Below are 111,977 nucleotides of genomic sequence, written 5' to 3'. Positions count from 1 at the left end.
GCAGCGCCGCGCTCAGGTGCTTGGACAGGCCCATCATCGCGACGTGGATGCCGAAGATCCGCTTCTCCCACTCCTCGACGAACACCCGCCTCTCCAGGTCGGTCAGTTCGGGCAGCCCTTCCAGGCCACCGAGATAGTGCTGCAACTTCATGCGGCCGGGTTCCTTCCACGCGGTGACCGAGAGATGAAATCAGCCTCTGGCGACGTTGTTACGACCGTGTTACACCGTGTTTTCAACCTGCGACGAACCAGGACACCGGATGCGCATTTCCGGACATCGCCGCCCTTGGTGCGCTGAATGAGTGCCGCGGCCAAACACGTTGCGATGCTGGTCTATGACGGCGTGCGCACCCTCGATGTGACCGGTCCGTTGGAGGTTTTCGACGTTGCCCGATCGTTGCGGTGTCGCTACACCGTGCAGCTCTACACCGTCGCCGATGGCGCGACGGTGCGTTGCTCGTCGGGCATGACGCTTGGCGCTCTACCGATCTCCGCACTCCCGTCGAAACCCGACACGCTGGTGATTCCCGGCGGCGAATGCCTGGTGAACCCGGGCCCCGACCCCCGTCTAGTGGCGGCCATCCGGCGGTTCTTTCCGGTCGCCCGGCGCACGGCGTCGATATGCGCAGGCTCGTTCGCGCTTGCAGCAGCCGGGCTGCTCGACGGCGTGCGGACCACAACGCACTGGCGCCTCCTCGACACCTTCGCCCGTCGGCATCCCGAGGCGGTGCTGGAATCGGAGTCGGTGTACGTCCGCGACGGCGCGGTGTGGAGCTCGGCCGGGGTGGCGGCAGGCATCGACCTGGCGTTGGCACTGGTGGCCGACGACCACGGGTCCGCGATCGCCCACGAGATCGGCAAGGACATGGTGGTTTTCAGCAGGCGATTGGAGGGCCATCCGCAGCTGTCGGTGTCCGCACGCACCCCGCGGCCCCGGCATGCCGGGCTGGAGCACCTGCTCCAGACCATCAACGCCGAGCCCGCGCGAAAGTACACACTGGACAAGGTCGCCGCCGATATCGGTGTCAGCGCGCGGCATCTGGCCCGGCTGTTCAGGTCGCAGGTGGGCTGCACGTTGCGGGAGTACGTGGTGGCGGTGCGAATGGAGAGTGCGGTCGGGCTGGTGCTTGGCGGCGAATCGTTTCACACCGCGGCGCGCAGGTGCGGCTTGCGGGACGGCTCGCAGTTGCGCGAACTGCTGGCGTCGCCGCCATCACCGTTCCGGCGTTGAGGCTAGCCGCCTAACACCGACAGGCGTCGGATCGCTTCGTCCAGCGTGTCGTCCCGCTTGCAGAACGCGAAGCGCACCAAATGATTCCACGCCTCGGCGTGTGCGGCGCCCGGATCGCAGAACGCGGACATCGGGATTGCCGCGACGCCGGCGCGTTCCGGCAGTTGTGCGCAGAACTCGGTGCTGTCGTGGTATCCGAGCGGCCGCGGATCCGCGCACAAGAAGTACGTGCCGAAGCTGTCGTGAACCTCGAACCCCAAATCCGCCAATGCCGAACCGAGCTTGTCGCGCTTGGCTTGCAACGAATCCCGCAGCGCGGCCACCCAGACGTCCTCGGTGTTGAGCGCATGCGCGATGGCGGGCTGAAACGGCGCACCGCCGACGTAGGACAGATATTGCTTGGCCGCGCGCACACCGGCGATGAGATCGGCTGCGCCGCAAGCCCAACCGATCTTCCAGCCCGTGCAGTTGAACATCTTCGCCGCGCTGGAGATCGTGATCGTGCGTCCCGCCATCCCCGGATAGTTCGCCAGCGGCATGTGACGCTGCCCGTCGAAGACCAGATGCTCGTAGACCTCGTCGGTGATCACCAGCAGGTCGGCGTCCACCGCGAGCCTGGCCAGCGCCCGCAACTCGTCATCGGAGGCCACCATGCCCGTCGGGTTGTGCGGCGAGTTGACGATCAACGCCTTCGTCTTCGGCGTGACCGCTGCGCGCAGCCCGTCGACGTCGATCCGGAAGCCCTTGCCGTCTTGGATCATCGGGATCGCCCGGCGGTCGCAACCCGCCATGGCGATGACAGGGGAGTAGGAGTCGTAGAACGGTTCGATCAACAACACCTCGGAGCCGGGCTCGACGAGGCCCAGCACGGCCGCCGCGATGGCCTCGGTGGCGCCGACGGTGACCAGTACCTCGGTGTCGGGGTCGTATTCGGTGCCGAAGTGCCGGCTGCGTTGTGTGGCGATCGCCTCGCGCAGCGGCGCGATGCCGAGGCCGGGCGGGTACTGGTTGACGCCCTCGGCGATCGCGTTCTCGGCGATCTTGAGCATCGCGGGTGGCCCGTCCTCGTCGGGGAAGCCCTGGCCGAGGTTGACCGCGCCGATGCGGGCGGCCAGCGCCGACATCTCCGCGAAGATTGTGACCGCATAGGGCTCGAGCCGCCGCACCGTCATGCTCGCCGAGCCTAGTTCCCCGGGTTCGGCGGAGATGTGGAGTGCTGAGCATCCTCCCAACCAACAGGTTGGCCGAGGCTGTTAGGCTCGCGCACATGTCTGAAGAAGCCTTCATTTACGAGGCCATCCGCACGCCTCGCGGCAAGCAGCGCAATGGCTCACTGAACGAGGTCAAGCCGCTGAACCTGGTCGTCGGCCTGGTCGACGAACTGCGCAGGCGCTACCCCGACCTGGACGAGACCCTGATCAGCGACATGATCCTGGGCGTCGTGTCGCCGGTGGGCGACCAGGGCGGCGACATCGCCCGCACCGCGGTATTGGCTGCGGGCCTGCCCGAGACCACCGGCGGCGTCCAACTCAACCGGTTCTGCGCCTCGGGCCTGGAGGCCGTCAACACCGCCGCGCAGAAGGTGCGTTCCGGCTGGGACGACCTGGTGCTGGCAGGCGGTGTCGAGTCGATGAGCCGCGTTCCGATGGGCTCCGACGGCGGCGCATGGGCGACCGACCCAGAGACCAACTACCAGATCGGCTTCGTGCCGCAGGGCATCGGCGCCGACCTGATCGCCACCATCGAGGGCTTTTCCCGTGAGGACGTCGACCGGTACGCGCTGCGCAGCCAGCAGAAGGCCGCCGCGGCATGGTCGGGCGGTTACTTCGCCAAGTCGGTCGTGCCGGTGCGCGACCAGAACGGCTTGGTCATCCTCGACCACGACGAGCACATGCGCCCCGACACCACGCTCGAGGGCCTTGGCAAGCTGAAGACCGCGTTCGACGGCATCGGCGAGATGGGCGGCTTCGACGATGTGGCGCTGCAGAAGTACCACTGGGTCGAGAAGATCAACCACGTCCACACCGGCGGCAACAGCTCGGGCATCGTGGACGGCGCCGCTCTCGTGCTCGTCGGCAGTGAAAAAGCAGGCACCTCACAGGGATTGACCCCACGGGCGCGCATCGTGGCCACCGCCACCAGCGGTGCCGATCCGGTCATCATGCTGACCGGCCCGACGCCCGCCACCCGTAAGGTGCTCGACCGCGCAGGTCTGACGGTCGACGACATCGACCTGTTCGAGCTGAACGAGGCCTTCGCCTCGGTGGTGCTGAAGTTCCAGAAGGACCTGAACATCCCCGACGAGAAGCTCAACGTCAACGGTGGCGCCATCGCGATGGGGCACCCGCTGGGCGCCACCGGCGCCATGATCACCGGCACCATGGTCGACGAGCTCGAGCGTCGCAACGCCCGTCGCGCGTTGGTCACGCTGTGCATCGGCGGGGGCATGGGTGTCGCGACCATCATCGAGAGGGTGTAGGACGACCAAATGGGCACTGTGAACACGATCAAGTGGGACAAGGATGCCGACGGCATCGTCACCCTGACACTCGACGACCCCACCGGCTCGGCGAACGTGATGAACGAGCATTACAGCGAGTCCATGCACAACGCCGTGGAAAAGCTGGTCGCCGAGAAGGATTCGATCACCGGTGTGGTGATCACCAGCGCGAAGAAGACCTTCTTCGCCGGCGGTGACCTGAAGGGCATGATCAAGCTCGGCCCGGAGAATGCCGGCGAGGCGTTCGACACCGTCGAGTCGGTCAAGGCCGACCTGCGCAAGCTGGAGACGCTGGGCAAGCCGGTCGTGGCTGCCATCAACGGCGCCGCGCTTGGCGGCGGCCTCGAGATCGCGTTGGCCTGCCATCACCGCATCGCCGCCGATGTCAAGGGCAGCGTGCTGGGCCTGCCCGAGGTGACGCTGGGTCTGCTGCCCGGCGGCGGTGGCGTCACGCGGACGGTGCGGATGTTCGGCATCCAGAAAGCGTTCATGGAGTTGCTGAGCCAGGGCACCCGGTTCAAGCCTGCCAAGGCCAAGGAGGTCGGCCTGGTCGACGAGGTCCTGCCGACCGTCGAGGAATTGGTGCCGAGGGCTAAGGCTTGGATAACGGAGGTCAAGGCCAACCCTGAGGCGCACACCCAGCCGTGGGATGCCAAGGGCTACAAGATGCCAGGCGGCACCCCGAGCAGCCCCGGTTTGGCGGGCATTCTGCCGTCGTTCCCAGCTCTGCTGAAGAAGCAGCTCAAGGGCGCGCCGATGCCCGCCCCGCGGGCGATCCTCGACGCGGCCGTCGAGGGTGCGCAGGTGGACTTCGACACGGCCAGCCGCATCGAGAGCCGCTATTTCACACAGCTGGTCACCGGCCAGGTCGCCAAGAACATGATCCAGGCGTTCTTCTTCGACCTGCAGCACATCAACGGCGGCGGTTCGCGGCCCGACGGCATCGAGCCGGTCAAGATCAACAAGATCGGTGTGCTTGGCGCCGGGATGATGGGCGCGGGCATCGCGTATGTGTCGGCCAAGGCCGGTTTCGACGTGGTGCTCAAGGATGTCAGCATCGAGGCCGCGCAGAAGGGCAAGGGCTACTCGGAGAAGCTGGAGGCCAAGGCGCTGCAGCGGGGCAAGACCACCGAGGACAAGAGCAAGGCGCTGCTCGACCGCATCACGCCGACCGCCGATGCCGCTGATTTCGCCGGGGTCGACTTCGTCATCGAGGCCGTGTTCGAAAGCCAGGACCTCAAGCACAAGGTGTTCGGTGAGATCGAGGACATCGTCGAGCCCAACGCGCTGCTCGGCTCGAACACCTCGACGCTGCCGATCACCGGTCTTGCCACCGGTGTGAAGCGCCAAGAGGACTTCATCGGGATCCACTTCTTCTCACCCGTCGACAAGATGCCGTTGGTCGAGATCATCAAGGGCGAGAAGACCTCTGACGAGGCGCTGGCCCGGGTGTTCGACTACACGCTGGCCATCGGCAAGACGCCGATCGTCGTCAACGACAGCCGTGGCTTCTTCACCAGCCGCGTCATCGGCACCTTCGTCAACGAGGCGTTGGCGATGCTCGGCGAGGGCGTCGAGCCGGCGTCGATCGAGCACGCGGGTTCGCAGGCCGGTTATCCTGCGCCGCCGCTTCAGCTTTCGGACGAGCTGAACCTCGAACTGATGCACAAGATCGCCGTCGCCACCCGCAAGGGTGTCGAAGACGCGGGCGGTACGTACGAGCCGCACCCGGCCGAGGCGGTCGTCGAGAAGATGATCGAGATCGGACGTCCGTCACGGTTGAAGGGCGCCGGCTTCTACGAGTACGTCGACGGCAAGCGCACCGGGCTGTGGCCGGGTCTTCGCGAGACGTTCAACTCCGGTTCTGCACAGATCCCTTTGCAGGACATGATCGATCGGATGCTGTTCGCCGAGGCGCTCGAGACGCAGAAGTGCCTCGACGAGGGTGTGCTGACCTCGACCGCCGACGCCAACATCGGCTCGATCATGGGCATCGGCTTCCCGCCCTACACCGGTGGTTCGGCGCAGTTCATCGTCGGCTACTCCGGTGCCCTCGGCACGGGCAAGGACGCCTTCGTGGCCCGCGCCAAGGAGTTGGCCGCCCGCTACGGCGACCGCTTCCTGCCGCCGGATTCACTGACCAGCTAGAGGTAAACGCGCAGAGCCCCCGGAACAGATTTGTTTCGGGGGTTTTGCTCATGCAGCCAGCAATTCGTTCTGCGACAACGGATTTGCCGCGTGATTGCTCGCCAGCGCGTCGAGTACCACCGACCACACCTGAGGGCTCAGGACGATGCCGAGGTGCCCGGCGGGCAGGCCCGGGTAGAGATCCTGCAGAACGATGTTCGTCACGTTGTCCCCTTGGAGCAACTGCTGCGTGTACGGCGTGACGATCTCGTCGTTCTTGGAGATGATCGTGGTGTACAGCACTCCTGGGCGGGTGTCGCCGTTGCCGTACACCTCCTGCTGAAATGCGTTGCCCATCGCCTGCTGTTCCAGGGCCGGGCCCAACGCGTTCGCGAGACCGACCAGAAGCGGCCCGAGGATCGGCAGCCCTTGCAGGCCGACCAGACCCGAGGCGTCGGTGCCGTGGTTACTCGGCGCGATGCCGATGACTTGTGACACCTTGTTGGCCCCGCCGAGATTGTTGATGTAGTACGCGGGCAGGATCCCGCCGCCCTGTGAATGGCCGATGAGGATCACCTTCGGTGCGCCGGTCTCGTCGAGAACCTTCTGGACCTCGGCAGCGAGTTGTTTTCCGGACTCCCGGATGTCGTCGGTGGCCTGGATCGGGTAGTTCGGATCCTGCCCGACGTTGCCGTAGTTGAACGTATAGACCTTGTAGCCGGCGTTGGCGAGGACGGGTGCGCCGACGCTCCAGTTGACGCCCTGGGTGGTGGTCGTCCCATTGAGCAAAATGATCGGCAGCGGATGTTCGGGCGTGACCGTGATCCGCGGGTTGTTCGCGCCCGGCGGCGGCCTTTGCGGAGTGAAGAACGCCAGCCCGTTGAGGATCCCGTAGGTCACCGGAAACGGCCCGGTGCCGACGGAACCGGGCGGTGCACCGATCAACGTCCTGCCGACGGCGGCGGCCGAGTTCGCCACCGCGGACGCCAGCGCATATGGCGCTCCGAAGAAGATGTGCGGTCCGAAGATGTTGGCGACGGTATCGGCCGCGGTGTAAACCACCGACACCGCGACGACTCCCACATCGGATACCAGCCCGACGACCTCTCGGGGGCGCGGAGCTCTGATGGTCGGCGTGCTGGACACCGCGGGGGCGACCGAAGCGATCTTCATCGCCACCGGTTGCGGGTTGGGCGGCGTGGATCCCACGGCGCCTCGAGGTGTGGGGGTGTCGGTCGTGGAGGGCTGCGCGTCGTCGGCGACCGGCTTCGCGGGCTTGGCGACCTTCGTCGACGTGGCGGTCAGGCCGGGTCGGCGAGGCTTGTGACGGGTCTGCGGCGAATCGTCCGACTTTGAAGTCGCCCGTGGGTTTTCGTCACCGCTGGCGGTGTCGTCGGCTTTGGTCGGTGCATCCGTGGCGGCTTCCGATGCCGCTTTGTCCTTCTGGATGGACCGCTTCGGCCGGTCGGGCTTCGACGCTTTCACCGGTGCCGGCTTCGGGCCGGGCGAACTCTCCGACGTGGACGTGTCGGCGGAGGGAGAGGTGTCGTCGGCGTGTGCGATGCCACTGCTCAGTCCGACGGCGACCCAGGCCGACAACACGAAGGTGACGACGGTTAACCGCAGCCACCAGAGAAAGGTTGACTTCGCCGACACTGGCTGACCTCCCGACCGGTAGGCATGCAATGTATCCAGCGCACGACCCCGGTTGTCCTGATATCGGCAAACATTCAGAAGGTGTCGGGAACGGGGCGCTCAGCGACAGCGTGACGAGACTTCAAGCATCGCGACACCGTGCGGTGCCACCGTGCGCGCGATCGCGCCGGTGCTCGTCGTCTCGGTGTGGCTCCACAGATCACGCACCGTGTAGCAGGGCGCGCTGCGCAGGCCGGCGCCGGCGGCGCTGGTGGCGATGTCGGCGGACTTGTCGTCGGGATTGAACAGTGCGACCGCCACACCGCCGCCTGACAGCGGTTTCACCAGCACCCGGTTTTCCTGTGGCAACGCAGTGGCCTGCACAACCAACGGATCTTGATCGACGGCGATGACCTCCCGATTGGTCAGGATGTCGCGCGTCTGATCGCTCATCGTTCGAATGTCGTTGCCCGCCAGCAGCGGTGCGGCGAGCATGGCCCACAGCGAAAAGTGGGTGCGCTGTTCGGAATCGGTGAGACCCGGTTGGCCGTTGGCGCGCCACGAAACGTCGGCGTCGGACAGCGCAAGCTTCATGCGCAGCTTTTCGAGACGTTCCGGCGTCAGTTGATCCTGCGCCACGATGACGCGGCTGAAGTCGAGATGGTTGACGAAGAAGTCGCGCCATGACAGGCCGACGACGAGCATGTCCGGGTCGTTGAAATACCCGGGGTGCCCCCGCGAAGCCGCCGGTGACGACGCGCGAAACTCGTCGGGCACCCCCAGGTAAGAGCCGGTGAGAAAGGAATCCGAGCTGTCCAGGGGTGGCAACGTGCTGCGCCAGACCGGAACCAGGTCGGCGGTGTTACGGGTCATGTCCGCGATGGCCGACCAGTCGTATTGCGTTCCGGCATGGTGGTTGTTCGAGCTGTTCGGATTGATGCTGTAGAAGATGCGACGTCCGGTGGAGCGCAACGCGTTTCGCATTGCGGTGAAGAGCCTGACCTGGTCGGCGTGGTTGGCGTCGTTGCGGCACCAGTCGTATTTCAGATAGTCGACGCCCCACCCCGCGAACGTCTGAGCGTCGGTGTCTTCGTGCCCCGCGCTGGCGATCCGGGGATCCTGCCCACACGTCTCGTCGTATGGACTGGCGTACAGGCCGAGCAGCATGCCGCGGTCGTGTACGTAGCGGGCCAACGCCGCGATGCCATGAGGAAACGTGATCGGATCGGCGCGCAATCTGTGGTCCGACCCGCGGGTCGGGGCCGCCCAGCCGGCGTCCAGGTTCACGTAGCGATAGCCGGCGTCGCGCATGCCGGAGGACACCATCGCGTCGACGGTGGCCCTGACGGTGTCCTCGGTCAGCGGAATGCCGGAGTTCCACGAGTTCCAACCCATCGGCGGCGTGAGCCGTTGCGGCGCTCCGGTGTCGGTCGCCGTCGCACAGCCACTGACGTAGGCGAAGGCAAGGATCAGTGCCGCGACGGTCGAGCACAGCCGTAGGCCCACCTGCCGAGGATCGCCGACCAGGGTGTGGGTGCGCTGGCAGCCCGCTGCCCGGCCGCTGTACAGTCGGCTTTCGTTATCGTCTAGGCGTGTCCGAAAGCTTTACCGAAACATTCGCGGCAGGGCTGGCGGGCTACGGCAAGCAGCGATGCATCGAATTCGACGGCCGTTGGTACTCCGGTCACGACATCACCGAATACGCCGACGCCATCGCAGACACGCTGCGCGGGGCCGGGGTGCCCGACGGTGCCCCCGTCGGCCTGGTGGTCCGCAACCGGCTCCCGCACGCCGCCGCGATCATCGGCATGCTCGCTGCAGGCAGACCGGTTTCGATGATCTATTCGTTCCAGTCGCCGGAAGCGATCGGCCGCGACATCGAGGAATTGAACCTCTCTGCGATCATCGCCGATCGGGATGACTGGACCGACGAGGTCATCACCGCGGCCAAGCGCGCGGGCAGTGCGGGCGTGCTGATCTCGTCGAGGGCGCCCCGTGTCTCGACACTCAACGGGCTCGAGAAAAAAGACGTTGCCCGTCAGCACGCTGAGGCCAGACCCGGTGTGGCGCTACAGATTTTGACCAGCGGCACTACCGGGCCGCCGAAGCGCCACGACATCAAGACCTCGGTGCTGCAGCGCACGGTGTTCAGCGTGACCAGCGGTGAAAAGGCGACGCCGGACGCGCCGCCGGAGTTGGCCTACTGGCAGTTCGGCGGCATCGGGGTGTGCCAGTTGGTCGCGGGTGTGCACAACACCAGGCGCATCGTCATGCTCGAGCGGTTCAGCGTCGACACGTTCGTGAATGCGATCAAGACGCACGGCATCAAGCGCTGTGGTGTGCAGCCCGCCGTTGTCCGCATGCTGCTCGACGCCGACGTGCCGAAGGATGACCTCGCGTCTCTGGAGTTCCTGATCAGCGCGTCGGGTCCCCTCGATCCCGAAACACGCGACGAGTTCGAGAAGCACTTCAATATTCCCATTCGGTTGGCCTACGGGGCAACAGAATTCGCGGGTTCGCTGTGCGCCTGGATGCCCGCCGACATCGAGAAGTTCGAAGACACCAAGCGCAACAGCGTTGGCAGACCGCTACCCGACACGCAAGTGCGCGTGGTCGATCCGGACACCGGAGCCGAAGTGCCCACCGGCGAGCAGGGCCTGCTGGAAGCGAAGGTCACCCCGATCGGTCCCGACTGGATCCGCACCACCGACATCGCCTCGATCGATTCCGACGGGTTCGTCACCCTGCACGGCAGAGCCGACGGTGCCATCAACCGCGGCGGGTTCAAGATCCTTCCGGACATCGTGCGGCGCGTGCTGATCTCACATCCCGCCGTGCGCGACGCCTGTGTGGTGGGCGTGCCCGACAAGCGGCTGGGGCAAGTGCCCTTCGCGGCCATCGAAGCCACGCCCGGGATGGCTGCTCCTTTGGTCGACGACCTGAAAGACCTTGTCCGCCAATCGCTGCCGGTGTACAACGTGCCGGTCGACTTCGCCTTCGTCGACGAATTGCCGCGCAACCCGGCGCTGAAGGTGAGCCTGCCCGCCGTCGCGGCGCTCTACAAAGCGCGCTGCTGACTCACAGCGATCCAAGGTCCGCCGAAAGCCAGTGTTCCGGTTTCATGAAGATGACCACGCCTTCGCCGTGTTCTCGGCGGGCGAATTCGAGATAGGCGTCCACCTTGTCGGCAGGCAGATAGCGGCGGACCATCTCGACGAGCTGATCGTCGGTGGACGGCTCGATGCGGCTGACCGGGCCGTCGACCGCGACGTAGCGCACCGTCGGCTCGGCCCGTTCGACCATCAGCGTGAACTCGCCCTGCGCCTCGATCAAGCGGTGCTTGCGGGAGCCCTGTCCGGTCTGCACCCATGGCTCACCGCCGGGGGTGTACTGGTACCAGATGGGGACGGTGAGTGGTCCGCGCTTGTCGCCTGCGCTCACCGACAGCGCCGCGATACGCGGCTCGGCCAGAAACTGTTCGCGTTCTTCCTTGGAGAGGGGCATGCGCCCCACGCTAGTCGCGCGTCAGCACCAGGCCCTCGAGAAGAATGCGAGCGAGACGACACCGATGGCCAGGGCGGCCTGGGTCTGCCCCATCGAGGCGGTGCTGACGATTCCGGCGACCGTGCAGATGGCAATGACGGCCAGCAGTAGGCCCTTGACCCAATGGACGCTGTGCTCCGAGCCGCCGGCCCCGGCAAGCCTGGTCTTGGGTGCCGGTACCGGATGACCGTTATGACTGAGCACGGCGCCTCCCTTGTGTGCCAGCTCACATTCTCTTGTTAATGTGAGGCACACCATATCGCACGTTGGCCGTTCGCTGGCTCATTCGTGACGTCGGTTGAGTGCCGCTCGCCCGTAGCGCGACGAAGCGCTGCAGTTTGCCACTGGCCTGGTTGCGGGGGATCCGGTCGACGATCCGAATGGCGACCGAGGGGTCGGACAGCCCACAGCGACGCAACGCGGTGACCATCGACGTCGTCAACGTGCCGACGTCGGGGCGGCCGACGGCGAGGATGTCGGCGCCCTTGTTCGTCTGCGTCACCTGATATTCCGTGATGCCTGGATCGGTGCCCAGCACATGCCGGAACGTGATGGCGGGCACCGTGACAGGGCCGTAGCGAAAGTCGTCGTCACGCCGGCCGCCGATGTCGGCGACCCGGGCGAACGCGCTGCCGCACTCGCAGGGGCCGGGTAACAACGTCACCTCGTCGCCGAGGTCGTAGCGGATGAACGGGAAGGTGAGGTTCGCCAACCCGGTGGCAAGCGTTCGGGCCGCCGGTTCGTCGGGACCCACCGGAGCGCCGTTCGCATCGACGCGTTCCAGCACCACTTCGTCCTCACAGATGTGCAGTCCCTCGCCCATCCCGCAACCGACCGCCTGCACCCCGATCTCGGTGGATCCCCAGAGATTGTGGATCGATGCACCCCACGCCTCGGCGATCGCCTGGCGGTCCTCATCGAGCAGCGGTTCGGAGTTGGTGCTGATCCGGACCGGGTGGCAATCCAGGTCTCCCGTCAGCGAGGCGCGGGCGAGTCGACCGACGACCGAGGGATAGCCGACCAGGTGCGTTGGGCGCGCGGCGGCGACGGCGGCGAGCACCTCGTCGAACGGTGCGCCGGCCGGGATGACGACCGTCTCCATGCCGACGGCGGTGGGGATGTCGAACAGCGGGGTGCTGGCGTGCGGCGGCAGGCCTGCCTCAAGGACGGCCAACCGCGTCGCGCGCGGCGGCTCTCGTCGCTCCGCCCGCGCCTGCGTCCGCCATGCCAGGCATGCGGCCGACAAGAAGAATTGCCAACCCCAGACGTACACCCCGCGTACCCCGCTGGAGCCGCCCGAGCTGAACACCTGATAACCATCAGGTGTGTACGAATACCATTCCTGTTGCGACAGAATGCGTTCGGCACGTTCGCGGTTGAGTCTGCGGTCGGTGACGATGTCGTCCCAGCTGTCCTGTGCCTCCTGCTTCGTCATCACCGGCAGGCTCGCGAGGTCGGCGACCGAAGCCGACGGCAGGTCGATGGCGCGCAACCGGCGGGCGTGAAACGGCGACCGTTGCCTTGCGTACGCCAATAGTTCCCTTAGTCGGTGTTCGCGGTAGCGGTTGATCTGCTCCGGTGTCCAGTCAAGGCGCGCGACATGATCGACGAGCGCGGCCTGCACCGCGTTCAGGTGGACGGCGCGCATGCGCTCGTACTTCGCTCGGGCCGTCATGGAGTCCCACATTCAGTGCATATCTGACGTCGCCGTCAACAGCATAGGTCGCGCAGCTGGTGAACTCAGCGGATTACCGGCACCCGAACTTGCGCGTCGCCGGTGCCGCCCGCCGCATAGAGTCGTCAGTCATGCGCTTCGGACTCTTCATTCCGCAAGGCTGGCGGCTCGATCTCGTCGACATTCCCGTTGAACGGCACTGGCCGGTGATGCGTGACCTCGCCGCTTACGCCGACGGCGGCGACTGGGACTCGCTGTGGGTCTACGACCACTTCCACACCGTGCCGGTGCCGACGCATGAGGCCACCCACGAGGCGTGGTCGCTGATGTCGGCCTACGCGGCGTCGACCTCGCGGATCAAGCTCGGCCAGATGTGCACGGCGATGGGGTACCGCAATCCGGTCTACCTCGCGAAGGTGGCCGCCACCGCCGACATCATCTCTGGGGGCCGGGTGCAGATGGGCATTGGTGGCGGCTGGTATCAGCACGAGTGGGAGGCCTACGGGTACGGCTTCCCGTCGGCCGGTGTCCGATTGGGCATGCTCGACGAGGGCGTGCAGATCATGCGCGACGCCTGGCGCAAGGGCGAGGTCACTCTCAACGGTGAGCACTACCGGGTCCAGGGCGCGATCGTGGCGCCAAAACCGTTGCAAGACGGCGGCCTTCCGCTGTGGATCGCGGGCGGCGGCGAGAAGGTGACATTGCGCATCGCCGCCAAGTACGCGCAGTACACCAACTTCACCTGCGAACCCGACGGATTCGCACACAAGTCCAAGGTGCTGGCCGACCACTGCCGCGAGGTCGGCACCGACTACGGCGCGATCGTGCGGTCGGCCAACTTCAACGCCGTGGTGGGTGAATCGGAGGCCGAGGTCTCCGACCGGGTGGCCCGGGTCCGGGACAGGCTCGTCTCGGTGGTGAACGAGGCCGCCGTCGACGGCATGTTCGGGACGGTCACCGCGCCGGAATCGGCCAGCGGCACCCCGGAACAGATCGTCGAGAAGCTCACGCGGATGCGCGACCTGGGTTGCGAATACGCGATCTTGAACTTCCCGGAGGCCGCCTACGACCGCTCCGGCATCGAATTGTTCGAGCGTGAGGTCATCCCTGCGCTGAGCTAGCCGGCGATCGACGCCTGATAGTGCAGGATGTGCCACCCGTCGTCAGTGCGTGCCACCAGCACGCCCAGATTCACGCACACCGTCGGCCTGTCGGCGTAAGAGAAGTCGGCACGGATGTATCCCAGCACCAGATCATCTGCGGGCCTGCGGGTTTCGAGCACTCGGTAGCTGACCCTCATGTCGCGGGGTTGACTGTCGTAGTAGTCGAAGACCCCGGCTCGTCCCACGCTGTAGGGACGCAGTCCCTGGAAGATCGCGTTCTGGGCGAATACCGCGGCCACCTGTTGTGGATCGTGCGCGTCGATTCCCGCCTGCCACTGGTCGAGGACGCCGCCCAGAATCTCAGTGTCCTGCACTCTGACCACCGTCCACATGCAGGATCTCGCCGGTGACGAAATATGCGTTCTCCAGGTAGAGGACCGCGTCGACGACGTCGTCGATGTCACCAAGCCTGCCGACCGGATGCAGTTTCGCCAGCGCACCGTAGGACTCGGGATCGTGCATCGGGGTGCGGATGATGCCGAGTGCGACCGCGTTGGAACGGATCCCGCGGTCGGCGTATTCGATGGCCAGCGCCCTGGTCACCGCGTTCAGGCCGCCCTTGGTCAGTGACGCCAACGCCGACGGCACCTGCGCGTTGGCGTGGTCCACCAGGCTGGTCGAGATGTTCACGATGTGCCCGCCTCCGTCCCGGGTGAGCATCGCGGCCACGGCCGCGCGAGACACCTCGAAGAACCCGCGAAGGTTGACGCCCGTCACCGCGTCGTAGTCCTCGTCGGTGTATTCGGTGAAGGGCTTGGGAATGAAGATGCCAGCGTTGTTGACCACCGTGTCGACCCGGCCGAACCGTTCCATCGCCGCCGCCACGATGCGCTGCCCGACGCCGGGCGTTGCGATGTCGCCGGGCACCGCCAAGATCATCGGGTCGTCGCTCTCACCGATCGAGCGTGAGTTGGCGACCACCGCGTAGCCGAGTTTGCGATAGCCGGTCACCAGGCTCTCCCCGATACCTTGTGAGGCGCCGGTGATGATGGCGACGCGTTGTGAGTTGGTCATTGGCCGATCCCTTCGTCATGTGGATGCACGATGCAACACGGATGCGGTCGCCCGCGATGCTCGACGGGTGCGACCGGTTCGCTCTCTGGTGAGAGGCATCGCCTACTACGCTTGTCACGTGGAGCTGCGCCAACTGCGCTACTTCGTGACCGTTGCCGAAGAGCTGAACTTCGCGCGCGCGGCCGAGCGGTTGCACATCGCGGGCCCGTCGCTGTCCCAACAGATCAAGGCGCTCGAACGAGACTTGAAGGTCAGTCTGTTCGACCGCGATCGCCGCTCCGTCGCCCTTACCGCCAACGGCGCGGCGTTGCTGCCGCATGCGCGCGCGCTGGTGGAGCAGGCCGACGATTTGCGCAGGCGGGCAGCCGGTTTGATGGCGTCGGAACCGGTGCGGATCGGCTACGTGAACTGGTTCCCGACCGGTTGGGCCGAACGAGCAGCCGGGGTGGCGCAATTGCGGGTGGACACCTGGGTGATGCCGTCGCACACCCAGGCCGCACGAGTCGCCGACGGAAGCCTGGATCTGGCGATCTGTTGGGTTCAGACAACGGATCTTGCGGCGCTGTCGCTGAATGCCCATTTGATCGGGGTGGACCGGTTGTATGCGTTGAGCGTCGGCTCGGAGACCTCGCCGGTCGAGGCGAACGACACGTTGGTGTTGTTGGATGCCGATGAGGCCAGTTGGTCATCGTGGAACCGCTACGCCGAGCAATTTGCCGCGGACACGGGGGCCCGTGCCGTACGGGTCGACGACGGGGGAGTAACGGGCACAACATTTTTCGAACACATCCGGCGACTGCGCAGGCCGGTGCTGAACAACCCGAAGGGGCAGAACGCGCAGCAGCCGAGCGGACTGGTGCGGCGACCGGTCGTCAACCCGGCACCGCTGTGGACGTGGTCGCTGGTTTGGCGCCGCGATGACGACAGGCCAACCGTGCGCGCCGTCATCGACCAGTTCACCCGTGATGTTCCAGCGCTCGACGAGGAAGGGACATGGCTGCCCGCCGCGGATCCCCATCGGCCGACGGGAAGCCGAACTTGAGCACCCCGGCAACGATCGCCGACGTGAACACCACCAGCGCCGCCACCAGCAAGGCGTGTGAAAACCCGTGGTGCAGAAGAGGGGTCACCGCTACCGGACCGACGATCTGGCCGACGGAGTAGCCGCTGGTGAGTAGCGCGACGGCGCCGGGGAAGCCGAGCAGTCGGCCCGCGGCCAGCGCCATCGTGCTGACGCCGATGAAGGTTGACCCGAACAGGATTGCGCCGAGAAGGGCCGCGACGGGGCCTGGTGCCAGCGCGGGCGGCGCGATTCCGAACGACTGCAGCAACAAGGCGCAGGCGAGCAGAGTCGGATGCGACCACCGTGCGCACAGCCAGGTCCACACCGCGGCCGACGGCACCGCGGCGAGGCCGACGAACAGCCAGGCGCCGCTGCCGAGCCAGTCGGAAGAGGTCTGCCTGATGGCGGCGACCAGGAAGGTGCCCGCGACGATGTAGCCGATGCCCTCGAGCGTGTAGCTGACGAAAAGCACTGCAAACCAACGGTTCGCGCGATGCTCGCGAGGTGATTGCGGTGCGGCGCACCCGATGGCGGCGGCACGGGGTCTGGGGCGCATCGTCCACGCGCCGGCGCTCAGCACAGCGGCCAGTGCCGCCGAGGTCCACCATGCGCCCTGCCACCCGACCTTCGCGGGCAAGGTCAGCACCAGTGCACCCGAGAGCGCGATGCCGACGCCGACACCGCCGAAGCCCCAGCCCGGTAGGTGCGGCGGCAGGTGCTCCATCATCGAGTTGACGGCGATGACGAACAACACTGCGCTGACGAAGCCTGCAGCGGTCCGCAACACGAGCCATCCGATTATGTTGGGCGCCAATGGCATAGCGGCCAGCGTCAGCACCAGGACGCCCAACGAAATCCGCCACGCGAGCGTCGAGCGCGCCAACCGCGGCCAGGCCGTCCCCGCCAGCGCGCCGATCAGGTAGCCGACGTAGTTCGCCGTGGCGAGCGCGCCCGCGGCTTGTGGACTGAGGGTGGTTTGTGCGGTCATCAACGGCAGGATCGGGGTGTAAGCGAAGCGGCCGATGCCCATGGCGGCCGCCAACCCGGCGGCGCATCGACCGACGTGTGCCCAGTGCACGTGCATTGCCCAAGGTTGCGTGGCTAGGCGCTCGCTCGCCACGACCGAATGGCTCTCAGCTGGGAGGCGTTACCTCATGTGAGGCCGCGCAAAGCTTGCTAGCGATTCGCTGTGTTCATTACATACCGTATGCAATCCGTGCTACCTGTAATCGTGAACGGAGAGTAAAGGTCTGTCACCGGAACCTGACGGCCCGGTGAACCTGTGGGATCGCTGACGTCTCATTACTTGTAGAGGATCTGTGGGTGCCATCGATTACACGCGATGTTGAGGTCGAATCCCACCTTGCCGTGCGGGTGCCCCGGCCCCGCGTCGTCTCTCAGCGGCCGGAGGCTTGGACCCGCCCGGCGCATCCCGCCGACATGGCCCAGGCCCGGTTGTTCGACACGGTGCTGCTAGGTGAAATAGCCGAACTGGAGGAGCTTGCCGCGTCGATGGAGAAGCGGTGGCTGCGGCGATGTGAGCGTGGCATCGACGACATCAACCGGCCCCCGGAGAACCTGGCGCGAATGCGCGGGCGGGTGTTGGAGGCGCGGCAGTTGTTGGACGCGCTGCGCGACCGATTTCCAACGGACTGAGGGCACCTACGCCGCTCGGCGAGGATCCGCTCAGCGTGATTGCAATCATGGCTCGGTCTTGCCTGTGCAGCCAACGACGACAATGGTGTTGATGATGAAGAAGGTTTCGCTTACCGCGTTGGCGCGGGAGCAACTGGAAGCAGCCCGTGCGGGAAGCAGTGGACGCAGCGCGCACACGGTGTACGGCGGTCACGAGCACTCGCTGCGGCAGACGCTGATGGCGCTCACCGCAGGCAGCCAGATGGACGAACACGAAAGTCCGGGCGAGGCCACGCTGCAGGTGCTCGTCGGCAGGGTGCGGCTGACCAATGCCGAAGTGCACTGGGAAGGGACCGTCGGTGATCACATCGTCGTGCCGCGGACTCGCCACGGCCTGCAGGCGCTGGAAGATTCGGCGGTGCTACTGACCGTCGCGAAAGCCGTTGGCCCGCACGTCTGATCGCGCGCTCGCCAGCCTGACCGCGGTGTGGCTCGTGGCCGGGCTGGTCGGATGTCAGCGCGGACCCGACATCGTCACTTCGATTGTGTTCGACGGTGCGGTTCGCAGCATCACCACCTCAGAAGTGTCCTGCACCAAACAACCCGACGGCGCCCTGGTGATTCTCGTCAAAGCCATGCCGTCGCAGACGGTTCGAGCGCAGCTCACCGAGCAGGGGCGCATCGTCGTGCAGAAGGTAGGCCTGCGCCACGGGGATTGGGCGGGTTATGTCCAGGATCCTCGAGAGGTCACCGCGACCAAGGTCGACGATTCGTACACCTTCACCGGCCGCATGCCGCCGAATCCCGGCGAGTCTCAGTGGCACACCTTCAAAATCGAGACCACGTGTCCGAACTACGTCGACGCGCCGCCGCCAAGGGAACCTGGCTTAGGGGCGCCGTAGCCCTATCGGTGGCTCAGCACGTTGACGATGTTGCCCGCCGGGTCGGCGAAGAAAAACCTGCGCACGCCCCATTCCTCATCGCTGAGCGGATGGACGATGGTCAGCCCGGCTCCGACGGCCGACCGGTGCGCTGCGTCGACATCGTCGACTTCGATCGACACGCTCGGATTGACCGGAGCCGTCTTGTCTTTGGTCATCAGGCTGACCTGGTGGCGAAGCTCGTTATCGGCCAGCGTGACGATCCATCCGTGATTCATCACCTCGTGCAGGCCCAGCACCGCGACGTATGCGTCCCGGGCGGCCTCGACGTCGGGCACGGTGAGCACCGGCATGACACGACGGACTCGTTGGGTCATATCGCCGGGCCCAGCAGGTCGTCGGCGTCCTTGATGACGTAGCCGTAGCCCTGCTCGGCGAGGAACCGCTGCCGGTGCGCGGCGTACTCCGCGTCGAGGCTGTCGCGGGATACCACCGAGTAGAACATCGCCCCGCCGCCGTCATGCTTGGGCCGCAGCAGCCTCCCGAGCCGTTGCGCCTCCTCCTGACGGGACCCGAACGTGCCTGAAACCTGTACTGCCACAGACGCTTCCGGGAGATCGATGGAGAAGTTGGCCACCTTCGACACCACCAGGGTGGAGATCTCACCGCTGCGGAACGAGTCGAACAGCGCCTCACGCTCCGCCGTCTTGGTCGAGCCCTGGATCACCGGCGCATTGAGCTCGGCGCCCAATTCGTCGAGTTGGTCGAGGTAGGCGCCGATCACCAGCGTCTGCTCGCCCTTGTGCTTCTCCAGGATCGACTTCACCACCGCGATCTTGGTGTGCACCGTGGAGCACAGCTTGTAACGTTCGTCGGGTTCGGCGGTGGCGTAGAGCATCCGCTCGTTGTCGGTCATCGTGACCCGCACCTCGACGCACTCGGCGGGCGCGATCCAGCCCTGGGCCTCGATGTCCTTCCACGGCGCGTCGTAACGCTTGGGCCCGATGAGCGAGAACACATCACCCTCGCGGCCGTCCTCGCGGATCAGCGTCGCGGTCAGCCCCAGTCGCCTGCGCGACTGCAGGTCCGCTGTCATCCGGAACACCGGCGCGGGCAGCAGATGCACCTCGTCGTAGATGATCAGGCCCCAGTCGCGGCTGTCGAACAACTCGAGGTGGCGGTATTCGCCCTTGGTGCGCCGAGTGATCACCTGATACGTCGCGATGGTGACCGGCCGGATCTCCTTCTTCTCACCGGAGTACTCGCCGATCTCGTCCTCGGTCAGCGACGTCCGGTTGATCAGCTCACGCTTCCACTGCCTGCCGGCGACGGTGTTGGTCACCAGGATCAGCGTGGTCGCCGACGCCTTGGCCATGGCCGCCGCGCCGACGAGTGTCTTACCCGCGCCGCACGGCAGCACCACCACACCCGAGCCGCCCTCCCAGAACGAGTCTGCAGCCATCTGCTGGTAGTCGCGCAGATGCCAGTCCGCTTGATCCAGCGCGATCGGATGTTTCTCGCCGTCCACGTAGCCGGCCAAATCCTCTGCCGGCCAACCGATCTTGAGTAGCATCTGCTTGACGCGGCCGCGCTCGCTGTTGTGCACGATCACCGTGTCGTCGTCGATGCGGGCGCCGAGCATGGGGGCGATCTTCTTGTTGCGCAGCACCTCCTCGAGCACAGCGCGGTCGAAGCTGACCAATGTCAGCCCGTGCGCCGGATGCTTCACCAACTGCAGCCGGCCGTAGCGGGCCATGGTGTCCACGATGTCGACGAGCAGCGGCTGCGGCACGGCATAGCGGGAGAAGCTGACCAAGGCGTCAACGACCTGCTCGGCGTCGTGGCCCGCGGCGCGCGCATTCCACAGCGCCAAGGGGGTGATGCGGTAGGTATGGACGTGCTCGGGCGCACGCTCCAGTTCGGCGAACGGGGCGATCGCGGCGCGCGCCGCGCCCGCCAACGCATGGTCGACTTCGAGCAGCACGGTCTTGTCGGACTGCACGATCAGGGGGCCGTCGGTCATGCGCGATCCCGCTTCGCTTCTCGCTTGTGGGTCATTCGATCCATTATCCGGATCCCGCCGACGTGCCCTCCTTCAGCGCGTCGCTGCCTGCGGCGGAGCCTTCGCGGGTGCACCGCCCTGGCCGGGCAGCGCGATCTTCGGCGCATCCGGCGTGCCGATCTGGCCTGCCAGCCACGGGAGCGCGGTGGTGAACACGTCGCCGGCCAACGGCCAGTCATGCCGGCCAGGATGTGGGATGACCGCACACGTGATGCCGTTGGCCTGGCCGAGCTTGCACAGCGAGTTGGCGGCCTCGGTCTGGTCGGTGGGCATCCCGGCGGCGTCCTGACCGCCGAGTCCCGTCCCGCTGAGCTTGGGCAAACCGCCCTTGGGCTGCCGAGGTGCGTCCGACGAAATCGCGAACCAGCCCGACACACCGCGATACGGCCCGTGCTCGGTGATCACTGTGGTCGGGTCATAGGTGGCCCATGCTGCGGCGTTGCCGCCGTAGAGGCGGGCGATGGTCTGCTCCTTGGTGCCCGCGTTCGGGCCGGTGTCCCCGGCGATGTCGACGAAGGTGCTGAACAACTCGGGGTGCATCACGGTCAGGTCGACCGCGCACGTGCCACCCATCGACCAACCGACGATGCCCCAGTTGGCGGGATCGGGCGAGACGCCGAAGGTCGACGTCACGTAGGGCACGACGTCCTTGGTGAGGTGGTCGGCAACGTTGCCGCGCGGCCCGTTGACGCATTCGGTGTCGTTGTTGAACGAGCCGCCGACGTCGACGAAGACGAACACCGGCGTGTTGCCGTCGTGAGCCGCCGCGAACTTGTCGATCGGCGTTATCGCGTCGCCCGTGCGCGGCCAATCGGACGGTGTGTTGAACTCACCTGCGATCATCATCACCACCGGCAGCTTGGGCGCGTTACGGGCGAACCAAGCCGGCGGCAGGTAGACGAGTTCGGTCCGGTGCTTGAACCCCGACGCGTCGGCGGGGATCGTCACCGGCACGAGCGCCCCGTGCGACGGCGCACCCTTACCGCGCATCGCCATCACGGTGTTCATATCCGTCTCATCGGGCAGGGGTCCCGCGGTGAGTTCGTTCCACGCCGCCTGCACGGTGCGGAAGTAACCGACCCACAGATTCAGCGACACGCCCGCACTGAGCAGGCACATCAGCACCGCCATCAGCGAAACCCCGCGCCGCCACCACTGGGTGCCGCGCCAGCCGAGCAGCGCCACCGTCAACGCCAGACCCGTCAGCCCGACCCAGATCCACAACGACGACGGCGCCGGATCGCCTGCGAGCCCCTCGGAGTCGATGTACCAGTGCGCGCACGCCGCCAGAATCAGTCCGACGACGACCGCAATCGGCAGCCAGACCAGCCGCCACCGCCGCGACCGCCAACCGATCGCGGCCACCAGAGCCACCGCCGCAACGGCCCAGATCGTCGGTGGTAGCCAGCCGTGCAGCAATGAAACCCCGCCGCGGTATCCGCCGACAGCCTGCGCAGCCGCGTCCAACGTCGTTGTCACACAGACATGTTCACCAACGGTGCTGTGAACTCGCTGTGTCGGCGGTGACTATCCGGCATCGGCGGCGACCACCGAGGTGACTCGGTGAATCGCGAACTCGCGCACCCGGCCCGACGCCGGATCGTAGGCCGTCAACTGCCCGCCGCGGACATTGATCGGTGCGACCACGCGTTGAGTCGCCACGCCCGCGGGGTCGACGTAACCGATCACCACCGACGCCTGGTGGTGCGCGGCCTCCTGCAGTTGGGAGATCGCGACGGCGGGATCGAGGCGCATGTTGTCGAACGACGCGGACGCCACCTTGCGCAACACGGCGACGATCGCGCCGAGCGTCTGGCTGGTCGGCGTCGGCGGCCGATAGCTGCGGCGTCGCCCCGGCGGCGCGGGCACCCTGGCACCGCGGGCGCGGATGTCGACGATCGTTCCGGTGGAGTCCTCCGCCGCGGGCGCGAAACCCGCATCCCGCAACCCGGCGAGCACATCGGAGATCGGCGCCTGGGACACCGCGACGGTCGGAGCGAGCGGTCGCATCTCCAGTTGGTCGAGCGCCGCGACGGCCTGTGCGAGCAGCGCAGGGTCCTCACACCGCACGAACGACTGGGCCATGCCTACCCGCAGCTGCCCGTGCCGGCGCGCGACGTCATCGATCAGGTAGGTAAGACCCTGCGGCACAGGGGTTTTCGAATGCTTGCTGAACAATGCATGCAGCTCGCTGGCGGTGCGCCCGGTGTCGAGGGCGCGCCGGATCGAGGCCTCGCTGATGCGGTACACCATCGCCGCCCCAGCGGATTCCACTGTCGCCACAGAGGCCAGTTGCTCGGCCAGATCGCGCTGCAGCGGTCCCGGCACGATGACCGTCAGATCGGCCTGCAGCAGAAAGTGGTCGATCGGTGCGGGCAGCACCTTGTCCATGGCCTCGATCACAGCTTCGGCCGAGTCGCCTGCGAGCATCTTGCGCGCGGGCGACGCGATCGCACCCCTGCCGACCATGCCCACCGCATGCGCCTCGGTGAGCAGGGCTCCGACGGGGTCGGGTTGCAGGCGGGCGGCCCACCGCGGGCGCCGCCACGTCATCGCGCGCGACGCCGATGCGGCGTCGACGCCGGACCCGGCGGGCAGGTCGGCCAGCACGTCCAGCAGTAGCTGCCGGTCCAGTGGCGCCGCCGTCGAGAACAACGAATCCGACAGTGCCGCATAGGGTTTGCCGTCAGGCCCGCGGCTGCCCACCAGGCTGGGCCTGCCGGGCAGGTCCAGCCACGTGGTCGCCAGCAGATGCCACTTCGAGGCGGTCGACGCCTCGACGAACCGGTCGGCTGCCACCGTCGGCGCCCAATACGGCCCGATTCCGCCGTCGTGCGGATCGGGTTCGGGCATGCCCGCCGAGATCAGCTTGGCGGCCGCCGCCACTTCCAGGATCAGCCCAAGTCGCGCCTCGTCGATGCCGGTGGCCTTGGTCAGCCGCTTGACGTCGCGCACGCCGAGCCCGCCGCTGCGAAGCTCGGGAACCGGTGCGGCGCCGAGGGTTTCGAGCACCAACTCGACCTCGCGCTGCAGGTCGAGCACCGCGCCCGCGGCCACCGCGTCGACATCGGCGGCGGTGGTGGTCGACACCGTCGGATCCGGTTGCACCAGGTGCACAGGACCTGGCTGCTCGCCGCGCATCACCTGACCGACCAGCCGGGGCAGGATCACGGTTTCGTCGTCCACCTGGCGCAACAGCCCGGACGCCAGCAGCCGCTGCACGGGCCGGTCGGGTGGGGTGCCCGCAGCGGCGTCGCGGGTGCGGCCGACCGGGGAGCCTTCGAGCAGTCGCTGCAGGAGTTCGCGCGCGGGTCCGTCGAGCGCTTCCAGCCGGGCTGCGACGTCCGTCTGCTCGGCGTCCTCCAGCGTGGCCTGGCCGGGATACCACGGCAGGCCCGCCGCGGCCTCGGCGACGACCCGCACCTCCGCGTCGCCCCAGACCAGCGCCCGCGCTCGGAGGTCGTCGAGGGCGTCAGCGACGGCGCTCTCTTGCGCGCGGCCGCCGATCAACGCCACCAGCTTGGCCAGTGGCACGGCCGCGGTGTCGGCATGCAGCACCAGCAGTCCGTCGAGCAGCGCCAGATGCAGGAAGTCGAGCCCGTCGGTGGCGGCCTTGACCGACTGGCGGGCCTGCGCGCGGGCCGCCAGCGCCGCGATGGTGCCTGGCGGCGGTTGGGTCAGGTCGGGCCGCAGCTCCAGCAGCCGGATCAGCCGCTCGTCGTCAAGCTCGGCCAGCCAGGCGCCCAGCGGGATGCCCGGAGAACTTTCGGTCATTGTTGACCAGCGTAAAGCAGCTGGCCGGTGTCGCCAGCGGTCGCTGCGCCTGCGACAATGTCGGTGTGGCTGACAACAAAGGCAAGAACCGATACGTCGACCCGGGCTGGCCCGTTCTCGACGGCGATGACGATCACGCGGTCAGCGAGCTGGCCACTGACCGCACCGGTGCGTTGTCGCCATTCGGCGAGCTGGTCTTCCCTCAGCCTGCCGACGAGTTGCCCTACGTCCACCCCGTCACCGTCGTCAACAGGTAGCGGTGGACCAAGCCCGTCGGCTGTCGCACCTGGACGAATCCGGTGCGGCGCACATGGTCGACGTCACGGGTAAGGACGCCACCAAACGCACCGCCGTCGCGGCAGGAACCTTCCACACCACCGCCGAGGTCGTCGCGCTGATCGCATCGGGCGGGCTGCCGAAAGGCGACGCGTTGGCCACCTCGCGGGTCGCGGGCATCATGGCCGCCAAGCGCACCAGCGACCTCGTCCCGTTGTGCCATCCGCTTGCGCTCACCGGAGTCGACGTCGACTTCGAAATCGGCGATGCCAGCGTCGGCATCACCGTCACAGTGCGCACCACCGACCGCACCGGCGTCGAGATGGAGGCGATGACCGCCGTCAGCGTCGCCGGGCTGACGCTCTACGACATGATCAAGGCCGTCGACCCCGCCGCCCGCATCGACGACATCCGCGTGCTGCGCAAAGAGGGCGGCAAGACGGGACTATGGACTCGGTGACGATGAGCGCTTGCGCGAAGAACAGACGATGATGACCCGGTCGGGTCGGGTGGTGATCGCTTCCACACGCGCCGCGGCCGGGGTCTACGAGGACCGCACCGGGCCGATCATCGTCGACTGGCTCAACGAACAGGGCATCGCCACACCGGCTCCGGTGGTGGTGCCGGACGGCGCCGACGTCGGCACCGCGCTGTCCGCGGCGCTCGGCGAGAACGTCGACGTGATCATCACGTCCGGCGGGACAGGGATCTCGCCGACGGACCGCACCGCCGACATCACCGCGGGCCTTGTCGACTACCAGATCCCCGGTCTCGCCGACGCGATCCGGCGGTCGGGCCTGCCGCACGTGCCCACGTCGGTGCTCTCGCGCGGGGTGTGCGGCGTCAGCGGACGAACGCTGATCGTCAACCTTCCCGGCTCGACGGGCGGGGTCAAGGACGGCATCGGGGTGCTCGACGATGTGCTCGCCCACGCACTCGATCAACTCAGCGGCAAGGACCACGCCCGATGACGGCCGTCGTGCTTCGCGTCGAACTCACCGAACACCTCATCGAACTTTCGGATTACGAGGCGTTGGTGGCGCACGAATCCGCTGGAGCCGTCGTGGGATTCGCGGGCGTGGTTCGCGATCACGACGGCGGCCGCACCGTCACCCGACTCGAGTACTCCGCGCACCCCACTGCGCACCAGATTCTGACGGACGTGGCCGCCGAGATCGCGGCCGACGCCAAGGGGGTGCGGGCCATCGCGGTCAGCCACCGCATCGGCACGCTGCAGATCGGCGACGCGGCATTGGTGGCTGCGGTCGCCGCGGACCATCGGGCGGCCGCGTTCGAGACGTGCGCGCGTCTTGTCGACACCGTCAAGGCGCGGCTACCCGTGTGGAAACACCAGTTCTTCGCCGACGGTTCCGACGAGTGGGTGAACTCGGCCTGACCGCTTAGGCGGGCGGCAGGACCGGCGCGTCGGGCGCAGGCGGCGGTACCGGTGCGCCAGGCGCCGGCGGCGCAGCCGGATCAGCGGGAACCGCCGGGCCGACCGGAACGTTCGGGCCAAGTCCTTGGTCCGGGTACGGCGTGTTCATCCCGCGTTGCGACAGCCCCATGATCAGCGCTTCCTTGCCGCTGATGTCGTGGTTCTGGACCGCTTGCCACAGGTCCTTGAGATAGCTGATGTTCGGGCTGTCGTTGCCGTTGGCACTCGGATCCATCGTCGAGCCAGGGGGCAGGGCGTCGGGGCTGGCGAGGTGCGGAACGCCGTCGGGCAGCGACGGCAGCGCGGCGGCGGCAGCAGCAGGATCGGTCATCGCCTGGTTGGCGGCGTCGAAGGCCGGGCCAGGGATGTTGACAGCGTTGAGCGGGGCCAGTGGATCCGGCGCGGGTGCCGCAACGGCCCCCGGCGCGGGCGGCGCCGGGGGAGCCGGTGGGGCGGGCGGGAGCGGCGGCAGTACGGGGTCGAGCGGTGCGGGCGCATGCAGCGCCCACAGCTGCGGCTGATCGGCGGGTGGCGGGGCGTCGGCGTGATCCCAGTCGTCGGCCAGCGGAGCGGCCGAGGGATCCGCGGGCGGCGGCGCGTCGGCGGGCGGCGCTGCGTCGGCGGGCGGCGCTGCGTCGGCCGGCGGGGGCGGCAACGGCGCGTCCAGCGCGGCGTCGATGACGGGGGCCGCCTCGGGAGCCGGCGGCGCATCGGGCGGCGCGTCGGGTGGCGGGGCCTCAGGCAGCGGGGCCGACAGCGCGTCGATCGGCGCGGCGTCCGGCGGTGGCGGGGGAGCGAGCGGATCGACCGGCGGCGGGGGCAGTTCGCCGTTCACGTCGGGATTGTCGAGCGGTTGCGGTTCGACGACGTTGCGTGGGGTGGAGCCCGAAAGACCCCGGCCGCAGACCGGCCACGCGCCCTTGCCCTGGGTGGCGAGCACGCGCTCGGCGACCGCGATCTGCTCTTCCTTGGTGGCCATGTGCGCGGCAGGCGCATACTGGCCGCCGCCGTGCGAAGCCCAGGTGCTCGGCGAGAACTGCAGCCCGCCCTGGTAGCCGTTTCCGGTGTTGATCGCCCAGTTGTTGCCCGACTCGCATCGCGCGACCTGGTCCCATTCGCCGTCGGTCGCAGCGCTGGCTTGCCCGGCCAGGGCGAGGCTTCCGCTTCCGATTACGGCGCCGGTGAAGGCGATCTTCGCGACGTTTACTGCCGATGCAGTGGGCTTGCGGTGCCGTCCACTCATAGGTGCGCTAGGTCCTCTCATGCACGCCTACGAGGTCAGCTGTCGGGTTCGGGCTGGAGAGGTTGCCCGGCCGTGCTCGGCACGGCTTCACCCCAAGGGGCCGCAAGCGGCTCCTGGTCCTTCTTGTTCGGTGGACCGATTGGGTCCCCCGCCTCCATCCAGGTTGTTCGTCGTTGTCCCGTGGCTCAACGGATGGAGCTCGGCGTAGTTGAGCACGGCGGGCCAAACGATTAGGGGTCGCTGGCTTGGGACGCAACGCTAACGAATCGCGTTGGCCACGTCACCTTTTGGCGAGCACGGCGATTCGGCTACAGGCAAATCTTAAAAGGGCTCTAAATGCCCAAGACGGCAACGCGTTTTCGCAGGTGCGTTTTCACAGATAACAGTTCGTGGTCATCTTGTGACCATTCCGTGATGTGACGCAAATCACGCTTACCCGCCGGCGAACGGGGGAAGAACGTCAACTGTTTGGGTGTCGTTGAGTGTCAACCCCAAGTCCCGCACCGCAATTCCATCGCAGAGATATGAGCATCGGCTCAGCACCTTCGCCAGTGTCGGATCGCGGTCGCCAAGTGTTTGCACCAGCGCAGCGACCGTGGTGCCCGGCGCGACGCCGATGATCTCGTCGTCGAATCCGGCCGCCGCGCGGGCTGCGGCGAAGTAGCGAACTGTCACCTTCACCGACACATCAGCCGCCGATCGCGCTCATGGGACGGTCCGGTTGCACGAAGTCCGGATCGTTGATGCCGTGGCCTGCGGCCTTGACCCACATGGTGGCCCGCCACGCGGCGGCAAGCGCGTCGTCGTCGGCGCCCGCGCGCATCAGTCGGCGCAGATCGGTTTCGTGGCGGGAGAACAGGCAGTTGCGGATCTGCCCGTCGGCGGTGAGCCGGGTGCGGTCGCAGGCCGCGCAGAAGGCGTGCGACACCGAGGCGATGATGCCGACCTTGCCCATCCCGCCGTCGACGTCCCACAACTCGGCGGGCGCCGAGCCCCGCGGCTCCTGGTCCGGCTGCAGATCGAAGTGCTGGCGAAGGGCGGCGAGCACGTCGTCGGCGGCGATGGCCTTGCCGCGCTTCCACTGATGCTCCGCGTCCAGCGGCATCTGCTCGATGATGCGCAGCTGGTAACCGTGGTCGAGGCAGAACCGCAGCAGCGCGACGGCGTCGTCGAGCCCGGTGACCGGGTCGAGCACCGCATTGACCTTCACCGGGTCGAGCCCCGCGGCCTTCGCGGCCGCGAGTCCCTTGACCACGTCATGCAGCCGGTCGCGGCGGGTGATGCGGGCGAACCGGGCGGCATCGACAGTGTCGAGTGAGACGTTGATCCGGTCGAGCCCGGCGCGTTTGAGCTTGGCGGCGCGCTTGTCGAGTCCAATTCCGTTGGTGGTCAACGTGATCTCTGGCCGGGGCCGCAACGACGCGGTGGCCTCGACGACGTCTTCGAGGTGTTTGGCCACCAGCGGTTCGCCGCCGGTGAAGCGGACACTGGTGATGCCGAGCCTGGTGACTGCGATGCGCAGCAGCCGCGCCAACTCGTCGGTGCGCAGCAGTTGCTCACCGGGCAACCAGTTCAGCCCCTCGGCGGGCATGCAGTAGGTGCAGCGCAGGTTGCATCGATCGGTCAACGACACCCGCAGGTCGGTCGCGATGCGGCCGTACGTGTCGACCATCGGTCCGTCGATGGGCATTCCCTTCACGGGGCGCTGCACGGAAGGGACGCCGAGTTCGGTGACGGTCATGCGGCGGCCCGCACCGGTTGGTTGTCGACGGGCACGATCTCCTTGCCCAGCGGCAGCAATGACACCGGGATCAGCTTCAGGTTGGCCAGCGCGAGCGGGATGCCGATGATCGTGACGGCCATCGCGACGGCGGTGAGCACGTGGCCGATGGCCAGCCAGATGCCGAACAAGATGACCCAGATGACGTTGCCGATCAGCGCGCCCGGCCGCGTCCCCGGCTTGTCGACGATCGTGCGGCCGAACGGCCACAGCGCATACGACGCAATCTGCAGTGCGGCGAAGCCGAACGGAATCGTGACGATCAGCACGAAACAGATGAGCGCCGCCAGCAGATAGCCAAGCGCCAGCCACAGGCCGCCGAACAGCAGCCAGATGATGTTCAAAAGCAGGCGCATCTTCCCTCCAGCGGTCGTTCAAGACTACCGATATAAGGGGGTGATGGCGGCTGTGGCCTCCGAGTAAGATCACCTGAACGCGTCCCGGCGCAGGCGGGACGCGTTCCTTATGTATCCATATGTAGTCAATTCTTGAGAGACAAGCGGGTGAGACCAGTGCCGACCGGCCGGGTTAAGTGGTACGACGCCGAGAAGGGCTTCGGCTTTCTGTCGCAGGAAGACGGCGAGGACGTCTACGTCCGGTCCTCGGCGCTGCCCGCCGGTGTCGAGGGTTTGAAGGCCGGGCAACGTGTCGAGTTCGGGGTGGCTGCCGGGCGCCGCGGCCCGCAGGCGTTGAGCCTCAAGCTGATCGACCCGCCGCCCAGCCTGACGCGGACCCGTCGCGAGGCCGCGGCCGCCGAGCACAAGCACACGCCCGACGAGCTGCACGGCATGGTCGAGGACATGATCACGCTCCTCGAGGGCACGGTGCAGCCCGAGTTGCGCAAGGGCCGCTACCCCGACCGCAAGGTCGCCCGCCGCGTTTCCGAGGTGGTGCGGGCGGTCGCCCGCGAACTCGACGCGTGACGTCTGGCCGAGTGGCCACTTAATTCACGTTTTCGCGACGTACCCGTGCCATAACCGGCCACTCGACGCTGGCATGCTGGGGGCATGGCATACGTCGCAGGCGGTGGCGAGTTCAACCGCGACACCAATTACATCACCACCCGCATCACGGCCGACGGGCGCGACGGTTACCCCGTCGAACCCGATCGCTACCGACTTGTCGTCGCGCGGGCCTGCCCGTGGGCCAACCGGACCATCATCGTGCGCCGTCTGCTCGGCCTGGAAGACGTGCTCTCCATTGGGTTCTGCGGCCCGACACACGACGAGGACAGCTGGACCTTCGACCTGGATCCCGGCGGCGTCGATCCGGTGCTGAAGATCCCTCGGCTCAAGGACGCCTACCTCAAGCGGTTCCCCGACTACCCCAAGGGCATCACGGTGCCAGCGATCGTCGAGGTGGCGACCGGGGAGGTCGTCACCAACGACTTCCCCCAGATAACGCTGGACTTCTCGACCGAGTGGGCCAAGTTCCACCGCGAAGGTGCCCCCGAGTTGTATCCCGAGAAGTCGCGCGACGAAATCGACGAGGTCGCCCAGCGCATCTACACCGAGGTGAACAACGGCGTGTACCGGTGCGGTTTCGCCGGCTCGCAGGACGCCTACGACAAGGCCTACGACCGGTTGTTCACCGCGCTGGACTGGCTGACCGAGCGACTGACCGACCAGCGATACCTGGTCGGCGACACGATCACCGAGGCCGACGTGCGGTTGTTCACCACGCTGGCGCGGTTCGACCCCGTCTATCACGGGCACTTCAAGTGCAATCGGCAGAAGCTCGCCGAGATGCCGGTGCTATGGGCCTATGCGCGGGATCTGTTCCAGACGCCCGGCTTCGGCGACACCATCGACTTCGTGCAGATCAAGCAGCACTACTACATCGTGCACAAGGACATCAACCCGACGCAGGTGGTGCCGAAGGGCCCCGACCTGTCCAACTGGCTGACCCCGCACGGCCGAGAAGCCTTGGGCGGCAGACCGTTTGGCGACGGCAGCCCGCCCGGACCGACGCGGGAAGGCGAGCTGGTGCCAGACGGGCACGGCGCCGGATAGCGGCTACCGGTCCCAAACTGTCCGCACCGACCACTCGGCGTGTGGGACCGGGAACTCGTTGCCCGCTTCGTCGCGGACCAAGGTCGGCAGTTGCACGGCGATTCCGAACAACCTGCCGCGGTGCGGATCCACGGTGGGAATGGTGACGGCAAGCTTGGTGTCCGGCCGGAACTCGTCGACGACGTCGGAGCCCTCGTAGGAACGCACCAAAACCCATGGCGCACGGGCGATTTCGGGAGGTACCGACAGCTGTACGGTGTGCTTCGGGTCAACGGTCAGCTCGCCGTCGGTTCTCGGGGTATCACAATCGGTGGGGTTGAGCACCTCACAGAACCGGTAAGGCCCCACCCTGACCAACTGGCCATCCGAATAGGCGCTGATCTGTGGGTGCTGCGACGGGGGATGCTGCGCAAGCCACCAAACCAGCACGCCAGTCAGCACAGACGCGACGAAGACCACGATCGCCAGCGAGGCGACGACACGCTTCACTCGGGCGCCACCGCCGCCCGGTCCGGCCGTCCGCCCTGCTGCTCGGCGAGCACTGGACGGTTGCCGCCGAGACCCGGTATCAGTGATTCGCCGTAGTAGCTGACGACCGTCTGAGCAAGCCCGATGATCAGCACCGCGCTGATCGCCGTGAAGCCGACCCACAGATCGGTGTACACCAGCACGCCCGTCGCACCGCCCGCCACCCAGGCCAACTGCAACAACGACTCCGAGCGCCCGAACGCCGACGCTCGGGACTTCTCGGGTAGATCATCTTGCAGCGACGCGTCCAGCGAGGCCTTCGCGATCGCCGCGGCGGCCGAGGTGATGAGAGTCGCGACGGCCGCGACCATCAGATTTCCGGTTAGCGCGGTGGCCAACGCGAATACCGTGACCGCGGTCGCGCAGCGCACCACAAGCAGCGCTGGATGGCCGAGCTTCAACCGTGCCGCGGTGAAGTTGCCTGCGAAGTTGCCGATGGCCGCCGCCGCGCCGATCACCCCGAGGATGCGCAACTGCTCCCACCCGCTGGCATCGTGCGACTTGGCGACGAACGCGGGGTACAGGAACAGGAAGCCGACCATCACCTTTATCGTGCAATTGCCCCACAGCGCGGCAATGATGTTGCGGCCCAAGGGCTGTCGCGGCTCCGCCGACGACTTGTGCTGATCTGGGTGACGCCGCAACTCGCCGCTGCGGCCGTGGTACGACAGCGTCGTCGGCACTTCGCCCTCGGTCACCTCGACCCATTTCGGGATCCGCATCGACAGCGCCGCGCCGACGAGCGTCACCGCGACGATCACGTACAGCGCACCGGGCAGGTGGACGAGGCCGAGCAGGTACTCCGCGCCCGCGGCGATCGCCCCGCCGACCATCGTCCCGCCGAGCAGACCGAACGTCGTGAGGCGCGAGTTGACCCGTACCAGGTCGATCGTCGGCGGCAGCACGCGCGGGGTCACCGCGCTGCGCAGCACGCTGAATGACTTGGACAGCACCATCATTCCCAGCGCGCACGGATACAGCACCCACGACAGATAACTTCCCGTGGCGCCGTCGTAGTTCGCGACCAGCACCATCACCAGCGCGGTGCGCAACACGAACGACATGGCCAGCGCGACCCGGCGGCCGTGCTGCAACCGGTCCAGCGCGGGACCGATCAGCGGCGCGATCACCGCGAACGGCGCGATGGTGATCAACAGGTACAGCGCCACCCTGCCCTTGCTCTCCCCGGACGCTGCGGCGAAGAACAGGGTGTTGGCCAACGCGACGGCCATCGCCGCGTCGACGGCGAAGTTCGCCACCACCGGCCACGTCAGCGCGGTCAGGCCCGATTTGTCGGCACCGTCGGCGGTAGCCGCGCGGTGCACCAAACCGTACATTTTGGAACCCATTTCGCGGCTGCGCTGGGCGGCCGCCCTGGTGACGGTGACCTTCTCGCCCGCGCCCCGCGGTGGTGGGGGCTGCGATGTATACGGCCGCGCCGGCTCGTCGAGCGGCGGTAGCCAGCGATTGGCGCTGGGCGTCGACCGGCGCGAGCGCCGATAGCCGCCGTCGACGTTCGGTTCGCTGGGATAGTTCGCCATTCCCGGGTGTTCATCAGACGGCGGGCGCGGCGGGAAGTAGCGAGGGTCACGCCGCGATCCGGTCACCCCACGATTCTCCACCATCTCGGCGGTAGCGGGGGTGCAGGCGACCGGTGTGGCTCGACGCTCGCGGGTCAGGCACTATTGATGGCGATGGACAGCGTGGACACCGAAGATCGCCCCGATCTGGAGACGGTGCTGATGGGCGCCGTCGAGCAGGCGCGCGCGGCGATCGTCGAGTTCAGCGGTGAGGACACCGTTGGCGAGTATCTGGGGGCCAGCTTCGAGGACCCGACCGCCGCCACCCATCGCTTCCTCGCCGACATGCCTGGTTACCGCGGCTGGCAGTGGGCCGTCGTGGTGGCCGCCTGCCCTGGCGCCGACCATGCCACGATTAGCGAGGTCGTTTTGGTGCCTGGCCCGACGGCGTTGCTGGCCCCCAAGTGGGTGCCGTGGCAGGAACGCATCAAGCCCGGCGACCTGAGCCCAGGGGATCTGCTCGCGCCTGCCGCCGATGACCCGCGCCTTGTGCCCGGCTACCTGGCCACCGGCGATCCGCAGATCGACGAGGTCGCGGTGGAGGTGGGGTTGGGCCGCCGTCAGGTGCTCAGCGAGTTGGGCCGCAGCGATGCCGCGCAGCGCTGGCACGACGGGGAGTTCGGACCCGGCTCGGCGATGGCCAGGTCCACCCGCCGCGTCTGCCGTGACTGCGGCTTCTATGTTCCGCTGGCAGGGGCGCTGGGCACGATGTTCGGTGTGTGTGCCAACGGGTTGGCCGCCGACGGACACGTCGTCGACTCCGAATACGGTTGCGGCGCCCACTCGGACACGCCCCAACCGCCCGGCACCGGGTCGCCGGTGTATGACCCGTTCGATGACGGCGTGCTCGACGTGGTCGAGCCCGAGAGTTCCGAGAGTTAACGTTCCGCGGCCGCTTTGATGCGCGACAGCGTCGCGTTCATCCCCTCGATCAGTTCCTGTTCGAAGCTCGGCACACCGCCCATCAACGTGTTGATGCTCATGTTGGAGAACGCGCTGGTGCCGTTCTCGGCGTGGCGGGTCTCGGTGAGCCGGGTACCGGACTCCGTGGGCTCCAGCTCGTAGCTCCAGATGGTCCGGTTGATCGGCACTCGGAAGGCCAACTTTTTCTCAGGGATGAACTCGGTGACCACGCTCGTCGTCGGCCAGACCAGCCGGTTGCGCCGGTTCAGGTTGACGGTCATGGTGCCTTGCCGCAGCGGTCCGAGCGCCTTCATCGCACGGCACTGCGGGCTCCACTGCGGCATCAGGCTCAGATCCGAGACCAACGCCCACACCTTGGCGACCGGCGCATCGATGTCGATCTTTGCTTGTAGAAGCGGGGCTGCCATCATCTCTCCTCAATCGAATTCAGCTGAGCCCGGTTTGCGCCCCGCGCGATCCGCGGCGCACCGCGCGCCGCTGCCACAGCACGATCGACGTGCCCAACGCGCCGACCGCGAGGCCGGCGACCGTGAACGGGCGCCACTCGTGCAGTCCCGGCACGGTGAATGCCAGGACGACGGCGACAAGCCAACCCGTCGTGATCACGACGATGACCGGCCACGGCTTGAGTAGAGCAGCCGGCAGGGCGGGCGGTTCCGGAGCCACGCTGACAAGGTATCGGATTAACGCGACCTTCTAGAGACGACCTAGGTAGTCTTTGCGCTGTGAAAGACGTCGACGCCCGGCTGGCGAGCGATCTGTCGCTGGCAGTCATCCGTCTGGCTCGCCAATTGCGGTTCAGGCGTCCGGATTCCCACGTTTCGCTCACCCAACTGTCGGCCCTGTCGACGCTTGCCAAGGAAGGGCCGATGACACCCGGCGCGTTAGCCACGCGCGAGCGTGTCCGGCCACCGTCGATGACGCGGGTGATCGCGTCGTTGTGCGAACTCGGATTCGTCGCGCGGACAGCCCATCCCGCCGACGGCAGGCAGGTGCTGGTGTCGGTGTCGAGGGCCGGCGTCGACCTGATCGAGGCTGAGCGCCGGGCCAGCCAGGAATGGCTCAAGCGGCGGTTGGACCGTCTGGAACCGGACCAGCGCAGGACCCTTCTGGTCGCGGCGGACCTGATGTCTGGCATTGTCGACGAAAGCGCGTGAGCAGCAACGTAATCGACATCGCCGACCCTGCGGACCCCAGGCTCGACGACTTCCGCGATCTCAACAGTGTGGATCGCAGGCCCGATCTGCCGAGCGGTAAGGGGCTGGTGATCGCCGAGGGCGTGTTGGTGGTGCAACGCATGCTGGCTTCCCGGTTCCGTCCGCGCGCATTGCTCGGCACCGACCGTCGACTAGGCGAACTGGCCGCCGACCTGGTCGGCATCGATGCGCCGTACTACCGGGTCGGCGCCGACGTGATGGCCGAGGTGGTCGGATTTCACCTCAACCGCGGCGTGCTGGCGTCGGCGTCCCGCCCGCCCGAACTCACCGTCGCCCAGGTGATCGAGGGGGCCCGCACGGTCGCGGTGCTCGAGGGCGTGAATGATCACGAGAACCTCGGATCGATCTTCCGCAACGCGGCAGGCCTTGCGGTGGACGCGGTGGTGTTCGGCTTGGGCTGCGCCGACCCGCTGTACCGGCGGGCGGTCCGGGTGTCGATGGGGCATGCGCTGCTGGTTCCGTACGCATGGGCGCAAGCGTGGCCTCGTGATCTTCGAACACTGCGGGACAACGGGTTCCGATTGCTTGCGATGACGCCCGGGCCGTCGGCCCGCACGCTCGCCGACGCGATGGCAGAGGTGGCAGCGGACAAGGTCGCCTTTCTCGTCGGGGCAGAGGGACCGGGTCTGACCGAATCCGTGATGCGGGCCAGTGACATGCGGGTGCGGATTCCGATGTCCCGCGGCACCGATTCCCTCAACGTCGCCACCGCCGCCGCGCTAGCGTTCTACGAACGGGCTAGATTGCGGGAGTGACCGACGACTCGACCCCGTGGGCGCTGGGGCTGACGGTGGCTGGGTTCGTTGCGGCCGTCACTGCGGCGGCCGTCGTGGTGCTCAGCCTGGGGCTGACCCGCGTGCATCCGCTGCTCGCCGTCGGGCTCAACCTGGTCGCCGTCGGCGGGCTGGCCCCGACCGTGTGGGGCTGGCGGCAGCTGCCGGTGTGGCGATGGTTCGTGTTGGGTTCCGGCGTCGGGGTCGCCGGGGCGTGGCTCGCGCTGCTGGCGATGGCCCTCGGCGGGGTCCTTCGGTAAGACGCCTCAGCGTTGTCCGCTGGAGCGCACGCCGAGCAGCACGTCCTCCCACGCGGGGACCGCGGGCTTGCTCTTGCGGGCGCGCGCCGGCTTCGGCGCGGGCGGCGGCTCCGGTGTTTCGATCGGCAGCTGCGGTTCCGGCTCCGGACATTCGAGTTCGGCCACCGGGGCCAGCGGCCGCAGCGGCGGCCGGGCGAAGTCCGGGTCGACCAGTTCACATGCGGCGTCGTCGAACGCGGTGACGGTGCCGCCGTGCGCGCCAGGGGTGAACCGGAAGTGCGCGACGTTGTCGGACAGGCCCGCCTTCCAGCCCAGCTGGACGGTCCAGCGCCCGTCCTCGTTGCGCCACGCGTCCCAGTTGGTGGTGTCCGGATCCAGCCCGCGGGCCACCAGCGCCGCGGTCACCGTCTCCAGCAGTGTCAGCACCGAGGGTCCGTCCGGGAGCACCGGGTGCGCCGCCGTCGCCAGCTCGGCTGCCCGCGCGCGCTCCAACAACACCGGGTGGGCGAACCGCTGGACGCGCTCGATGTCGACCCCTGCCCCGGATGCGACCTGCTCGACGGATGCGCCCGCCCTGATCTTGGCCTGAATCTCCTTGGGACGCAGCACGTTTTGGACCTCGGTGTCGGTGTTGTGTTCCGTCGGGTTGATCTTGTCGCCGCGCATGGCGGCGCGAAGCCGATCGTCGGGCCGGAGCAGGAACTTCTCGCCGAGGCCCTCGGCCTCGCAGATGATTCGTTTGCCGTCGATGTCGAGTCCGACGACTTTGAGTTCCCGCATAAGACCTCCTCCGGCCCAAAACCCAAGCCCGGTTCAGATGGACCCTACTGTGTTATGTCCTCGTTACCGGGCTGACACGCTGGGCGCTTCGCAAACACGTCTGCCTGCGCCGATCACATTCGCTTGCTCGCAGCCGAATATTTTTCGCCCTTTGTTCGCTACATCCTGAGGGAGTGACGCGTACGGGGGTGTGAAGGAGCAGACATGAACGCACACAAGGTGAGAGTCCTTGGCGTGATCGCGGCCAGCGCGGCGGTCGGATTCGGTGCGGTGGCAGTGGCGACGACGGAGTCGATCGACTCGGCGTCGGGTTCGACGATGCAGACCGGTGTGACGCAGACCCCAACCGCACCGGCGGATTCACCATCGGTTGGCAAGGCCGAACCGGCCTTGAAGGGACCCGCCCCGCTGCCGAAGGAAGAGCAGGGACTGCCCGGTTAGCGGGCGTCAGAGCCGTTCGACCACCCAGTCGATGCACTTGGTGAGCGCGCTGACGTCGTCGGGTTCGACGGCGGGGAACATACCGACTCGCAGTTGGTTGCGTCCGAGTTTGCGATATGGCTCGGTGTCGACGATGCCATTGACGCGCAGCGTCTTGGCGACCGCGGCGGCATCGACGTCATCGGAGAAGTCGATCGTGCCGACCACCTGCGAACGCAACGCCGGATCGGCGACGAACGGGGTGGCGAATTTCGACGCCTCGGCCCAGTTGTACAGCCGCTGCGACGAGTCGGCGGTCCGCTTCACCGCCCAGTCCAGACCGCCATTGCCCAGCAACCAGTCGATCTGCTCGGCCAGCAGGATCAGCGTCGCGATCGCCGGGGTGTTGTACGTCTGATTCTTGGTGCTGTTGTCGATCGCGATCGGCAGCGACAGGAAGTCGGGCACCCAGCGGTCTGCGGCGGCGATGGCGTCGACACGGGCCAGCGCGGCGGGGGACAGGATGGCAAGCCACAGTCCGCCGTCACCGGCGAAGTTCTTCTGCGGCGCGAAGTAGTAGACGTCGACTTCGGTGATGTCGACGGGCAGGCCGCCCGCGGCCGAGGTGGCGTCGATCGCGATCAGCGCATCGCCCGAACCGTCGGGCCGTTGCACCGGCACCGCGACTCCGGTCGAGGTTTCATTGTGCGCCCACGCGATCAGGTCGACGGACGGATCCGACTGCGGCTTCGGGGCGCTGCCGGGGTCGGCCTTGACGATGATGGGCTCGCCGACGAACGGGTTCTTCACCACGCACGAGGCGAACTTCGCGCTGAATTCACCGTAGGTCAGATGCAGCGAGCGCTTGTCGATCAGCCCGAACGCCGCGGCGTCCCAGAACGCCGTCGACCCGCCGTTGCCGAGGACGACCTCGTAACCGTCTGGTAGCGAGAACAATTGGCGCAGCCCGTCGCGGACCCGTCCGACGAGGTTCTTGACCGGCGCCTGCCGGTGCGAGGTGCCGAACAGACTGCCCGCGGCGGCCAGCGCCTGCAGTTGCTCGGGGCGCACCTTGGAGGGTCCGCAGCCGAAACGACCGTCGGCGGGTTTGAGGTCGGCGGGGATGGTGAGTTCGGCCATGCGGTCAAGAGTAGTGACCGAACGGAACTAACCGAAAAGCGGTTGAACACGCCTCGTATCGGCACATACTGAAACGGGTCGGGCTGTTGCTACGAGGGCTCGTTCGATGGATAAACGGACAGCGACGGTGTTGCTGGCGGCGTGCGCAGCGACCGTGACCGTTGCCGCACCGGTGAACGCCGACGGCGACCAGGGCAGCGCGGTGCTCAATCAGATCAATGCCATGCGCGCGGCGAATGGATGCGGTCCCGTTGCGGCCAATGCCCAGCTGACTGCGTCGGCGGCCCGGCAGGCCAACGACATGCTTCTCAACGGCGTTGTCGACCACACCGGTTCGGACGGCTCCACACTCGACCAACGTGTCGCCGCCGCTGGCTACACGCCGTACTCGACGATCGGCGAGATCGTCTTCTGGGGCACCGGCGCCGGCGGTACCCCGGCCGCCGCGGTCTCCTGGTGGATGAACAGCCCGGGGCACCGCGCGATCATCACCGACTGCCGGTTCACCGACGCGGGGTTCTCGGCAGTCGGCAACGGCAGCAAGATGACGGCGGCGGGGGACTTCGGCACGCGGTAGGGCCCGAGTCAGTGCGCCGCGGCCGTACCGGTGTGGTTCGTATCACATATCCGACGTGCGGGGCCGACGCGCCACATCCAGGAAGCGGGTCTGGTCAATAGGCGATACCTGCGGTACCGTCTTTGGACATTAGGGCTCGAATGTAAACCTCACGGGAGGTCTCGAATGGCTCGCACGAAGCTGGTCCGACGGTGGCGACGCAACATGGAAGTGAGCGACGACACCGAGTACGTGGAGATGCTGACCACACTGTCCGAGGGGTCGGTGCGGCGCAATTTCAACCCGTACACCGACATCGACTGGGATGCGCCCGAGTTCAAGGTGGTCGAGAACGACGAGCGCTGGATCCTGCCGGGCACGGATCCGTTCGGCCGCCATCCGTGGTATCAGGCGCAGCCCAAGGAACGTCAGATCGAGATCGGCATGTGGCGTCAGGCCAACGTGGCCAAGGTCGGCTTGCACTTCGAGTCGATCCTGATTCGCGGCCTGATGGAGTACTCGTTCTGGACGCCGAACGGCTCCCCGGAGTACCGGTACTGCCTGCACGAGGCGGTCGAAGAGTGCAACCACACGATGATGTTCCAGGAGATGGTGAACCGCATCGGCGCCGACGTGCCCGGAATGCCGCGGTTGTTGAAGTGGGTTCAGCCGTTCATCCCGCTGGTGGCCGGGCCGCTGCCCATTCCGTTCTGGTTCGGCATCCTCGCCGGCGAGGAGCCGATCGACCACACCCAGAAAAACGTGCTGCGCGAAGGCAAGTCGCTTCACCCGATCATGGAGCGGGTGATGGCGATCCACGTCGCCGAGGAGGCGCGCCACATTTCGTTCGCGCATGAATACCTGCGCAAGCGAATCCCCGCGCTGCCGCGGCGCAAGCGATTCTGGCTTTCGATTTATGTGCCGATCGTGATGCGTGTGTTGTGCTCGGCGATCATCGTGCCGCCCAGAGCGTTCTGGAAAGAGTTCGACATTCCGCGCTCTGTGCGCAAGGAGGTGTTCTTCAAATCGCCGGAATCCCGGCAGATGCTGCGCGACATGTTCGGCGATGTCCGGATGCTGTGCAAGGACACCGGGCTGATCAACCCGGTCGCGAAGCTGGTGTGGCGAATCTGCAAGATCGACGGCAGGCCCAGTCGCTACCGTAGCGAGCCGCAGCGGCAGCACGTGGTGGCCGCCGCATAATCCGAAGGACACACCGCTCGTGCCCCATGTGATCACCCAGTCGTGTTGCAGCGACGGATCGTGTGTCTACGCGTGCCCGGTCAACTGCATCCACCCGTCACCGGATGAACCGGGTTTCGCCACCGCCGAGATGCTCTACATCGATCCGGCGGCATGTGTCGACTGCGGCGCCTGCGTATCGGCCTGCCCGGTCGGCGCGATCGCGCCGGATACCAGGCTCGAGCCCGAGCAGTTGCCGTTCATCGAACTGAACGCGTCGTTCTATCCGAAACGCGAGGGCAAGCTCCCGCCGACCTCGAAGCTGGCGCCGGTACTCGAGGCGCCCTATGTCGAGGCGCGTGCGGGTGGCCCATTGACGGTGGCGATCGTCGGATCCGGGCCCGCGGCCATGTACGCCGCCGATGAACTGCTCACCCAGCAGGACGTGCGGGTCAATGTTTTCGAACGGTTGCCGACACCGTACGGCTTGGTGCGGGCCGGGGTGGCGCCCGACCACCAGAGCACCAAGCGGGTGACCAAACTGTTCGACAAAATCGCCGGGCGGCGCGGGTTCCGGTTCTACCTCAACGTCGAGGTGGGATCGGACCTGACACATGACGAGCTACTGGCCCATCACCACGCCGTGCTGTATGCCGTCGGCGCGCCGAGCGATCGCAGGCTCGACATCGATGGCATGGGCCTGCCCGGCACAGCAACCGCCACGGAGGTGGTCGCCTGGTTCAACGGACACCCCGAATACGTGGACCTGCCAATCGATTTGGCCGACGAGCGAGTGGTCGTCATCGGCAACGGCAACGTCGCTCTCGACGTGGCGCGCATTCTGACCAGCGACCCCGACGTGCTGGCCCGCACCGATATCGCCGACCACGCTCTGGCCGCATTGCATGAGTCGAGGGTCACCGAAGTGGTGATAGCGGCCAGGCGCGGGCCCGCCGACTCGGCGTTCACCCTGCCAGAACTGATCGGCCTGACGTCGACTTGTGACGTGGTGCTCGATGTGGCCGACCGTGAACTGGTGTTGCGTGATCTGGGCGAGGCCTCAGATTCGTTGACGCGCAACAAACTCGAGATCTTGAGCAAGCTCGGCGATGCGTCCGCTCCGTGCACTCGTCCGCGTATTCGGTTCGCGTACAACCTCACGCCCAACCGCATTGCGGGGGACACGCGCGTAGACGGTGTGGAGTTCAGCGTCACTAGCACCGACGAGATGCGTACGCTGTCGGCCGGCTTGGTGCTGACGTCGATTGGCTATCGCGGCAAGCCGATTCGAGGGCTGCCGTTCGACGAGTCCGCCGCCGTGGTGCCCAACGACGGCGGCCGCGTCATCGGTGCGCCGGGCAGTTATGTCGCAGGCTGGATCAAGCGCGGCCCCACCGGTTTCATCGGCACCAACAAGTCGTGTGCGGCGCAGACGGTGCACAACCTAGTGGCCGACTACAACCATGGCCTGCTCACCGACCCGGTCGCCAAGGCGCTGGACAAGCTGGTGCGCAGTCGCCGGCCCGACGTCGTCGACGGCGCGGGGTGGAAGGCCATCGACGCCGCCGAAATCGCCAGGGGCGGCGGGCAGCGCCCCCGCGGCAAGTTCACCACCGTCAGCGACATGCTCGCGGCGGCGGCGGCGCCTGCACCGCCGATGCACCAGCGCTTGCTGGCCGGCTTGCGTCGGTAGCCGTCTTTCGCAAAACCCCGCAGCGCCATTGATTGCTGGCGTATACGAAGAACCATGCGTTCATCGATGTATGTCGGTCGGGTCGGGGCGTTGGCCGTAGCGCTGGGTTTCGGCGTCGCGGTGGCTACCGGATACGGGGCTGGGAGCGCGTGGGCCGACACGCCCGATTCGTCGGCGACTGATTCGTCGACGACCACCTCGGACGCGACCACCTCGGACGCGGCCGGACAGTCGAACGATTCGGACACCGCCGCACCCTCGGGTGAGCCGACCAAGCCGGAGCCCCCGACAGCTGTCATGGGCAGCAGCGGCGGCGCGCACACCAGTTCGACGTCGAACGACGACGAGGAAACCAAGCCGACGAAGAAGTCCCGACCCAAGAGCGCGGCAAAGTCCGCGGACGCTGCCAAGACCGCGAATTCACCCGCGACCAAGGTCGCCGCCACCGAAGTGGAACACACCGACGACTCCGCAACCGTTCCGCAACCGGCGCCCACCGCCTCGGAAGCGGATGCTCCCATGAAATCCTTTGCCGCGCAGACGGTTTCGTCGACGCTCCAGACGAAGACGGCCGCGGTCACCACGGCGCTGCCCACACCTCGCGTCCCGTCCCTGCGGCCATGGCCGACGGCCTACGACCCGGGCACCGTCGTCACCTACGTCGGCGGCCTGGTGTCGAGCCTGGTCAAGGCGGTGCTCGACCCGTTCGCGGCCGGTTTGCCTTCGGCGCCCGCCCAGCCTCCGACGGCGTGGACCCTACTGGCGTGGGTCCGCCGTGAATTGTTCAACGGCACACCGCGGGTCAACCCTGTGGTCAACCCCCAGCAGAACGGCCTGATCACGGGCAGCATTGGTGCCGTCGACCCCGACGGGGATCCGCTCACCTACACCGTGATCGGCAGGCCGCTCAACGGCGGAACGCTCGAGGTGGACCAGGACGGAAACTTCACCTACCGACCGATGAACGCGATGGCTGCGGTCGGCGGAACCGACGAGTTCACGGTCGTGGTCAGCGACAAGGCGGCGGGCCTGCACGTGCATGGTCCCATGGGGTTGCTGAAGTTCGTGCCGATCCTGGGCAACTTCATCAACCCGGGCGGCGGTGACGCGGTGGCGCAAACCATCACCGTCAACGTCGACCCGGTGGCCGGTGTCGACCTGTCGTTCCCCGCGAGTTTCCACTGGGGCGTCGCCCACGCCGGGTTCCAGGCCGAAGGCGGCCCCGGCTCACCGGTCGACCCGAATTCCGATTGGTACAAGTGGGTGCACGACTCGATCAATCAGCTGTTGGGCATCGCCAACGGCGTGCCGGAGAACGGGCCTGGCAGTTACTTCTCCTATGAGAGTGACGCTGCGCTTGCCCGCGACCAACTGGGCATGGATACCTTCCGGATGAGCATCGAGTGGAGCCGGATCTTCTCGAATTCGACTGCCTCCGTTGATATCTCCGACGAGGGCGGCACGGTCAGCCTGGCCGATCTGCAAGCCCTCGACGCGCTGGCCAACCAGGAAGAGGTGCAACACTATCGCGACGTGTTCGCCTCGTTGCGCGCGCACAACCTCGAGCCGCTGGTTTCGGTCAACCACTTCACGTTGCCGACGTGGGTGCATGACCCGATCGTGGCCCGGCCCCTGATCCAATTGGGCCTGCCCGCGCCTGCTGCTGGTTGGCTGTCGCCGACGACCCCGGCCGAGTTCGAGAAGTACGCCGCGTATGTCGCATGGAAGTACGGCGACCAGGTCGACATCTGGACGACGCTCAACGAACCGTTCCCTCCGGTGCTGACCGAGTTTCTTGCCATTCCCGGCGTGCTGCCGAACTGGCCGCCCGGCGTGATCCGACCCGACCTCGCATCGACGTTCCTCGTGAATGAGGCCAAGGGGCATGTTGCGGCCTACGACGCGATCCACCAGTGGGACACCAAGATCGCCAAGGCCGGCCAGCCGGCGGCGTTCGTCGGATTCACCAACAACATGATCCCGGCTCGCCCGGCCAACCCGGTCAACCCGCTCGATGTGCAGGCCGCCGATGCGTGGAATCAGTACTACAACAAGTGGTTCCCCAACGCGGTGATCGACGGCTGGGTCGACGCCAACTTCGATGGCATCAAACAGGCCAACGAAGTCCACGACGAATTCAAGAACAAGGTCGACTTCATGGGGGTGCAGTACTACGGGTCACAAGCGGTGCAAGGCTTCGGTGTGGCGCCCATCCCTGGCTTCCCGTTCCTGAAAGGCCTGCCGGTGCGATGCTCGGCTTCCGAGCCGACGTGCAGCGACTTCAACCAGCCGACCGACCCCGGCGGTTTCCGGGAGGTGCTGGAAGTCGCGGCGTCGTACGGAAAACCGTTGTGGGTCACCGAGAACGGTATCGCCGATCACCAGGACACGAAGCGACCGTCGTACATCGTCAGCCACATCGCGGTGGTGCAGGACCTTGTCGCCCACGGGATGGACATCCGCGGTTACACGTACTGGTCGTTCGTGGACAACCTGGAATGGGTGGAGGGATACGACCTGCAGTTCGGCCTGTACGGGTCGGACCCGACGACACCTGAGCTGGAGCGCACACCGAAACCGGCGAGCATCGCGGCGATCAGCGCGATCACCAAGGACGTCAACGATTCCCTGCCGCTGAGCGTGCTGGCGATGTACATCCCCAACTTGGCGGTCTGAGCGATACCGGCTTACCGGGCACTTCACGCCAGGAACCACGGCGCCGCCAGACCAGGTCCACAAGGCGGTCTTCTGAACGGCTACTGCTGCTTCATCGCCTCGGCGATTTCCTCCATCGACACCTCGCGCACCGGCTGGCCCAGTGACCAATGGTGTCCGAACGGATCGCGGACAACGCCGTAGCGGTCACCCCAGAACTGGTCCTCCAGGGCGGCGACCACGGTGGCGCCTGCGTCGAGCGCCTGCTGGAACTTCGCATCGACATCCGTGACAGTCAGGTGGATGGTGACCGGCGTGCCGCCGAGCGCGGTCGGCGTCGACGACTTTCCGTCGTTGTACTCCGGGAAATCGTCATTGAGCAACACCATGGAACCGTTGATCTGCAGCGCGGCGTGGATGAGTTTGCCGTCCGGGCCCGCCACCCGGCCCAGTTCGACGGCGTCAAAAGCTTTGACATAGAAGTCGATTGCGTCAGCGGCGCCATCGACACACAGATGCGGGGACAGGGCGGGTTGTACTTCGATTGCCATGCCGGCCATGCAACCACCCGGCACCGACAAACGCGATACTTCAGACGACAGAAAACGGCGACGGTAGCTCGGCGCGTCCGGTCAGCGCCAGCAGGACGGTTTCGCCGTACCCCGAGATGGCCGCGATGCGCGCCGCCAACGCCGTCGCCTCTTCGAGCACGGCGGGCGGCGGCACAACCGCAAGACCGACGGCGTGAGCGATGTCCAGTCCGTGTACGGCGAGTTCGAACGTGCGCGTCGGCAGATAGGCCAGCAGCCGAATGCCCGCGCCCCCGATCACGGTGATCAGCGGATCGTCGACGCCTGCCAATTCACCCACCACACGTGAGACCAGCCCGTCGACGGTCGAGGCCGGATCTTCCCCGAGATCGCGGCCTGCCTGCCTGCCGCGTTCGAGAACGCCTTCGGGTTCGAGACCGAGCACCTTCGGATTTACCCTCGCGTAGTACTCCTGTGGTGTCTTGATGTCCTCACGCTCGGCAGGTTGCTGCAGGTACGTGCTGACGGTGATGAGCGAGCGCGACGCGTGACCGACCAGGGAGCGCAGATCCCACTCGCCAAGGCCCGGGCCGTCCCAGCCGTCGGCAGGGACTTCATGCACCAGTGCGGCGAAGCTGTGCGCCGCAAGCGCGAAGGTCGAAACCGGATCCGTCACGACTTGTCGACTTGATCCCATCCGTCGACGGACTCGGGGCTGCGCGGGCCCGGGCCGACATAGATCGCCGCGGGGCGGACCAGCTTGCCCAGCCGCTTCTGCTCCATGATGTGCGCACACCAACCCGCCGTGCGGCCACAGGTGAACATGGCGGGCATCATCTTCGTCGGCACCTGTGCGAAATCCAGAATGACCGCGGCCCAGAACTCGACGTTGGTCTCGATGGCGCGATCCGGTCGGCGTTCGCGCAGCTCGCCGAGCGCGGCCTGCTCCAAGGCGGCGGCCACCTCGTAGCGCGGCGCATCCAGTCGCTTGGCCGTGGCCCGCAGCACCCGGGCGCGCGGATCCTCCGCTCGGTACACGCGGTGTCCGAAACCCATCAGCTTCTCTTTGCGGTCGAGGATGCCCTTGACGACCGCGCCGGCATCGCCGGTCTTCTCGGCTTCCTCGATCATCGGGATCACGCGCGCGGGCGCGCCGCCGTGCAATGGACCGCTCATCGCGCCGATGGCGCCCGACAGCGCCGCCGCCACATCCGCGCCCGTGGAAGCGATCACCCGTGCGGTGAATGTCGACGCGTTCATGCCGTGTTCGGCCGCCGTCACCCAATAGGCGTCGATGGCCTCGACGTGGCGCGGATCGGGCTCACCCTGCCAGCGCGTCATGAATCGCTGTGTGACGGTTGAACATTGGTCGATGGTCCGTTGCGGAACGGCGGGCTGATAGATGCCGCGAGCGGACTGCGCGACATACGAAAGCGCCATCACCGATGCGCGGGCCAACTGGTCGCGGGCGGTCTGGTCATCGATGTCCAAAAGCGGCGGGTAGCCCCAGATGGGCGCGAGCATCGCCAGTCCGGCCTGCACGTCGACGCGGACATCGCCGCTGTGAATGGGCAGCGGAAAGGGTTCGGCAGGCGGCAGGCTGTGCCCGAACCTGCCGTCGACCAGTAGCGCCCACACATCGCCGAAGGTGACCCGACGGCTGACCAGATCCTCGATGTCCACACCGCGGTACCGCAGCGCCCCGCCGTCCTTATCGGGTTCGGCGATCTCGGTGGTGAAGGCGACCACACCCTCGAGTCCCTCAACGAAGCCTTCCGGTACCGCGGACGTCGTAGTCATGGCCAGATTCTTGCACTCGAGTCGCCGCCGTTGTCTACCGGTCGGTAACCAGATCGGGCGCACGGGAGGCGTAGCGTTGCCGCGTGGCAACTCGGGACGACGAACACCTGGCAAGAATGCGGGTCGAGTACGGATCCGTCGAGCGCGACGGCAGCACTGACCTGGACGTCGACTGGCTCGCCGACGGCTGGGTGGCGCTTCTGCGCACCTGGTTGGCCGACGCCGAAACCGCAGGGGTCGCCGAGCCGAATGCGATGGTGATCGGAACCGTCGACGAGCGGGGAAGGCCCGCGACGCGAACCGTGTTGTGCAAGGGCGTGGACGAAACCGGGATCACGTTTTTCACCAACTACGACTCAGCCAAGGGCGACCAACTGGCGACGACGCCGTATGCGTCGGCGACCTTCCCGTGGTTTTTGCTCGGACGTCAGGTACACGTACGCGGACCGGTGACCAAGGTGCCCGCCGAGGCGACCGCCGACTACTGGTTCAAGCGGCCGCGCGGTTCTCAGTTGGGCGCGTGGGCGTCGCAGCAGTCGAAGCCGATCGCCTCACGCGCTGCGCTGCTGCAACAGCTAGGCGAGGTGACTGATCGATTCGCAGACCTCGAAACGGTGCCCGTGCCGCCGAACTGGGGCGGCTATCTGATCGCCCCCGAGGTGGTGGAGTTCTGGCAGGGCCGGGAAAACCGGCTGCACAACAGGATTCGGATCTCAGAGGGCCGCATCGAGCGGCTCCAGCCGTAGTGCCGGAGCGGATTCCTCGCTCGCGAGGGACTTTATTCGCCGACACCACACCGCTGCGATCACCGGACTTCCGACGGCTGTGGCTGTCCGGCATCGTCACCGTGATCGGCGGGAACCTGACGATCTTCGCGGTTCCCGTCCAGCTGTACGCGCTGACGCAGAACTCCGCCTACGTCGGGCTGTCCGGACTGTTCGCGTTGGTGCCGCTGATCGTGTTCGGGCTGCTCGGCGGTGCCTGGGCCGACGCGATGGACCGACGCAAGCTGCTGATCATCGCGTCGATCGGGCTTGCGCTGTCGTCGGTGCTGCTGTGGCTTCAGGCCGCGCTGACGCTGAACAACGTCTGGGTGGTGCTGTGCCTGCTGTCCGTGCAGCAGGCGTTCTATGCGATCAACAGCCCGACCCGGTCGGCGGCGATTCCGCGGATGGTTCCCGGCGACCAGTTGGCCGCCGCTAACTCGTTGAACTTCACGGTATTCCAGTTCGGCGCCATCGTCGGGCCGCTGTTGGCCGGCGTGCTGCTGCACTGGGTCGACCTGTCGACGCTCTACCTGATCGACGCGATCACCTGCACCGCGCCGATATGGGCGACGTACCGGCTGTCGCCCATGCCGCCGATCGCCGGCGGTAACGGCTCGCCGGGATACGGCTTCACGGCGGTCATGGACGGCTTCCGCTATCTGGCGGGCAACCATGTGGTGCTGATGTCGTTCGTGGTCGACCTGATCGCGATGATCCTGGGCATGCCGCGCGCGCTTTTCCCGCAAATGGCGCACGAAAACTTCGGCGGGCCGATCGAGGGCGGCACGACGATGGCACTACTGGCTGCGGCCATGTCGGCGGGCGCGGTGGTTGGCGGCGTGTTCTCCGGCTGGTTTCCCCGCATCAGGCGCCACGGCTTCGCTGTGGTGGTCTCGGTCGTCGTGTGGGGTGTGGCGATGATCGGCTTCGGACTGGCGGGCGGTTTCGCGCACGGCCACACGGGTGCATGGTTATGGATTGCATTGGCGTTCCTGGCAATTGGGGGCGCAGCCGATATGGTGTCGGCGGCGTTCAGGTCGACGATCCTGCAGCAGGTGGCGTCCGACGATCTGCGCGGGCGATTGCAGGGCGTGTTCACCGTCGTGGTCGCGGGCGGCCCCCGGTTGGCCGACGCCGCACACGGTGCGGCCGCCGCGGCGGTGGGCACCACGATCGCGGCCGCGGGCGGAGGAGCGCTGGTGGTGGTCGGCGTGCTGATCGCCGCGCTGGCGGTTCCCGCTTTCATCCGCTACCGGGTGGCCGAAGGCGACAAAGTATGACCATCGGCAAGTGGCGGAGTTCGCCACTTTCCAAGCGAATTCCCAACGAGCCGAGTTAGCATGCCCTTCGTGGCTGATGTAGCGGGGGTGCCTGCCCTCGGTTTGCGGGAACGCAAGAAGCAACGCACCCGCGCCACCCTGATCGATGCCGCTGTCGAACTGTGCGATCGGCAGGGTTTCGAACGCACCACCGTGGACCAGATCGCGGCCGTGGCCGACGTCTCACCGCGCACCTTCAGCCGGTACTTCGCGACGAAGGACGCCGTCGCGTTGGCGCTCATCGACGACGCCCTCGGCACGGCCGCCGACGAACTCAGCCGCCAACCGCCGGACCTGAACCACTTCGAGGCGCTGCGCCGCTCGTACATCGCGATGTACACCGGCACCAAGACAGCGCCGGCCGGAAGTCTGTCGGCTGAACGAATGCTGTGCACCATCCGGATCATCATGTCGTCGACGGCGTTGAGGCAGGCCGCGCTCGAGTTCCGGCCCCATGCCGTCAACATCGAACTGGGCAAGCGGTTGGGCGTGCCCATCGACGACCGTCGTGTACGTCTGATCTCCGCGATGTGGAGCGGGATCATCATGACCGCACTCGCCGACCTCACCGCGCCCGACGTCGAATGGGGCACCGTCGACATCGACGGAATCGTCTCGCGATTGGAAGCCACGTTCGCAGAGTTCATGGCGGAAATTCGGGACGCTCAAGCCGCCGTCTAGCTAAGTGGCTGCCCCCGCTCGGGCACGACCGCGCCAATGGGACTACCTTTTGTAGGGCAGACCTCCGCATTGACGGCAGCGACGAAGGGATTCCCGTGGCCGATAACCCATCCAGTGGTGAGCACGCCAGCCTCTCGTATCCGGGCGGCGAGCTTGACTTAGACATCGTCACTGCCACCGAGGGGGCCGACGGCATCGCGCTGGGTTCGCTGCTGGCGAAGAGCGGCTACACCACCTTCGACGAAGGCTTCGTCAACACCGCATCGACCAAGAGCGCCATCACCTACATCGACGGCGACGCCGGGATCCTGCGCTACCGCGGCTACCCGATCGAGCAGTTGGCGGAGAAGTCGAACTTCCTCGAAGTCAGCTACCTGCTGATCTACGGCGAGCTGCCCACCACGGAGCAGTTGGAGAAGTTCACCCACCAGATCCAGCGCCACACGCTGCTGCACGAGGACCTCAAGCGGTTCTTCGACGGCTTCCCGCGCAACGCGCACCCGATGCCGGTGGTGTCCAGCGCGGTCAACGCGCTGAGCGCGTACTACCAGGATTCGTTGGACCCGTTCGACGACGAGCAGGTGGAGCTGTCCACGATTCGGCTGCTGGCCAAGCTGCCGACCATCGCGGCGTATGCCTACAAGAAGTCGGTGGGCCAGCCGTTCCTGTATCCCGACAACTCGCTGAGCCTTGTCGAGAACTTCCTACGGATGACGTTCGGCTTCCCGGCCGAACCATATGAGGTGGACCCGGAAGTCGTCCGGGCGCTTGACTTGCTGCTGATCCTGCACGCCGACCACGAGCAGAACTGCTCGACCTCGACGGTGCGGTTGGTCGGCTCTTCGCAGGCCAACCTGTTCACCTCGATCTCGGGTGGCATCAACGCGCTGTGGGGCCCGCTGCACGGCGGCGCCAACCAGGCGGTGCTGGAGATGCTGGAGAAGATCCGACAGTCCGACGGCGACGTCAACGACTTCGTCAAGAAGGTGAAGAACAAGGAAGACGGCGTCAAGCTGATGGGCTTCGGCCATCGGGTGTACAAGAACTACGACCCGCGGGCGCGCATCGTCAAGGAGCAGGCCGACAAGATTCTCGGCAAGCTCGGTGGCGACGACGAACTGCTGGACATCGCCAAGGCGCTCGAAGAGGTCGCGCTGACCGACGACTACTTCGTCGAGCGCAAGCTGTACCCGAACGTCGACTTCTACACCGGCGTGATCTACCGCGCGATGGGCTTCCCGACCCGGATGTTCACCGTGCTGTTCTCGGTCGGGCGGCTGCCCGGCTGGATTGCGCATTGGCGTGAGATGCACGAGGACGGCAGCGGCAAGATCGGCCGCCCGCGGCAGATCTACACGGGCTACACCGAGCGCGATTACAAGGCCCTCGACGCCCGCTAGCCCTCTCCTGCGCCGAGCCTCCTGCTCGCCCTCCTGCGGCGAGCGACCGTGTTTGAATGCCGACACGCCCTGGATGGCGGGCATTTTGCGGTCGCTCGAGGGTTGAGATTGCGACGCATTTCACCGCTCCCGAGCTTGTCGCGCCAACAGTTGTAGTTTCACAATTGTTGTGTGAATGAAGCTGTCGTCCGGTCCCAGAGTGCTCGGCGCAAGGCCATCATCCTGGTCACCTGCTGCCTGAGCCTGCTGATCGTGTCGATGGACGCGACGATCGTCAACGTCGCGATACCGAACATCCGCGCGGACCTCGGCGCCAAGGCCTCGCAACTGCAGTGGGTGATCGACATCTACACGCTGGTGCTGGCGTCGTTGCTGCTGCTCTCGGGCGCCACCGCGGACCGCTTCGGGCGCCGACGCACATTCCAGATCGGGCTGACGGTCTTCGCGCTCGGCTCGTTGCTGTGCAGCCTGTCACCCAGCATCGAGATCCTGATCCTGGCCCGTATGCTGCAGGCCATCGGCGGTTCGATGCTGAACCCGGTGGCGATGTCGATCATCACGCAGGTGTTCACCGGCCGGGTCGAGCGGGCCAGGGCGATCGGAGTGTGGGGCGGGGTCGTCGGCATCTCGATGGCACTCGGCCCGATCGTGGGCGGGGCGCTGATCGAACTCGTCAACTGGCGGGCGGTGTTCTGGATCAACCTTCCGATCATCGCGCTCGCGATCGTGCTGACCGCGATCTTCGTGCCCGAATCCCGGTCCGTCACCATGCGCGACGTCGATCCCATCGGCCAGGGTCTGGGCATGGCGTTTCTGTTCGGCGTGGTCTACGTGCTGATCGAAGGCCCCGCGAAGGGGTGGACCGACGCCCGAAACGTCACGGTCGGCGTGGTCGCGCTGTTGGCGTTCGTGGCATTCCTTCGCTACGAGTCGCGCCGCAACGACCCATTCATCGACCTCCGGTTCTTCCGCAGCATCCCGTTCGCGTCGGCGACGATGATCGCGGTGTGCGCGTTCGCCGCGTGGGGTGCGTTCCTGTTCGTGATGTCGTTGTACCTGCAGAGCGAACGCGGATTCTCCGCAATGCACACCGGCCTGATCTATCTGCCCGTTGCCGTTGGGGCGCTGATCTTTTCGCCGCTGTCGGGCCGGATGGTGGGGCGGTTCGGCAGCAGACCGTCGCTGTTGATCGCTGGCATGCTGATCACCGCGGCGACGTTGATGTTGACGTTGCTGACCGCGACCACCGCGGTGTGGCAGATACTGGTGATCTTCGCCGTCTTCGGTGTCGGCTTCTCGATGGTCAACGCGCCGATCACCAATGCGGCCGTCAGCGGCATGCCGACGGATCGGGCAGGCGCCGCCTCGGCGGTGGCCTCGACCAGTCGCCAAGTGGGCGTGAGTGTCGGTGTGGCGCTGTGCGGTTCGGTGGTCGGCTCGGCGCTGGCCGCAACGGGTGGGGACTTCGCGGCCGCAGCAAGGCCGTTGTGGCTGATCTGCGCCGGGCTGGGTCTGGTGATCCTCGCGTTGGCGATGTTCTCCACGTCGGCGCGCGCACTGCGGTCCGCGGATCGGTTGGCCCCGCTGGTGGCAGGAGCCCCGGTGAAACAGGGCGCCGATGTCCAGTAACCCGCTGGCCGACGAGGTGTGGCGGGCGATCGCCTCGCTGGTCCAGGACAACCGCGACGGCTGGAAACGAGCGGTCGTCGAGCAGAGTGGGCTGCCCTTCAGCAGGATTCGTATCCTCGCGCGGTTGAGTCGGCAATCCATGACCGTCAAGCAACTCGCGCACGCCGCGACGATGGACGCGCCCGCGACGACGGTTGCGGTCAACGACCTCGAGGACCGCGGTCTGGTGGTGCGCCAAACCGATCCGACCAACCGCCGCTGCAAGGTCGTCTCACTCACCGACGCCGGCCGCGCGATGGTCGACAAGATCGACGCGGTCCAGGATCCGGCGCCAAGTGCACTGGCCGCCCTCGACGTCGCGGACCTGACGGCTCTACACGCAATCCTCGACCGAGTGGCTGGCCGCTAGCCATATCATTTGGCAGTGGCGATACCCTGTCGCAACTGCGGTGCCGAACCGCGGGACGGCGCCCGATTCTGTGACGCGTGCGGTTCGCCCGTCGCCGTGATGGACAGCAACGCAGAGTACAAACAAGTCACCGTGCTGTTTGCCGATGTCGTGCGCTCGATGGATATCGCGGCCTCCGTCGGGCCTGAGCGACTTCGCGAGATCATGACCGAACTGTTCAACCGCTCGTCGAGAACGGTGCAGCGCTACGGCGGAACCGTGGACAAGTTCACCGGCGACGGCATCATGGCGGTGTTCGGGGCGCCGATCGCGTTCGAGGACCACGCGCTGCGCGCATGCCGTGCGGCGCTGGATGTGCAGAAGGACGCAAAGAGGCTCTCCGCAGAAGTGGAGGAGCGCGACAACATCGTCGTGCAACTGCGGGTGGGGCTCAACTCCGGCGAGGTCATCACCGGTGAGATCGGCGCCGGCCCCTTGACCTACACCGCTGTCGGCGAGCAAGTCGGAATGGCGCAGCGCATGGAGTCCGTCGCCGCACCGGGCGGCGTGATGGTGAGCGAATCGACGGCGCGTTTGGTCGAAATCAGTACGGTGCTGGGCGAACCGGAGCTTGTGCAGATCAAGGGCGCTCAACTGCCGGTACCCGCGCGTCGCCTTCTCGGGGTCGCGACCGGCAGACGTAATGACCGCGCCTTGGCGACGTTCGTCGGCAGGGAGTGGGAGCGCAGTGCGCTGAACGGACTTCTCGATCGGGCCATCAACGGCAACGGCGCGGTGGTCGGACTTGTCGGACCCCCCGGCATCGGAAAAAGCCGCCTGGTTCGCGAGATTGCAATGCGCGCAACGCACCTCGGAGCCGAGGTGGTCACTGCGCTGTGCGAGTCGCACACCGCGGATGTGCCGTTTCACGCCGCTGCGAGCCTGTTACGGGCCACCACGGGCACCGAGGGCTTGGATGATGCCGCAGCACGGGCACAGATCCGCACCCGGTTCTCTTGGGCGGACGATGAGGACCTGTTGATCCTCGAGGACCTTCTCGGCATCGGCGACCCCGAGGCTTCGCTGGCACAGATCGATCCAGATGCCAGGCGGCGACGGGTGATGGCGATGGTCAATGCCGCAGCGTTGGCGAGAAGCGCGCCGACGGTCTATGTGATCGAGGATGCGCACTGGATCGACGACATCAGCGAATCGATGCTGGCGGACTTCATCTCAGTGGTGCCGAGGACTCGGTCGCTGGTGCTGATCACGTACCGCCCCGAATATGCCGGCGCGCTCGCCCACGCGCAGCGAGCGCAGACCATTGCCCTTGAGCCGCTTGATGATTCACAGATGGCGCAACTCAGTGCCGAGTTATTGGGTGACGACAGGTCGGTGGCCGAGCTTGTCGACCTCGTGTCGGACCGCGCCGGTGGCAATCCATTCTTCGCCGAAGAGATCGTTCGGGATCTCAAGGAGCGGGACGTTTTGATCGGCGGGCGCGGATGTTATCTGTGCGTGGAACCGGCGCGCGACGTCAGCGTGCCGAGCACGTTGCAGGCGGTGATCGCCGCTCGGATCGACCGCCTCGATCCCGCCGCGAAGCGGGCGCTCAACGCAGCAGCCGTGATCGGATCTCAGTTCAGCCCGGAAACGCTCGCCGCTTTGGGCATCGAACCTGTGCTGGCTGACCTCGTCCAAACAGAGTTGGTCGATCAGATCGCATTCGGCCCCGCGCCTCGATATGCCTTCCGGCACGGCCTGATCCGTGCCGTCGCATACGAGTCACAGCTCAAGTCGGATCGTGCGCAGTTGCACCGCCGGTTGGCGCAAACCGTCGAACAGAGCGAGCAGAATGCTCCGATGATCGCCGAGCACTACGAGGCCGCCGGCGACGTACGCGCGGCATACGAATGGCATATGCGAGCAGGGGCATGGTCTTCGTCACGCGATATCAGCGCGGCGCGCGCCAGTTGGCAGCGGGCGCGCCAACTCGCCGATGCGCTGCCGGATGACGATCCGGATCGTCTCGGGATGCGGATCGCGCCACGGACGAATCTGTGCGCGACCACGTTCCGATCCGCGGAGAGCTTCACGCGTTCGGGGTTCAACGAACTCCGCGAATTGTGCGAGGCCGCGGGCGACAAGCGGTCACTCGCCGTGGCGATGTTGGGGCAGATGTCGGAGTCGATGGCCCAAGGTCACATGGCAGAGGCCGCACAGTTGGCTAGCGAGCAGGAAGCGCTGCTGGAATCGATCGGCGACCCCGATCTGACGCTCGCGATGTTGTGGGGATCGCTTGCGGTCAAACAGGAGACCGGCCAGATGGGCGACGTGCTGCGATGGTCGCAGCTTGGGATCGACATCGCCGACGGCGACCCCGTCAAAGCATCCATCTTCACCGGATCGCCATTGGCGCTGGCCCTCGTGTTCCGTGGTTTCGCGCGGGCGTTTCTCGGTATCCCTGGTTGGCGCAACGACTTCGACGATGCGCTGACGATGGCCCATGAACACGATCTGCTCACGTTCGCCAGCGTGGTCGCGTACAAGTGCGCCGCCGCCTTCGTTGGCAACCTGCTGGTCCCCGACGAGGGCGCGTTCACCGAGATGGAGGAAGCGTTTCAGATCGCCCTGGATTTCGGTGATCACAACGCGCTGGGACTCACGAAGTACATATTGGGTGCGGTGCTGGTCGAGACGCGTGCCGATGTCCGACGCGGAAGGCAGATGTTGGCCGAGCTGAACGAGATGTCCAACAGAAGACAGTTTTTCAGGACCGAGATCCCGATCCTGGATCTGCTCGCCGCACGCGAGGAGGCCCGCGGCGGGAATGTCGAGACAGCGTTGCAAACCATGCGGGCGGCAGTCGACACGATCTTCGGCTCCGGCCAATTCACGTTCTGCGCGTGGGCGACGAGCGTGCTGGTGATCGCCTTGCTCGAGAAGGGCGCCGACGCCGAAGCGGAGGCCGCCGTCGAGCGGCTTGTCGCTGCGCCGATCGATGACTTGGTGGTCCGTGACGTCACGGTTCTGCGTCTGCGCGCGCTGTTGGCGCAGGCACGTGGCGACGATTCCGCGTACCGCGACTTCAGGGACCGGTACCGAGCGATGGCCACCGGATACGGATACCAGGGTCACATGGCGACAGCCGCGGCGATGCCTTAGCTCTCCAGCACCGCCATTGCCGCGTTGTGACCGCCGATACCGGATACCGCGCCACCTCGACGAGACCCTGAGCCGCACAGCATGATCCGGTCATGGGCTGTCGACACGCCCCACCGTTGCGCCGGGGTCTCAAGGGGCTCGTCGTCGTCGGCGAATGGCCACTGCAGCGCGCCGTGGAAGATGTTGCCACCCGTCATCGCCAGCGACTGCTCCAGGTCCAAAGTCGTCTTCGCCTCGATGCACAACCTGCCCGCCGAGTCCTCCAGTAGTACGTCTTGAATTGGTTCGGCCAGAACGGAATTCAACGAGTTGAGCGCCGCCGAGGTCAACGTATCCCGCATCCGGTCCGGATCCGCACCCGCGATCAACTTGTGCGGCGTGTGCAGGCCGAAGACGGTCAACGTCTGCGCACCGGCGTCGCGAAGCCGATCCGAAAGGATGCTCGAATCGGTGAGCGAATGGCAATAGATCTCGCAGGGCAGCGGGTCAGGCACCAAGCCGTGTTCGGCACGGATATACGCGCTGTCGAGTTGGCTGTAGGTCTCGTTGATGTGGAACGTGCCACCGAACGCCTGCTCGGGCGTCACGCTGTCGTCGCGCAATCGCGGCAGTCGGCGCAGCATCAGGTTGACCTTGATCTGCGCGCCGGGCGTCAGTGCGGGCTCGGGTTCACCCAGCAACCGCGCCAGCACCACCGGTGTGACATTGGCGAGCACGCGGTGCGCATGCACCCGGTGCTCATCGCCATCGCGTCGATAGCGCACTTCGCCGTCCGGATCAACGGCGTAAACCTCTGCACCCGTGACGATTTCGGCCCCGTGCCCAGCGGCGGCCGCTGCCAGCGCGCCGCTGACCGCGCCCATGCCGCCAACCGGCACGTCCCAGTCGCCGGTGCCGCCACCCAACAGGTGATACATGAAGCAGACGTTCTGCACCAGCGACGGATCGTCCGTGCGGGCGAACGTGCCGATCAACGCGTCGGTCGCCAGCACGCCGCGGACCAGATCGCTGGACACCGCCGCGGTGATCGCGTGTCCGATCGGTTCGTCGACCATGAACCGCCACGCCTCGTCGTCGGCCACCTGCCGTCGGGCTTCGTCGCGGGTGCGCAGCGGATGAGTCAACGTCGGCCACAGTCGCGAGGTGACCGCGTGGCAGCGGCGGTAGAACTCCTCGAAGCGAGCCTCGTCATCGGTCGCCCCGATCGCCGCGAACGTCGACTGCGGCCCGATCAACAGACCCGTGCGTCCCGCCGTCGAGGGATCAGGCGTGTAGGACGAGTAGCGTCGTCGCACCAACCGCACCCGCGCGCCCAGTTCGTCGATGATGCGCCTTGGCAACAAGCTCACCAGATACGAGTAGCGCGACAGCCGCGCGTCCACGCCCTCGAAGGCATGCGCGGACACCGCCGCGCCGCCGACGTGATCGAGCCGTTCGAGTACCTGCACCCGGCGACCGGCGCGGGCCAGGTACGCAGCGGCCACCAACCCGTTGTGTCCGCCGCCGACGATCACGGCATCGAATGTCGCCGACCTTTCGGCTCCGGCATCAAATGTCGCCGACCTTTCGGCTCCGGTATCAAATGTCACCGCTGAAGCGTTGTAGCGCTGGTTCAGCTCAGGTAACCCTCGACCTCACCGGCCGGGCGCACCTGGGCTTCGCGCGGATCGCCGCCGGTTTCGCGGAGTGCTCGACGCTGCCGCAGCAGGTCCCAGCACTGGTCTAGTTTTACTTCGACCGCGCGAAGCCGCTGATGCTCTTCGGATTCGTCGATCTCGTGGTGCTGCAGCTTGGCCCGCAGCTCCTGCTCCTCCGCGACAAGCTTGTTGACCTGCGCCAGAATGTCTTCATCTTTGGCCACGAATCCAGACTACGGTGAGTGCGATGACTACCAAGCCAGAGATCGAGTTTCCCGACGAGCCGGCGCCGACGGACCTCGTCATCAAGGACATCGTCGTCGGCGACGGCGCGGAGGCGGTGCCCGGCGGCACCGTCGAGGTGCACTACGTGGGCGTCGAGTACGAAACCCGCGAAGAGTTCGACAGCTCATGGAATCGCGGCGAGTCGATCGAGTTTCCGCTGCGCGGCCTGATCCAGGGCTGGCAGGACGGCATCCCGGGAATGAAGGTCGGCGGCCGCCGTCAGCTCACCATCCCACCGGAGCAGGCCTACGGCCCGACCGGCGGAGGGCATCGCCTGTCGGGCAAGACGTTGATCTTCGTCATCGACCTGCTGGGCACGAAGTGACTAGCCCGAGCAGACGCAAAGCTGCCTATTTTCGCGCGAAATAGGTCACTTTTACGTCTGCTCGGCAGAGCTAGCTCGGGCCAGGCAGCCGCAGCAGCAGTCGCACGCCGCCCAGCGGACTGGTCTCCAAAGACGCTGTGCCACCATGCAATTCGGCCTGCTGGGCGACCAGCGCCAAGCCCAGCCCGGAACCGGAGTGCGACGCCGTCGACCCGCGCGAGAATCGCTCGAACACCACTTGGCGCTCGTCTTCGGGGATGCCGACCCCGTCGTCGTCGATCGCGATCTCCACTCCGGCGCGGGAGCTCACCGCCGACAATTGCACCCGCTTGGCGCCGCCATGTTTGACCGCGTTGGCAATCGCATTGTCGACCGCAAGCCGAAGCCCGGCGGGCAACCCGACGATGATCACCGTCGGCGCAGGCACCAGAGAGACGTCGAGATCGGGGTACACCCGCATCGCGTCGTGTGCGGCCCGGTCGAGCAGTTCGGTGATGTCGACAGGGACATGATCGTCGGAGGTCGACAGCTCGCCCTGGGCCAACCGCTCCAGCGCCCCGAGCGTGGCCTCGATGCGCGACTGCGTGCGGATGACGTCGTTGACCACTTCCTTGCGCTGCTCTTCCGGTAGATCCAGGGTGGACAGCACCTCGAGGTTGGTGCGCATCGCGGTCAGCGGCGTGCGCAGTTCGTGGGCCGACACCGCAGAGAAGTCGCGCGCCGACGCCAGTGCGGCCTTGGTCCGGTCCTGCTCCTCCCAGATGCGCTCGAGCATGCCCTTGACGGCGTCGGCGATCTCGACCGCCTCGGTCGCCCCGTGCACCTCAATGGTGGGTGGTTCGTCGCCCGCGTCGATCTGACGGGTCTGCTGGGCCAGCCGCTTGAACGGTCGCACCGCGAATGTCGCCAGCATCCAACCGAATACGGTCGACGCAATGATCGCGAACAAACAGATGATGATCACCCGGCGATGCAGATTGTTGGTATCGGCGATCGTCGAGTCGTAGGTGTCACCCACAGCGACGGACATCGGCTCCGGCGCTCGGATCTCCACCGTGCGCACCCGGTACCAGACCCCATCGACCTCCGCGGATTCGTAACCCGCGGGCAGTTGCGGCAGCACGACGTCGGAGTTCGACGTCACCTGCCCGTTCTTGCGCACGGTGATGACGGCGTCCTTGTCGTTCGGCGACTTGGGAATCTCGTCCAGTCCGCGCGGCAGGAACGGAATCGCGAATCCCGCGGCCTCGTCGAGCCTGCGGTCCAACCGTTCCTTGCGGTCATTGGTGATGCCGACCCAGACCACCGCGCCGACGATCAGCACCGGAATCGCCGCGCCGATAGCTGTCGCGACCACCACCCGGGTTCGAAGCGAAGGCGTGCTGCGGAAGATCCGCGACAGCAGGTTCATCACCTATTGCGTCCTGAGCACGAACCCCACGCCGCGGACGGTGTGCAGCAGCCGCGGCGCACCGCCGGCCTCCAATTTGCGTCGCAGATAGCCGATGAACACGTCGACGACGTTGGTGTCGGCGGCGAAGTCGTAGCCCCACACGAGCTCGAGCAGCTGCGCGCGGGACAGCACTGCTGTCTTGTGCTCGGCGAGCACCGCGAGCAGGTCGAACTCTCGCTTGGTCAAGTCGACGTCGGCGCCGTTGACCCTGGCGCGTCTTCCGGGGATGTCGACCTCGAGCGGGCCGACGGTGATGGTCTCCGACGAGAAGGTAGCCGTCGCGCCACGGCGCCGCAGCAGCGCCTTGACCCGCGCGACCAGCTCGGCCAGCACGAACGGCTTGACCAGATAGTCGTCGGCGCCCGCCTCCAGGCCGGCCACCCGGTCGTCGACGGAGCTGCGCGCCGACAGCACGCAGACCGGCACGTCGTTGTCCATCGCGCGCAGCGCGGTCACTACGCTGACACCGTCGAGTACCGGCATGTTGATGTCCAGCACGATCGCGTCGGGCCGGGTCTCGGTGGCGCTGCGCAGCGCCTCGGCACCGTCGACCGCCGTCGACACGTCGAATCCGGACAGCCGCAGGCCGCGCTCGAGCGACGCCAGCACGTCGGGGTCGTCGTCGACTACGAGCACGCGGGGCGAGGCCGCTCCACTGTCCATGCCGCAATCTTGCCTGAAGACTTGCCAGGGATGTGACAGGTCCCCGAGCGACTCGGCATCACCATGGCAGCGGTCTTGTCACCGCCGTGTCACGGCTGGCTGAACGTTCCTCCGTTAGCAAAGCGATGCTAAACACCCGGTGCTAGCATCTGCGAAATCATGCTTCCGCAGTCACCCCGTCTGATTGTCGAGCCCGACGACGGCTTGAATCCGGTCCGCGAATTCATCAATTCCGCGCAGAATTCGCTTCTCATCAAGCAATTCACGTTCACCGAGCCGAGTTTGATCGCGGCCGTCATCGACCGCAGGAATGCCGGCGTCGACGTCCGCGTCATGCTCAACGCCGCCCGATCCGGCGGCGACCGGGCCAATGACGATACCTTCGAGCAACTCCGCAGCGCCGGGGTCGCGGTCAAGTGGTCCAGCTCGAAGTTCTACGTGACGCATGAGAAATCGATTGTGGTCGACGAAAAGGTGGCTCTGGTCGCGACGTTCAATCTGATGGAGAAGTATTTCACGCTGACCCGCGACTACGGCGTCGTCACCGGCAATCCCTATCACGTCGCGCAGATCGTCGAAGTGTTCAATGCCGACTGGGAAGAGCGCGACTGGAATTGTTCGGCCTACGAGGGCCTGCTGTGGAGCAATTCCAATTCGCGTTATCACATGGCGCAATTCATCGACACCGCCACCGAACGGTTGGATGTACAGCACCCGAAATATGTCGACGCGGTCATTCTCGAGCGGCTCGCCGCGGCCGCCGATCGCGGCGTGAAGGTCCACGTGCTGTGCGGCGGCAAACACGGTATCAGCGAGTGGGACATCCTCGACACGTTCGCGTCGCTACGGACGCTGAAGCGCTTCGGCGTCAAGGTGCACAAGCAGAAGAATCTGCGGGTGCACGCCAAGCTGATCATCGTCGACGGCAGGCACGCGCTGGTCGGCTCGATGAACATCGACCGCAGCGCGTTCGACCTGCGCCGCGAACTGGGCATCATGACCGACGACCCGGCCATCGTCGGCCGACTGAACGACGTCTTCGACAACGATTGGCAACTGTCCCACCACTACGAGGCGCCCGACCCGCTCGATCCGGCCCAGCACCACGAGGACGACTTCCCGCACGACCGCGACCTCATGCATGAGTGAGACCGAAGCGGGACCTGCCGAAGTCTCGCTGCTCGAACTCGCTTGGACCTTCAACCACATCGCGCTGGCCTCGTTCGGCGGTGGACTGTCCGCATGGTCGCGCGAGGTCCTCGTCGTCGAGAAGCGGTGGATGGGTGAAGAGGAATTTCTGTCCGCGATGACGATGTGCCGGATCCTGCCTGGCGCGAACCAGGTCAACATGGCCGTGTTCGCCGGGGCGAAGATGCGCGGGCTGCCGGGCGCCGTGGCGGCGGTGTTCGGGCTGTGCCTGATTCCTGTTGTGCTGATCATGGTCGCGGCCTTCTTCTACTTCCGTTTCAGGGAGATTCCCGCGGTGAAGGGTGTGCTGCACGGGGCGTCGGCCGCCGCGGTGGCGTTGACGTTGGCGATGGTGATCCAGACCGGGAAGAAGTGCCTGACCGGGCTGATGCCGATATTGCTGTTCGCGGCCGCGTTCGTGCTGAACGGCATTGTGCGGTGGCCACTTCCGGTGGTGTTGGCCATTCTCGCGCCGGTCAGCCTGGTGTGGGCGTGGCCGAAGAAACAGCCCGCATGATTCACACCTACCTTCAGGTGGCGGCGTTGTTCGCGTCGCTGTCACTGCTGTCGATCGGTGGTGGTAACGCGGTGCTGCCGGAGATGCACCTGCAGGCCGTCAGGGGTCATCACTGGATGACCGATAGCCAGTTCGCTGACATCTTCTCGATCTCGCAGACCGCGCCGGGGCCCAGCATCCTGATCGTCACGCTGGTCGGCTACGGCGCCGGATTGACGGTCGGCGGCGTGCCGGGCGCGATCATCGGTGGCGTGATCGCCACCGTCGCGATGCTGGTGCCCGCCGCCTCGTTGATGTACGCCGTCACGCTGTTCTGGCAGAAGGCGCAGAAGTCGAAGTGGCGAATCGCCGTCGAAAAGGGGTTCGCACCCCTGACCGTCGGCCTGATCATGGCGACGTCGCTGGTGATGAGCCGCGCCGCCGACCACGACTGGCGGGCCTACCTGTTGACCGCGGTGTGCACGTTGATCTTCATCCGCACCAAGACGAACCCGTTGCTGGTGGTTTTCGCCGCGGGCGTACTGGGGTATTTCGGCATCGTCTGAGGCAGCGGGAAGCCGTTGACCTTATCTATTGTTGAGGTTTTACGGTGATTTGATGAGCTTCGAAACGGTCGCGCGGCAAAGTCTCTACCGCCAAGTCCGCGCGCGCGGCGGTGACCTTCGGTTGTTGGCCGACCGCAGGTTGCTGGCCCGCATCTGGCGGTTCGCGGGACGACACCATCGCAGGTTGGCGGGCTTCGTCGCGGTCAGCGTCGTCGGCGCGCTGCTTGGGCTGGCGACGCCGCTGTTGGCGGGCAGGGTCGTCGACGAAATCGGGCGGGGTGCGCTGGGCGTTGTGGTGGCGCTTGCCGGCGTGATCGCAGCGGTCGCCGTCGCGGAGGCGGGCATATCGCTGGTCACCCGGTGGCTGTCGTCGACCATCGGCGAGGGTCTGATCCTGGACTTGCGCACCGCCGTCTTCGACCATGTGCAGCGGATGCCGATCGCGTTCTTCACCCGCACCCGCACCGGCGCCCTGGTGAGCCGACTCGGCAACGACGTGATGGGCGCTCAGCGCGCCTTCTCGGACACGTTCTCCGGCGTCGTCACCAACCTGGTCACCCTGACGCTGACGCTCGTGGTCATGCTCAGCATCTCGTGGCAGGTCACCCTGTTGTCGTTGATCCTGATGCCGCTGTTCCTGATCCCCGCCCGGTGGGTGGGCCGCAACATGGCGCAGTTGGCCCGCGAGGCCGCCATCCACAACGCGACGATGAATACCCAGATGACCGAACGTTTTTCGGCCCCGGGCGCGACCCTGGTGAAGCTGTTCGGCAGTCCGGCCGTGGAATCGCGCGAGTTCGAGACACGAGCCGGTCGCGTTCGCGACATCGGGGTACGGACCGCGATGCTGCAGTCGATCTTCATGAACTCGTTGACGCTGATGTCGGCGCTGGCGCTGGCGCTGGTGTACGGCCTCGGCGGCGTGCTCGCGATCGGTGGACACCTGCAGACGGGTGCGATCGTGTCACTGGCGTTGTTGCTCACCCGGTTGTACGCACCGCTGACCGCGTTGGCCAACGCGCACGTCGAAATCGCAAGCGCCGTCGTCAGTTTCGAGCGGGTGTTCGAGGTGCTGGATCTGGAGCCGCTGATTGTTGAGAAGCCGGACGCGGTGCCCATACCCGAAGGGCCCGTCACGGTCGAACTCGACGACGTGCGGTTCGCTTACCCGTCTGCGGACGCGGTCTCGCTGGCCTCGCTCGAAGAGGTGGCGGTGTTGGACGACCGCGGCGGAGACGAAGTGCTACACGGCGTGTCGTTCACCGCGCAGCCAGGTCAGATGGTCGCGCTCGTCGGGTCCTCCGGCGCGGGTAAGTCGACGATCGCCTCGCTGCTCGCACGGCTCTACGACGTCGGAGCCGGATCGGTGCGCCTCAACGGCGTCGACGTCCGCGACGCGACGTTCGGATCGCTGAAGGAAACCGTCGGCATGGTCACCCAGGACGGCCACCTGTTCCATGAGTCGATCCGGTCCAACCTGATGCTGGCCGCGCCCGGCGCGACGGACGGGCAACTGTGGCGCGCGCTGGAGCGGGCCCGGCTCGCTGATGTCGTGGCCGATATGCCCGAGGGGCTGGACACCGTCGTCGGCGAGCGCGGGTACCGCTTGTCGGGCGGTCAGCGGCAGCGGCTCACCATCGCCCGGCTGTTGCTCGGTCGGTCGCGGGTGGTCGTCCTCGACGAGGCCACCGCATCGCTTGACTCCGCGTCGGAGGCCGCGGTCCAGCAGGCGTTGACCGAGGCGCTTGCCGGTCGGACGTCCATCGTGATCGCCCACCGGCTCTCCACGATCCGCGCGGCCGACATGATCCTGGTGGTCGAAGACGGTCGGATCGTCGAACGCGGCTCGCATGACCAACTGCTGGCCCGGCGCGGACGATACGCCGAGCTTTATCGAACCCAGTTCGGCGGCAATAAGGATGCCGAGGATGCCGAGGATGTCGTAGCGGCATGAGACCCTGGAACCGCCTTGACTGAAGTAACTGCAGAAGCCCTTCGTTCAGCGCCGGCGATCGCGCGACCGCCGGCGCGCCGACGTACCGGTTCGGATCTGTGGCGGCTCATGCCGTACCTGCTGCCATACCGCGGCCGGTGGATCGCGATGGTGCTCATCGCGATCTCCAGCCTCGTTGCCACCGTGGCCATTCCGCTGATGACCAAGGCCGTCATCGACGGGCCCGTGCGGCACCAGGATCAGCGCGGTTTGTGGGTGCTTGGCGCCGCCGCCATGGGCGTCGGCATCTCCGAGGCGGTGCTGTGGTTCATCCGGCGCTGGCTGGTTGCGCGCGCCACCATGGGCGTGGAGGCCGATATCCGCAAGGACCTCTACGCCCGGCTGCAGATCCTGCCGATGTCGTTTCACGGCCGTTGGCAGTCCGGTCAGCTGCTGTCGCGAATCATGAACGACCTCAGCACCATTCGCCGCTTCATGTCCTTCGGCATGGTGTTCCTGCTGCTGAACATCCTGCAGATCAGTGTGGTGACCGCAATTCTGCTGGCGATGTACTGGCCGCTGGGCGTCGTCGTGGTGGTGTCGATCGTGCCAATCACGCTGACGGTCTTGCATTTCCAGCAGACCTACACCCGGTTGTCGCGGTTGGCGCAGGACCAGGCAGGCCACGTCGCCACCCATGTCGAGGAATCCGCGCTCGGGGTACGGGTGGTCAAGTCGTTCGGCCGCGAGGACTACGCATACGACCGCTTCGACGAGCAACTGACCAATCTCTACGACACACAGGTCGGCAGGGTGTCGGTGTCGGCCAAGTTCTGGACGCTGCTCGAAGTCATCCCGAACCTCACGCTGATCGTGGTGCTCGGCTTCGGCGCGTACGCCGCAGGCCACGGCTACGTCACGATGGGCACGCTGGTCGCGTTCATCACGATGATGCTGTCGCTGGTGTGGCCGATCGCGTCGCTTGGCTTCCTGCTGTCCATGACGCAGGAATCGTTCACCGCCGCCAACCGGATCGCCGAGATCTTCGACGCGCCACGGGAAATCACCGACGGCCCGGTCGCCGAGCCGCCGGCGGGCGGCAGGCTGGAACTCGTCGACGTCGGGTTCAAGTTCCCGGACTCGGAAGGAGTGGCGCCGTCCGAGTCGGACAATTGGGCTTTGCGCCATGTCAACGCCACCGTCGAGCCGGGAGAGACGCTCGCGCTCGTCGGTTCGACGGGGTCGGGCAAGTCTGTGCTCGCCTCGCTGTTGTCGCGGTTGTACGACGTCACCGAGGGCTCGATCCGCATCGACGGCCATGACATCCGCGAACTGAGCCTGCCCGCACTGCGGCAGGCGGTGGCCACCGCGTTCGAGGACCCGACGTTGTTCTCGATGTCGGTGGCGGAGAACCTCCGGCTCGGCAGCCCGGATGCGACGGACCAGCAGATGGCTCAAGCCATCGAGGTGGCCGCCGCGCAGTTCGTCTACGACTTGCCGTTCGGGCTGGACACCCGCATCGGTGAGCAGGGCATGAGCCTGTCCGGTGGGCAGCGGCAACGGCTCTCGTTGGCGCGGGCGATCCTGGCCGCGCCGAAGATCCTGGTGCTCGACGACACGCTGTCGGCGCTGGACGTGCACACCGAGGCGGTCGTCGAGGAGGCGCTGCGCCGGGTGCTGAATCACGTCACCGGCATCGTGGTCGCGCACCGCGCGTCCACGGTGTTGCTCGCCGACAAGGTGGCGCTGCTGCAGGACGGCACCATCACCCACATCGGCACTCACGCGCAACTTCTGGCCTCTGTGCCGCAGTACCGCTATTTGTTGGCCGCCGACGACGAACTCGACGACCGTGCTGAGCGCGCTTGCACATGGGAGGACGAGGAAGAGCGAACTCGGCTGGAGCATTTCGTCGAGGAGCGCGAGCCGCGCGAGTACGTGTCGTTCGAGGCTGAGCGCCGATGACGACGACAGAGACGACCGAATGGCGCGGCCGCGTCAAGGACGACCAGAGCGACGACCTGCCGATCGACGAGAGCCTGCCCCGCCGCCGCGAAGCGCGCGCACTGCTCGGTTCGCTGCTGCGTCCATACCGGGTGACGGTAGCGCTGCTCGCACTTGTCGTGGTGGTGGAAAACGCTGCCCGCCTTTCGGTTCCGATCCTGGTGCAGCGCGGCATCGACCATGGCATCCCGCCGATCCTGGCCGGTGGCTCCGCGCACACGCTGATGACCATCGTCGCGGTACTGAGCGGCGTGGTCGTGGTCCAGGCCACCAGTCGGATGTTCTTTCTGCAGCGCTCGGGCCGGATCGGCCAGAAGGTCCTGCTCGAACTGCGGCGGCGGGTGTACCGGCACTTCCAGCGTCTGGACATCGCGTTTCACGAGCGGTACACCTCCGGTCGTGTGGTCAGCCGGTCCACCAACGACGTCGAGGCCATCCAGGACATGCTGGAGACCGGCTTCGACAGCCTGATCACCGCCGTGCTCACGCTCGTCGGCACCGCCATTCTGCTTGTCGCACTTGATGTTCGGCTGGGCCTGATGTGTCTGGCCGCGTTCCCGATTCTGGTGGCGCTGGTCTGGTGGTTCCGCAACGAGTCGGCAAAGACCTACCGCAAAGTGCGCGAAAGCGCCGCGCTGGTGATCGTGCAGTTCGTCGAGACGATGACCGGCATCAAGGCGGTGCAGGCCTATCGTCGCGAGCCGCGCAACCAGGAGATTTTCGAAGGCATCGCCGACCGCTATAAGGCGGACAACGAGCGGACGTTCCGGTTGCTCGCCATCTTCATGCCCGGTGTGAAGCTGGTCGGCAACCTCACCACCGGCGTGGTGCTGTTGTACGGCGGCTACCGCGTGCTGCACGGCCAGATGACCATTGGCACGTTGGCCGCGTTCCTGCTCTACCTGCGGATGTTCTTCGAGCCGATGCAGGAGATCTCGCAGTTCTTCAACACCTTTCAGTCGGCGTCGTCGGCGCTGGAGAAGTTGGCGGGAGTGCTGGCCGAGAAGCCGGGCATCAAGGAGCCGGCGCATCCGGTGGCACTCAATGGGGTACGGGGTGAGGTGGCGTTCCACGATGTGCACTTCTCGTACGTGCCGGACCGGCCCGTGCTACCCGATCTCGACTTCACCGTGCCTGCCGGTCAGACCGTCGCGCTGGTCGGCACCACAGGGGCGGGGAAGACCACGATCGCCAAGCTGATCGCCCGGTTCTACGATCCGACTTCCGGGACGGTGACCCTGGACGGCATTGGCCTGCGCGATATTTCGCAGAGCGAGCTGCGTCGCCATGTCGTGATGGTCACGCAGGAGAACTTCATGTTCGACGGCTCAGTCGCCGACAACATCCGGTTCGGCCGTCCCGACGCCACCGACTCGCAAGTGGCGGCGGCCGCCGCGGCGGTGGGAGCAGACCGGTTCATCGACGCGCTGCCCGACGGCTATCACACCGACGTGGCCAAGCGCGGCGGCAGGCTTTCGGCCGGGCAACGGCAGTTGGTGGCGTTCGCGCGGGCTTTCCTCGCCGACCCCGCGGTGCTGATCCTTGACGAGGCGACGTCGTCGCTCGACATCCCCAGCGAGCGGATGGTGCAGCGGGCACTGGAAACGGTGCTGGCCGACCGCACCGCGCTCGTGATCGCGCACCGGTTGTCCACCGTGCAGGTCGCGGACCGGGTGTTGGTGCTCGACCACGGCCGCATCGTCGAAGACGGAGCACCTGGCGAGTTGATCGGGCGCACCGACGGCCGGTATGCCGCGCTGCACCGGGCGTGGGTCGAGTCGCTGGCCTGATCCGCTAGGCGCTTTGACTCCACCCGAGCAACCGTCTGCTACCCGTCCATCTTCGGGCCCGGGATCGTGTCGATGCCCTCCATACCCTTGGTGAAATCGACCGGATAGTCGTCCATGAAGGCCCGGGGGTTGAAAGTGTCGTCGACCATCACACCGTGGACCCTGCGCCGCTGCATGCCGAAGTTCCCGGCATCGTAAAGCGGCAAGAGCGCCGCCTCGCGCAGATACCGGTCAAACCTGTTCTGCTTGTCGACCGCATTGACCCCGACAACCTGCATGCACTTATAGACGCAGTCGAACATCATTTCCGTGCAGTGGATTTTGCACATCGCCCCGAGCATCTCGCCGTGGTACCCATGCTGATCCAGGTAATGGGCCGACTTCCAGCAAAAGTACCTGGCCGCCTCGATCTTCCCAGCGACATCGCCGAGGACATAGCCCGGGTACTGGTAGTTGATGATCGGTCTCGGGCCGCCCGCGGTATAGGTCTTGGCCCATTGCAGCGCGTCCTCGTAGGCGGCCCGCGCGACCGCTACCGCCCCGATCCCCGCGACGGGGCCGGACCAGGCGAAGTTTCGGTTGATCAAGAGGTCGCCGTTCCCCTTCGTGCCCTCGATCAGGTTGGCCGTAGGCACCCGGGCGTTGTCGAAGACGATCTCGCAGTTCGGTGCGCTCCGCTGCGCCGAGGTGCTAATCGAGTTGTACGTGATTCCCGGGGTGCCACGCTCGATCATGATCGCGGACAACCCTGTCGTCCCGCCTGCCTCCGGATTGGTGCGCACGACCACGAGATTCAGATTGGCGCCCTTGTTGTCCCAGCCGCCAACGTTGCATGGCCAGTATTTGCGACCGTTGATGACGTACTCGTCACCGTCGAGACGCGCGGTGACCTGCATCCCGGCGCCGTCGATCGCGGGTGCGTCGAAGTTCGCGGTGCCACCCGGTGTCCCCGCCGGCTCACTGGCCGCATAGCCGACGATGAATTCACCGCTCTGGTCGGCCGTCGCGGTGCCGATGAACCTCTTCTTCTGTTCCTCGGTCCCGTAGTACCAGACCGGCATCAGCCCGAGCCCGTTCACCAGCAGGGTGGTGCCGAATCCGGGATCCACCGCCTGTATCTCCTCGGCGGCGAGCACGAAATCGACGTTCGAGAGCCCGCCGCCACCATATTCGGCGGGTAGCATGGAAAAGGCGAACCCACGTTTGCACGCCTCCGCGTACGCGTCCTTCATCAGCTGAAACGCCGTCAGCGGATCGGGTTCCGCGTCGACCCGGTCAGTGATCGGCGCGAGGTGGTTCTGCGCGAACTCACGAGCGGATTCCTGTACTTCTTTTTGCTCTCCGGTCAGAGTGAAGTCAATGGCCATAACACTGATCCCATTCGATCATGCGCCACATCGAACGAATCCCGAATCACGCTGTGCTTCAGTTAATGTGGCGAATTGCGATGTTCTTATTACGTCGTAACCCACAGCGTACTCCGCGGCGCTGCGATTACGCTCAACTGGCCAACAGCTGTGCCAGCTTGTCGTTGATGGCGGGCAACTGCGAGGTCAACACCGAAATGATCTTCTCCCGCGCCCGCTCGCTGACCCCCGCAGACACATGGTGCAGCACGTTGAGCCTGGCTTTGTCGACCCACGCCATCATCTCGGGGTCGGAGAACCACTGCAATTGGTTTCTGTTGAACGCCAACATCATTCGCAGCCAGTCGGTCGGAACGCGCGGATACGGCACCGGCCCGCAGAACGCGTTGCGGGTGCCGTCATCGGCGTACGCCGCCTCGACGTGGCCGATCACCGCGGCGCTGAAAGCCGGCTGACACGTCCGAACGGCCTGCAATGAAATATGGTCCCCGTCGAACACCGGCGCCGGTTCCCGCTGGGCGAAACCGTCAGCGCTGCAGTCGATGTAGAGCGCGGAGCCGTCGACATCCAACGCTCCGTCCTCGAGGGTGATGCGTCCCGGCGCGATCGACTCGACGTGGCCCATCCGAACCACGTTGTCGATGCGCCTCAACTCCGAGAGTTCGGCCTGCGACAGAATCGCGCACCGGTACATCGTCGGGTCAACCGACGTGTCGATGCGCATCAAGCAGCCCTTGGCTTCCAGTCGATCGAACAGATCGGCAAGCGATTCGGCCTCGTGCACCGCGGCGAGCTGGTTTGAGAAGTCACGCAGCACCCGCTTGGCGAACTGCGAACCGGGCTGCACCGCGGCGCGGTCCAGAATCCACGACTCGCGCGGCTTGATCCACGTCAACCGCTCCGCGGCGACGCCGTGGCGCAGCAGCCACAGGCAGGCATCCATCGCGGTCTTGCCTGCGCCGACGATCACGTACCGGTCGGGGGCCGTCCGGATGCGCGGCAGATCGTTGGGCGGCACGCAGTCGACGCCGTCGACGGCGTAGGACGGCGCCCGCATGGACGGCACGACGATCTCCACGTGGCTGGTCACGATGCGGCGGGCGACGACGGAGATCTCCTCCCTGCCGAGGGTGCGGATGCGTCCGTCGCCGAGATATTCGCTCATCGGCAGGTAGGTCACCCGGCCGGTCGGCAGCAAATGCCTCCGCATCACCGCGTCGAAGTACGCGCATACTTCGGCGCCGCTGGCCAGTTCGTAATAGCCGGCGTTGAGCCCGTCGCGGTCGATCGTGTCGCTGCCGAGCTTGTGCGAATTCACCCCGTAGTACGCCGACGGCTGATGCAGCCGCACGAACGGGTAGGCCGTGGTCCAGTGGCCGCCGGGCTGGTCGTTGCGATCGACGACGACGACCGTGGCGTCGGATTCGCCAACCAGCGTGTCGGTGAACGCGAGGCCCATCGCGCCCGCGCCGACCACCAGGTAATCGGCCTCGATCGTCCGCCCCATCTAGCGCACGGTACTGAAGAATTTCGACACGTCATCAACGAACAGCTCAGGCTGCTCGAACGCCGCGAAGTGTCCGCCCCGCGGCATGTCCGTCCAGTGCGTGATGTTGTACGCGGCCTCGCACCAGTCGCGCGGCGCGCGAAGGATCTCTTTGGGGAAGGAAGCGACCCCGGTGGGCAGTTCCACGCGTTGGCGCTTCGCCTTATCGAAGACCCGGAAGCTCTCCCAGTACAGGCGCGCCGACGACGCCGCGGACGCCGTCAGCCAGTACAGCATCACGTTGTCGAGAATCTCGTCGCGCGTGAGCACGTTCTCCGGGTGGCCGTCGGCGTCCGTCCACGACCAGAACTTCTCCACGATCCACGCCAGCTGCCCGACGGGGGAGTCGGTCAACCCGTACCCGAGGGTCTGCGGCCGGGTCGACTGCTGCTTGGCGTAGCCGCTGTCCCACTGTTGGTAGTGGCGCATCCGCTCCAGCGCACGCTTCTCGTCCTCGGTCGGATTCGTCAGTTCGCCCGAGGGCCGTGCCAGCGGCATGTTGAGGTGGATCCCGGCGCAGCGTCCGCCGTTGCGGCCGATCTGTGTGGTCACCGCGGCACCCCAGTCGCCGCCCTGCGCGCCGTACCGTTCGTAGCCGAGCCGGCCCATCAGCGTCTCCCACGCCGCGGCGATCTTCTCGACGCCCCAGCCTGTGGTGGAGGGTCTACCCGAGAAGCCGTAGCCCGGCAGCGAGGGGCACACCACGTCGAAGCCGGCGGCGGTCAATGGCTCGATGATTTTGTGGAACTCCACGACGGACCCCGGCCAGCCGTGGGTGATCAGCAGCGGGAATGCATCCGCCTCCGCGGACCGCTGGTGGATGAAGTGAATGTCGAGGTCGTCGATCTCGGTGGTGAACTGGTCGAACCGGTTCAGCGCGGCTTCGCGTGCGCGCCAGTCATATTGGTCGGCCCAATAGTCGGTCAGCTCGCGGGTGTAACTCAACGGGATGCCTTGGGTCCAGTCGTCGACGCACTCGGCTTCCGGCCAGCGGGTGCGGGCCAGCCTTTCCGTCAGATCGACGAGATCAGCGTCGGGAACGGCGATGCGGAAGGGATTGACGTCGGCCACGCCTCGATACTGTCACGGCAGCAGCCGGGCCCGGCGCGCCTTGGCGACGGCCTCGTGACGGGTGCGCGCACCGAGCTTTGCTGTCGCACTGCGCAGGTAGCTCTTCACCGTCTCCGGCTTCAACGAAAGCCGTTTCGCCGCTTCGGCATTCGTGCACCCGAGCGCAACCTGGGCCAGGACGTCCAGCTCGCGCCCCGACAAAGCGGCGGCAGGCACGGACCTGCCCCTGGCCAGCCGATCGGCCAGCACCCGTAGCTGGGCCTGCAACGCGGGCGGCGACGATGGCTCGGCGGCCAGCCTGCGCAGCTGGGCGTGCACTTCCCGGATCTCCTCGGCCGCCGCCCCGCTCGCCTGATGCGCGTCCCGCATCCTCAGCCGCCGGTCCACCTCGTCGCGGATGGTCAGCTCGCGGGAAAGCCGCCTCGCTGAGGCGATCATCAGATCCGCCGTGCGGTCGCCGATCGGCGCCGCGGCGCGGTGGGCGCCGTAGAGCACCGCCCTCGACCGGCCCTCCACCACGACGGGGACGGCGACGATCGATCTGATGCCCTCCTGCAGCACTGGCCCGTCGTAGTGGTGGGTGATCGACGAGGCGCTGCGGTAGTCGGCCACCGACATCGGCCGTCGTGACACCACGGTGGCCCCGCCGAGACCCGCGCTCGGCAGCACCGCGAGCCCGCGCATGCCCGCGGTGCGGGCGCCGAAGAACTCCGTCAGCAGCAGGGTGTCGTCGTGCACCTCACCTCCGAAGGTGAGTGGCATGCCCGACTCCTCGGCGACCCGCCTCAGCTCGGCACGCAGCGCGTCCGCGTCACGCGGGCGCAGCAGTGAAGAGCCGGATCGCAATCCGAACACCCTCTTTCGGGGGTAGCGTTGGGCGACTGTGACATAGATCCTATCCGCCATGACGACCAACACCGATCTGTATCGCACCGCACGCGATCAGTTAGTTGACCTAATCGGCGACTACGACAAGGCCGTCGAGGCGTTCGCGTGGCCTCAGCTGTCCGGTACGTTCAACTGGGCGACCGATTGGTTCGATGTGATCGCCCGCGACCCCGGTTCAGCTGATCGGCCCGCTCTGTGGATCTTCGACGAGGGCGGCGACGAGCAGAAGGTCAGCTTCGCCGAGATGGCGGACCGCTCGGACCGCGTCGCGACGTGGTTGGCCGGGCTCGGGGTCGGCAAGGGCGACCGGGTCATCCTGATGCTCGGCAATCAGGTTGAGTTGTGGGAGGCGATGCTCGCCGTCGCAAAGCTCGGCGCGGTGATCATGCCGACCACCGGCGCGCTGGGACCGGCCGACCTCGCGGACCGGATCACCCGCGGCGGCGCCGGCGCCGTGATCGCCAACGCCGCCGACTCCGTGAAGTTCGACGACGTGGCGGGCGATTACACCCGCATCGTTGTCGGTGAGCCCGTCGACGGCTGGCATCGCTACGCCGACGCCTACGCCGTTGCGTCCGCGGGCCCGTTCGATGCGGTTACCACTGTGGATGACTCGATGCTGATCTACTTCACCTCGGGGACGACGAGTAAGCCGAAGCTGGTTGAACATTCGCAAGTCAGCTATTCGGTCGGACATCTGTCGACGATGGCGTGGATCGGTGTCCGGCCGGGCGACGTGCACCTGGCGATCAGCTCGCCGGGCTGGGCCAAACACGCGTGGAGTTGCTTCTTCGCGCCGTGGATCGCCGAGGCGACGATCTTCGTGTACAACTACCGCCGGTTCGACGCCGTCGCGCTGTTGAATCAGCTTCGCCGCGCTCGCGTCAACACGTTCTGTGCGCCACCGACGGTGTGGCGCATGCTGATTCAATCCGATCTGGGCCCGAAGCCGGACGGCTTGCGGGAAATTCTCGGCGCGGGTGAACCGCTCAACCCCGATGTGATCGCGCAGGTGGAACGGGCGTGGGGGCTGACGATCCGCGACGGATTCGGCCAGACCGAGACCACGCTGCAGGTCGGCAACACCCCTGGCCAACCGGTGAAGCCGGGCTCGATGGGTCGGCCGATGCCTGGCGTTCCGGTGGTGCTGATCGACCCGGTCACCGGTGAATTGGCCGACGAAGGCGAGATCTGCCTGGACCTGGGGCGCAATCCGGTGAACCTGATGACCGGCTACCTCGACGATCCGCAGCGCAACGACACCGTGACGGCGGGTGGCTATTACCACACCGGTGACGTCGCCGCCCGCGACGAAGACGGCTACATCACCTACATCGGCCGTACCGACGACGTCTTCAAATCCTCGGATTACAAAGTCTCGCCCTTCGAACTGGAGAGCGTGTTGATCGAACACCCGGCCGTGGTGGAGGCGGCCGTGGTGCCGCAGCCCGACGAGACGCGACTGTGCGTGCCCAAAGCGTATGTGTCGCTGGCCGACGGTTGGGCGCCGAACGCCGAAACCGCCAGGCAGATCATGGAATACGCGCGCGATCACCTGGCGCCCTACCTGAAGGTGCGCCGCGTCGAGTTCTACGAACTGCCCAAGACGATCTCCGGCAAGATCCGCCGCGTCGAATTACGCCGCCGCGAGGAGGCCGGCCAGCCGATCCAGACGGAGTTCCGCTACGAGGATCTGGTGGAATGAAATCCTACGACGCGGGCCCCACCGACAGCCCGATACTCGAGGAGACCATCGGAGCCAACTTCGAGCGCATCGCCTCCACCTATCCAGATGGTGACGCGTTGGTCGATGTCTACCAGGGCTTGCGCTACACCTATGCCGAGTTGAACACCGAAATCAACGTCGTCGCACGGGGTTTGATGGCGATGGGCATCGAGAAGGGGGACCGAGTCGGCATCTGGGCGCCCAATTGTGCACAGTGGACGATCACCCAGTACGCAATGGCGAAGATCGGCGCCATCCTGGTCAACATCAATCCGGCTTACCGGACGCATGAACTCGGCTATGTGCTCAACCAGTCGGGTGCGCGGATGTTGGTCGCTGCGACGTCGTTCAAGACGTCCGACTATGCCGCGATGGTGGCCGAAGTCCGCCCCGAGGCGCCGAAGCTGGCCGATGTGGTGTTCATCGGCGCTCCCAGTTGGGATGCGTTGCGCGCACGCGCCGACGAGGTGACTGCCGACGCGCTGGCGTCGCGGCTGGCCGGATTGTCGAACACCGACCCGATCAACATCCAATACACCTCGGGCACAACGGGTTTCCCGAAGGGTGCGACGCTGTCGCACCGCAACATCCTGAACAACGGTTACTTCACCACCGACTTGATCAAGCTGGGACCGCAGGACCGGCTGTGCATCCCGGTGCCCTTCTACCACTGCTTCGGCATGGTGATGGGCAATCTCGGTTGCACGAGTCACGGCACCACGATGGTGATCCCAGCGCCGGGCTTCGATCCTGGGCTGACGCTGGAGGCCGTCGAGCAGCAGCGCTGTACCGCGCTGTACGGCGTGCCGACGATGTTCATCGCCATGCAGAGCCATCCCGACTTCGCCGAGCGCGACCTGTCGTCGTTGCGCACCGGAATCATGGCGGGCTCGGTGTGCCCGATCGAGGTGATGAAGCACTGCGTCACTGCCATGAACATGTCCGAGGTCGCGATCGCCTACGGCATGACAGAGACGTCGCCGGTCTCGTGTCAGACGCTGATCGACGACGATCTGGAACGGCGGACGTCGTCGATCGGTCGCGCCCATCCGCACGTCGAAATCAAGGTCGTTGACCCGGAGACGGGTGCCGAGGTAGAGCGCGGCCAGCCCGGCGAGTTCTGCACGCGGGGCTACTCGGTGATGCTCGGCTACTGGGATGATCTCGAAAAAACCTCCGAGGCAATTGATTCCGACGGGTGGATGCACACCGGCGACCTGGCGGTGATGCGTGAGGACGGGTACTGCAACATCGTCGGCCGCATCAAGGACATGGTGATCCGCGGCGGCGAGAACGTCTATCCGCGCGAGATCGAGGAGTTCCTCCACAAACATCCCGACGTCGAGGATGCCCAGGTGATCGGGGTGCCCGACGAGAAGTACGGCGAGGAGATCTGCGCATGGATCCGGATGAAGCCGGGTAGGCCTGCGCTCGACGCCGAAGCGGTCAGGGTGTTCGCGACGGGAAAGCTCGCGCACTACAAGATCCCGCGGTACGTGCACATCGTCGGGGAGTTCCCGATGACGGTCACCGGCAAGGTGCGCAAGGTCGAGATGCGCGAAGAGACGGTCAAGCTCCTCGGCCTCTGATTTCGGCCGCCAGCACTGGGCCCCCGCCGAAACTGGGCCCCCGCCGAAACGGTATTCCAGCAGCGAAAGTGCGAGTAGACGCCTGCTGGAATACAGTTTCGTCGGGTTGTCGGTGGGCGAGGCCACTATGCGGCCATGGGGGAGATTTTCATTGGCAGCGAGGCTGTCGCGAACGGTGTCGTCACGCGACACGAACTCCACAGGTGGTATCGACCGCTCTATCCGAACGTGCACCGTGAGCGAGGCCGTGATCCGTCGCTGCTGGACAGAACCGTCGGTGCGTGGCTGTGGTCGAAACGCAACGGGATCATCACCGGCGTCGCCGCCTCAGCGTGGCATGGCGCGGAATGGGTCGACAACGACGTCGCGGTCGAACTGTTGTGGAACTGCACACGACCGCCACCGGGCATCCTTTGCCGCAACGAGCGCATCGCCGAAGATGAGTGGGAAGTTGTTCGGGGCCTTCGCGTGACGACACCGGCCCGCACAGCATTCGACGTCGGCAGATACCTCAAACGCGGCCAGGCCCTCGCGCGTCTCGACGCCCTGATGCGTGCGGCGCCCTTCTCCGTCGAGGACGTCATGTTGCTCACCAAGCGGTACAAGGGTGCGCGGGGTGTCGCGCAGCTCAAGGCGGTGTTGCCGCTCGTCGATGGCGGTGCGGCCTCTCCACCGGAGACACGCTTGCGGTTGCTGTTCATCGACGCCGGTTTGCCGAAGCCCACCACGCAGATCGCCATCTACGACGAGCGCGGTCGGTATGTGCGAACCATCGACATGGGCTGGGAGGATTTGAAAGTGGGCGCCGAGTACGACGGCGACCAACACCGGACCAGCCGAACGCAATACGTCAAGGATTTGCGGGTGTGGCCGAAGCTGACGAGCCTGGGCTGGCACGTCGTGCGGGCCATCAGGGAAGACTGCGACGCCGACCTCGTCAGGCAGGCCCGGGATGCAATGGTGTCCCGCGGTTGGCGCCCGACTTGACCGCCGAAACTGTATTCCAGCAGGAAAAGAACGAGTAGCGGCCCGCGGGAATACAGTTTCGGCAGAGCGACAGGATGAGTTTCGGCTGTTCGATGTGTCTATAGGTATATGAGGAGTGAGATGCTCACCGCGACGTCCGCCACTGTGGGGCGGCGCGCGTGCGCGGTGCTCGCACTGGGGTCGGCGGCTCTGCACGCGGCGATGCTCGGCCACGCGTCCAACGCACTGACCGCGGGCCTGCTGGCCGCGATGATCATCGCCTGCGGGTATTGCGCCCGCGACCTGTGGATGCGTGGATCGATCCACGCGTGGTGCGTGGTCGGGCTGATGAACATCGCGATGATCGCGGTCCATCTGCCGATGCCCGCCCACCATCACGGCATGCAGATGGCGGGGATGGCTCAGCAGACGACGCTGATGGGACTGGCGACCACGATCGCTGCAATCGAGGCTTCCGTCGCGATGGCAGTGCTCTACTACCGCACCCGCAGGAACGCCGAACTGATCAGCGGTACACCAGCCCACTGAGCCGCGCCGCCACCGCGCGTTGCACCGCGGGTACCCGGCCGACGACGCTGATCGCGGTGTTGCGAACCGGCCGCAGCGCACGCGGCAGCGTCGCCAATCGCGTTAGCCTGTCTGTCATTTCGACGACCTGCCTGGCGATCGGCCGTCGGGCGGCACTGTACTCGTCGAGCAGGTCCTCCGATGCGCCGCCGAGCACCGCAGCAAGCGCGTCGGCCAACGCGATGCCATCCTGAATGCCCAGGTTCATGCCCTGTCCGCCCGCCGGGCTGTGCACGTGGGCGGCGTCGCCTGCCAGCAGCAGACGGCCCGCCCGGTAGGTGTCGGCGACCCGATGGTGAATGCGGAACCGGGAACCCCAGATGACTTCGGTGACTGCCATCTGTCCCACGCCGAGTCCCCGCTCGTCGAGCAACTGTTGGACGAATGCCGCCGACGGCACTTCCGGCGCATCCGCGACCGGCGCGACGATGCGGAAGACGTCGCCGGGCAGCGGCGCCACCACGGTCAACCCTGACGTGGCCCAGAACAGGATGACTTCGTCGGTGGGTGCCTCGCCGCGCAACCTGACGTCGGCCAGTGTGAACGACTCCTGATATTCGCCGCCGCGAAAGCCGATGCCCGCCTGTTCGCGCACGGTGCTGTGAACGCCGTCGGCGCCGACCACGTAGCGCGCCCGGATCACGTCCCCGTCGTCGAACGTCGCGGTCACCCCGTCGGCGTCCTGTGTCACCGCGGTCAACGTCCTCGGTCGGATCACCGAGCCGCCGAGTTCGGTCAGCCGGTCGAGCAGTAACCGCTCGGTGGTCGCCTGCGGCACCATCAGCGAGTACGGGTAATCGGTCGGCAGCACCGAGAAGTCGACGGGAATCAGGATCCGTTTGCCGTCGCGGATGGTGAACCGCGGCGCCTGAATGCCTTCCTTGACCAGCCGTCGGGCCACGTCAATGCCCTCGAGCACCTCGAGCGTGCGGGCGTTCACCACGGCCGCGCGTGACGTGTTGGCACCCGCGGCCTCGGAGTCCACCACGGTGGTCGCAATGCCCTTGTTGACCAGCGACGTTGCCAATGTGAGCCCGCTCGGGCCCGCTCCGACGACAAGTACATCGGTGTCGTACATTTCGGCCTCCTTCATGCCAATGCCAACGCTTGTTGGCATAACTATGCGCGCGCCGGCGGACAATGTCAACACTTGTTGGCCTACAATCGTTGGCATGCGCAGGTCGTCAGCGGAGACCAAGGAAGTGATCCTGGCCGCGGCCAGGCAGCGGTTCGCCGAGTCGGGATACGAACGGGCCACCATCCGGGCCATCGCCGCCGACGCGAACATCGATCCGTCGATGGTGATGCGCTACTTCGGCAACAAGGACCAATTGTTCGCCGAGGCAGCCGACTTCGACCTTGCGCTGCCGGACTTCGCCGCCGCCGAACCGGATCAGGTGGGCGCGCAGTTGATCACGTACTTCATGAATCGCTGGGAACGTGACGAGGCCTTGGTCGTGCTGCTCAGATCGAGCACCACGAATGCCGAAGCGGCGCAACGAATGCAGGAGATCTTCGCGGGGCAGCTGCTGCCCGTGATCGCCAAGATCACCGCCACTGACGCGCCGCGTCGCGCCGGCCTGATCGCGACACAGGTGCTCGGGCTGGCGCTGTGCCGTTACGTGCTCCAGTTGCCGCCGGTGGTGGCGATGTCACACGACGAGGTGGTCGCGTGGCTGGGCCCGACCGTTCAGCGCTATCTGACCGGCCCGCAATAATTGGCGGTGATGTGGTCCCCGACTCTCGTCCTGATCGCCATCACCACCCTCGCCAGTTGTGTCGCGCTCGGCGGAGGCCTGTACGAGGTTCTGGTTGTGGACCCGGCGTGGCCCAAGCGGCCCGGCATCATCCAGCCCCGCAACGGCGGCGTCTTTCGCGCCAGATTCTGGTTGCCTGCGCACACCGTCTTCGAGGTGCTGCTGATCATTGCGCTGGTGGCGGCCTGGCATGACGCCGACGCGCGGATGGCGCTGCTGGTGGCGCTGATCAGCCACGCCGTCATCCGGGTGTGGTCGCTGGCGTATTTCGTGCCAAAGGCGCTGGCGTTCGAGAAGGCGGACCCGGCGACCGTCGACGAGGTGTCCGCGGTCCTCTGGACCCGCCGCAGCATGCTGCGCCTGCCGTTCGACGTCATCACCTCCGTCGCGATGCTTGCGGCGCTGGCGGGGTATAGCTGAGCCATGACCATCTCGATCGACGACGTGCGCCGCCTGTTACAAGCCGGCGAACCCGACTCCGTGCTGGTGTTGGTGGAGGGGCGGACGGAGGTGATCCCGGCCGGGCGGCTCGCGTCGGAGCAGTACTACGGCGCGCTCGAGGTCGTCTCGCGCGACGACCTGGTGAAGCGGTTGGGCGACGCGCCGTCGGATCACGACATCGCGGAGCAGGCCGCACAACTCGACGCTGCCGTCTCCGAACTCGGCGGCTAGAACCGCTAAGCCTCGATTTCGCCCGCGACCTTTTGCTCGATGCTCGCCCGGGTCGTCGCGGGCAGCACGATCAGCCCGTCGAGTTCCTTTTGCGCCCTCGAATAAGCGTTCTGCCGCTCCTGCGGTGTCGCGCCTGCGTCGGACGCCAGCCGCAGCAGGTGTTGCCCGCGGGCCAGCCGTTCCTGCGCCTCGGCGGAGAAATCGCTGCGCCGCCGCCGGATCGCCTCCGATTCCGCGACATCGAACGCGGACACGTATTCGGCCACGGCGTCGCGGTACTCGAGTTGCGCGGCCCGGTCGCCGAGGATGTCCTCGACCCGGTCGGGCCGCAGCAGATCAGCCCGACTCTTGGCCCTGTGGAAGCCGATGGTCAGCGGGTCCCGCATTTCGGTCATCAGCGGGAAGTCCAACAGCTTTGCGATGTCCAACTCGTAATCGAGCCAGCGGGCGTCGGTGTGGTCGTGGCGCTCGAGCACCTTGGCCATCTCTCGCCGGTAGCCGGCTTCGTTGGTTCGTGCGCGCCTAGAGGCCTCGGCGAGCGCGACCTTGGTCTGCTGCTTGATGCGATACCGCTCGAGGCGGCGCTGTGCGCGCCGCTCGTTGGCCACCGCGACCGCCCGCACAGCGCCGCCGATCGCGCCCATGAACGGAAAGACGAGCCACCAGAAGTGGCCCGCGAACTCGAACAGTGGTGCCACAAGGCCAGCATGCCATCAGTCGGCACAGGTGGCGGAGATCGCCTGCGCGATGACATCGGCGACCGCCGCCGGGTCACTGAGCATCCGCAGATGGTCCCAGTCCCTGCGGGCCACCCACCAGCCGAGCCTTTCGGCTTTGTCGGCAGCGGCGTCGAACGGCGCGCCGAGGCGGATGAACGCGCACGCGACGGAATCGGTGAATCGCGCCTGCGGTGCAGGTTCGTCGAAGTACGCCACCGGCAGCCGCGGGTTCTCGGCGATCATGCGGTCGCGTCGCACCGTGTCCGGCACCAGTTGGGCCAGCACCCCGTCGGGAAACCAGTCGTGATACGGCGGCAGCACACCGTCGGTTGCGAGGCCGCGTAATTGCGTCTCCATACCCGGTGGTGCGGTGTCGAACCAGGTGCGGCCCGGTTGCGGCAGCATGGCGTCGACGAACACCGCGCCTCGCGTGCGGGCACCGACGGCCTCGGCGACCGCAGGCAGCAGGGCACCCGCTGCGCTGTGCCCGACCACCACCACGGTGTCCGCGATGCCGTCGACTGCGACCGCCGCGGCCGTGGCGCACTTCGGGTAGTAGGGGCCGCCGCTGGACGCCACTTCCGTCAGGTCAGCAACGACACCACGAAAGCCGTTGTCCTGCAATTCTTTCGCGGTATAACGCCACGTTGACGGTCCCGCCACCGGGCTGTGCACGAACAGCAGCGTCGGGCTCACAGCCCGATCCGCCGGTATCGCGCCAGTCGCGCATCCAGTCGAACATCGGCCGGAACCGAACGCAGGGTGTGCAATTCGTTGGCGATCGTCGCCGACAGTCTGCGGGTGAACTCCATCGGCTCGTCCGCGGCGTCGGGGTGTTCTGAAACGATGGTGTCGACGATTCCGTTGCGCAACAAGTCCATTGATCGAATGCCCTGCGCCGCAGCCAATTCCGGGGCATGCGCCACGTCGCGGTATACGATCGCACTCGCCCCCTCCGGTGGTAGCGGCGCCAGCCAGCCGTGCAGTGCGGCAAGGACCCGGTCCGCAGGCACCATCGCCAGCGCGGGCCCGCCGCTGCCCTGGCCGAGCAGCACCGAAACCGTCGGGGTGTCCAGCGTGACGAGTTCGGCCACGCAGCGGGCGATCTCACCGGCCAGCCCACCCTGTTCGGCTTCGGTGGACAACGCGGGCCCCGCCGTGTCGATCACCAGCACCAGAGGCAGCTGCAACCCCGCCGCCAGCGCCATGCCGCGCCTGGCTTCCCGCAATGCCGCCGGGCCGACAAGGCCGCCGACCACCCGCTGCTGCCCCAACACGACTGCGGGCTGACCACCGAACCGGGCCAGCGCCAGCATCATCGTGGCGGCCTCGCCGCGTTCGGTGCCCGACAGCAGTAGGCGTTCAGTTGTGCCGTGCCGCAACAAGTATCCGACGCCGGGGCGGTCCGGGCGCCGCGACGCCTCGACCGACGTCCACGCAGGGATGTCGGGGATCCCGTCAGTCGCAGGCATCGGCGGCGGTGGGCCTGCCGGGTCGGCGACCACCTTCAGTGTGCGGTCCAGCGTCGACCGCAACGCCTCCAGCGGCACCACACCGTCGATGACACCGTGCCGGTGCAGGTTCTCCGCGGTCTGGACACCGGACGGAAACGGTTCGCCGTACAGGTGTTCGTACACTCGCGGGCCAAGGAACCCGACGAGCGCACCGGGTTCAGCCGCCGTGACGTGACCGAGCGATCCCCACGACGCGAACACCCCACCCGTTGTCGGGTGGCGCAGGTACACGAGATAGGGCAGGTGTTGCTGCTTGTGCAGTTCGACCGCGGCGGCGATCTTGACCATCTGCAGGAACGCGACGGTGCCCTCTTGCATCCGGGTGCCCCCAGAACTCGGCGATGCCAAGAGCGGCAACCGCTCGGCCGTCGCCCGCTGCACGGCGGTGATGATGCGCTCGGCGGCGGCCACCCCGATCGAGCCGGCCAGGAAGTCGAACTCGCAAGCCACCAATGCGACGCGACGGCCGAACACGGTGCCCTCGCCGGTCACCACGGCCTCATCGAGTCCCGTTCGTGCCGACGCGTCGGCAAGCTCGCGGCGGTATTCGTCGCTGCCGGCGACGGCCACGGGCGGGGTGTCCCAGCTGTGGAAGGAACCCTGGTCCAGCACGGCGTCGCGCAGGTCAAGGGCACCGATGCGGCTCACAGCACGAGGCTAATAGGCTGCACCCATGATTGGTGTGACCCGTGACGGCCACGTACTGACCCTTCAGATGCAGCGGGCCGAACGGCGCAACGCGCTGAACGGTGAGCTCGTCGACAGCCTCCGCGAGGCGATCGAGAAGGCCGCGACCGAAGACGTCCGCGCCATCGTGTTGACCGGTCAAGGCCACGTGTTCAGTTCGGGTGCGGACCTGTCCGACGCACAGGGGGTGGCCGACGAGTTGCCCGACAAGGCCAAGGCGCTCAACCTCGCCATCGACGCGGCCCCGGTGCCGGTGATCGGTGCGATCAATGGACCCGCGATCGGCGCAGGCGTGATCCTCGCGATGATCTGTGATCTGCGTGTCGTCGTGCCCGAGGCCTACTTCCAGTTCCCGGTCGCGAAATACGGCCTGGCGCTGGACAACTGGAGCATCCGGCGATTGACGTCGCTGGTGGGCGCCGGCCGGGCAAGGGGCATGTTGATGGCGGCGGAGCGGCTCACCGCGGACGTCGCGCTTCAGACCGGGATGGCCAACCGGATCGGGACGCTTGCCGACGCGCAGGAATGGGCGACGGAGATCGCCGGATACGCGCCGCTGGCCCTGCAGCACGCGAAGCGGGTGCTCAACGACGACGGCGCCTACGAGGACCCGTGGCCCGAGCATCAGACCCTGTTCGACAAGGCGTGGGCGTCGCAAGACGTGATCGAGGCTCAGGTGGCCCGCATCGAGAAGCGGCCACCGAGGTTCCAGGGGGCCTGATGGTGGTGCGCGCCGCCCTGCGCTTCGGCTTCGGCACGGCATCGCTGCTGGCCGGAAGTTGGGTGTTGCGCGCGCTGCACGGCGCTCCCGCCGCGCTGGGTGCCACGCCCGCCGAGATCGCGGAGGTCGCGCGACGCTCGCCGAACTTCCGCGACGGCGCCTTCACCAACGTCGACCCGGCGTCCGGCATCAGCCTCGACCGCGAAGAACAGCGACGCATCATCTGGGAGTTGATCGGGGCGCGGGGTAGGTCTCGGCCGCCGGGCGACATCCCGATGGTCGAGCCCGCGGCAGGCCACCCCGGCTCTTTGCCTCTCTCGGTGTGCTGGTTCGGCCACTCGTCGGCGCTCATCGAGGTCGACGGCTACCGCGTACTGGCCGATCCGATCTGGAGTCGCCGCTGTTCGCCGTCGCAAACGGTGGGTCCCGAGCGCTTGCACGAGGTCCCGGCGCCGCTCGAGGCGCTGGCGGCCGTCGACGCCGTCATCATCAGCCACGACCACTACGACCACCTCGACATGGAGACGATCCTGGGGTTGGCCCGCACCCAGCGGGCGCCCTTCGTGGTGCCGCTCGGGGTCGGCGCACATCTGCGCAAGTGGGGGATTCCCGAGAGCCGCATCGTCGAACTCGACTGGAACGAGAGCCACACGATCGCCGATCTGACACTGGTGTGCACGCCGGCCCGGCACTTCTCGGGACGACTGTTCAGCCGCGACACCACGCTCTGGGCGTCGTGGGTGCTCGCAGGCCCGCAGCACCGTGCGTTTTTCGGCGGCGACACCGGCTACACCAAGAGCTTCGCCGAAATCGGGAACGACCATGGCCCTTTCCACCTGACGCTGCTGCCGATCGGTGCATATCACCCGGCGTGGCCCGACATCCACATGAACCCGGAAGAAGCCGTGCGCGCCCATCTCGACGTCGCCGAGGCCGACTCCGGACTACTCGTGCCCATTCACTGGGCGACGTTCCGGCTCGCGCCGCACCCGTGGGCGGAGCCGGTCGAGCGTCTGTTGCGGGCCGCCGACCCCGCGGGCGTGCAGGTGGTGGTGCCCAAGCCCGGGCAACGTGTCGATCCCGACACGTCTTCGGTCGAACCGTGGTGGCAGGTCTAGACCCGGTGCGCGTAACGCAGAAAGGGAGCAGGAATGGATCGCTCAGTTGGAACTTCAGGATGGCCCTCGCTGCGAGTCGACGACTGGACGCCAACGCACGACACGCTGCACATGTGGACGCAGATCGTCGGTAAGGTCCGGTTGGCACATATGCCGCTGATCAATCATTGGTGGCAGGTGACGTTGTACGTCAGTCCCCGCGGGCTGACCACAGGCGCTATCCCGTACGGCAATGCGGTATTCGACATCGAGTTCGACTTCGTCGCCCATTCTCTTGAGATCCGTCACAGCGACGGAAGCACGCGTTCGGTGCCGCTGCAAGCCAAGCCGGTGGCCGAGTTCTACCAGGAAACCCTTTCCGCGCTGGACAGTCTGGGTATCTCGACGCGAATCGCCGCGCGACCCAACGAGGTGAGCGACGCCATCGCGTTCGCTGAGGATTACCAGCACGTCGATTACGACGCCGAGGCCGCACACACCTTCTGGCGGCAGCTCATACAGGCCGACCGCGTCATTGGCGAATTCCGCGCGTCATTCGTTGGCAAGGTGAGCCCTGTCCATTTCTTCTGGGGCTCTTTCGATTTGGCATGTACCCGGTTTTCGGGCAGGCCCGCGCCCAAGCACGCCGGCGGGGTGCCCAACTGTCCCGACTGGGTGATGGTGGAGGGCTATTCCCGTGAACTGAGCAGTTGCGGCTTCTGGCCGGGCGGCGGCGAGGAGGGCGCGTTCTACGCCTATGCCTATCCCGAACCCGACGGCTTCGGCGGCTATCCGGTGCAGCCCGATGCCGCGTTCTACAGCGATGAGTACCAACAATTTCTTTTGCCGTATGAGGCGGTGCGTACTTCGTCTGACCCGGACAAGACGCTGCTGCGGTTTCTGCACAGCACGTATGAGGCTGCTGCCGAACTCGGCGGCTGGGACCGCGCAGCACTCGAGGACGACCCACAGCGCCTGCGACGTGACTCATGACGGACGAACCGGTCCTGGTGCTCGGCGCCACTGGTGGGCAAGGCGGCGCAGTGACCGCTGCGCTGACCGAGCGCGGCGCACGCGTACGTGCGATGGTGCGCAGGCCCGAGGGGCCGTCCGCGCGGCGACTACAAGACGTTGGTGTCGACGTCGTCGCAGGCTCACTCGATGACAGTGCGGCACTGAGTGCGGCGATGCGCGGTGTTGCCGCGGTGTTCGCGCTGACCACGCCCTTTGAAGCAGGAGTCGATGCCGAGGTGGCACAGGGCCGGACAATCCTTGCCGCAGCGGTGGATTCGCAGATCCCCCACATGGTGTTCAGCTCCGTCGCAAGCGCCGACCAACACAGCGGGGTGCCGCACTTTGACAGCAAGGCGATCATCGAAAACGAGTTGATTGCCACAGGATTGCCATACACGGTTACTGCGCCCACCTACTTCTTCGACAATGCCCTCGGTGGACTCGACCAGCTCTCGGCGGGGATCCTCGAACTGCCTCTCCCGCCCGACGATCCGCTGCAACAGCTGGATCGCGCCGATCTGGGGAACTTCGTCGCAAAGGTCCTTCTCGACCCCGAGCGCTACGTCGGACAGCGCATCGAGCTGGCAGGAGATGCCGTGACTCCGCGCCAGATGGCCGCCGTGTTCAGCGAGGTGTTGGGCCGACCCGTCCGGCATCGTCAGACGCCGCTTGACTCGATCGGCAATCCCGACATGCACGCCATGTGGCGGTTCCTCAACGGACCCGGATACCGAGTCGATATCGAGGCGCTACGCATGGCGAACCCCGACATTGCCTGGACATCGTTTGCCGAGTGGGCCCGGCGCACCTTCGAAACCCCGAGGGGGACAACATCATGACGCCCTTGTCCGGCAAGCGTGCACTGGTGACCGGCGGCTCACGCGGAATCGGTGCCGCGATCGTTGAGCGGCTGCTCGCGGACGGCGCCGAGGTGGCGTTCACCTACGCGTCGTCGGCCGGGCCCGCGGGTTCGGCGCTGGCGATCAAAGCCGACAGCGCAGACGCGCAGCAGGTGACCGCGGCGGTCGATCAGACGGTGGAGCACCTTGGCGGGCTGGACATCCTGGTCAACAACGCCGGGATGACCACGTCGGCCGCGCTCGAATCCGTGTCCATGGAGCAGTTCGATCGGATGGTCGCGATCAATGTTCGTGCGGTGTTCGCGGCTGTCCAGCGAGCGGTACCTCATCTGGGGACCGGCGGCCGCATCATCACGATCGGCAGCATCTTCGCCGACCACGTGCCGCGCCCCGGCAGCGCCGTGTACGCGATGTCGAAGGCCGCGGTCGCTGGATTGACACGCGGACTGGCAAGAGAACTGGGGCCACGTGGCATCACCGTCAATGTCGTTCAGCCAGGTCCTACCGCCACCGACGCCAATCCGGATTCGGGCGAATTCGCCGACGAGATGCGACAACGTACCGCACTCGGGCACTACGGCCGCCCAGAGGACATCGCCAGCGCGGTGGCATACCTCGCCAGCCCGGACGCCGGCTTCATCACCGGAATCAGCTGGAATGTCGACGGCGGATTCGCCGCGTGAGGCACATGTGCACAACAACTGCACACCCGACGGGCTAACGTTCACGGCATGAACGCACTGGCCAAGGCGAGCGTTGCCGCGCTGGTGCTCGCACTGGCAGCGGGCTGCGCGAAACCGGTTGAGCAGGCGCCGCCGCCGACTGCGCAGACCTTGTCCGATCAGCCGCCGCCGCTGGTGCCCGCGATGGCCCTGCCCGACAAGGCCGTCGACAACGCGGTGGCCAAACTCGACGGCATCGTCGGCTCCCTGATGAAGAAATCCGGTATCCCCGGTATGGCGGTCGCCGTGGTGCACGCTGGGAAGACCGTGTACGCCAAGGGCTTCGGCGTGAAGGACACAAGTGCAGCCGATGAGCCGAACAACAAGGTCGGCCCGGATACCGTGTTCCAGCTGGCCTCGCTGTCCAAATCGTTGACGTCGACCGTCGTCGCACAGCAAGTCGGCGTCAACGCGGTCGGCTGGGATACCCCGGTCGTGACCAAATTGCCATGGTTTGCACTCTCGGACCCGACCGTCACGCAGATGGTCACCGTTGGAGACATGCTTTCGCACCGCTCCGGGCTGCCCGACCATGCGGGCGACATGCTCGAAGACCTCGGTTACGACCGGCGCCATGTGCTCGGGCAACTTCGCCAGCTGCCGCTCGATCCGTTCCGAATTTCCTATGCCTACACCAACTTTGGCTTCACCGCTGGCGCGGAAGCCGTTGCGATGAGCGCCGGTAAGGCCTGGGAAGATCTCGCCGACGACGTGCTGCTGCGCCCGTTGGGGATGGCGTCGACCAGCTTCCGGTTCGCCGATTACCACACCCGGCAGGACCGCGCCGTCGGCCACATTCACGTCGACGGCAGATACGAACCGCGCTATATGCGCGACGCTGACCCCGAATCCCCCGCGGGCGGGGCGAGTTCGTCGCTCAACGACATGACCCGCTGGCTGGCAATGGTGCTCGCCGACGGCGGCCACGACGGCAGGCAGGTCATCGATTCGAAGGCGTTGCTACCCGCGGTGACACCGCAGGTCGTGTCGAGTCCGGCGTCGGAGCCCGCGATGCGGTCTGGGTTCTATGGCTTCGGCTTCAACGTCAGCGCGACGTCGGCGGCGCGGATGGCGTTGAGCCATTCCGGGGCTTTCGAACTGGGCGCAGGCACCAACTTCGTCATCCTGCCGTCGGCCGACGTGGCGATCGTCGCGCTCACCAACGCCACACCGTCTGGTGTGCCGGAATCGCTGACCGCCGAATTCGCCGATCTCGTTCAGTTCGGCGAGGTGCGCGAGGACTGGTACAAGCTCTACGGCGACATCTTCAACCAGATGGAACAGCCGACTGGATCGCTGGTCGGCCAGAAGCCACCGCCGAACCCCGCGCCCGCCGCCCCGCTGGCTTCCTACGTCGGCACCTACCGCAACGACTACTGGGGTCCCGCGCGCGTCACCGAGAAGGACGGGGTGCTCCACCTCGCGCTGGGCACGATACTCGATGTGCCACTGCGTCATTGGGACGGCAACGTGTTCACCTATGAGTGGGTTTCGGAGAACTCACCGCCGGGATCAGTTTCCAAGGCGACCTTCGACGGCAACGCGCTCACGCTCGAGTACTACGACGCGGCCAGGAACGGGACGTTCACGAAGTGACCACCACTATCGCGACGCGCCTGAGCGACGCCGAGGTCGCCCAGCGGATAGCCGAGGGCAAGACCAACGACGTGCCGACCCGTGCGGCGCGCAGCGTGTCCGACATCGTCAGGGCCAACGTTTTCACCCGCATCAACGCGATCCTGGGTGTGCTGCTGATCATCGTGCTGTGCACCGGGTCGGTGATCAACGGATTGTTCGGCTTGCTGATCATCGCCAACAGCGCCATCGGCATCATCCAGGAACTGCGCGCCAAGCAGACGCTCGACCAACTCGCCATCGTTGGGCAGGCGAAACCGCTGGTGCGCAGGCAATCCGGCACCGCGCCGGTGCTGCCCGGCGAGGTGGTGCTCGACGACGTCATCGAGATCGGACCAGGCGATCAGATCGTCGTCGACGGTGAGGTCCTCGAGGAGACCACTCTCGAGGTCGATGAATCACTGTTGACCGGAGAGGCCGACCCGATCGCGAAAGACGCGGGCGACACGGTGATGTCGGGCAGCTTCGTCGTTGCCGGCGCAGGCGCATACCGCGCCACCAAGGTGGGGCACGAGGCATACGCGGCGAGACTTGCCGAGGAGGCCAGCAGGTTCACGTTGGTGAACTCCGAATTGCGCAGCGGCATCAACAGAATCCTGCAGTTCATCACCTACCTGCTGTGGCCTGCCGGACTGCTCACCATCTACACCCAACTGTTCACCACCGACGTGGGGTGGCGGCGGGCGGTGCTCGCAATGGTGGGCGCACTGGTGCCGATGGTGCCCGAGGGGCTGGTGCTGATGACGTCGATCGCGTTCGCCGTCGGAGTGATTCGGCTCGGACGGCGCCAGTGCCTGGTGAACGAGTTGCCCGCGATCGAAGGGCTGGCCCGCGTCGACGTGGTGTGCGCCGACAAAACCGGCACGCTGACCGAAAACGGGATGCGGGTAGCGGATCTCGAGGCGCTGAACGAGGACTCCGTTGGTGACGTGCTGGCGCAACTCGCCGCCGACGACGCCAGACCGAACGCCAGCATGGCGGCGATCGGTGAGGCCTACAAGATGCCGCCCGGCTGGACGCCGACGGCGACCGCGCCGTTCAAGTCGTCCACCAAGTGGAGCGGTGCGTCCTACGGCGAGCACGGCAACTGGGTGATCGGGGCGCCTGACGTGCTGCTCGAACTGGGGTCGCCCGCTGCGAAACAGGCCGAACAGATCGGTTCTCTCGGGCTGCGGGTGTTGCTGCTGGCCTCTAGCGACCTGCCCGTCGACCACTCTGACGCGCCCGGCACCGTCACGCCGGTCGCGTTGGTGGTGCTCGAGCAGCGGGTTCGTCCCGACGCCCGCGACACGCTGGATTACTTCGCTTCGCAGCAGGTTTCGGTCAAGGTCATCTCCGGGGACAACGCGGTGTCGGTGGGCGCGGTGGCGGACTCACTCGGCCTGCACGGCGAGACGATGGACGCCCGCCAATTGCCCGGCGACAACGACAGGCTGGCCGACACGCTCGAGGAGTACACCACCTTCGGCCGGGTGCGGCCCGATCAGAAGCGGGCCATGGTGCGCGCGCTGCAGTCCCGAGGGCACACCGTCGCGATGACCGGCGACGGGGTCAACGACGTGTTGGCGCTCAAGGATGCCGACATCGGTGTCGCGATGGGGTCGGGCAGCTCCGCGTCCAGGGCGGTAGCGCAAATTGTGTTGTTGGACAACAAGTTCGCGACGTTACCGCACGTGGTCGCCGAGGGGCGTCGGGTTATCGGCAACATCGAACGGGTCTCCAACCTGTTCTTGACCAAGACCGTGTACTCCGTGCTGCTCGCCATCCTCGTCGGTCTGACAGGGCTGGCCGCCAAGATCTTCGGAACCAATCCGCTGTTGTTCCCGTTTCAGCCGATCCACGTGACGATCGCAGCGTGGTTCACGATCGGCATTCCGGCGTTCATTCTTTCGCTGACACCGAACAACGAACGCGCGCACACCGGTTTCGTCCGCCGTGTGATCACGTCGGCGCTGCCGTCGGGCCTGTTCGTCGGCATCGCCACGTTCGCGTCGTATCTGGCGGCGTATCAGGGCCGCCAGGCCTCGGCGGTTGAGCAGACGCAGGCCACGACGGCCGCGCTGATCACGTTGCTGATGTCCGCACTGTGGGTGCTGGCTGTGGTCGCACGTCCGTATGAATGGTGGCGTGTCGCGCTGGTCATGGCGTCCGTCCTGGCGTACCTGGTGATCTTCTCGGTTCCGGTGGCGCAGGAGACGTTCATGGTCGACCCGTCGAACCTCGAGATCACCGCGATTGCCGTGGGCATTGGCCTGCTCGGAGCTTCCGCGATTGAGGTGCTCTGGTGGGTGCAGGGGCGGATTCTAGGGGAGCGCCGAACGCTGTGGAAGAAGCGGTAGGGTTGGCCGCATGGGATTTCTGGACAAGCTGAAAGACCTGGCCTCGAAGAACAAGGGCGCAGTGGACAGCGCCATCGACAAGGCCGGTGACATCGTCGACCAGAAGACGCAGGGCAAGTACGCGAGCCAGGTCGACAAGGTGCAGGACGCCGCCAAGAAGGCCGTCGACAAGACCCCTCCTCAACAGAACTGATCCATGGCCAAACTTTCCGTCTCCGTCGACGTCCCGCTAGCGCCGGAGAAGGCGTGGGAGTCCGCCTCCGACCTGTCCCGGTACAAGGAATGGCTGTCCATTCATCGGGTGTGGCGATCGAAGCTGCCCGAGACGCTGGAGAAGGGCACCACCCTGGAATCCATCGTCGAGGTGAAGGGCATGCCGAACCGGATCAGGTGGACCATCGTCCACTACAAGCCGCCGGAGGCGATGACCCTCAACGGTGACGGCAAGGGTGGCGTGAAGGTGAAACTGATCGGCAAGGTGAAGCCTGCTGCCGAGGGCTCGACGGTCACTTTCGACGTGCACCTCGGCGGCCCTGCGTTGTTCGGGCCGATCGGCATGGTCGTCGCGGGCGCGCTCAAGGGCGACATCCGCGAATCGCTGAACCGGTTCAAGTCGGTCTTCGCCCCGGCGTAGTAGCGCGAGCAGACGCAAAAGTGTCTGTTCTCGGCCGATTTTGGGCACTTTTGCGTCTGCTCGCGCAGGGCTCAGCCGCCACCCTGCCTGGCGATCCGCTCCTCGTGGATGCGGACCAGTTCGCGGAAGCCGATGCGGTGGTACTTGGGCACCGGCTGGATGCCCCACTCGTCCCGTGCGGTGTCCTTTCCCTCGGCGCCCTCGGGCGGACCCAGCGGCGGATACGGCACCTTGCATTCCAACGTGTCGTCGGAGTAGCGGACTTTCAGCAGCTCGCTGCAGATCTCGGTCAGGCTCAACGTCGGATAGCCGTAGTACACCGCCATGAACGGCAGCGTGAATGCCCCCTCGATGACGAGCGCGACGAGGCAGACCAGCACCGCGCGCTTGATCCACTTGTGCATGTTCGCGTAGTAGGGCGTGGTGCCCGGCGGCAGGTCGTCGACCTTCTCCTCGGCGGAAGTAGTCATAGCGGAGCTCCGTTCAGTCGGAAAAGATTTCGCGGTTGACCGTGTGCAGATACGGAATGGCGAGAAATGGGGTGATGTAGAAGATGTCGTAGAGCCACCAGCCGATCACCGGGAACACCACCCCGGCGTAACGCACGTCGGCGTACATGGTCATGTTGAACACGTACAGACACCAGATCAGCACGCCCATCCAGCAGGTGACGATCATCCACTGGTGTCCCCACCGCTTCATCTGCAGGAACCCGATCGCAGCGGCGCACCGCATCGCGAAGACGGTCAGGATCATCCCGAACACCATGGATTTCTCACCAGGCCCCGCGGCGCCGCCGACCCAGAATTCGTTGTAGTGCCAGAAGTAGCCGGCATCGAACATGGCGCCCCACCCGACCATCAGCACTCGGTTGATCAGCGTGTGGTTGGCGACCAGATCCAGCGCCCAGCCCAGGCTGTTCAGCATGCCGTCGATCAAGACGAGATAGCCGATCAGCGTGACGATCATCGGCCGCATGGACAGACCGGCGCGGGCGGCCTGTCGCTGCAGCCAAACCCCCCGCAGGAAAATGGGCAACCCGAAGATTCCCGGCGCCCACATCCCCATCAGGCCGGCGCCGACGATCATCCACTTGTCCGCCCGGCGTTGGGCCAGGCGCGATTGTTCATGGTGCCCGTCGAGGCTGACCGTGCCGGTCCGCTCGTCCAAACTCACAAACCCCACCACCCCCGCGCGAAGGACATGTACAGCTGGATGCCGAACATCGCCAATAGGTAGCCGTAGATGACTATTTGCAGGACGATGAGCGCCCTTTTACGCTTCTTCTCCTTCAGATCCATGTCAGTTGGCTCCCTCCAAAAGACTGGCCACCGCGACTTCGCGTAAGCCGTCGGTGATTGCTCCTTCGGTCGACAACGGCGCCAGGATGCAGGCCTCGGCGGCATCCAATTCCGTTGCGCCAGCTGCGATCAGCTGTGCGGCGGTGACGAGCACCCGAGTCGACGGCGGCTCGAAATGAAACGCGTCGTCGGCGGTGCGGATGGCGGTCGCACACTGCACAAGCCGGTTGGCCGTCGCCAGCTCGATGGCGGCTTCGGACACGATCACCTCGGCTTCGCGGTCGGCCGCCAGATATCTCATCGGCAGCGTGACGAATCGCTGCCGAAACGACGGCTTGAGCTCTTTCAGCGAGCTGCGATAGGCGGGGTTGTACGAGCAGACCAGCATGAAAGTATCGGGAGCCTGCACGACTTCGCCTGCACGGTCGAGATACAACGCGCGACGGTGGTCGGTCAACGAGTGCAGGATGGCCAGCGAGTCGTGGCGCGCCTCGACGACCTCGTCGAGGTAGCAGATCGCGCCTGCCTTGACGGCTCTGGTGAGCGGACCGTCGGTCCACACCACATCACCGCCAGTCACCATGAACCGGCCGACGAGGTCGGAGCTCGTCAGATCGTCGTGACAGCTGATCGTGACGACCGGGTGTCGCAGCAGCAGGCCCATGTGTTCGACCAGCCGGGTCTTACCGCATCCGGTCGGCCCGGTGAGCATCACAGGCAGCCGCTGGTGATACGCCTGCTCGAACAACTGAACCTCGTTGCCGTTCGCGTAGTAGTTCTCGCTCATGCGGCCACCAATTCCCGATGTACATGGGCAAGCACCCGCGGCAGGTCGTCGACCCGCCGGATGCGTTGCGAGCGACGGGGTCCGAACACTTCTGGCAGCGGGTCGACCCGCGTCGGTCCCACGCCCACGTAGTAGATCGACACACCGGCATCGTTGGCCTCTTCGACCGCGTGCGCGGCGTCGGCCCACGCGTAACGGCCTTCGTATCCTTCGTCGGATATCAGGCCGTCGCCGATCACGATCAGCAGTCGACGTTCGGACGGCTGTGCGAGAAGCCGGCTCGTCAGATGCCGCAACGGCGCTCCGAGGCGGGTGTACCCACCTGTCGCCAAGTCCAGCCGACCCGGGGGCACGAACCGCCGATCCTGGAAATCCTTGAGACAGTTGACTTCGACGCGATGCCGGGTGTTTCCCGTGAACACGAAGATGCCGTGCCGTTCGCGCGCGTGGGTCATGGCGCGCGAGAGCGCATCTGCACATGCCAGCTCCAGCTTGAAGATCCGACCGCCGTGCACCCCCAAAGACGAGCTGCCGTCGAGGAGCAGCGCCGTGGTGACGTCGCGGCCGCTGGGCAGCAGCTCGCGAAAGATACGCGGCTCGACCGCATTTCCAGCAGTCAGCTCGATGTAGTGGCTCACGTACTCATCGACGTCCAGATCGGAACCGTCTTCGAGGCGGTTCCTCATCGCACGATGTGTGCGCTGCTCGAACCATTTCCGTAGATCGGTCGACACCGCGCCCGGGTCGCGGGCGCGGTTGTGGTGCGGGCGCTCGAGAACCGCGACGTGGTCGGGCAGGAATGTTCGGGTCCACACATTCCACTCCGGGTACGGGATGCCGGGACGGTGTTGCGGTGTGATGTCGAGATCGTTGTCCTGTGGCCGGCTGGGGGGAGGCAGGTTCCGATTGCGAACTCCGCCCTCACCGCCGACCGGCACGGAGTACGGGCGCGGCAGCCGTTTCTGCGTTGTGGTCCAGGGCATCCTGCCGAACGTGCGACGCAGCTTGTCGGACCAACCGTGCGGTGACGTGTAGGCCGACGGCAATCTGCCGACCAGCGGGTGAAAGCTCAAAGCCTGGCCGGTGCGAGCCAACGCCACGGCCCTGTTCAGCATCTCTGCGGCACCGAGATCATTCGGCAAAGGCTGCAGGTCGGGTTGCACGCGCCGGATCTCCTTGACGAGGCCTGGCCAGTTCGACGCGATCCATCCGAAGGCGACGGCGGCTTCGATGAGGCCAAGGGCAGAAAGCTCGCGTGCCGACAGCTCGTTGAGCCGGTACTCGGCGACCCGATCCTTGGACGGCGAGCATTGAAGAGCCACACCGCAAGTCAGCGTCCGACGCGTCCAACCGGCGTCGATCATCGGGTATGGCACGTGCACGTAATCGAGGCTCGCACTCAGGCTGAAGGCACGATGATCGCCGGTCACCAGTCGCGCACCCTGGCGGCGCTGTCCACTCAACGCGACAGCCGTCAGGGCACAACTACGCTCGACCGCCATCGCGTGCGACAGGTCGGTCATCGTCGGTCAGAACGTTCCGATGTTGGAGAACATCCAGTACCAGAACCAGATGATCAACCCGGTGCCGCCCCACGCCGCGACGTAGCGCAGGATCTCCCATATCCAATCCATGTCAGGCCTCTCTGCGCGTCATGGTCTGCCTTTGTAACCTAGTTGCTGACTCAAGTCAATGAGTTGAGTCAGCAACGTGTCAGTCGGAGAAGATCTCCCGGTTGACGGAATGCAGGTAGGGGATGGCCAGGAACGGGGTGATGTAGAAGATGTCGTAGAGCCACCATCCGACCACAGGCAGAACGACGCCCGCGTATCGCACGTCGGCGTACATGGTCATGTTGAACACGTACAGGCACCAGATCAGCACGCCCATCCAGCAGGTGACGACCATCCACTGGTGTCCCCAGCGCTTCATCTGCAGGAACCCGATCGCCGCGGCGATCCGCATCGTGAAGACCGTGAGGATCATCCCGACCTCCATCGCCTTTTCGCCCGGCCCCGCGGCGCCGCCCAGCCAGAGTTCGTTGTAGTGCCAGAAGTAGCCGGCGTCGAACATTGCGCCCCAGCCGTTCAACAGGATCCGAGCCAGGATCGTATGGTTGGCGACCAGGTCGAGTGCCCATCCCACGGTGTTGATGGCGGCGTCGATGATGACCAGATATCCAAGCAGCGTCACCAGCATCGGCCGAACGGTCAGCCCTTCGCGCTGCGCCTTGCGCAGCAACCAGACCCCGCGCAGGAAAAGTGGGAGACCGAATACGCCGAGCGCCGCGGTACCGATCAGCAGGCTGCCCGAGATGAGCCACTTGTCAGCCTGTCGCTGGGCGAGGCGCGACTGCTCCATGTGTTCGTCAAGGCCACTGGCACTCGCCGTCAACGTTGCGGGTTTCACGAGAGGCTCCTCTGGCGGTCGGTAGCCAGAGCCTCTCAGTGAAACTGACCTTAGTCAACCAATCAGCGCGCTTCGATGCCTCGCAATGTCCTAGCCACGTAGTCGTCGAGCATCGCCCCCTGATTCGGCCAGTTGTGGGTGGTGGTCAAAAGGGCGTAGAGGCCGAGCAGGAAGAACACCGCGCTGTTGGTCGGATTGACATCCGGCGCTACCCGTCCCGATTCCTTCGCGCGCTGGATCTCCATGGCGACTTCTACGACAACCGGGTGCTCACCGCTCTCGTCCTTTGGACGCGACTGCGAAAAATGCAGTGCAAGAAAGTCTTTGAACAACATCGCACCCAGCCGCCGTTCCAGGCCGAGCACCAGGCGAACCGCTTCTTTGAGCATCGACTCGACGTTGTGCTCGGAGTCGGCGTAACGGCTCAGCTGCTTGGCGATCCGGCCCTCTTCACGGCGCTCGAGCTCCAGCAGGACGTGTTGTTTTGTCGGAAAGTGGAAGAAGAAGGTGCCGTGCGCAACCCCGGCGGCGGCGACGATCGCGCCGACGTCGGCGTCGGCTATGCCTGATCGCTTGAACTCGGCGATGGCGGCGCCCATCAACCGCTCGCGCGTCTGTAGCCTTTTCGCCTCGCGCGCAGAGGGTTTGTCCACCACGGCCATGCTCCGACGATAGCAACCGGTGCCAGCCCGGACACCGCCGATTGACTGCAGTCAGTCTGCTTTGCGGTTGGTGACCGCGTCGGGGATTGGTGTTTCACCCGAGATCACCTCGAAGGTCTGACCTGCCGAACCCGGGGTATCGAGAATCGCCAGTAGCACGGCCGCGACGTCGGCCCGCGGGATGCTGCCGCGACCGGTGTCCGCGGCTATGTGCACACGTCCTGTGCCCGGGTCGTTTGTGAGCATCCCGGGCCGGACGATGGTCGAGTCGAGCGCGGTACGTGCCCTGACATCGTCGTCGGCGGCCCCCTTGGCTCGCAGGTATGCGACGAAGACGGGGTCCCCGATATCGTCGGGCGCTTCGGCGTCGGCGCCCATCGAGGAGACCATCACGTAGCGGCGGACTTTCGCCAGCTCGGCCGCGTCCGCGAGCAGCACCGCCGCGTCGCGGTCGACCGATTCTTTGCGTGCCGCCCCGCTGCCAGGACCTGCCCCTGCGGCGAAAACCACGGCATCAGCGCCGTCCAGATGCGGCACCAGGTCATCGACCGCAGCGTCCTCCAGGTCGAGGACCACAGGCTGTGCCCCGGCGGCCTGAAGATCGGCGGCGTGGTCGGCGTTACGGATGAACGCGGCGACCGAGTCGCCCCGCTGCGTGAGCAGCCGTTCCAGGATCAGTGCGATCTTGCCGTGGCCACCGGCGATCACGACGCGCATCACGCCGATGCTACGGGTGCCCGATTCCGAGTGGCAAACCGCCGAACCTTCCCGGCGCCGGTGACGTTTCCGCCGAACCAGAGTGGCTAGACCAAGGGGAGTTCGAGCCGCCGTCCAGAGAGGACTGACCATGGGTTTTCCCGATCAACAGCAGCCAGTGCCAGGTATTCAGGCGCAGATGGACCCCGTTCCGGACTGCGGCGAGCAGACGTACCGCGGGTCGGGCAAGCTGACCGGCAAGAAGGCGGTGATCACCGGCGGCGACAGCGGCATCGGTCGGGCCGTGGCGATCGCGTTCGCGCGCGAGGGCGCCGACGTGCTGATCGCCTACCTCAATGAAGACGACGACGCCGCGGATGTCGCGCGCCTGGTGGAGGAGGCGGGGCGAAAGTGCGTGTTGATTGCCGGGGACCTTTCCGATCCGGGCCACTGCCGCGAGGTGATCAACAGGGCCGTCGACGAGTTCGGCCGCGTCGACATCCTCGTCAACAACGCGGCGTACCAGATGACACACCAGAGCCTTGACGAGATCTCCGACGAGGAATGGGACCACACCTTCCGGTTGAATGTCGGGGCCTACTTCTATCTGCTCAAGGCCGCCCTTCCGCACATGCCGTCAGGTTCGTCGGTCATCGGTAGCTCGTCGGTCAACTCCGACATGCCCTCACCGACACTGGCGCCGTACGCGGCGACCAAGGCGGCGATCGCCAACTTCTCGGCCAGCATGGCACAGTTGTTGGGCGAGAAAGGGATTCGGGTGAACAGTGTGGCGCCCGGTCCGATCTGGACGCCGCTCATCCCCGCGACGATGCCATCGGAGAAGGTGCAGAATTTCGGTGATGACACGCCGCTGGGCCGCGCCGGCCAGCCCGCCGAACTGGCCGCCACCTATGTACTGCTCGCGTCGGATGACGGCAGCTACATCAGCGGGGCCAGGGTCGCGGTGACTGGTGGGCGACCCGTTCTGTGATGGTCAGCCGAGTCGGTCCCGCAACTGTCGCTTGAGTACCTTGCCGTAGCTGTTCTTGGGGATCTCGTCGACGAACTCGTACCGCTTGGGCCGCTTGAACCGGGCAATGCGCTCGAGGAGATGCTTGTCGAGTTCCGCAGCCGATGCCGAACCGACGATGAACGCCACCACCACCTCGCCCCACTCCTCGTCGGGTGCGCCCACCACACACGCTTCGACAACCCCGGGGTGCTCGATCAACACTTCCTCGACTTCACGCGGGTAGATGTTGCTTCCGCCGCTGATCACCACGTCCTTGGACCGGTCCCGCAGCGTCAACAGTCCATTGGCGTCGAAGGATCCCATGTCGCCGGTGTGCAACCAGCCGTCCTTGAGTGTCGCCGCGGTCGCGCCCGGGTTCTCCCAGTAACCGGACATCACCACGTCGCCGCGGCAGACGATTTCGCCGATCTCGCCGATCGCGGTGGGTCTGCCGTCCGGTCCCAGCACCGCGACGTCGACGCCGGAGCGCGCATACCCCACCGAGCCAAGAGTGCCGTCGTCGGCGTCGAGGTGGTCGGCCCGCCGCAGGCCGGTGATCGTCATCGGTGCCTCGCCCTGGCCGTACAACTGCACGAAGATCGGACCGAACGCCGCCATCGCCTTCTTCAGGCTGTCGACGTACATCGGACCGCCGCCGTACACCACTGTTTTCATGTTGCGCGGGCACGACCGGCCGGTCTGCACCAGCCGCTGCACCATGGTCGGTGCGAGGAACGCGCTGCAGCCGGGATGATGTTCGCAGAGGTCGAGAAACTCCTCGGGGTCGAACGCGCCCGACGCGGGCACCACCTGCCGCGCACCACGCAGCACGTAAGGCGCAACGTAGAGCCCGGACCCATGTGACATCGGTGCGCCATGGATGAGGCTGCAGTTCTGGTCGGGGTCGTCGAAGTCCGCGAGGTGCGCGACGGTCATCGCCATCAGATTGCGGTGTGACAGCATGGCGCCCTTCGACCGGCCCGTGGTCCCACTGGTGTAGAACAGCCACGCCAGCGTCGCCGGATCGGTGTTCACCGGCGGTGCCAATGCTGTTGCGCCGAAACGACTTTCGTAGGTATTCGTGCCGATCACGTCGACTGGGACACCGGTCACGGGAGCGAGGCCGTCGGCGATCTTCGGCGACGCGAACACCTGCGTCACCGTGGCGTCGTCGAGGATCTGGACCATCTCGCGGGGGTGCAGTTTGTAGTTGATGGGGACGAATACCCGCTCAGCCGCCCAGATCGCGAACATCAACTCGACGATCTCCGGGCGGTTCTCGCTGGCGACTGCGATGCGCGCCCCAGGGGCGCCGAGCCCGCTGATCGAGGCGGCCAGCCGCAGCGAACGGTTTCGCAACTCCGCCCACGTCTGCTGTTGCTGCTCACCGAGATACAGTGCGCCGTGGTCACCGAAACGCGAGGCGGCCTGGTCGAGCACGGCGAACAGGTTCACCGCGCGACCCACTCGGAGTTCAGCGCGAAGTCGGACAGGTACTTGGTCGACGTCCATCCGCCGTCGACGACGATCGTTTGGCCGTTGATGAAACTCGCGCCCTCCGAACACAGAAACGCCACGGTGCTGGCGATGTCGTCGACCTCACCCAGCCTGGGGTATGGCGTCATCTCGGTGTTCATCTTGCGGAACCGTTCGTCCTTGAGCCGGGTCGCCACCATCGGGGTCAGCGTGACGCCGGGGGCCACCGCATTGCACCGAATTCCCTGCGGGCCATATTGACAGGCGATGTGTGTGGTCAGCGCCGTCAACCCGCCCTTGGCCGCTGAGTACGCGCCGCCACGCAAGCCGCCGACGACGGCGAATGTCGAGGTGATGTTGATGATCGCCGACCCAGGTTGCATGTGGGGGATCACGTCACGCGCCAACCGGAACGGGGCCCGCAACATCAAACCGAGGAAATAGTCCAGGCTTTCGTCATCGGTCTCATGCAGTGGCTTGGGGCTACCCACGCCCGCGTTGTTGATCAGGAAGTCGATCCGCCCCCATCGTTGGACCGCTAGATCGACGATCCGTTGTGGGGCGTCGTCGGCGGTGAGGTCGACCGCGAGGGTGGCGACCCGATCGACGTCGTTGATCCCCTTTTCCAGATCGGCCAGCCTGCCCGCATCGCGCCCCGTGCCGAGGACCGCCATGCCTTGCGCGGCAAGCTTGGTCGCACACCCGAAGCCGATGCCGCTGCTCGCGCCCGTCACAATCGCTACTTGCATTCGACATCCACCTTCGTCAACCGCTGCCGGATCCGGTGCTTCAACACCTTGCCCGCGTCGTTCTTCGGCAGAGCGTCCCAGATCTCAACTTGCTCAGGTACTTTGAACTTCGCGAGCCCTTCGCCGATCAGCAGTTCGCGTAGCTCGGCCAGATCGGGGCCCGGATGATCGCAGGCTACGATGACGGCGCAGGCGCGTTCGCCCGTGCGCTCGTCGGGCACTCCGACCACGGCGACCTCGGCGATACCCGAATGGCCGATGAGGATGTCCTCGATCTCCTTGGGAGAGATGTTCTCTCCGTTGCGGATGATGATGTCCTTCGCTCGACCGGTGACCACAAGGAATTCGTCGTCAACCCAGCGGCCGATGTCTCCGGTGCGAAAGTACCCCGCATCGTCGAACGCGTCGGTCTCGTCGCCTGGATGCAGGTAGCCGACCAGCATCTGCGGACCGCGCGCTCGAATCTCGCCGTCGACGACCTTGATATCGGCGATTCCCGCTCGGCCGTCGGTGTCGGCGGCGTGTCCGAGGTCGCCCAATGCGCCCACCGTAGTGACGGGCACCTCTGTCGATCCGTAAACACGGCTGACCGCTGCGCGCTCGAAAAAGCCGGCCGCACTGCGGATCAGCGACGGCGGCACCGATGCACCGCCGCAGATGAACACCTTGAGGTCGGGTAGTCGTGTGCCGGCCTTCTCCGCTGCGGACAGCAGGCCGACGAGGAACGGCGTGGCCCCGGCCATGTGTGTGCAGCGCTCGGAGCGCATCAGCGCGACGGCGGAATCCGGGTCCCACCGCTGCATCAGCACAGCGGTGGTGCCCAACAGCAGGGGGCATTCGAATGCGTAGATGGATCCGCCGATGTGCGCGATCGGTGACGGCACCAGGAACACGTCGCCTTCTTCGACCATCCATCGCTCACCGATCTGCATGATCAGGGCATGTATCGAGTTATGGGTGTGCAGAACACCCTTCGGCCGTCCGGTGGTACCCGAGGTGTAGAGAATCATCCGGACGGCATCGGGATCTTTCACCGGAAGGCCGACCGCAGCACGATCGGTGAACAACGACTCATACGGCGTGTGGCGGGCGGCATCACCTCTGAGCACGATGACTTCGGGCGGTGCGGTCATGTCCGTGGTGATGCGGTCCATCATCGCGACGTAGTCGTGCTTGCCGAAGTAGCCGGGGACGAAGATGGCACGACTGCCCGCATCCGACAGGATGAAGTGCAACTCGCGATCGCGCAGCGACGGCAGCACGGGGTTGACCACCATGCCCGCCAGCGTTGCACCGAGGTAGATGACCGCGGCCTCATGCCAATTCGGCAGCATGAACGATACGACGCTGCCGGGCGGCATCCGGTCTATCAGCGTATGCGCCAGTGTGCTGGCCCGCTCATGCAGCGTCCGGCAGTCGAGTCGGATGTCGCCGTCGACCACCACCGTTCGATCGGGAGTGCTTCGCGCGGCGTCGCGCAGTGAGTCGGCGAGCGTCGAGCGAACCCACAGCCCCTGGCGATACGCCTCGGCCGCGCGATCTTCGTCGACCCTCACGAGCAGAACCTAACTCTTGACCCGGCGCATGGTCATGGAATGGCGATATCGCGACGACGGGTGTGTGTTGACGGTGACCTGCGCGATCTCCCCGTCCGACGTCGTGTACGTCCGTTGCATTTCGAGTGCCGCGCTGCCGGTTTCGATCTTGAGCAACTCTGCCAGATCAGGCGTCACGACCACCGCCGCGATCTGTTGATGTACCTCCACGACGCTCACCCCGAAGAGGTCTTCGATGAGCGGGAAGATAGGGCCTGAATGTCGCTGCAACAGCCTGCCCACGGCCGCGAACGCACGGTTGATGTAGATCTCCGTCCTGCACACCGGTGTCTGGCTGCCGTCGGCCTGCCGGTAGCCGCGTACCGCCAGCCATTCCGATCCTGCCGTCAGGCCGGTCCGTGCGGCGAGGTCATCGTCGATCGTCACCATCGCGTTCGACTCGATCGTGAATGGCGCCCCGGTCGCGAATGCGAGCAGGTCGTTGATCGACATCACGTCCTGCGCATAGGAATTCGCTGTAGGACGCGGCACGACAAGCGTTCCCGCCCGCGGCCGCGATGCGACCAGGTTGTCTTCGCGCAGCCTGCGTAGCGCCTCGCGGATCGTGTACCGGCTCACCGCGAACCGCTCGCACAGTTCGTGTTCCGTCGGCAGTTGCGATCCCACCGGATACACCCCGTCGACGATCTCCTTGCGCAGGGTCCTGGCGACCTGAAGGTAGCGGTGGTCGGCGGGCGAAACCGTCATCGCGTCACCCGGTAGAGCGCGAACACGCTACCGTCGCCGTCCGCCGAAAGGTAAAGCGTGCCATCGGATCCAGCTGTGATGCCCGCGAACGGGCCCTGCGGACCGGAGAAGGGTGGCATGCCCTTGAGCGGCTTGGGTGTTATGCCCGGCGGAGGGCCGACCGGCAGACCGGAGGCAATGGTGCGGCGCTCACCGCTGTTGAGGTCGACCGCGATCACTTCTCGTACACCCGCATCCATGACGTAGAGCTGGCTGTCGGTGACGACGATGCCCTGCGGGCGGTGCAGACCGTCGACGACGGTTTCGGCGGCTCCGCCCGACAGCCGCGCCACCCGACCCTCCTCGGCGACGAGAGGATTGCCGTCCTGGTCGAAGGCGACGCCTATCGGGTCCCGCAAGCCTGAGGTCAAGGTCTCGACGCTGCCCGAGCGAAGGGCGTGCACCCGACCGGTGCCGAGTTCGGCGAACACCACCAAATCACCGGGACCGACCGCCACTCCGTACAGCTGATCGAAGTCAGTTGCCAGATAATCGGTTTCGCCATCGCGCGGGCGGTACTTGGCGACCTGACCGCCGGAGGTCGTCACCACGAACTCGCCAGGCCCCGATGCGGCCACGCCACGCAGGAAACCGGGATAGCCGGGCGAGAACAGCATGCCCGCCGTCTCGAGCGCACCGCCGGCCCGCGCGACGTAGAAGTACGTGCCGTCGGCGACATAGAGGTCACCGTCATCGCCAACCGTGAGATCGAGCGGCCAGTTCAGTCCGCCCGGCAGCACGGTCCTCGTCTCGCCGCCGGGAAGGATTTCGGTGATCGAACCAGTGAAGTTCGACACGAACAGCCTGCCACCGACAAAGGTGAGATTGTCCAGGCCGGGGGTCAATTGGGCGAGTAACGTCTGCGCCCCCGTCCGCGGATCGATCCGCAGCACTTGCCCGCTGGCCACCTGGGTCGACACGATGAAGCCTTCGGAGTCGAACTTCACCGCGTCGGGCACTCCGAGGCCACTGGTGACCCGTTGTGGCTCACCGCCGTTGGGATCAATCTGCCAGATTTCGTTGGCGGTCATCAGCGGGTAATAGAGCATGCCGTCGGGACCGACCTCCATCGCGTTGGGCGAGGGTAGGTTCTCGGCGAGCATTCGCACGATGGACCCGGTGCCGTCGAGCTCCATCAGCCGGCCCCCGTCACGGCACTCGTTGACGAACAACCGATCACGGTGCACGGTGATGCCGTTGGCGCAGGGAAGATCGTCGCGCAGTACGCGGGTGAGGCCCCCGGATTCGCGGACGCTGACCCGACCATCCATTACCTCGGTCGCATACAAGTTTCCGCTGGAGTCGAATGCCACGTCGTCGGGTGCGACGATGTCGCCGCCCTTGCCGCTGACCGTGTCCAGCAGGCCGGTGTCCAGATCCAACGCGCTGATCTGGCTGCCGGTCACCTGTGCCACGTAGACGCGTCCGTCGGGACCGGTGCGCAGACCGTTGGCGCCGAACAGCCGGCTTGGCGCGGTCAGCCGCTCGAGCTGCCATCCGTCGGTGGCGGTCGGATTCGCCACATAGCGGGCCTGCAGCACGGACGAGCTCATGACCTCGCACGCTATCAAGCTCGAATAGTCCAGACAATAGCTAATCTTTCAGCGGAACCGCCCTTGACGACGACATTCCCGCTGCGGAATAGTGTTCTGCAATATGCAGAGCACCATATGTTGTCCGGACAAATGACATGAGCTCCGACGGGCTGTTGAGGCTGGATGGCCGCATCGTTGTCGTGTCGGGTGCCGGCGGTGGCGGCATCGGGACCACGGTGACGCGGATGGCCGCGCAGGCGGGCGCCACCGTTGTCGCGGTAAGTCGGTCGAAGGAGAACCTCGACGAGCACGTGGCCCCCCTGGCGCAGCAGGGCTTGGCTGTCGTGCCGGTGGCTGCCGACGCGTCCACCGACGACGGGATCGCGACGGTCATCGATCGGGTCCGTGGCAGCGACGGCAAGCTCTACGGGCTCGTCAACGTGGCAGGGGGAGCGGAACCCTCGACGTGGATGCCGTCGACGCGGGTGACCAGGGACGACTGGCGCGATCTGTTCACCAGGAACCTGGAGACGGCGTTTTTCATGAGCCAGGCGGTGGCCCGCGAAATTAGGGAGCACGGCAATCCTGGCTCCATCGTCTCGATATCGTCGATCAGCGGGATGAACACCGCGCCGTTTCACATCGCGTACGGGACGGCCAAGGCGGCGGTGGCCGCGATGACCCGAACAATGGCAGTTGAATTGGCGCTGGACAACATTCGCGTCAACGCGGTCGCGCCCGGCGTGACGGCGACGGACGCGTCCCGCACGTACACCGGCGAGGACCCGGAACGCGACAGGCAAGCCATCGCAATGGGACGGCGGGGTCGGCCGGAGGAGCAGGCAGGCGCCATCCTGTTCCTGCTGTCAGACCTATCCAGCTACATCACCGGCCAGACGGTGCTCGTCGACGGTGGGCTCAATCTCAGATGGACACACCTCGGTGCCGACAACACCTCCCTGTTCCTCAAAGACGACGACTTCCGCAACGCCATCAGGCGGTTCTAGGAGGATGCGATGACAGAAGAACTCTCGGAACCGGTGACCATCGGGGTGGACGCCTACATCTCGGAGGACTACGCCCGGGCCGAACGAGACAAGCTGTGGCGCAAGGTGTGGCAGCAGGTCGGGCGCGTCGAGGAGATCCCCGAGGTGGGCAACTATCTCACCTACGACATCCTCGACGACTCGATCCTCGTGGTACGCACGGGGCCAACCGAATTCGCCGCGCATCACAACGTCTGCATGCACCGCGGCCGCCGACTGGTCGACACCCCTGACGGCGCCAAGAACGCATGCGGCAAGGCCCGCAAGTCGTTCGTGTGCGGTTTCCACGGCTGGACGTACGGGCTTGACGGCGCATGCACGCACATCCGCGAACAGGACGACTGGAAGGGCGCGCTGACGCCGCAGAACACCCATCTGGCCCCGGTGCGGGTGGACACCTGGGGTGGCTGGCTGTTCGTCAACATGGACCCGGATTGTGAACCGTTGGCGGACTACCTGTTTCCCGCTGCGAAGATCCTGGACCCGTTCGGGCTGGAGAACATGCGCTACAAGTGGCGTAAGTGGTTGAATTTCGACTGCAACTGGAAGGTCGCGATGGAGGCCTTCAACGAGACCTACCACGTGTTCACCACGCATCCGGAATTCAACAAGTTCGGTGAGTTCAAGGGCTGGGCGAAGGCGCAGGGTAAGCACAGCAACATCGGCTACGACGCGCCGAATGGCTTGGACGAGACCAAGTCGAAGATCCGCTTGGGCACCGGGGACCCGCGCATCTCGACCGCCGAAATGCAGGTTTACACAATGGAAGAGACCAATGCCACCACCACGCAGACGCTGGTGAATGCCGCCAAGCGCCTTGTCGACGAACTGCCCGAAGGCACCCCGGCCGATACGGTGCTCGAGCACTGGCTGTCGTCGGCGCGCCGCGATGACGAGGCGCGCGGCGTGATCTGGCCGACCATCCCTGCCGACATTCTGGGGCAGAGCGGCACCGCGTGGCAGATCTTTCCCAACTTCCAGATCGGCCAGGGCCTCACCAGCGCGCTGTGCTACGCCGCTAAGCCGCATCCGAGCTACGACCCGAACAGGTGCATTTTCGAAGTCGCGACCTTCGAGCTGTTCCCGAAAGGGCAAGAGCCGCAGACGGAATGGCAGTACACCCCGAAGGAGAGCCCGAACTGGCTGTCCGTGCTACCGCAGGACTTCTCGAACATGGCTGCAGTGCAGCAGGGCATGAAATCGGCGGGCTTCCCCGGGACCAAACCCAATCCATACCGCGAACGCAGCACGGTCAACCTTCACTACCAACTGTCCAAGTACATGGGCATCGGCGAACCGAGAGAGCTTCCAGATATATGACGTCGCTTGACACCTGCGGACCGACGCAGACGCCGGACGATATCGACATCGATGCGCTGCGCGAGAAGTACGCCCATGAGCGCGCCAAGCGGCTGCGGCCGGAGGGCGCGGCGCAATACTTGGAACTGAAGGACGACTTCGCGGAGTTCGCCGAGGTCGACCCGCATACTCCGGTGACTCCGCGCACGCCGATCAATGACGACGTCGAGGTCGTGGTCCTTGGCGGCGGGATCGCCGGACTGCTGGCGGGTGCCTACCTGAAGAAAGCCGGCGTCGACGACGTGCACGTCATCGAAATGGGCGGTGATTTCGGTGGCGTCTGGTACTGGAACCGATTCCCGGGCATCCAGTGCGACAACGACGCATACTGCTACATCCCGATGCTGGAAGAGCTCGACGTGCTGCCCTCGAAGAAGTTCGCCGACGGCGCGGAGATATTCGAGCACTGCAAGAGGATCGGCAAGCACTTCGGTCTCTACGACGGGGCGATCTTCTCTACCCAGGTGCGCACCGTCCGCTGGGACAACAAGATCAAACGCTGGCGTCTGACCACCAATCGCGGCGACGACATTCGCGCGCGCTTCGTCGTCATGACACAGGGCTCCTACAACCGTCCGAAGCTCCCAGGGATCACTGGTATCAAGGACTATCAGGGCCACATGTTCCACTCGTCACGGTGGGACTACGACTACACCGGCGGCGACGCCAACGGTGGACTGCACAAGCTGCACGACAAACGGGTCGCCCTCGTCGGCACCGGCGCCACCGGAGTACAGCTGGTTCCGCATCTCGGTCGAGACTCCAAGCATCTGTACGTCTTTCAGCGAACACCGTCATCGGTGGACATCCGCGGCAACGAGCCGACGGATCCGCGGTGGGCGGCGTCGTTGCGACCAGGCTGGCAGGAGGAGCGCAAACTCAACTTCCACCGCTGGTCACCGTTCGGCGACGGAGTGATCTTCGACGCTGTCGACCAGGTCTGTGATTTCTGGACCGAGCTCGGTCGCAACTTGACTGCCCGGGTCGGCGCCTCCGATGATCCGGCGTCGCTGGGCGTTGAACAGATCATGGCGATGCGTGAGGAAGAGGACTTCAAGATCATGGAGCGGCTACGCCGCCGCGTCGAAGCGATCGTCGATGACCCAGAAACCGCGGAGGCGCTCAAGCCGTATTACCAGTTCCTGTGCAAGCGGCCGTGCAGCAACGACGAATACCTGCCGACGTTCAACCGCCCGAACGTCACGCTGGTCGACGTGGCCGAGTCCAAAGGCGTCGAAAGGCTCACGGAAAAGGGCATCGTCGCCAACGGCGTCGAGTACGAGGTCGACTGCGTGATCTTCGCGAGCGGCTTCGAGATCTCGACCGAGATCAGCCGCCGGTACGCGATCGACGCCATCGAAGGCCGCGACGGGCTGTCCCTGTTCGACCACTGGCGCGACGGCTACAAGACCCTGCACGGGATCACCAGCCACGGATTCCCGAATCAATTCCACACCGGGTTCATCCAGGGTGGCGTCTCCGCCAACACCACGGCGATGTTCGAGCAGCAGGCCCGGCACATCGCCTACATCATCGCCGAGGCGGTGAAGCGAAAGGCGGCGACCGTCGAGCCGAGCATCCAGGCTCAGGAAGCCTGGGGTAACACCATCAAGGAGATCGCCGTCGACACGTCGGCGTTCGATCTCGCCTGCACGCCAGGCTATTACAACAATGAGGGCCGCGGTTTCGGTGAAGGCGTCCGATCGTTCCTCGGTGATTACTACATGGCAGGCTTCTATGCCTTCGACGACCTGCTGAAGGAATGGCGCGCCAAGGGTGATCTCGATGGTCTGGTCCTCGGAAACTAAATGTCCGACTTGAGATTCGACGGTCGAGTGGCGGTAGTCACCGGCGGCGGCAGAGGACTGGGTCGCTCGTATGCCCTGTTGCTCGTGGCGCAGGGGGCCAAGGTCGTCGTCAACGACATCGATGCGGACCCGGCGGAAGACGTCGTCCGGGAAATCACCAATGCCGGTGGCGAAGCAGTCGCGAGCACCGATTCGGTCGCCACCCCCGAAGGGGGCAAGGCCATCATCGATGCCGCCCTGGAGCGCTACGGGCGCATCGACATTCTGATCCACAACGCAGGAAACGTCCGTCGTGCATCGCTGAAAGAGATGTCCTACGACGACTTCAACGCGGTCGTCGACGTGCACCTGCGTGGCGCGTTTCATGTCGTGCGGCCGGCTTTTCCGGTGATGTGCGAGGCAGGCTACGGCCGCATCGTGCTCACCTCGTCGATCGGCGGACTGTACGGCAACCATGAGGTGGCGAATTACGCGGTGGCCAAGGCGGGGGTGATCGGCCTTTCGAACGTCGCCGCGATGGAAGGCGCCGCGCACGGGGTGATGAGCAATGTCATCGTGCCTGCGGCGGTGACCAGGATGGCAGAGGGAATCGACACCTCGGCGTATCCACCGATGGGTGCCGAGTTGGTGGCGCCCGTGGCGGGCTGGCTGGCACACGAATCGTGCTGTGTGACAGGGGAGATGTTCATCGCGCTGGCCGGCAGGGTGGCCAGGGCGGTCGTTGCTGAATCACCAGGCGTGTACCGGCCGTCGTGGTCGATCGCGGAGGTCGGCGACCACATCGCCGCAATACGCGACGCGTCGACGCCCGTCATCTTCCCCGTCGTGCCCGATGGGCACGGCGACCACATCCGGTACAGCTTCGGAATGGCGGTGAGCAATGTCTAGCGGGCCACTTGCAGGTTTATCCGTTGTGGACCTCACCGCGATGGTGATGGGGCCGTACTGCACACAGATCATGGCCGACATGGGCGCTGACGTGATCAAAATCGAGCCGCCACAAGGAGACAACACCCGCTTCATCTCGGTGGGGCCGGCGCAGGGGATGAGCGGCGTCTTCGCCAACGTCAATCGCGGCAAGCGCAGTGTGGTGCTGGATCTGCGTTCGGAGGTGGACAGAACCGCGCTCGAGGCGCTGGTCCGCGACGCCGACGTTTTCATCCACTCCATGCGGGCCAAGGCGATCGCCAAGCTCGGCTTCGACTATCAACGAGTCGCGACGCTGAATCCGGGCATCGTGTACACCAACTGTTACGGCTACGGCAGGCGGGGCCCGGAACGGGACCTGCCCGCCTACGACGACACCATCCAGGCCGAGTGCGGGATCCCCGCCGTACAGGAACAGCTGACCGGCGAGGCCACGTTCGTCGGCACGATCATGGCCGACAAGGTCGCGGGCTTGACCGCGCTGTACGCCACGATGATGGCCCTGTTCCACCGGGAACGCACCGGGGAGGGCCAAGAGGTCGAGGTCAGCATGTTCGAAACGATGGCATCGTTCATGCTGGTCGAGCATGCTAATGGGGCGATGTTCGATCCCCCGCTCGGCCCGGCCGTGTATCCGCGCACGGTCGCGCCGAACCGCAAGCCGTACCGCACCAAGGACGGCCACATCGCCGCGCTCATCTACACAGACAAGCATTGGAAGGCGTTCATCGACGCCGTGCGGCCCGCGTGGGCGACCGACGTCTATGCCACGCTCGAGCAGCGAGCCCGCGACATCGACACTGTCTACGGGCTGTTGGCCGAGACGATGGCCGAACGCACCACCGAAGAGTGGCTGGCGCTGTTCCGCGAGCTCCAGATCCCCGCGGCGCCGCTCAACACGCCCGATTCCCTGTTCGAGCATCCTCACTTGAACGCGGTCGGGCTGTTCGAGACGGTCGACACGCCGTATGGGCCGGTCC

General features: G+C 66.1%; 112 protein-coding genes and 1 riboswitch (2 of these 113 cut by a window edge). Of the genes, 60 read left to right on the top strand and 52 right to left on the bottom strand.

Annotation, left to right across the window (positions count from 1 at the left end; translation table 11 throughout):
* A protein-coding gene (nthB, locus tag ACGFK1_RS25000; RefSeq protein ID WP_393435720.1) for a nitrile hydratase subunit beta crosses the window boundary here: on the bottom strand, window positions 1-151 show its start. It extends 584 nt beyond the left edge of the window; only the first 151 of its 735 coding nucleotides appear in the window; its start codon is at window positions 149-151; the stop codon falls past the left edge of the window.
* 147 nt (window positions 152-298) lie between these two features.
* Between nthB and ACGFK1_RS24995 the strand changes: the two genes are divergently transcribed.
* Entirely contained in the window at window positions 299-1,231 is a 933-nt protein-coding gene (locus tag ACGFK1_RS24995; protein ID WP_393435717.1) for a GlxA family transcriptional regulator, read from the top strand.
* 2 nt (window positions 1,232-1,233) lie between these two features.
* On the opposite strand, the gene ACGFK1_RS24990 is transcribed toward ACGFK1_RS24995, so the two are convergent.
* Window positions 1,234-2,403 (bottom strand): pyridoxal phosphate-dependent aminotransferase, encoded by a 1,170-nt coding sequence (locus ACGFK1_RS24990; protein WP_393435714.1) that lies wholly within the window; start codon window positions 2,401-2,403, stop codon window positions 1,234-1,236.
* A 95-nt stretch (window positions 2,404-2,498) separates the two neighbouring features.
* Here ACGFK1_RS24990 and ACGFK1_RS24985 point away from each other — a divergent pair, with 95 nt between their 5' ends.
* Window positions 2,499-3,710: an acetyl-CoA C-acetyltransferase gene (locus tag ACGFK1_RS24985; protein WP_393435711.1), complete on the top strand. Its 1,212-nt coding sequence runs from the start codon at window positions 2,499-2,501 to the stop codon at window positions 3,708-3,710.
* 9 nt (window positions 3,711-3,719) lie between these two features.
* Window positions 3,720-5,879, top strand: a complete 2,160-nt coding sequence (locus ACGFK1_RS24980; RefSeq protein ID WP_393435708.1) for a 3-hydroxyacyl-CoA dehydrogenase NAD-binding domain-containing protein — start codon at window positions 3,720-3,722, stop codon at window positions 5,877-5,879.
* Between the two features lie 48 nt (window positions 5,880-5,927).
* Here the strand turns inward: ACGFK1_RS24980 and ACGFK1_RS24975 are convergent, their stop codons facing one another.
* Together ACGFK1_RS24975 and ACGFK1_RS24970 are read right to left on the bottom strand one after the other, a co-directional pair.
* Window positions 5,928-7,514, bottom strand: coding sequence for an alpha/beta fold hydrolase (locus tag ACGFK1_RS24975; protein WP_393435705.1), 1,587 nt, complete (start codon window positions 7,512-7,514; stop codon window positions 5,928-5,930).
* A gap of 99 nt (window positions 7,515-7,613) precedes the next feature.
* Window positions 7,614-8,999 (bottom strand): glycoside hydrolase family 27 protein, encoded by a 1,386-nt coding sequence (locus ACGFK1_RS24970; RefSeq protein WP_393435702.1) that lies wholly within the window; start codon window positions 8,997-8,999, stop codon window positions 7,614-7,616.
* A gap of 86 nt (window positions 9,000-9,085) precedes the next feature.
* On the opposite strand from ACGFK1_RS24970, the gene ACGFK1_RS24965 reads away from it, so the two are divergent.
* Window positions 9,086-10,570: a class I adenylate-forming enzyme family protein gene (locus ACGFK1_RS24965; RefSeq protein WP_393435699.1), complete on the top strand. Its 1,485-nt coding sequence runs from the start codon at window positions 9,086-9,088 to the stop codon at window positions 10,568-10,570.
* A 1-nt stretch (window position 10,571) separates the two neighbouring features.
* Here ACGFK1_RS24965 and ACGFK1_RS24960 read toward each other — a convergent pair whose 3' ends face one another.
* Genes ACGFK1_RS24960 through ACGFK1_RS24950 form a run of 3 tightly spaced genes read right to left on the bottom strand, consistent with a single transcriptional unit; the run spans window position 10,572 to window position 12,711 of the window.
* Window positions 10,572-10,997 carry a pyridoxamine 5'-phosphate oxidase family protein gene (locus tag ACGFK1_RS24960; protein ID WP_393435696.1) on the bottom strand — a complete coding sequence of 142 codons (426 nt, stop codon included), beginning with the start codon at window positions 10,995-10,997 and terminating at the stop codon, window positions 10,572-10,574.
* Between the two features lie 21 nt (window positions 10,998-11,018).
* Complete coding sequence (locus ACGFK1_RS24955; protein WP_393435693.1) at window positions 11,019-11,240, bottom strand: hypothetical protein; 222 nt, start codon at window positions 11,238-11,240, stop codon at window positions 11,019-11,021.
* 22 nt (window positions 11,241-11,262) lie between these two features.
* Window positions 11,263-12,711, bottom strand: a complete 1,449-nt coding sequence (locus tag ACGFK1_RS24950) for a phenylacetate--CoA ligase family protein (protein ID WP_393435690.1) — start codon at window positions 12,709-12,711, stop codon at window positions 11,263-11,265.
* A 131-nt stretch (window positions 12,712-12,842) separates the two neighbouring features.
* On the opposite strand from ACGFK1_RS24950, the gene ACGFK1_RS24945 reads away from it, so the two are divergent.
* Entirely contained in the window at window positions 12,843-13,832 is a 990-nt protein-coding gene (locus ACGFK1_RS24945; RefSeq protein ID WP_393435687.1) for an LLM class F420-dependent oxidoreductase, read from the top strand.
* Here the strand turns inward: ACGFK1_RS24945 and ACGFK1_RS24940 are convergent.
* Both ACGFK1_RS24940 and ACGFK1_RS24935 read right to left on the bottom strand, forming a co-directional pair.
* Window positions 13,829-14,188 carry a nuclear transport factor 2 family protein gene (locus ACGFK1_RS24940; RefSeq protein ID WP_393435684.1) on the bottom strand — a complete coding sequence of 120 codons (360 nt, stop codon included), beginning with the start codon at window positions 14,186-14,188 and terminating at the stop codon, window positions 13,829-13,831. The genes ACGFK1_RS24945 and ACGFK1_RS24940 overlap by 4 nt on opposite strands.
* Window positions 14,175-14,888, bottom strand: coding sequence for an SDR family NAD(P)-dependent oxidoreductase (locus ACGFK1_RS24935; protein ID WP_393435681.1), 714 nt, complete (start codon window positions 14,886-14,888; stop codon window positions 14,175-14,177). Before ACGFK1_RS24935 ends, ACGFK1_RS24940 begins: the two co-directional genes overlap by 14 nt.
* Window positions 14,889-15,006: 118 nt before the next feature.
* Here ACGFK1_RS24935 and ACGFK1_RS24930 point away from each other — a divergent pair, with 118 nt between their 5' ends.
* Window positions 15,007-15,930, top strand: coding sequence for a LysR family transcriptional regulator (locus tag ACGFK1_RS24930; RefSeq protein ID WP_393435678.1), 924 nt, complete (start codon window positions 15,007-15,009; stop codon window positions 15,928-15,930).
* On the opposite strand, the gene ACGFK1_RS24925 is transcribed toward ACGFK1_RS24930, so the two are convergent.
* Complete coding sequence (locus ACGFK1_RS24925) at window positions 15,845-17,035, bottom strand: YbfB/YjiJ family MFS transporter (protein ID WP_393435676.1); 1,191 nt, start codon at window positions 17,033-17,035, stop codon at window positions 15,845-15,847. The genes ACGFK1_RS24930 and ACGFK1_RS24925 overlap by 86 nt on opposite strands.
* A gap of 239 nt (window positions 17,036-17,274) precedes the next feature.
* Between ACGFK1_RS24925 and ACGFK1_RS24920 the strand changes: the two genes are divergently transcribed.
* The 3 genes from ACGFK1_RS24920 to ACGFK1_RS24910 all read left to right on the top strand — a co-directional run bounded on the left by ACGFK1_RS24920 (window position 17,275) and on the right by ACGFK1_RS24910 (window position 18,488).
* Entirely contained in the window at window positions 17,275-17,607 is a 333-nt protein-coding gene (locus ACGFK1_RS24920) for a hypothetical protein (RefSeq protein ID WP_393435673.1), read from the top strand.
* A gap of 94 nt (window positions 17,608-17,701) precedes the next feature.
* Window positions 17,702-18,046, top strand: a complete 345-nt coding sequence (locus ACGFK1_RS24915) for a cupin domain-containing protein (RefSeq protein ID WP_393435808.1) — start codon at window positions 17,702-17,704, stop codon at window positions 18,044-18,046.
* Complete coding sequence (locus ACGFK1_RS24910; RefSeq protein ID WP_393435670.1) at window positions 18,030-18,488, top strand: lipoprotein LpqH; 459 nt, start codon at window positions 18,030-18,032, stop codon at window positions 18,486-18,488. The genes ACGFK1_RS24915 and ACGFK1_RS24910 overlap by 17 nt, the downstream gene beginning before the upstream one ends.
* 2 nt (window positions 18,489-18,490) lie before the next feature.
* Here the strand turns inward: ACGFK1_RS24910 and ACGFK1_RS24905 are convergent, their stop codons facing one another.
* From ACGFK1_RS24905 to ACGFK1_RS24890, 4 genes are all read right to left on the bottom strand, one after another.
* Window positions 18,491-18,820 (bottom strand): VOC family protein, encoded by a 330-nt coding sequence (locus ACGFK1_RS24905; RefSeq protein ID WP_393435667.1) that lies wholly within the window; start codon window positions 18,818-18,820, stop codon window positions 18,491-18,493.
* Between the two features lie 20 nt (window positions 18,821-18,840).
* Window positions 18,841-20,490, bottom strand: a complete 1,650-nt coding sequence (locus ACGFK1_RS24900; protein ID WP_393435664.1) for a DNA repair helicase XPB — start codon at window positions 20,488-20,490, stop codon at window positions 18,841-18,843.
* 72 nt (window positions 20,491-20,562) lie between these two features.
* Window positions 20,563-22,008, bottom strand: a complete 1,446-nt coding sequence (locus ACGFK1_RS24895; protein ID WP_393435662.1) for an alpha/beta hydrolase — start codon at window positions 22,006-22,008, stop codon at window positions 20,563-20,565.
* Between the two features lie 48 nt (window positions 22,009-22,056).
* Window positions 22,057-24,303, bottom strand: coding sequence for a helicase-associated domain-containing protein (locus ACGFK1_RS24890; protein WP_393435659.1), 2,247 nt, complete (start codon window positions 24,301-24,303; stop codon window positions 22,057-22,059).
* Window positions 24,304-24,368: 65 nt separating this feature from the next.
* On the opposite strand from ACGFK1_RS24890, the gene ACGFK1_RS24885 reads away from it, so the two are divergent.
* The 4 genes from ACGFK1_RS24885 to ACGFK1_RS24870 are packed head-to-tail and all read left to right on the top strand — an operon-like array spanning window position 24,369 to window position 25,975.
* The gene (locus ACGFK1_RS24885; RefSeq protein ID WP_393435657.1) at window positions 24,369-24,560 is read left to right on the top strand and encodes a hypothetical protein; all 192 of its coding nucleotides are present in this window, start codon (window positions 24,369-24,371) and stop codon (window positions 24,558-24,560) included.
* 2 nt (window positions 24,561-24,562) lie between these two features.
* Window positions 24,563-25,039, top strand: a complete 477-nt coding sequence (gene moaC, locus ACGFK1_RS24880; protein ID WP_393435654.1) for a cyclic pyranopterin monophosphate synthase MoaC — start codon at window positions 24,563-24,565, stop codon at window positions 25,037-25,039.
* Window positions 25,040-25,070: 31 nt separating this feature from the next.
* Window positions 25,071-25,550: a molybdenum cofactor biosynthesis protein B gene (locus ACGFK1_RS24875; protein ID WP_393435805.1), complete on the top strand. Its 480-nt coding sequence runs from the start codon at window positions 25,071-25,073 to the stop codon at window positions 25,548-25,550.
* The gene (locus ACGFK1_RS24870) at window positions 25,547-25,975 is read left to right on the top strand and encodes a molybdenum cofactor biosynthesis protein MoaE (RefSeq protein ID WP_393435652.1); all 429 of its coding nucleotides are present in this window, start codon (window positions 25,547-25,549) and stop codon (window positions 25,973-25,975) included. Before ACGFK1_RS24875 ends, ACGFK1_RS24870 begins: the two co-directional genes overlap by 4 nt.
* Window positions 25,976-25,979: 4 nt before the next feature.
* Here the strand turns inward: ACGFK1_RS24870 and ACGFK1_RS24865 are convergent, their stop codons facing one another.
* The 4 genes from ACGFK1_RS24865 to ACGFK1_RS24850 all read right to left on the bottom strand — a co-directional run bounded on the left by ACGFK1_RS24865 (window position 25,980) and on the right by ACGFK1_RS24850 (window position 29,393).
* Window positions 25,980-27,257: a transglycosylase family protein gene (locus ACGFK1_RS24865; RefSeq protein WP_393435649.1), complete on the bottom strand. Its 1,278-nt coding sequence runs from the start codon at window positions 27,255-27,257 to the stop codon at window positions 25,980-25,982.
* A gap of 9 nt (window positions 27,258-27,266) precedes the next feature.
* Window positions 27,267-27,472, bottom strand: a riboswitch (cyclic di-AMP (ydaO/yuaA leader).
* 217 nt (window positions 27,473-27,689) lie between these two features.
* The gene (locus ACGFK1_RS24860) at window positions 27,690-27,944 is read right to left on the bottom strand and encodes a MoaD/ThiS family protein (protein WP_393435647.1); all 255 of its coding nucleotides are present in this window, start codon (window positions 27,942-27,944) and stop codon (window positions 27,690-27,692) included.
* Window position 27,945: 1 nt separating this feature from the next.
* A complete protein-coding gene (gene moaA, locus ACGFK1_RS24855) occupies window positions 27,946-28,998 on the bottom strand; it encodes a GTP 3',8-cyclase MoaA (RefSeq protein ID WP_393435645.1) in 1,053 nt (350 codons plus the stop codon).
* Window positions 28,995-29,393 (bottom strand): YccF domain-containing protein, encoded by a 399-nt coding sequence (locus tag ACGFK1_RS24850; protein ID WP_393435643.1) that lies wholly within the window; start codon window positions 29,391-29,393, stop codon window positions 28,995-28,997. Before ACGFK1_RS24850 ends, moaA begins: the two co-directional genes overlap by 4 nt.
* A gap of 156 nt (window positions 29,394-29,549) precedes the next feature.
* Between ACGFK1_RS24850 and ACGFK1_RS24845 the strand changes: the two genes are divergently transcribed.
* Together ACGFK1_RS24845 and ACGFK1_RS24840 are read left to right on the top strand one after the other, a co-directional pair.
* Entirely contained in the window at window positions 29,550-29,960 is a 411-nt protein-coding gene (locus ACGFK1_RS24845) for a cold-shock protein (protein WP_393435640.1), read from the top strand.
* A gap of 84 nt (window positions 29,961-30,044) precedes the next feature.
* Window positions 30,045-31,049, top strand: coding sequence for a glutathione S-transferase family protein (locus ACGFK1_RS24840; RefSeq protein WP_393435637.1), 1,005 nt, complete (start codon window positions 30,045-30,047; stop codon window positions 31,047-31,049).
* Between the two features lie 3 nt (window positions 31,050-31,052).
* Here the strand turns inward: ACGFK1_RS24840 and ACGFK1_RS24835 are convergent, their stop codons facing one another.
* Together ACGFK1_RS24835 and ACGFK1_RS24830 are read right to left on the bottom strand one after the other, a co-directional pair.
* Window positions 31,053-31,538, bottom strand: coding sequence for a DUF2771 domain-containing protein (locus ACGFK1_RS24835; protein ID WP_393435635.1), 486 nt, complete (start codon window positions 31,536-31,538; stop codon window positions 31,053-31,055).
* Window positions 31,535-33,118, bottom strand: a complete 1,584-nt coding sequence (locus ACGFK1_RS24830) for an MFS transporter (RefSeq protein ID WP_393435802.1) — start codon at window positions 33,116-33,118, stop codon at window positions 31,535-31,537. Before ACGFK1_RS24830 ends, ACGFK1_RS24835 begins: the two co-directional genes overlap by 4 nt.
* A gap of 147 nt (window positions 33,119-33,265) precedes the next feature.
* Between ACGFK1_RS24830 and ACGFK1_RS24825 the strand changes: the two genes are divergently transcribed.
* Window positions 33,266-34,039, top strand: a complete 774-nt coding sequence (locus ACGFK1_RS24825) for a DUF3027 domain-containing protein (protein ID WP_393435633.1) — start codon at window positions 33,266-33,268, stop codon at window positions 34,037-34,039.
* Here the strand turns inward: ACGFK1_RS24825 and ACGFK1_RS24820 are convergent.
* On the bottom strand, window positions 34,036-34,488 hold the full coding sequence (locus ACGFK1_RS24820) for an SRPBCC family protein (protein WP_393435631.1): 453 nt from the start codon (window positions 34,486-34,488) through the stop codon (window positions 34,036-34,038). The two genes, ACGFK1_RS24825 and ACGFK1_RS24820, sit on opposite strands and share 4 nt — an antisense overlap.
* Before the next feature lie 19 nt (window positions 34,489-34,507).
* Complete coding sequence (locus ACGFK1_RS24815; protein ID WP_393435628.1) at window positions 34,508-34,747, bottom strand: DUF2530 domain-containing protein; 240 nt, start codon at window positions 34,745-34,747, stop codon at window positions 34,508-34,510.
* A gap of 59 nt (window positions 34,748-34,806) precedes the next feature.
* On the opposite strand from ACGFK1_RS24815, the gene ACGFK1_RS24810 reads away from it, so the two are divergent.
* The 3 genes from ACGFK1_RS24810 to ACGFK1_RS24800 are packed head-to-tail and all read left to right on the top strand — an operon-like array spanning window position 34,807 to window position 36,331.
* The gene (locus tag ACGFK1_RS24810; RefSeq protein ID WP_393435625.1) at window positions 34,807-35,238 is read left to right on the top strand and encodes a MarR family winged helix-turn-helix transcriptional regulator; all 432 of its coding nucleotides are present in this window, start codon (window positions 34,807-34,809) and stop codon (window positions 35,236-35,238) included.
* A complete protein-coding gene (locus tag ACGFK1_RS24805; RefSeq protein WP_393435622.1) occupies window positions 35,235-36,053 on the top strand; it encodes a TrmH family RNA methyltransferase in 819 nt (272 codons plus the stop codon). Before ACGFK1_RS24810 ends, ACGFK1_RS24805 begins: the two co-directional genes overlap by 4 nt.
* Window positions 36,050-36,331 (top strand): DUF2537 domain-containing protein, encoded by a 282-nt coding sequence (locus tag ACGFK1_RS24800; RefSeq protein ID WP_393435619.1) that lies wholly within the window; start codon window positions 36,050-36,052, stop codon window positions 36,329-36,331. Before ACGFK1_RS24805 ends, ACGFK1_RS24800 begins: the two co-directional genes overlap by 4 nt.
* Window positions 36,332-36,337: 6 nt before the next feature.
* Here ACGFK1_RS24800 and sepH read toward each other — a convergent pair whose 3' ends face one another.
* Window positions 36,338-37,111, bottom strand: coding sequence for a septation protein SepH (sepH, locus tag ACGFK1_RS24795; RefSeq protein WP_393435616.1), 774 nt, complete (start codon window positions 37,109-37,111; stop codon window positions 36,338-36,340).
* A gap of 204 nt (window positions 37,112-37,315) precedes the next feature.
* Here sepH and ACGFK1_RS24790 point away from each other — a divergent pair, with 204 nt between their 5' ends.
* On the top strand, window positions 37,316-37,552 hold the full coding sequence (locus ACGFK1_RS24790; protein ID WP_393435613.1) for a hypothetical protein: 237 nt from the start codon (window positions 37,316-37,318) through the stop codon (window positions 37,550-37,552).
* Window positions 37,553-37,558: 6 nt separating this feature from the next.
* On the opposite strand, the gene serC is transcribed toward ACGFK1_RS24790, so the two are convergent.
* Window positions 37,559-38,671: a phosphoserine transaminase gene (gene serC, locus ACGFK1_RS24785; protein ID WP_393435610.1), complete on the bottom strand. Its 1,113-nt coding sequence runs from the start codon at window positions 38,669-38,671 to the stop codon at window positions 37,559-37,561.
* A 106-nt stretch (window positions 38,672-38,777) separates the two neighbouring features.
* Between serC and ACGFK1_RS24780 the strand changes: the two genes are divergently transcribed.
* The 4 genes from ACGFK1_RS24780 to ACGFK1_RS24765 all read left to right on the top strand — a co-directional run bounded on the left by ACGFK1_RS24780 (window position 38,778) and on the right by ACGFK1_RS24765 (window position 44,778).
* Complete coding sequence (locus ACGFK1_RS24780; RefSeq protein WP_393435607.1) at window positions 38,778-39,248, top strand: CAP domain-containing protein; 471 nt, start codon at window positions 38,778-38,780, stop codon at window positions 39,246-39,248.
* 165 nt (window positions 39,249-39,413) lie between these two features.
* The gene (locus ACGFK1_RS24775) at window positions 39,414-40,430 is read left to right on the top strand and encodes a diiron oxygenase (RefSeq protein ID WP_393435605.1); all 1,017 of its coding nucleotides are present in this window, start codon (window positions 39,414-39,416) and stop codon (window positions 40,428-40,430) included.
* A 19-nt stretch (window positions 40,431-40,449) separates the two neighbouring features.
* On the top strand, window positions 40,450-42,102 hold the full coding sequence (locus ACGFK1_RS24770) for an FAD-dependent oxidoreductase (RefSeq protein WP_393435602.1): 1,653 nt from the start codon (window positions 40,450-40,452) through the stop codon (window positions 42,100-42,102).
* A 54-nt stretch (window positions 42,103-42,156) separates the two neighbouring features.
* Window positions 42,157-44,778: a family 1 glycosylhydrolase gene (locus ACGFK1_RS24765; protein ID WP_393435600.1), complete on the top strand. Its 2,622-nt coding sequence runs from the start codon at window positions 42,157-42,159 to the stop codon at window positions 44,776-44,778.
* Between the two features lie 80 nt (window positions 44,779-44,858).
* Here ACGFK1_RS24765 and ACGFK1_RS24760 read toward each other — a convergent pair whose 3' ends face one another.
* The 3 genes from ACGFK1_RS24760 to ACGFK1_RS24750 are packed head-to-tail and all read right to left on the bottom strand — an operon-like array spanning window position 44,859 to window position 47,087.
* The gene (locus ACGFK1_RS24760) at window positions 44,859-45,308 is read right to left on the bottom strand and encodes a VOC family protein (RefSeq protein ID WP_393435598.1); all 450 of its coding nucleotides are present in this window, start codon (window positions 45,306-45,308) and stop codon (window positions 44,859-44,861) included.
* A 40-nt stretch (window positions 45,309-45,348) separates the two neighbouring features.
* The gene (locus ACGFK1_RS24755; protein WP_393435596.1) at window positions 45,349-45,984 is read right to left on the bottom strand and encodes a maleylpyruvate isomerase N-terminal domain-containing protein; all 636 of its coding nucleotides are present in this window, start codon (window positions 45,982-45,984) and stop codon (window positions 45,349-45,351) included.
* Window positions 45,960-47,087, bottom strand: a complete 1,128-nt coding sequence (locus tag ACGFK1_RS24750) for a citrate synthase 2 (RefSeq protein ID WP_393435594.1) — start codon at window positions 47,085-47,087, stop codon at window positions 45,960-45,962. The genes ACGFK1_RS24755 and ACGFK1_RS24750 overlap by 25 nt, the downstream gene beginning before the upstream one ends.
* 83 nt (window positions 47,088-47,170) lie before the next feature.
* On the opposite strand from ACGFK1_RS24750, the gene pdxH reads away from it, so the two are divergent.
* The 7 genes from pdxH (at window position 47,171) to ACGFK1_RS24715 (ending at window position 56,436) form a co-directional block, all read left to right on the top strand.
* Window positions 47,171-47,833 (top strand): pyridoxamine 5'-phosphate oxidase, encoded by a 663-nt coding sequence (gene pdxH, locus ACGFK1_RS24745; protein ID WP_393435591.1) that lies wholly within the window; start codon window positions 47,171-47,173, stop codon window positions 47,831-47,833.
* Window positions 47,833-49,134 carry an MFS transporter gene (locus ACGFK1_RS24740; protein WP_393435588.1) on the top strand — a complete coding sequence of 434 codons (1,302 nt, stop codon included), beginning with the start codon at window positions 47,833-47,835 and terminating at the stop codon, window positions 49,132-49,134. The genes pdxH and ACGFK1_RS24740 overlap by 1 nt, the downstream gene beginning before the upstream one ends.
* Window positions 49,135-49,203: 69 nt before the next feature.
* A complete protein-coding gene (locus ACGFK1_RS24735; RefSeq protein ID WP_393435585.1) occupies window positions 49,204-49,854 on the top strand; it encodes a TetR family transcriptional regulator in 651 nt (216 codons plus the stop codon).
* A 95-nt stretch (window positions 49,855-49,949) separates the two neighbouring features.
* A complete protein-coding gene (locus ACGFK1_RS24730; protein WP_393435582.1) occupies window positions 49,950-51,254 on the top strand; it encodes a citrate synthase in 1,305 nt (434 codons plus the stop codon).
* Between the two features lie 171 nt (window positions 51,255-51,425).
* A complete protein-coding gene (locus ACGFK1_RS24725; protein ID WP_393435579.1) occupies window positions 51,426-52,883 on the top strand; it encodes a DHA2 family efflux MFS transporter permease subunit in 1,458 nt (485 codons plus the stop codon).
* Complete coding sequence (locus tag ACGFK1_RS24720; RefSeq protein ID WP_393435576.1) at window positions 52,873-53,292, top strand: MarR family winged helix-turn-helix transcriptional regulator; 420 nt, start codon at window positions 52,873-52,875, stop codon at window positions 53,290-53,292. Before ACGFK1_RS24725 ends, ACGFK1_RS24720 begins: the two co-directional genes overlap by 11 nt.
* Window positions 53,293-53,307: 15 nt before the next feature.
* Window positions 53,308-56,436, top strand: coding sequence for an adenylate/guanylate cyclase domain-containing protein (locus ACGFK1_RS24715; protein ID WP_393435573.1), 3,129 nt, complete (start codon window positions 53,308-53,310; stop codon window positions 56,434-56,436).
* Here the strand turns inward: ACGFK1_RS24715 and ACGFK1_RS24710 are convergent.
* Entirely contained in the window at window positions 56,433-57,950 is a 1,518-nt protein-coding gene (locus ACGFK1_RS24710) for a phytoene desaturase family protein (protein WP_393435799.1), read from the bottom strand. The genes ACGFK1_RS24715 and ACGFK1_RS24710 overlap by 4 nt on opposite strands.
* Before the next feature lie 98 nt (window positions 57,951-58,048).
* Window positions 58,049-58,297, bottom strand: a complete 249-nt coding sequence (locus ACGFK1_RS24705; protein WP_393435571.1) for a DUF2630 family protein — start codon at window positions 58,295-58,297, stop codon at window positions 58,049-58,051.
* 23 nt (window positions 58,298-58,320) lie between these two features.
* Between ACGFK1_RS24705 and ACGFK1_RS24700 the strand changes: the two genes are divergently transcribed.
* Window positions 58,321-58,683, top strand: coding sequence for an FKBP-type peptidyl-prolyl cis-trans isomerase (locus ACGFK1_RS24700; RefSeq protein WP_393435568.1), 363 nt, complete (start codon window positions 58,321-58,323; stop codon window positions 58,681-58,683).
* A 70-nt stretch (window positions 58,684-58,753) separates the two neighbouring features.
* On the opposite strand, the gene ACGFK1_RS24695 is transcribed toward ACGFK1_RS24700, so the two are convergent.
* Together ACGFK1_RS24695 and prrA are read right to left on the bottom strand one after the other, a co-directional pair.
* Window positions 58,754-60,094, bottom strand: a complete 1,341-nt coding sequence (locus ACGFK1_RS24695) for an ATP-binding protein (protein ID WP_393435565.1) — start codon at window positions 60,092-60,094, stop codon at window positions 58,754-58,756.
* A 3-nt stretch (window positions 60,095-60,097) separates the two neighbouring features.
* Entirely contained in the window at window positions 60,098-60,799 is a 702-nt protein-coding gene (gene prrA / locus ACGFK1_RS24690; RefSeq protein ID WP_101952047.1) for a two-component system response regulator PrrA, read from the bottom strand.
* Between the two features lie 159 nt (window positions 60,800-60,958).
* On the opposite strand from prrA, the gene ACGFK1_RS24685 reads away from it, so the two are divergent.
* Genes ACGFK1_RS24685 through ACGFK1_RS24660 form a run of 6 tightly spaced genes read left to right on the top strand, consistent with a single transcriptional unit; the run spans window position 60,959 to window position 68,776 of the window.
* Complete coding sequence (locus ACGFK1_RS24685; protein WP_393435561.1) at window positions 60,959-61,948, top strand: phosphatidylserine/phosphatidylglycerophosphate/cardiolipin synthase family protein; 990 nt, start codon at window positions 60,959-60,961, stop codon at window positions 61,946-61,948.
* Window positions 61,941-62,504, top strand: a complete 564-nt coding sequence (locus ACGFK1_RS24680; RefSeq protein ID WP_393435558.1) for a chromate transporter — start codon at window positions 61,941-61,943, stop codon at window positions 62,502-62,504. The genes ACGFK1_RS24685 and ACGFK1_RS24680 overlap by 8 nt, the downstream gene beginning before the upstream one ends.
* The gene (locus ACGFK1_RS24675; protein WP_393435797.1) at window positions 62,501-63,049 is read left to right on the top strand and encodes a chromate transporter; all 549 of its coding nucleotides are present in this window, start codon (window positions 62,501-62,503) and stop codon (window positions 63,047-63,049) included. Before ACGFK1_RS24680 ends, ACGFK1_RS24675 begins: the two co-directional genes overlap by 4 nt.
* A 52-nt stretch (window positions 63,050-63,101) precedes the next feature.
* Window positions 63,102-65,003 carry an ABC transporter ATP-binding protein gene (locus tag ACGFK1_RS24670; protein ID WP_393435555.1) on the top strand — a complete coding sequence of 634 codons (1,902 nt, stop codon included), beginning with the start codon at window positions 63,102-63,104 and terminating at the stop codon, window positions 65,001-65,003.
* Between the two features lie 15 nt (window positions 65,004-65,018).
* Complete coding sequence (locus ACGFK1_RS24665) at window positions 65,019-66,947, top strand: ABC transporter ATP-binding protein (protein ID WP_393435552.1); 1,929 nt, start codon at window positions 65,019-65,021, stop codon at window positions 66,945-66,947.
* A complete protein-coding gene (locus ACGFK1_RS24660; RefSeq protein ID WP_393435549.1) occupies window positions 66,944-68,776 on the top strand; it encodes an ABC transporter ATP-binding protein in 1,833 nt (610 codons plus the stop codon). The genes ACGFK1_RS24665 and ACGFK1_RS24660 overlap by 4 nt, the downstream gene beginning before the upstream one ends.
* A 38-nt stretch (window positions 68,777-68,814) precedes the next feature.
* Here ACGFK1_RS24660 and ACGFK1_RS24655 read toward each other — a convergent pair whose 3' ends face one another.
* From ACGFK1_RS24655 to ACGFK1_RS24640, 4 genes are all read right to left on the bottom strand, one after another.
* Window positions 68,815-70,143, bottom strand: a complete 1,329-nt coding sequence (locus ACGFK1_RS24655) for an acyl-CoA dehydrogenase family protein (RefSeq protein WP_393435546.1) — start codon at window positions 70,141-70,143, stop codon at window positions 68,815-68,817.
* A gap of 133 nt (window positions 70,144-70,276) precedes the next feature.
* Window positions 70,277-71,650 (bottom strand): NAD(P)-binding protein, encoded by a 1,374-nt coding sequence (locus ACGFK1_RS24650; protein ID WP_393435543.1) that lies wholly within the window; start codon window positions 71,648-71,650, stop codon window positions 70,277-70,279.
* A complete protein-coding gene (locus ACGFK1_RS24645; RefSeq protein ID WP_393435540.1) occupies window positions 71,651-72,760 on the bottom strand; it encodes an epoxide hydrolase family protein in 1,110 nt (369 codons plus the stop codon).
* Window positions 72,761-72,772: 12 nt separating this feature from the next.
* Window positions 72,773-73,606 (bottom strand): LuxR C-terminal-related transcriptional regulator, encoded by an 834-nt coding sequence (locus tag ACGFK1_RS24640; RefSeq protein ID WP_393435537.1) that lies wholly within the window; start codon window positions 73,604-73,606, stop codon window positions 72,773-72,775.
* A gap of 58 nt (window positions 73,607-73,664) precedes the next feature.
* Between ACGFK1_RS24640 and ACGFK1_RS24635 the strand changes: the two genes are divergently transcribed.
* The 4 genes from ACGFK1_RS24635 to ACGFK1_RS24620 all read left to right on the top strand — a co-directional run bounded on the left by ACGFK1_RS24635 (window position 73,665) and on the right by ACGFK1_RS24620 (window position 78,478).
* Window positions 73,665-75,353: an AMP-binding protein gene (locus tag ACGFK1_RS24635; protein WP_393435534.1), complete on the top strand. Its 1,689-nt coding sequence runs from the start codon at window positions 73,665-73,667 to the stop codon at window positions 75,351-75,353.
* The gene (locus tag ACGFK1_RS24630; protein WP_393435531.1) at window positions 75,350-76,963 is read left to right on the top strand and encodes an AMP-binding protein; all 1,614 of its coding nucleotides are present in this window, start codon (window positions 75,350-75,352) and stop codon (window positions 76,961-76,963) included. The genes ACGFK1_RS24635 and ACGFK1_RS24630 overlap by 4 nt, the downstream gene beginning before the upstream one ends.
* Before the next feature lie 135 nt (window positions 76,964-77,098).
* Window positions 77,099-77,950 (top strand): hypothetical protein, encoded by an 852-nt coding sequence (locus ACGFK1_RS24625; protein WP_393435529.1) that lies wholly within the window; start codon window positions 77,099-77,101, stop codon window positions 77,948-77,950.
* Window positions 77,951-78,070: 120 nt separating this feature from the next.
* Window positions 78,071-78,478 carry a hypothetical protein gene (locus tag ACGFK1_RS24620; RefSeq protein ID WP_393435526.1) on the top strand — a complete coding sequence of 136 codons (408 nt, stop codon included), beginning with the start codon at window positions 78,071-78,073 and terminating at the stop codon, window positions 78,476-78,478.
* On the opposite strand, the gene ACGFK1_RS24615 is transcribed toward ACGFK1_RS24620, so the two are convergent.
* On the bottom strand, window positions 78,456-79,595 hold the full coding sequence (locus ACGFK1_RS24615) for an FAD-dependent monooxygenase (protein WP_393435523.1): 1,140 nt from the start codon (window positions 79,593-79,595) through the stop codon (window positions 78,456-78,458). The two genes, ACGFK1_RS24620 and ACGFK1_RS24615, sit on opposite strands and share 23 nt — an antisense overlap.
* Before the next feature lie 94 nt (window positions 79,596-79,689).
* On the opposite strand from ACGFK1_RS24615, the gene ACGFK1_RS24610 reads away from it, so the two are divergent.
* Genes ACGFK1_RS24610 through ACGFK1_RS24600 form a run of 3 tightly spaced genes read left to right on the top strand, consistent with a single transcriptional unit; the run spans window position 79,690 to window position 80,946 of the window.
* Window positions 79,690-80,235 carry a TetR family transcriptional regulator gene (locus tag ACGFK1_RS24610; protein WP_393435520.1) on the top strand — a complete coding sequence of 182 codons (546 nt, stop codon included), beginning with the start codon at window positions 79,690-79,692 and terminating at the stop codon, window positions 80,233-80,235.
* A gap of 9 nt (window positions 80,236-80,244) precedes the next feature.
* Complete coding sequence (locus ACGFK1_RS24605; RefSeq protein WP_393435517.1) at window positions 80,245-80,694, top strand: hypothetical protein; 450 nt, start codon at window positions 80,245-80,247, stop codon at window positions 80,692-80,694.
* Window positions 80,695-80,697: 3 nt separating this feature from the next.
* Window positions 80,698-80,946 (top strand): hypothetical protein, encoded by a 249-nt coding sequence (locus ACGFK1_RS24600; protein ID WP_393435514.1) that lies wholly within the window; start codon window positions 80,698-80,700, stop codon window positions 80,944-80,946.
* Window positions 80,947-80,951: 5 nt separating this feature from the next.
* On the opposite strand, the gene ACGFK1_RS24595 is transcribed toward ACGFK1_RS24600, so the two are convergent.
* Genes ACGFK1_RS24595 through ACGFK1_RS24585 form a run of 3 tightly spaced genes read right to left on the bottom strand, consistent with a single transcriptional unit; the run spans window position 80,952 to window position 83,827 of the window.
* On the bottom strand, window positions 80,952-81,644 hold the full coding sequence (locus tag ACGFK1_RS24595; protein ID WP_393435511.1) for a hypothetical protein: 693 nt from the start codon (window positions 81,642-81,644) through the stop codon (window positions 80,952-80,954).
* Window positions 81,645-81,659: 15 nt separating this feature from the next.
* On the bottom strand, window positions 81,660-82,361 hold the full coding sequence (locus tag ACGFK1_RS24590; RefSeq protein WP_393435509.1) for an alpha/beta fold hydrolase: 702 nt from the start codon (window positions 82,359-82,361) through the stop codon (window positions 81,660-81,662).
* The gene (locus tag ACGFK1_RS24585; RefSeq protein WP_393435506.1) at window positions 82,358-83,827 is read right to left on the bottom strand and encodes a carboxyl transferase domain-containing protein; all 1,470 of its coding nucleotides are present in this window, start codon (window positions 83,825-83,827) and stop codon (window positions 82,358-82,360) included. Before ACGFK1_RS24585 ends, ACGFK1_RS24590 begins: the two co-directional genes overlap by 4 nt.
* A gap of 25 nt (window positions 83,828-83,852) precedes the next feature.
* Here ACGFK1_RS24585 and ACGFK1_RS24580 point away from each other — a divergent pair, with 25 nt between their 5' ends.
* From ACGFK1_RS24580 to ACGFK1_RS24540, 9 genes are read left to right on the top strand one after another with little or no spacing between them, the layout of a single operon-like run.
* Window positions 83,853-84,587, top strand: coding sequence for an enoyl-CoA hydratase (locus tag ACGFK1_RS24580; RefSeq protein WP_393435504.1), 735 nt, complete (start codon window positions 83,853-83,855; stop codon window positions 84,585-84,587).
* A 2-nt stretch (window positions 84,588-84,589) separates the two neighbouring features.
* Window positions 84,590-85,705: an MBL fold metallo-hydrolase gene (locus ACGFK1_RS24575; RefSeq protein ID WP_393435794.1), complete on the top strand. Its 1,116-nt coding sequence runs from the start codon at window positions 84,590-84,592 to the stop codon at window positions 85,703-85,705.
* Between the two features lie 33 nt (window positions 85,706-85,738).
* Window positions 85,739-86,677: a DUF5996 family protein gene (locus ACGFK1_RS24570; protein ID WP_393435501.1), complete on the top strand. Its 939-nt coding sequence runs from the start codon at window positions 85,739-85,741 to the stop codon at window positions 86,675-86,677.
* Window positions 86,674-87,537 carry an NmrA/HSCARG family protein gene (locus ACGFK1_RS24565; protein ID WP_393435499.1) on the top strand — a complete coding sequence of 288 codons (864 nt, stop codon included), beginning with the start codon at window positions 86,674-86,676 and terminating at the stop codon, window positions 87,535-87,537. The genes ACGFK1_RS24570 and ACGFK1_RS24565 overlap by 4 nt, the downstream gene beginning before the upstream one ends.
* Complete coding sequence (locus ACGFK1_RS24560; RefSeq protein ID WP_393435496.1) at window positions 87,534-88,241, top strand: 3-oxoacyl-ACP reductase family protein; 708 nt, start codon at window positions 87,534-87,536, stop codon at window positions 88,239-88,241. The genes ACGFK1_RS24565 and ACGFK1_RS24560 overlap by 4 nt, the downstream gene beginning before the upstream one ends.
* Before the next feature lie 48 nt (window positions 88,242-88,289).
* Window positions 88,290-89,876: a serine hydrolase gene (locus tag ACGFK1_RS24555; protein ID WP_393435494.1), complete on the top strand. Its 1,587-nt coding sequence runs from the start codon at window positions 88,290-88,292 to the stop codon at window positions 89,874-89,876.
* A complete protein-coding gene (locus ACGFK1_RS24550) occupies window positions 89,873-92,254 on the top strand; it encodes a cation-translocating P-type ATPase (RefSeq protein ID WP_393435491.1) in 2,382 nt (793 codons plus the stop codon). Before ACGFK1_RS24555 ends, ACGFK1_RS24550 begins: the two co-directional genes overlap by 4 nt.
* A gap of 10 nt (window positions 92,255-92,264) precedes the next feature.
* The gene (locus ACGFK1_RS24545) at window positions 92,265-92,447 is read left to right on the top strand and encodes an antitoxin (RefSeq protein ID WP_393435488.1); all 183 of its coding nucleotides are present in this window, start codon (window positions 92,265-92,267) and stop codon (window positions 92,445-92,447) included.
* A gap of 3 nt (window positions 92,448-92,450) precedes the next feature.
* Window positions 92,451-92,888, top strand: coding sequence for an SRPBCC family protein (locus tag ACGFK1_RS24540; RefSeq protein WP_393435486.1), 438 nt, complete (start codon window positions 92,451-92,453; stop codon window positions 92,886-92,888).
* A 71-nt stretch (window positions 92,889-92,959) separates the two neighbouring features.
* On the opposite strand, the gene ACGFK1_RS24535 is transcribed toward ACGFK1_RS24540, so the two are convergent.
* From ACGFK1_RS24535 to ACGFK1_RS24500, 8 genes are all read right to left on the bottom strand, one after another.
* Window positions 92,960-93,358 carry a hypothetical protein gene (locus ACGFK1_RS24535; RefSeq protein WP_393435483.1) on the bottom strand — a complete coding sequence of 133 codons (399 nt, stop codon included), beginning with the start codon at window positions 93,356-93,358 and terminating at the stop codon, window positions 92,960-92,962.
* A gap of 13 nt (window positions 93,359-93,371) precedes the next feature.
* Window positions 93,372-94,064 (bottom strand): hypothetical protein, encoded by a 693-nt coding sequence (locus ACGFK1_RS24530; RefSeq protein ID WP_393435481.1) that lies wholly within the window; start codon window positions 94,062-94,064, stop codon window positions 93,372-93,374.
* Window positions 94,061-94,189, bottom strand: coding sequence for a hypothetical protein (locus ACGFK1_RS24525; RefSeq protein ID WP_393435478.1), 129 nt, complete (start codon window positions 94,187-94,189; stop codon window positions 94,061-94,063). Before ACGFK1_RS24525 ends, ACGFK1_RS24530 begins: the two co-directional genes overlap by 4 nt.
* Window position 94,190: 1 nt before the next feature.
* Window positions 94,191-94,976, bottom strand: a complete 786-nt coding sequence (locus ACGFK1_RS24520) for a CbbQ/NirQ/NorQ/GpvN family protein (protein ID WP_393435475.1) — start codon at window positions 94,974-94,976, stop codon at window positions 94,191-94,193.
* The gene (locus ACGFK1_RS24515; RefSeq protein ID WP_393435472.1) at window positions 94,973-96,499 is read right to left on the bottom strand and encodes a nitric oxide reductase activation protein NorD; all 1,527 of its coding nucleotides are present in this window, start codon (window positions 96,497-96,499) and stop codon (window positions 94,973-94,975) included. Before ACGFK1_RS24515 ends, ACGFK1_RS24520 begins: the two co-directional genes overlap by 4 nt.
* Window positions 96,500-96,689: 190 nt before the next feature.
* Window positions 96,690-97,337 (bottom strand): hypothetical protein, encoded by a 648-nt coding sequence (locus ACGFK1_RS24510; RefSeq protein ID WP_393435792.1) that lies wholly within the window; start codon window positions 97,335-97,337, stop codon window positions 96,690-96,692.
* 110 nt (window positions 97,338-97,447) lie between these two features.
* A complete protein-coding gene (locus ACGFK1_RS24505) occupies window positions 97,448-98,047 on the bottom strand; it encodes a TetR/AcrR family transcriptional regulator (protein ID WP_393435469.1) in 600 nt (199 codons plus the stop codon).
* Window positions 98,048-98,098: 51 nt separating this feature from the next.
* Window positions 98,099-98,764: an SDR family oxidoreductase gene (locus tag ACGFK1_RS24500; protein ID WP_393435467.1), complete on the bottom strand. Its 666-nt coding sequence runs from the start codon at window positions 98,762-98,764 to the stop codon at window positions 98,099-98,101.
* Window positions 98,765-98,894: 130 nt separating this feature from the next.
* Here ACGFK1_RS24500 and ACGFK1_RS24495 point away from each other — a divergent pair, with 130 nt between their 5' ends.
* Window positions 98,895-99,734: an SDR family oxidoreductase gene (locus tag ACGFK1_RS24495; protein ID WP_393435465.1), complete on the top strand. Its 840-nt coding sequence runs from the start codon at window positions 98,895-98,897 to the stop codon at window positions 99,732-99,734.
* Between the two features lie 3 nt (window positions 99,735-99,737).
* Here ACGFK1_RS24495 and ACGFK1_RS24490 read toward each other — a convergent pair whose 3' ends face one another.
* The 5 genes from ACGFK1_RS24490 to ACGFK1_RS24470 are packed head-to-tail and all read right to left on the bottom strand — an operon-like array spanning window position 99,738 to window position 105,875.
* Complete coding sequence (locus ACGFK1_RS24490; protein ID WP_393435464.1) at window positions 99,738-101,210, bottom strand: long-chain fatty acid--CoA ligase; 1,473 nt, start codon at window positions 101,208-101,210, stop codon at window positions 99,738-99,740.
* Window positions 101,207-101,980, bottom strand: a complete 774-nt coding sequence (locus ACGFK1_RS24485; protein ID WP_393435461.1) for an SDR family NAD(P)-dependent oxidoreductase — start codon at window positions 101,978-101,980, stop codon at window positions 101,207-101,209. Before ACGFK1_RS24485 ends, ACGFK1_RS24490 begins: the two co-directional genes overlap by 4 nt.
* Window positions 101,971-103,536, bottom strand: a complete 1,566-nt coding sequence (locus tag ACGFK1_RS24480) for an AMP-binding protein (protein ID WP_393435458.1) — start codon at window positions 103,534-103,536, stop codon at window positions 101,971-101,973. Before ACGFK1_RS24480 ends, ACGFK1_RS24485 begins: the two co-directional genes overlap by 10 nt.
* 9 nt (window positions 103,537-103,545) lie before the next feature.
* Window positions 103,546-104,283: a GntR family transcriptional regulator gene (locus ACGFK1_RS24475; protein WP_393435455.1), complete on the bottom strand. Its 738-nt coding sequence runs from the start codon at window positions 104,281-104,283 to the stop codon at window positions 103,546-103,548.
* On the bottom strand, window positions 104,280-105,875 hold the full coding sequence (locus ACGFK1_RS24470) for an SMP-30/gluconolactonase/LRE family protein (protein ID WP_393435452.1): 1,596 nt from the start codon (window positions 105,873-105,875) through the stop codon (window positions 104,280-104,282). Before ACGFK1_RS24470 ends, ACGFK1_RS24475 begins: the two co-directional genes overlap by 4 nt.
* Window positions 105,876-106,012: 137 nt before the next feature.
* On the opposite strand from ACGFK1_RS24470, the gene ACGFK1_RS24465 reads away from it, so the two are divergent.
* The 5 genes in view from ACGFK1_RS24465 to ACGFK1_RS24445 are tightly spaced (at most 9 nt apart) and all read left to right on the top strand, a layout consistent with a single transcriptional unit that may run on beyond the window.
* On the top strand, window positions 106,013-106,864 hold the full coding sequence (locus ACGFK1_RS24465) for an SDR family NAD(P)-dependent oxidoreductase (RefSeq protein WP_393435450.1): 852 nt from the start codon (window positions 106,013-106,015) through the stop codon (window positions 106,862-106,864).
* A 9-nt stretch (window positions 106,865-106,873) separates the two neighbouring features.
* Window positions 106,874-108,223 carry an SRPBCC family protein gene (locus tag ACGFK1_RS24460; RefSeq protein ID WP_393435447.1) on the top strand — a complete coding sequence of 450 codons (1,350 nt, stop codon included), beginning with the start codon at window positions 106,874-106,876 and terminating at the stop codon, window positions 108,221-108,223.
* The gene (locus ACGFK1_RS24455; RefSeq protein WP_393435445.1) at window positions 108,220-110,070 is read left to right on the top strand and encodes a flavin-containing monooxygenase; all 1,851 of its coding nucleotides are present in this window, start codon (window positions 108,220-108,222) and stop codon (window positions 110,068-110,070) included. The genes ACGFK1_RS24460 and ACGFK1_RS24455 overlap by 4 nt, the downstream gene beginning before the upstream one ends.
* Window positions 110,071-110,958 (top strand): SDR family NAD(P)-dependent oxidoreductase, encoded by an 888-nt coding sequence (locus tag ACGFK1_RS24450; protein ID WP_393435442.1) that lies wholly within the window; start codon window positions 110,071-110,073, stop codon window positions 110,956-110,958.
* Window positions 110,951-111,977, top strand: the 5' portion of a protein-coding gene (locus ACGFK1_RS24445; protein WP_393435439.1) for a CaiB/BaiF CoA transferase family protein. It continues 182 nt past the right edge of the window; 1,027 of the gene's 1,209 nt are visible here — the first part of the coding sequence; it begins with the start codon at window positions 110,951-110,953; the stop codon falls past the right edge of the window. The genes ACGFK1_RS24450 and ACGFK1_RS24445 overlap by 8 nt, the downstream gene beginning before the upstream one ends.

It is taken from the genome of Mycobacterium sp. NPDC048908, assembly GCF_043197955.1.
GTDB lineage: Bacteria > Actinomycetota > Actinomycetes > Mycobacteriales > Mycobacteriaceae > Mycobacterium.
This window is presented reverse-complemented; position numbering and strand designations above follow the sequence as displayed.

What these genes read in the sequence shown, in the direction of transcription:
- ACGFK1_RS24995 (WP_393435717.1), top strand. Translation starts at nt 299, where the DNA reads ATGAGTGCCGCGGCCAAACACGTTGCGATGCTGGTCTATGACGGCGTG.
- ACGFK1_RS24990 (WP_393435714.1), bottom strand. Translation starts at nt 2,403, where the DNA reads ATGACGGTGCGGCGGCTCGAGCCCTATGCGGTCACAATCTTCGCGGAG.
- ACGFK1_RS24985 (WP_393435711.1), top strand. Translation starts at nt 2,499, where the DNA reads ATGTCTGAAGAAGCCTTCATTTACGAGGCCATCCGCACGCCTCGCGGC.
- ACGFK1_RS24980 (WP_393435708.1), top strand. Translation starts at nt 3,720, where the DNA reads ATGGGCACTGTGAACACGATCAAGTGGGACAAGGATGCCGACGGCATC.
- ACGFK1_RS24960 (WP_393435696.1), bottom strand. Translation starts at nt 10,997, where the DNA reads ATGCCCCTCTCCAAGGAAGAACGCGAACAGTTTCTGGCCGAGCCGCGT.
- ACGFK1_RS24950 (WP_393435690.1), bottom strand. Translation starts at nt 12,711, where the DNA reads ATGACGGCCCGAGCGAAGTACGAGCGCATGCGCGCCGTCCACCTGAAC.
- ACGFK1_RS24945 (WP_393435687.1), top strand. Translation starts at nt 12,843, where the DNA reads ATGCGCTTCGGACTCTTCATTCCGCAAGGCTGGCGGCTCGATCTCGTC.
- ACGFK1_RS24935 (WP_393435681.1), bottom strand. Translation starts at nt 14,888, where the DNA reads ATGACCAACTCACAACGCGTCGCCATCATCACCGGCGCCTCACAAGGT.
- ACGFK1_RS24925 (WP_393435676.1), bottom strand. Translation starts at nt 17,035, where the DNA reads ATGCACGTGCACTGGGCACACGTCGGTCGATGCGCCGCCGGGTTGGCG.
- ACGFK1_RS24915 (WP_393435808.1), top strand. Translation starts at nt 17,702, where the DNA reads ATGAAGAAGGTTTCGCTTACCGCGTTGGCGCGGGAGCAACTGGAAGCA.
- ACGFK1_RS24905 (WP_393435667.1), bottom strand. Translation starts at nt 18,820, where the DNA reads ATGCCGGTGCTCACCGTGCCCGACGTCGAGGCCGCCCGGGACGCATAC.
- ACGFK1_RS24900 (WP_393435664.1), bottom strand. Translation starts at nt 20,490, where the DNA reads ATGACCGACGGCCCCCTGATCGTGCAGTCCGACAAGACCGTGCTGCTC.
- ACGFK1_RS24890 (WP_393435659.1), bottom strand. Translation starts at nt 24,303, where the DNA reads ATGACCGAAAGTTCTCCGGGCATCCCGCTGGGCGCCTGGCTGGCCGAG.
- ACGFK1_RS24875 (WP_393435805.1), top strand. Translation starts at nt 25,071, where the DNA reads ATGACCCGGTCGGGTCGGGTGGTGATCGCTTCCACACGCGCCGCGGCC.
- ACGFK1_RS24870 (WP_393435652.1), top strand. Translation starts at nt 25,547, where the DNA reads ATGACGGCCGTCGTGCTTCGCGTCGAACTCACCGAACACCTCATCGAA.
- ACGFK1_RS24865 (WP_393435649.1), bottom strand. Translation starts at nt 27,257, where the DNA reads ATGAGTGGACGGCACCGCAAGCCCACTGCATCGGCAGTAAACGTCGCG.
- moaA (WP_393435645.1), bottom strand. Translation starts at nt 28,998, where the DNA reads ATGACCGTCACCGAACTCGGCGTCCCTTCCGTGCAGCGCCCCGTGAAG.
- ACGFK1_RS24850 (WP_393435643.1), bottom strand. Translation starts at nt 29,393, where the DNA reads ATGCGCCTGCTTTTGAACATCATCTGGCTGCTGTTCGGCGGCCTGTGG.
- ACGFK1_RS24840 (WP_393435637.1), top strand. Translation starts at nt 30,045, where the DNA reads ATGGCATACGTCGCAGGCGGTGGCGAGTTCAACCGCGACACCAATTAC.
- ACGFK1_RS24830 (WP_393435802.1), bottom strand. Translation starts at nt 33,118, where the DNA reads ATGGCGAACTATCCCAGCGAACCGAACGTCGACGGCGGCTATCGGCGC.
- ACGFK1_RS24825 (WP_393435633.1), top strand. Translation starts at nt 33,266, where the DNA reads ATGGCGATGGACAGCGTGGACACCGAAGATCGCCCCGATCTGGAGACG.
- ACGFK1_RS24820 (WP_393435631.1), bottom strand. Translation starts at nt 34,488, where the DNA reads ATGGCAGCCCCGCTTCTACAAGCAAAGATCGACATCGATGCGCCGGTC.
- sepH (WP_393435616.1), bottom strand. Translation starts at nt 37,111, where the DNA reads ATGCGGGAACTCAAAGTCGTCGGACTCGACATCGACGGCAAACGAATC.
- ACGFK1_RS24790 (WP_393435613.1), top strand. Translation starts at nt 37,316, where the DNA reads ATGAACGCACACAAGGTGAGAGTCCTTGGCGTGATCGCGGCCAGCGCG.
- serC (WP_393435610.1), bottom strand. Translation starts at nt 38,671, where the DNA reads ATGGCCGAACTCACCATCCCCGCCGACCTCAAACCCGCCGACGGTCGT.
- ACGFK1_RS24780 (WP_393435607.1), top strand. Translation starts at nt 38,778, where the DNA reads ATGGATAAACGGACAGCGACGGTGTTGCTGGCGGCGTGCGCAGCGACC.
- ACGFK1_RS24775 (WP_393435605.1), top strand. Translation starts at nt 39,414, where the DNA reads ATGGCTCGCACGAAGCTGGTCCGACGGTGGCGACGCAACATGGAAGTG.
- ACGFK1_RS24765 (WP_393435600.1), top strand. Translation starts at nt 42,157, where the DNA reads ATGCGTTCATCGATGTATGTCGGTCGGGTCGGGGCGTTGGCCGTAGCG.
- ACGFK1_RS24760 (WP_393435598.1), bottom strand. Translation starts at nt 45,308, where the DNA reads ATGGCAATCGAAGTACAACCCGCCCTGTCCCCGCATCTGTGTGTCGAT.
- ACGFK1_RS24755 (WP_393435596.1), bottom strand. Translation starts at nt 45,984, where the DNA reads ATGGGATCAAGTCGACAAGTCGTGACGGATCCGGTTTCGACCTTCGCG.
- ACGFK1_RS24750 (WP_393435594.1), bottom strand. Translation starts at nt 47,087, where the DNA reads ATGACTACGACGTCCGCGGTACCGGAAGGCTTCGTTGAGGGACTCGAG.
- ACGFK1_RS24720 (WP_393435576.1), top strand. Translation starts at nt 52,873, where the DNA reads ATGTCCAGTAACCCGCTGGCCGACGAGGTGTGGCGGGCGATCGCCTCG.
- ACGFK1_RS24700 (WP_393435568.1), top strand. Translation starts at nt 58,321, where the DNA reads ATGACTACCAAGCCAGAGATCGAGTTTCCCGACGAGCCGGCGCCGACG.
- ACGFK1_RS24695 (WP_393435565.1), bottom strand. Translation starts at nt 60,094, where the DNA reads ATGAACCTGCTGTCGCGGATCTTCCGCAGCACGCCTTCGCTTCGAACC.
- prrA (WP_101952047.1), bottom strand. Translation starts at nt 60,799, where the DNA reads ATGGACAGTGGAGCGGCCTCGCCCCGCGTGCTCGTAGTCGACGACGAC.
- ACGFK1_RS24685 (WP_393435561.1), top strand. Translation starts at nt 60,959, where the DNA reads ATGCTTCCGCAGTCACCCCGTCTGATTGTCGAGCCCGACGACGGCTTG.
- ACGFK1_RS24680 (WP_393435558.1), top strand. Translation starts at nt 61,941, where the DNA reads ATGAGTGAGACCGAAGCGGGACCTGCCGAAGTCTCGCTGCTCGAACTC.
- ACGFK1_RS24675 (WP_393435797.1), top strand. Translation starts at nt 62,501, where the DNA reads ATGATTCACACCTACCTTCAGGTGGCGGCGTTGTTCGCGTCGCTGTCA.
- ACGFK1_RS24670 (WP_393435555.1), top strand. Translation starts at nt 63,102, where the DNA reads ATGAGCTTCGAAACGGTCGCGCGGCAAAGTCTCTACCGCCAAGTCCGC.
- ACGFK1_RS24660 (WP_393435549.1), top strand. Translation starts at nt 66,944, where the DNA reads ATGACGACGACAGAGACGACCGAATGGCGCGGCCGCGTCAAGGACGAC.
- ACGFK1_RS24655 (WP_393435546.1), bottom strand. Translation starts at nt 70,143, where the DNA reads ATGGCCATTGACTTCACTCTGACCGGAGAGCAAAAAGAAGTACAGGAA.
- ACGFK1_RS24650 (WP_393435543.1), bottom strand. Translation starts at nt 71,650, where the DNA reads ATGGGGCGGACGATCGAGGCCGATTACCTGGTGGTCGGCGCGGGCGCG.
- ACGFK1_RS24635 (WP_393435534.1), top strand. Translation starts at nt 73,665, where the DNA reads ATGACGACCAACACCGATCTGTATCGCACCGCACGCGATCAGTTAGTT.
- ACGFK1_RS24630 (WP_393435531.1), top strand. Translation starts at nt 75,350, where the DNA reads ATGAAATCCTACGACGCGGGCCCCACCGACAGCCCGATACTCGAGGAG.
- ACGFK1_RS24625 (WP_393435529.1), top strand. Translation starts at nt 77,099, where the DNA reads ATGGGGGAGATTTTCATTGGCAGCGAGGCTGTCGCGAACGGTGTCGTC.
- ACGFK1_RS24620 (WP_393435526.1), top strand. Translation starts at nt 78,071, where the DNA reads ATGCTCACCGCGACGTCCGCCACTGTGGGGCGGCGCGCGTGCGCGGTG.
- ACGFK1_RS24615 (WP_393435523.1), bottom strand. Translation starts at nt 79,595, where the DNA reads ATGTACGACACCGATGTACTTGTCGTCGGAGCGGGCCCGAGCGGGCTC.
- ACGFK1_RS24610 (WP_393435520.1), top strand. Translation starts at nt 79,690, where the DNA reads ATGCGCAGGTCGTCAGCGGAGACCAAGGAAGTGATCCTGGCCGCGGCC.
- ACGFK1_RS24605 (WP_393435517.1), top strand. Translation starts at nt 80,245, where the DNA reads ATGTGGTCCCCGACTCTCGTCCTGATCGCCATCACCACCCTCGCCAGT.
- ACGFK1_RS24600 (WP_393435514.1), top strand. Translation starts at nt 80,698, where the DNA reads ATGACCATCTCGATCGACGACGTGCGCCGCCTGTTACAAGCCGGCGAA.
- ACGFK1_RS24580 (WP_393435504.1), top strand. Translation starts at nt 83,853, where the DNA reads ATGATTGGTGTGACCCGTGACGGCCACGTACTGACCCTTCAGATGCAG.
- ACGFK1_RS24570 (WP_393435501.1), top strand. Translation starts at nt 85,739, where the DNA reads ATGGATCGCTCAGTTGGAACTTCAGGATGGCCCTCGCTGCGAGTCGAC.
- ACGFK1_RS24565 (WP_393435499.1), top strand. Translation starts at nt 86,674, where the DNA reads ATGACGGACGAACCGGTCCTGGTGCTCGGCGCCACTGGTGGGCAAGGC.
- ACGFK1_RS24560 (WP_393435496.1), top strand. Translation starts at nt 87,534, where the DNA reads ATGACGCCCTTGTCCGGCAAGCGTGCACTGGTGACCGGCGGCTCACGC.
- ACGFK1_RS24555 (WP_393435494.1), top strand. Translation starts at nt 88,290, where the DNA reads ATGAACGCACTGGCCAAGGCGAGCGTTGCCGCGCTGGTGCTCGCACTG.
- ACGFK1_RS24545 (WP_393435488.1), top strand. Translation starts at nt 92,265, where the DNA reads ATGGGATTTCTGGACAAGCTGAAAGACCTGGCCTCGAAGAACAAGGGC.
- ACGFK1_RS24540 (WP_393435486.1), top strand. Translation starts at nt 92,451, where the DNA reads ATGGCCAAACTTTCCGTCTCCGTCGACGTCCCGCTAGCGCCGGAGAAG.
- ACGFK1_RS24535 (WP_393435483.1), bottom strand. Translation starts at nt 93,358, where the DNA reads ATGACTACTTCCGCCGAGGAGAAGGTCGACGACCTGCCGCCGGGCACC.
- ACGFK1_RS24525 (WP_393435478.1), bottom strand. Translation starts at nt 94,189, where the DNA reads ATGGATCTGAAGGAGAAGAAGCGTAAAAGGGCGCTCATCGTCCTGCAA.
- ACGFK1_RS24520 (WP_393435475.1), bottom strand. Translation starts at nt 94,976, where the DNA reads ATGAGCGAGAACTACTACGCGAACGGCAACGAGGTTCAGTTGTTCGAG.
- ACGFK1_RS24515 (WP_393435472.1), bottom strand. Translation starts at nt 96,499, where the DNA reads ATGACCGACCTGTCGCACGCGATGGCGGTCGAGCGTAGTTGTGCCCTG.
- ACGFK1_RS24510 (WP_393435792.1), bottom strand. Translation starts at nt 97,337, where the DNA reads ATGGAGCAGTCGCGCCTCGCCCAGCGACAGGCTGACAAGTGGCTCATC.
- ACGFK1_RS24505 (WP_393435469.1), bottom strand. Translation starts at nt 98,047, where the DNA reads ATGGCCGTGGTGGACAAACCCTCTGCGCGCGAGGCGAAAAGGCTACAG.
- ACGFK1_RS24500 (WP_393435467.1), bottom strand. Translation starts at nt 98,764, where the DNA reads ATGCGCGTCGTGATCGCCGGTGGCCACGGCAAGATCGCACTGATCCTG.
- ACGFK1_RS24495 (WP_393435465.1), top strand. Translation starts at nt 98,895, where the DNA reads ATGGGTTTTCCCGATCAACAGCAGCCAGTGCCAGGTATTCAGGCGCAG.
- ACGFK1_RS24485 (WP_393435461.1), bottom strand. Translation starts at nt 101,980, where the DNA reads ATGCAAGTAGCGATTGTGACGGGCGCGAGCAGCGGCATCGGCTTCGGG.
- ACGFK1_RS24475 (WP_393435455.1), bottom strand. Translation starts at nt 104,283, where the DNA reads ATGACGGTTTCGCCCGCCGACCACCGCTACCTTCAGGTCGCCAGGACC.
- ACGFK1_RS24470 (WP_393435452.1), bottom strand. Translation starts at nt 105,875, where the DNA reads ATGAGCTCGTCCGTGCTGCAGGCCCGCTATGTGGCGAATCCGACCGCC.
- ACGFK1_RS24465 (WP_393435450.1), top strand. Translation starts at nt 106,013, where the DNA reads ATGAGCTCCGACGGGCTGTTGAGGCTGGATGGCCGCATCGTTGTCGTG.
- ACGFK1_RS24460 (WP_393435447.1), top strand. Translation starts at nt 106,874, where the DNA reads ATGACAGAAGAACTCTCGGAACCGGTGACCATCGGGGTGGACGCCTAC.
- ACGFK1_RS24455 (WP_393435445.1), top strand. Translation starts at nt 108,220, where the DNA reads ATGACGTCGCTTGACACCTGCGGACCGACGCAGACGCCGGACGATATC.
- ACGFK1_RS24450 (WP_393435442.1), top strand. Translation starts at nt 110,071, where the DNA reads ATGTCCGACTTGAGATTCGACGGTCGAGTGGCGGTAGTCACCGGCGGC.